The organism is Rosettibacter sp. KY25 (assembly GCF_057554405.1).
This window is the reverse complement of sequence record NZ_BAAJAO010000002.1, coordinates 1-115,343: the sequence shown is the minus strand read 5'-3', so window position 1 is coordinate 115,343 and position 115,343 is coordinate 1. Positions and strand designations below refer to the sequence as shown.

General features: G+C 30.5%; 105 protein-coding genes, 2 tRNA genes and 1 pseudogene (1 of these 108 running past the window's edge). 23 read left to right on the top strand and 85 right to left on the bottom strand.

The features are described from left to right. The 3 genes in view from AC27L2_RS01865 to AC27L2_RS01855 are tightly spaced (at most 14 nt apart) and all read left to right on the top strand, a layout consistent with a single transcriptional unit that may run on beyond the window. Nucleotides 1-349, top strand: the 3' portion of a protein-coding gene (locus tag AC27L2_RS01865; RefSeq protein ID WP_487209955.1) for a thymidine kinase. The gene continues 224 nt to the left of window position 1, outside the view; 349 of the gene's 573 nt are visible here — the last part of the coding sequence; its start codon lies off the left edge, out of view; it ends in the stop codon at nucleotides 347-349. 14 nt (nucleotides 350-363) lie between these two features. Next, nucleotides 364-1,716: a NupC/NupG family nucleoside CNT transporter gene (locus AC27L2_RS01860; RefSeq protein ID WP_487209954.1), complete on the top strand. Its 1,353-nt coding sequence runs from the start codon at nucleotides 364-366 to the stop codon at nucleotides 1,714-1,716. Next, nucleotides 1,716-2,537, top strand: a complete 822-nt coding sequence (locus AC27L2_RS01855) for a purine-nucleoside phosphorylase (RefSeq protein WP_487209953.1) — start codon at nucleotides 1,716-1,718, stop codon at nucleotides 2,535-2,537. The genes AC27L2_RS01860 and AC27L2_RS01855 overlap by 1 nt, the downstream gene beginning before the upstream one ends. Here the strand turns inward: AC27L2_RS01855 and AC27L2_RS01850 are convergent. The 13 genes from AC27L2_RS01850 to AC27L2_RS01790 all read right to left on the bottom strand — a co-directional run bounded on the left by AC27L2_RS01850 (nucleotide 2,521) and on the right by AC27L2_RS01790 (nucleotide 14,150). Further along, nucleotides 2,521-3,264, bottom strand: coding sequence for an RsmE family RNA methyltransferase (locus AC27L2_RS01850; RefSeq protein ID WP_487209952.1), 744 nt, complete (start codon nucleotides 3,262-3,264; stop codon nucleotides 2,521-2,523). The genes AC27L2_RS01855 and AC27L2_RS01850 overlap by 17 nt on opposite strands. A 14-nt stretch (nucleotides 3,265-3,278) precedes the next feature. Next, nucleotides 3,279-3,698: a CoA-binding protein gene (locus tag AC27L2_RS01845; RefSeq protein WP_487209951.1), complete on the bottom strand. Its 420-nt coding sequence runs from the start codon at nucleotides 3,696-3,698 to the stop codon at nucleotides 3,279-3,281. Nucleotides 3,699-3,701: 3 nt separating this feature from the next. After that, on the bottom strand, nucleotides 3,702-6,590 hold the full coding sequence (gene gcvP / locus AC27L2_RS01840) for an aminomethyl-transferring glycine dehydrogenase (protein WP_487209950.1): 2,889 nt from the start codon (nucleotides 6,588-6,590) through the stop codon (nucleotides 3,702-3,704). Between the two features lie 143 nt (nucleotides 6,591-6,733). Continuing rightward, nucleotides 6,734-7,489: a ribonuclease III gene (gene rnc, locus AC27L2_RS01835; protein WP_487209949.1), complete on the bottom strand. Its 756-nt coding sequence runs from the start codon at nucleotides 7,487-7,489 to the stop codon at nucleotides 6,734-6,736. Between the two features lie 14 nt (nucleotides 7,490-7,503). After that, nucleotides 7,504-8,748, bottom strand: coding sequence for a beta-ketoacyl-ACP synthase II (fabF, locus tag AC27L2_RS01830; RefSeq protein WP_487209948.1), 1,245 nt, complete (start codon nucleotides 8,746-8,748; stop codon nucleotides 7,504-7,506). Between the two features lie 98 nt (nucleotides 8,749-8,846). Next, nucleotides 8,847-9,080 (bottom strand): acyl carrier protein, encoded by a 234-nt coding sequence (locus AC27L2_RS01825; protein WP_487209947.1) that lies wholly within the window; start codon nucleotides 9,078-9,080, stop codon nucleotides 8,847-8,849. A 59-nt stretch (nucleotides 9,081-9,139) separates the two neighbouring features. Continuing rightward, the gene (gene fabG, locus AC27L2_RS01820; protein ID WP_487209946.1) at nucleotides 9,140-9,907 is read right to left on the bottom strand and encodes a 3-oxoacyl-[acyl-carrier-protein] reductase; all 768 of its coding nucleotides are present in this window, start codon (nucleotides 9,905-9,907) and stop codon (nucleotides 9,140-9,142) included. Then, nucleotides 9,891-10,505, bottom strand: coding sequence for a DUF3109 family protein (locus AC27L2_RS01815; protein ID WP_487209945.1), 615 nt, complete (start codon nucleotides 10,503-10,505; stop codon nucleotides 9,891-9,893). The genes fabG and AC27L2_RS01815 overlap by 17 nt, the downstream gene beginning before the upstream one ends. Then, nucleotides 10,505-11,419: an ACP S-malonyltransferase gene (fabD, locus tag AC27L2_RS01810; RefSeq protein ID WP_487209944.1), complete on the bottom strand. Its 915-nt coding sequence runs from the start codon at nucleotides 11,417-11,419 to the stop codon at nucleotides 10,505-10,507. Before fabD ends, AC27L2_RS01815 begins: the two co-directional genes overlap by 1 nt. Then, nucleotides 11,419-12,426 (bottom strand): beta-ketoacyl-ACP synthase III, encoded by a 1,008-nt coding sequence (locus AC27L2_RS01805; RefSeq protein WP_487209943.1) that lies wholly within the window; start codon nucleotides 12,424-12,426, stop codon nucleotides 11,419-11,421. The genes fabD and AC27L2_RS01805 overlap by 1 nt, the downstream gene beginning before the upstream one ends. Then, complete coding sequence (gene plsX, locus AC27L2_RS01800) at nucleotides 12,401-13,444, bottom strand: phosphate acyltransferase PlsX (RefSeq protein ID WP_487209942.1); 1,044 nt, start codon at nucleotides 13,442-13,444, stop codon at nucleotides 12,401-12,403. Before plsX ends, AC27L2_RS01805 begins: the two co-directional genes overlap by 26 nt. A gap of 14 nt (nucleotides 13,445-13,458) precedes the next feature. Further along, nucleotides 13,459-13,638, bottom strand: coding sequence for a 50S ribosomal protein L32 (gene rpmF / locus AC27L2_RS01795; RefSeq protein WP_353675951.1), 180 nt, complete (start codon nucleotides 13,636-13,638; stop codon nucleotides 13,459-13,461). Between the two features lie 20 nt (nucleotides 13,639-13,658). Continuing rightward, entirely contained in the window at nucleotides 13,659-14,150 is a 492-nt protein-coding gene (locus AC27L2_RS01790; RefSeq protein WP_487209941.1) for a YceD family protein, read from the bottom strand. A 127-nt stretch (nucleotides 14,151-14,277) separates the two neighbouring features. On the opposite strand from AC27L2_RS01790, the gene AC27L2_RS01785 reads away from it, so the two are divergent. The 9 genes and pseudogenes from AC27L2_RS01785 to AC27L2_RS01745 all read left to right on the top strand — a co-directional run bounded on the left by AC27L2_RS01785 (nucleotide 14,278) and on the right by AC27L2_RS01745 (nucleotide 20,878). Continuing rightward, nucleotides 14,278-15,240, top strand: coding sequence for a PrsW family intramembrane metalloprotease (locus AC27L2_RS01785; protein ID WP_487209940.1), 963 nt, complete (start codon nucleotides 14,278-14,280; stop codon nucleotides 15,238-15,240). Nucleotide 15,241: 1 nt separating this feature from the next. Beyond that, on the top strand, nucleotides 15,242-15,823 hold the full coding sequence (gene nadD, locus AC27L2_RS01780; protein ID WP_487209939.1) for a nicotinate-nucleotide adenylyltransferase: 582 nt from the start codon (nucleotides 15,242-15,244) through the stop codon (nucleotides 15,821-15,823). Nucleotides 15,824-15,839: 16 nt separating this feature from the next. After that, nucleotides 15,840-16,301: pseudogene (locus AC27L2_RS13790) on the top strand (hypothetical protein); the annotation flags it as partial. Beyond that, nucleotides 16,293-16,559 (top strand): hypothetical protein, encoded by a 267-nt coding sequence (locus AC27L2_RS13785; protein ID WP_488657385.1) that lies wholly within the window; start codon nucleotides 16,293-16,295, stop codon nucleotides 16,557-16,559. The pseudogene AC27L2_RS13790 and the gene AC27L2_RS13785, both read left to right, overlap by 9 nt. 4 nt (nucleotides 16,560-16,563) lie before the next feature. Continuing rightward, nucleotides 16,564-18,069 (top strand): DNA-methyltransferase, encoded by a 1,506-nt coding sequence (locus tag AC27L2_RS01765; protein WP_487209936.1) that lies wholly within the window; start codon nucleotides 16,564-16,566, stop codon nucleotides 18,067-18,069. A 57-nt stretch (nucleotides 18,070-18,126) separates the two neighbouring features. Next, nucleotides 18,127-18,486, top strand: coding sequence for a hypothetical protein (locus AC27L2_RS01760; RefSeq protein ID WP_487209935.1), 360 nt, complete (start codon nucleotides 18,127-18,129; stop codon nucleotides 18,484-18,486). Next, a complete protein-coding gene (locus tag AC27L2_RS01755; protein WP_487209934.1) occupies nucleotides 18,476-19,171 on the top strand; it encodes a hypothetical protein in 696 nt (231 codons plus the stop codon). The genes AC27L2_RS01760 and AC27L2_RS01755 overlap by 11 nt, the downstream gene beginning before the upstream one ends. Further along, entirely contained in the window at nucleotides 19,171-20,523 is a 1,353-nt protein-coding gene (locus AC27L2_RS01750) for a sigma-54-dependent transcriptional regulator (RefSeq protein ID WP_487209933.1), read from the top strand. The genes AC27L2_RS01755 and AC27L2_RS01750 overlap by 1 nt, the downstream gene beginning before the upstream one ends. 4 nt (nucleotides 20,524-20,527) lie before the next feature. Then, the gene (locus AC27L2_RS01745; RefSeq protein ID WP_487209932.1) at nucleotides 20,528-20,878 is read left to right on the top strand and encodes a histidine triad nucleotide-binding protein; all 351 of its coding nucleotides are present in this window, start codon (nucleotides 20,528-20,530) and stop codon (nucleotides 20,876-20,878) included. On the opposite strand, the gene purD is transcribed toward AC27L2_RS01745, so the two are convergent. The 21 genes from purD to AC27L2_RS01640 form a co-directional block, all read right to left on the bottom strand. Continuing rightward, nucleotides 20,879-22,159: a phosphoribosylamine--glycine ligase gene (gene purD / locus AC27L2_RS01740; RefSeq protein ID WP_487209931.1), complete on the bottom strand. Its 1,281-nt coding sequence runs from the start codon at nucleotides 22,157-22,159 to the stop codon at nucleotides 20,879-20,881. Continuing rightward, on the bottom strand, nucleotides 22,156-23,448 hold the full coding sequence (locus AC27L2_RS01735; RefSeq protein ID WP_487209930.1) for a glycosyltransferase: 1,293 nt from the start codon (nucleotides 23,446-23,448) through the stop codon (nucleotides 22,156-22,158). The genes purD and AC27L2_RS01735 overlap by 4 nt, the downstream gene beginning before the upstream one ends. 33 nt (nucleotides 23,449-23,481) lie before the next feature. Then, on the bottom strand, nucleotides 23,482-24,960 hold the full coding sequence (guaB, locus tag AC27L2_RS01730) for an IMP dehydrogenase (RefSeq protein WP_487209929.1): 1,479 nt from the start codon (nucleotides 24,958-24,960) through the stop codon (nucleotides 23,482-23,484). A gap of 218 nt (nucleotides 24,961-25,178) precedes the next feature. Beyond that, complete coding sequence (locus tag AC27L2_RS01725) at nucleotides 25,179-25,814, bottom strand: regulatory protein RecX (RefSeq protein ID WP_487209928.1); 636 nt, start codon at nucleotides 25,812-25,814, stop codon at nucleotides 25,179-25,181. Next, the gene (gene recA / locus AC27L2_RS01720) at nucleotides 25,811-26,863 is read right to left on the bottom strand and encodes a recombinase RecA (RefSeq protein ID WP_487209927.1); all 1,053 of its coding nucleotides are present in this window, start codon (nucleotides 26,861-26,863) and stop codon (nucleotides 25,811-25,813) included. Before recA ends, AC27L2_RS01725 begins: the two co-directional genes overlap by 4 nt. Further along, the gene (gene thpR / locus AC27L2_RS01715) at nucleotides 26,850-27,434 is read right to left on the bottom strand and encodes an RNA 2',3'-cyclic phosphodiesterase (protein WP_487209926.1); all 585 of its coding nucleotides are present in this window, start codon (nucleotides 27,432-27,434) and stop codon (nucleotides 26,850-26,852) included. Before thpR ends, recA begins: the two co-directional genes overlap by 14 nt. Continuing rightward, the gene (locus AC27L2_RS01710) at nucleotides 27,427-28,704 is read right to left on the bottom strand and encodes a competence/damage-inducible protein A (protein ID WP_487209925.1); all 1,278 of its coding nucleotides are present in this window, start codon (nucleotides 28,702-28,704) and stop codon (nucleotides 27,427-27,429) included. The genes thpR and AC27L2_RS01710 overlap by 8 nt, the downstream gene beginning before the upstream one ends. A gap of 20 nt (nucleotides 28,705-28,724) precedes the next feature. Then, nucleotides 28,725-29,192 carry a phosphatidylglycerophosphatase A family protein gene (locus tag AC27L2_RS01705; RefSeq protein ID WP_487209924.1) on the bottom strand — a complete coding sequence of 156 codons (468 nt, stop codon included), beginning with the start codon at nucleotides 29,190-29,192 and terminating at the stop codon, nucleotides 28,725-28,727. Continuing rightward, nucleotides 29,176-29,772, bottom strand: a complete 597-nt coding sequence (pgsA, locus tag AC27L2_RS01700) for a CDP-diacylglycerol--glycerol-3-phosphate 3-phosphatidyltransferase (RefSeq protein WP_487209923.1) — start codon at nucleotides 29,770-29,772, stop codon at nucleotides 29,176-29,178. The genes AC27L2_RS01705 and pgsA overlap by 17 nt, the downstream gene beginning before the upstream one ends. 10 nt (nucleotides 29,773-29,782) lie before the next feature. After that, nucleotides 29,783-30,079, bottom strand: a complete 297-nt coding sequence (locus AC27L2_RS01695; protein WP_487209921.1) for a DUF971 domain-containing protein — start codon at nucleotides 30,077-30,079, stop codon at nucleotides 29,783-29,785. Next, a complete protein-coding gene (locus AC27L2_RS01690; protein WP_487210085.1) occupies nucleotides 30,079-30,972 on the bottom strand; it encodes a phosphoribosylaminoimidazolesuccinocarboxamide synthase in 894 nt (297 codons plus the stop codon). Before AC27L2_RS01690 ends, AC27L2_RS01695 begins: the two co-directional genes overlap by 1 nt. 101 nt (nucleotides 30,973-31,073) lie before the next feature. Then, the gene (locus tag AC27L2_RS01685; protein ID WP_487209920.1) at nucleotides 31,074-33,647 is read right to left on the bottom strand and encodes a cellulase family glycosylhydrolase; all 2,574 of its coding nucleotides are present in this window, start codon (nucleotides 33,645-33,647) and stop codon (nucleotides 31,074-31,076) included. A gap of 14 nt (nucleotides 33,648-33,661) precedes the next feature. Then, nucleotides 33,662-34,975 (bottom strand): T9SS type A sorting domain-containing protein, encoded by a 1,314-nt coding sequence (locus tag AC27L2_RS01680; RefSeq protein ID WP_487209919.1) that lies wholly within the window; start codon nucleotides 34,973-34,975, stop codon nucleotides 33,662-33,664. A gap of 97 nt (nucleotides 34,976-35,072) precedes the next feature. Then, entirely contained in the window at nucleotides 35,073-36,776 is a 1,704-nt protein-coding gene (locus AC27L2_RS01675) for a T9SS type A sorting domain-containing protein (RefSeq protein ID WP_487209918.1), read from the bottom strand. A gap of 114 nt (nucleotides 36,777-36,890) precedes the next feature. Beyond that, a complete protein-coding gene (locus AC27L2_RS01670) occupies nucleotides 36,891-39,896 on the bottom strand; it encodes a TonB-dependent receptor (protein ID WP_487209917.1) in 3,006 nt (1,001 codons plus the stop codon). Nucleotides 39,897-40,039: 143 nt separating this feature from the next. After that, nucleotides 40,040-43,687, bottom strand: a complete 3,648-nt coding sequence (locus AC27L2_RS01665; RefSeq protein WP_487209916.1) for a glycoside hydrolase family 2 TIM barrel-domain containing protein — start codon at nucleotides 43,685-43,687, stop codon at nucleotides 40,040-40,042. Next, a complete protein-coding gene (locus AC27L2_RS01660) occupies nucleotides 43,684-44,739 on the bottom strand; it encodes a UDP-glucose--hexose-1-phosphate uridylyltransferase (RefSeq protein WP_487210084.1) in 1,056 nt (351 codons plus the stop codon). The genes AC27L2_RS01665 and AC27L2_RS01660 overlap by 4 nt, the downstream gene beginning before the upstream one ends. Continuing rightward, nucleotides 44,726-45,901 carry a galactokinase gene (locus AC27L2_RS01655; RefSeq protein WP_487209915.1) on the bottom strand — a complete coding sequence of 392 codons (1,176 nt, stop codon included), beginning with the start codon at nucleotides 45,899-45,901 and terminating at the stop codon, nucleotides 44,726-44,728. The genes AC27L2_RS01660 and AC27L2_RS01655 overlap by 14 nt, the downstream gene beginning before the upstream one ends. Before the next feature lie 9 nt (nucleotides 45,902-45,910). Beyond that, a complete protein-coding gene (locus tag AC27L2_RS01650; protein WP_487209914.1) occupies nucleotides 45,911-46,129 on the bottom strand; it encodes a hypothetical protein in 219 nt (72 codons plus the stop codon). A gap of 15 nt (nucleotides 46,130-46,144) precedes the next feature. Then, nucleotides 46,145-47,806 carry a sodium:solute symporter family protein gene (locus AC27L2_RS01645; RefSeq protein ID WP_487209913.1) on the bottom strand — a complete coding sequence of 554 codons (1,662 nt, stop codon included), beginning with the start codon at nucleotides 47,804-47,806 and terminating at the stop codon, nucleotides 46,145-46,147. Between the two features lie 61 nt (nucleotides 47,807-47,867). Then, a complete protein-coding gene (locus tag AC27L2_RS01640) occupies nucleotides 47,868-48,872 on the bottom strand; it encodes a LacI family DNA-binding transcriptional regulator (RefSeq protein ID WP_487209912.1) in 1,005 nt (334 codons plus the stop codon). 263 nt (nucleotides 48,873-49,135) lie between these two features. On the opposite strand from AC27L2_RS01640, the gene AC27L2_RS01635 reads away from it, so the two are divergent. Then, complete coding sequence (locus AC27L2_RS01635; RefSeq protein WP_487209911.1) at nucleotides 49,136-49,267, top strand: hypothetical protein; 132 nt, start codon at nucleotides 49,136-49,138, stop codon at nucleotides 49,265-49,267. 291 nt (nucleotides 49,268-49,558) lie between these two features. On the opposite strand, the gene AC27L2_RS01630 is transcribed toward AC27L2_RS01635, so the two are convergent. The 4 genes from AC27L2_RS01630 to AC27L2_RS01615 form a co-directional block, all read right to left on the bottom strand. Then, a tRNA-Leu gene (locus AC27L2_RS01630) sits at nucleotides 49,559-49,645 on the bottom strand. Nucleotides 49,646-49,718: 73 nt separating this feature from the next. Further along, the gene (locus AC27L2_RS01625) at nucleotides 49,719-52,982 is read right to left on the bottom strand and encodes a S41 family peptidase (protein WP_487209910.1); all 3,264 of its coding nucleotides are present in this window, start codon (nucleotides 52,980-52,982) and stop codon (nucleotides 49,719-49,721) included. A 26-nt stretch (nucleotides 52,983-53,008) separates the two neighbouring features. Continuing rightward, a complete protein-coding gene (locus AC27L2_RS01620; RefSeq protein ID WP_487210083.1) occupies nucleotides 53,009-54,352 on the bottom strand; it encodes an alanine/glycine:cation symporter family protein in 1,344 nt (447 codons plus the stop codon). A 12-nt stretch (nucleotides 54,353-54,364) separates the two neighbouring features. Further along, nucleotides 54,365-55,090, bottom strand: coding sequence for an esterase family protein (locus AC27L2_RS01615; protein WP_487209909.1), 726 nt, complete (start codon nucleotides 55,088-55,090; stop codon nucleotides 54,365-54,367). Nucleotides 55,091-55,232: 142 nt separating this feature from the next. Here AC27L2_RS01615 and AC27L2_RS01610 point away from each other — a divergent pair. The 3 genes from AC27L2_RS01610 to AC27L2_RS01600 all read left to right on the top strand — a co-directional run bounded on the left by AC27L2_RS01610 (nucleotide 55,233) and on the right by AC27L2_RS01600 (nucleotide 56,581). Beyond that, nucleotides 55,233-55,306, top strand: a tRNA-Arg gene (locus AC27L2_RS01610). Nucleotides 55,307-55,388: 82 nt separating this feature from the next. Next, nucleotides 55,389-55,859 carry a tRNA adenosine(34) deaminase TadA gene (tadA, locus tag AC27L2_RS01605; protein WP_487209908.1) on the top strand — a complete coding sequence of 157 codons (471 nt, stop codon included), beginning with the start codon at nucleotides 55,389-55,391 and terminating at the stop codon, nucleotides 55,857-55,859. 74 nt (nucleotides 55,860-55,933) lie between these two features. Then, complete coding sequence (locus AC27L2_RS01600) at nucleotides 55,934-56,581, top strand: adenylate kinase (protein ID WP_487209907.1); 648 nt, start codon at nucleotides 55,934-55,936, stop codon at nucleotides 56,579-56,581. Here the strand turns inward: AC27L2_RS01600 and ftsE are convergent. The 42 genes from ftsE to glgA all read right to left on the bottom strand — a co-directional run bounded on the left by ftsE (nucleotide 56,578) and on the right by glgA (nucleotide 101,058). Further along, nucleotides 56,578-57,249 carry a cell division ATP-binding protein FtsE gene (gene ftsE / locus AC27L2_RS01595; RefSeq protein ID WP_487209906.1) on the bottom strand — a complete coding sequence of 224 codons (672 nt, stop codon included), beginning with the start codon at nucleotides 57,247-57,249 and terminating at the stop codon, nucleotides 56,578-56,580. The genes AC27L2_RS01600 and ftsE overlap by 4 nt on opposite strands. Continuing rightward, nucleotides 57,250-57,975 (bottom strand): class I SAM-dependent DNA methyltransferase, encoded by a 726-nt coding sequence (locus AC27L2_RS01590; protein WP_487209905.1) that lies wholly within the window; start codon nucleotides 57,973-57,975, stop codon nucleotides 57,250-57,252. Continuing rightward, a complete protein-coding gene (gene pdxA, locus AC27L2_RS01585) occupies nucleotides 57,972-58,949 on the bottom strand; it encodes a 4-hydroxythreonine-4-phosphate dehydrogenase PdxA (RefSeq protein ID WP_487209904.1) in 978 nt (325 codons plus the stop codon). Before pdxA ends, AC27L2_RS01590 begins: the two co-directional genes overlap by 4 nt. Before the next feature lies 1 nt (nucleotide 58,950). After that, nucleotides 58,951-60,174, bottom strand: a complete 1,224-nt coding sequence (locus AC27L2_RS01580) for a GWxTD domain-containing protein (RefSeq protein ID WP_487209903.1) — start codon at nucleotides 60,172-60,174, stop codon at nucleotides 58,951-58,953. Between the two features lie 55 nt (nucleotides 60,175-60,229). Then, nucleotides 60,230-61,477 (bottom strand): transcription termination factor Rho, encoded by a 1,248-nt coding sequence (gene rho / locus AC27L2_RS01575; protein ID WP_487209902.1) that lies wholly within the window; start codon nucleotides 61,475-61,477, stop codon nucleotides 60,230-60,232. A gap of 171 nt (nucleotides 61,478-61,648) precedes the next feature. Then, a complete protein-coding gene (locus tag AC27L2_RS01570; RefSeq protein WP_487209901.1) occupies nucleotides 61,649-62,899 on the bottom strand; it encodes a bifunctional folylpolyglutamate synthase/dihydrofolate synthase in 1,251 nt (416 codons plus the stop codon). Beyond that, nucleotides 62,889-63,806 carry a dihydroorotate dehydrogenase gene (locus AC27L2_RS01565; RefSeq protein ID WP_487210082.1) on the bottom strand — a complete coding sequence of 306 codons (918 nt, stop codon included), beginning with the start codon at nucleotides 63,804-63,806 and terminating at the stop codon, nucleotides 62,889-62,891. The genes AC27L2_RS01570 and AC27L2_RS01565 overlap by 11 nt, the downstream gene beginning before the upstream one ends. A gap of 38 nt (nucleotides 63,807-63,844) precedes the next feature. After that, nucleotides 63,845-64,603, bottom strand: a complete 759-nt coding sequence (locus tag AC27L2_RS01560; protein WP_487209900.1) for a dihydroorotate dehydrogenase electron transfer subunit — start codon at nucleotides 64,601-64,603, stop codon at nucleotides 63,845-63,847. 62 nt (nucleotides 64,604-64,665) lie between these two features. Next, nucleotides 64,666-65,289 carry a ribose 5-phosphate isomerase B gene (rpiB, locus tag AC27L2_RS01555; protein WP_487209899.1) on the bottom strand — a complete coding sequence of 208 codons (624 nt, stop codon included), beginning with the start codon at nucleotides 65,287-65,289 and terminating at the stop codon, nucleotides 64,666-64,668. Next, a complete protein-coding gene (locus AC27L2_RS01550; RefSeq protein ID WP_487209898.1) occupies nucleotides 65,286-66,353 on the bottom strand; it encodes a mannose-1-phosphate guanylyltransferase in 1,068 nt (355 codons plus the stop codon). The genes rpiB and AC27L2_RS01550 overlap by 4 nt, the downstream gene beginning before the upstream one ends. Further along, entirely contained in the window at nucleotides 66,353-67,210 is an 858-nt protein-coding gene (locus tag AC27L2_RS01545) for a hypothetical protein (protein WP_487209897.1), read from the bottom strand. The genes AC27L2_RS01550 and AC27L2_RS01545 overlap by 1 nt, the downstream gene beginning before the upstream one ends. Before the next feature lie 199 nt (nucleotides 67,211-67,409). Further along, the gene (locus AC27L2_RS01540; RefSeq protein WP_487209896.1) at nucleotides 67,410-68,258 is read right to left on the bottom strand and encodes an HDOD domain-containing protein; all 849 of its coding nucleotides are present in this window, start codon (nucleotides 68,256-68,258) and stop codon (nucleotides 67,410-67,412) included. A gap of 9 nt (nucleotides 68,259-68,267) precedes the next feature. Further along, nucleotides 68,268-68,585, bottom strand: a complete 318-nt coding sequence (locus AC27L2_RS01535; protein ID WP_487209895.1) for a hypothetical protein — start codon at nucleotides 68,583-68,585, stop codon at nucleotides 68,268-68,270. A 79-nt stretch (nucleotides 68,586-68,664) separates the two neighbouring features. After that, nucleotides 68,665-69,891: an anion transporter gene (locus AC27L2_RS01530; protein ID WP_487209894.1), complete on the bottom strand. Its 1,227-nt coding sequence runs from the start codon at nucleotides 69,889-69,891 to the stop codon at nucleotides 68,665-68,667. After that, nucleotides 69,892-71,280 (bottom strand): MFS transporter, encoded by a 1,389-nt coding sequence (locus AC27L2_RS01525; RefSeq protein ID WP_487209893.1) that lies wholly within the window; start codon nucleotides 71,278-71,280, stop codon nucleotides 69,892-69,894. Between the two features lie 61 nt (nucleotides 71,281-71,341). Further along, nucleotides 71,342-72,352, bottom strand: coding sequence for a UDP-N-acetylmuramate dehydrogenase (murB, locus tag AC27L2_RS01520; protein WP_487209892.1), 1,011 nt, complete (start codon nucleotides 72,350-72,352; stop codon nucleotides 71,342-71,344). 105 nt (nucleotides 72,353-72,457) lie between these two features. Further along, entirely contained in the window at nucleotides 72,458-74,860 is a 2,403-nt protein-coding gene (locus AC27L2_RS01515) for a DNA internalization-related competence protein ComEC/Rec2 (protein WP_487209891.1), read from the bottom strand. After that, on the bottom strand, nucleotides 74,857-75,759 hold the full coding sequence (locus tag AC27L2_RS01510) for an alkaline phosphatase family protein (protein WP_487209890.1): 903 nt from the start codon (nucleotides 75,757-75,759) through the stop codon (nucleotides 74,857-74,859). Before AC27L2_RS01510 ends, AC27L2_RS01515 begins: the two co-directional genes overlap by 4 nt. 10 nt (nucleotides 75,760-75,769) lie before the next feature. Then, the gene (gene dtd, locus AC27L2_RS01505) at nucleotides 75,770-76,219 is read right to left on the bottom strand and encodes a D-aminoacyl-tRNA deacylase (RefSeq protein ID WP_487209889.1); all 450 of its coding nucleotides are present in this window, start codon (nucleotides 76,217-76,219) and stop codon (nucleotides 75,770-75,772) included. Further along, the gene (gene prmC / locus AC27L2_RS01500; protein ID WP_487209888.1) at nucleotides 76,216-77,070 is read right to left on the bottom strand and encodes a peptide chain release factor N(5)-glutamine methyltransferase; all 855 of its coding nucleotides are present in this window, start codon (nucleotides 77,068-77,070) and stop codon (nucleotides 76,216-76,218) included. The genes dtd and prmC overlap by 4 nt, the downstream gene beginning before the upstream one ends. Nucleotides 77,071-77,144: 74 nt before the next feature. Continuing rightward, the gene (locus tag AC27L2_RS01495) at nucleotides 77,145-78,473 is read right to left on the bottom strand and encodes a c-type cytochrome (RefSeq protein WP_487209887.1); all 1,329 of its coding nucleotides are present in this window, start codon (nucleotides 78,471-78,473) and stop codon (nucleotides 77,145-77,147) included. Between the two features lie 11 nt (nucleotides 78,474-78,484). Next, nucleotides 78,485-79,369 (bottom strand): protoheme IX farnesyltransferase, encoded by an 885-nt coding sequence (locus tag AC27L2_RS01490; RefSeq protein WP_487209886.1) that lies wholly within the window; start codon nucleotides 79,367-79,369, stop codon nucleotides 78,485-78,487. 15 nt (nucleotides 79,370-79,384) lie between these two features. Beyond that, a complete protein-coding gene (gene coxB, locus AC27L2_RS01485) occupies nucleotides 79,385-79,987 on the bottom strand; it encodes a cytochrome c oxidase subunit II (RefSeq protein ID WP_487209885.1) in 603 nt (200 codons plus the stop codon). 8 nt (nucleotides 79,988-79,995) lie between these two features. Continuing rightward, nucleotides 79,996-80,277 carry a cytochrome C oxidase subunit IV family protein gene (locus AC27L2_RS01480; RefSeq protein ID WP_487209884.1) on the bottom strand — a complete coding sequence of 94 codons (282 nt, stop codon included), beginning with the start codon at nucleotides 80,275-80,277 and terminating at the stop codon, nucleotides 79,996-79,998. A 9-nt stretch (nucleotides 80,278-80,286) separates the two neighbouring features. Then, nucleotides 80,287-80,916 carry a cytochrome c oxidase subunit 3 gene (locus tag AC27L2_RS01475; protein WP_487209883.1) on the bottom strand — a complete coding sequence of 210 codons (630 nt, stop codon included), beginning with the start codon at nucleotides 80,914-80,916 and terminating at the stop codon, nucleotides 80,287-80,289. After that, nucleotides 80,903-82,546 (bottom strand): cytochrome c oxidase subunit I, encoded by a 1,644-nt coding sequence (gene ctaD / locus AC27L2_RS01470; RefSeq protein WP_487209882.1) that lies wholly within the window; start codon nucleotides 82,544-82,546, stop codon nucleotides 80,903-80,905. The genes AC27L2_RS01475 and ctaD overlap by 14 nt, the downstream gene beginning before the upstream one ends. Then, nucleotides 82,547-83,293, bottom strand: coding sequence for an SCO family protein (locus AC27L2_RS01465; protein WP_487209881.1), 747 nt, complete (start codon nucleotides 83,291-83,293; stop codon nucleotides 82,547-82,549). Nucleotides 83,294-83,339: 46 nt separating this feature from the next. Continuing rightward, complete coding sequence (locus tag AC27L2_RS01460; RefSeq protein ID WP_487209880.1) at nucleotides 83,340-84,260, bottom strand: c-type cytochrome; 921 nt, start codon at nucleotides 84,258-84,260, stop codon at nucleotides 83,340-83,342. 2 nt (nucleotides 84,261-84,262) lie between these two features. Then, on the bottom strand, nucleotides 84,263-85,450 hold the full coding sequence (locus tag AC27L2_RS01455; protein WP_487209879.1) for a quinol:cytochrome C oxidoreductase: 1,188 nt from the start codon (nucleotides 85,448-85,450) through the stop codon (nucleotides 84,263-84,265). Continuing rightward, entirely contained in the window at nucleotides 85,447-86,586 is a 1,140-nt protein-coding gene (locus AC27L2_RS01450; protein WP_487209878.1) for a quinol:electron acceptor oxidoreductase subunit ActD, read from the bottom strand. The genes AC27L2_RS01455 and AC27L2_RS01450 overlap by 4 nt, the downstream gene beginning before the upstream one ends. Nucleotides 86,587-86,600: 14 nt before the next feature. Continuing rightward, a complete protein-coding gene (nrfD, locus tag AC27L2_RS01445; RefSeq protein ID WP_487209877.1) occupies nucleotides 86,601-87,968 on the bottom strand; it encodes an NrfD/PsrC family molybdoenzyme membrane anchor subunit in 1,368 nt (455 codons plus the stop codon). Further along, nucleotides 87,965-91,003 (bottom strand): 4Fe-4S dicluster domain-containing protein, encoded by a 3,039-nt coding sequence (locus AC27L2_RS01440; protein ID WP_487209876.1) that lies wholly within the window; start codon nucleotides 91,001-91,003, stop codon nucleotides 87,965-87,967. The genes nrfD and AC27L2_RS01440 overlap by 4 nt, the downstream gene beginning before the upstream one ends. 2 nt (nucleotides 91,004-91,005) lie before the next feature. Then, entirely contained in the window at nucleotides 91,006-91,173 is a 168-nt protein-coding gene (locus AC27L2_RS01435) for a hypothetical protein (protein WP_487209875.1), read from the bottom strand. Nucleotides 91,174-91,184: 11 nt separating this feature from the next. Then, nucleotides 91,185-91,754 (bottom strand): cytochrome c3 family protein, encoded by a 570-nt coding sequence (locus AC27L2_RS01430; RefSeq protein WP_487209874.1) that lies wholly within the window; start codon nucleotides 91,752-91,754, stop codon nucleotides 91,185-91,187. Nucleotides 91,755-92,215: 461 nt separating this feature from the next. Next, nucleotides 92,216-93,196: a polyprenyl synthetase family protein gene (locus AC27L2_RS01425; RefSeq protein ID WP_487209873.1), complete on the bottom strand. Its 981-nt coding sequence runs from the start codon at nucleotides 93,194-93,196 to the stop codon at nucleotides 92,216-92,218. Next, nucleotides 93,193-93,948 (bottom strand): twin-arginine translocase subunit TatC, encoded by a 756-nt coding sequence (tatC, locus tag AC27L2_RS01420; protein WP_487209872.1) that lies wholly within the window; start codon nucleotides 93,946-93,948, stop codon nucleotides 93,193-93,195. Before tatC ends, AC27L2_RS01425 begins: the two co-directional genes overlap by 4 nt. A gap of 7 nt (nucleotides 93,949-93,955) precedes the next feature. Continuing rightward, nucleotides 93,956-95,257, bottom strand: coding sequence for a serine hydroxymethyltransferase (locus AC27L2_RS01415; RefSeq protein ID WP_487209871.1), 1,302 nt, complete (start codon nucleotides 95,255-95,257; stop codon nucleotides 93,956-93,958). A 30-nt stretch (nucleotides 95,258-95,287) separates the two neighbouring features. Then, a complete protein-coding gene (locus AC27L2_RS01410) occupies nucleotides 95,288-96,520 on the bottom strand; it encodes a tetratricopeptide repeat protein (RefSeq protein WP_487209870.1) in 1,233 nt (410 codons plus the stop codon). Between the two features lie 21 nt (nucleotides 96,521-96,541). Next, nucleotides 96,542-97,783: a BamG family beta-barrel-assembly machinery protein gene (bamG, locus tag AC27L2_RS01405; RefSeq protein ID WP_487209869.1), complete on the bottom strand. Its 1,242-nt coding sequence runs from the start codon at nucleotides 97,781-97,783 to the stop codon at nucleotides 96,542-96,544. Between the two features lie 9 nt (nucleotides 97,784-97,792). Continuing rightward, nucleotides 97,793-98,989, bottom strand: coding sequence for a DNRLRE domain-containing protein (locus AC27L2_RS01400; RefSeq protein ID WP_487209868.1), 1,197 nt, complete (start codon nucleotides 98,987-98,989; stop codon nucleotides 97,793-97,795). Further along, nucleotides 98,990-99,565: a D-glycero-alpha-D-manno-heptose-1,7-bisphosphate 7-phosphatase gene (locus AC27L2_RS01395; protein WP_487209867.1), complete on the bottom strand. Its 576-nt coding sequence runs from the start codon at nucleotides 99,563-99,565 to the stop codon at nucleotides 98,990-98,992. Then, nucleotides 99,565-101,058 carry a glycogen synthase GlgA gene (glgA, locus tag AC27L2_RS01390; RefSeq protein ID WP_487209866.1) on the bottom strand — a complete coding sequence of 498 codons (1,494 nt, stop codon included), beginning with the start codon at nucleotides 101,056-101,058 and terminating at the stop codon, nucleotides 99,565-99,567. The genes AC27L2_RS01395 and glgA overlap by 1 nt, the downstream gene beginning before the upstream one ends. Nucleotides 101,059-101,182: 124 nt before the next feature. On the opposite strand from glgA, the gene hutI reads away from it, so the two are divergent. The 4 genes from hutI to AC27L2_RS01370 are packed head-to-tail and all read left to right on the top strand — an operon-like array spanning nucleotide 101,183 to nucleotide 105,357. Further along, nucleotides 101,183-102,427, top strand: a complete 1,245-nt coding sequence (gene hutI, locus AC27L2_RS01385) for an imidazolonepropionase (RefSeq protein WP_487209865.1) — start codon at nucleotides 101,183-101,185, stop codon at nucleotides 102,425-102,427. A 7-nt stretch (nucleotides 102,428-102,434) separates the two neighbouring features. Beyond that, a complete protein-coding gene (gene ftcD, locus AC27L2_RS01380; RefSeq protein WP_487209864.1) occupies nucleotides 102,435-103,451 on the top strand; it encodes a glutamate formimidoyltransferase in 1,017 nt (338 codons plus the stop codon). A 20-nt stretch (nucleotides 103,452-103,471) separates the two neighbouring features. After that, nucleotides 103,472-104,101, top strand: a complete 630-nt coding sequence (locus AC27L2_RS01375) for a cyclodeaminase/cyclohydrolase family protein (RefSeq protein ID WP_487209863.1) — start codon at nucleotides 103,472-103,474, stop codon at nucleotides 104,099-104,101. Next, nucleotides 104,101-105,357: an exo-beta-N-acetylmuramidase NamZ family protein gene (locus AC27L2_RS01370; RefSeq protein WP_487209862.1), complete on the top strand. Its 1,257-nt coding sequence runs from the start codon at nucleotides 104,101-104,103 to the stop codon at nucleotides 105,355-105,357. The genes AC27L2_RS01375 and AC27L2_RS01370 overlap by 1 nt, the downstream gene beginning before the upstream one ends. A 20-nt stretch (nucleotides 105,358-105,377) precedes the next feature. Here the strand turns inward: AC27L2_RS01370 and AC27L2_RS01365 are convergent, their stop codons facing one another. The 5 genes from AC27L2_RS01365 to AC27L2_RS01345 form a co-directional block, all read right to left on the bottom strand. Then, a complete protein-coding gene (locus AC27L2_RS01365; protein ID WP_487209861.1) occupies nucleotides 105,378-107,045 on the bottom strand; it encodes an Ig-like domain-containing domain in 1,668 nt (555 codons plus the stop codon). Beyond that, nucleotides 107,021-108,070, bottom strand: coding sequence for an endolytic transglycosylase MltG (mltG, locus tag AC27L2_RS01360; protein WP_487209860.1), 1,050 nt, complete (start codon nucleotides 108,068-108,070; stop codon nucleotides 107,021-107,023). The genes AC27L2_RS01365 and mltG overlap by 25 nt, the downstream gene beginning before the upstream one ends. A gap of 17 nt (nucleotides 108,071-108,087) precedes the next feature. Beyond that, nucleotides 108,088-109,128 (bottom strand): tRNA (adenosine(37)-N6)-threonylcarbamoyltransferase complex transferase subunit TsaD, encoded by a 1,041-nt coding sequence (gene tsaD, locus AC27L2_RS01355; RefSeq protein ID WP_487209859.1) that lies wholly within the window; start codon nucleotides 109,126-109,128, stop codon nucleotides 108,088-108,090. Beyond that, nucleotides 109,128-110,027 (bottom strand): proline dehydrogenase family protein, encoded by a 900-nt coding sequence (locus tag AC27L2_RS01350; RefSeq protein ID WP_487209857.1) that lies wholly within the window; start codon nucleotides 110,025-110,027, stop codon nucleotides 109,128-109,130. Before AC27L2_RS01350 ends, tsaD begins: the two co-directional genes overlap by 1 nt. An 888-nt stretch (nucleotides 110,028-110,915) precedes the next feature. Then, nucleotides 110,916-113,108 (bottom strand): sodium-translocating pyrophosphatase, encoded by a 2,193-nt coding sequence (locus AC27L2_RS01345; RefSeq protein WP_487209856.1) that lies wholly within the window; start codon nucleotides 113,106-113,108, stop codon nucleotides 110,916-110,918. Between the two features lie 290 nt (nucleotides 113,109-113,398). Here AC27L2_RS01345 and AC27L2_RS01340 point away from each other — a divergent pair, with 290 nt between their 5' ends. From AC27L2_RS01340 to AC27L2_RS01330, 3 genes are all read left to right on the top strand, one after another. After that, complete coding sequence (locus tag AC27L2_RS01340) at nucleotides 113,399-113,728, top strand: hypothetical protein (RefSeq protein ID WP_487209855.1); 330 nt, start codon at nucleotides 113,399-113,401, stop codon at nucleotides 113,726-113,728. Continuing rightward, nucleotides 113,712-114,065 carry a HesB/IscA family protein gene (locus AC27L2_RS01335; protein WP_487209854.1) on the top strand — a complete coding sequence of 118 codons (354 nt, stop codon included), beginning with the start codon at nucleotides 113,712-113,714 and terminating at the stop codon, nucleotides 114,063-114,065. The genes AC27L2_RS01340 and AC27L2_RS01335 overlap by 17 nt, the downstream gene beginning before the upstream one ends. A gap of 109 nt (nucleotides 114,066-114,174) precedes the next feature. Then, nucleotides 114,175-114,783, top strand: a complete 609-nt coding sequence (locus tag AC27L2_RS01330) for a superoxide dismutase (RefSeq protein ID WP_487210081.1) — start codon at nucleotides 114,175-114,177, stop codon at nucleotides 114,781-114,783. Nucleotides 114,784-115,343 lie beyond the last annotated feature (560 nt).

Here is a 115,343-nt window from a genome sequence, read left to right as displayed (position 1 = left end):
ATCAGCTAAAGAAATTTTACAGTATTCAGAAGATGCTCAGGTAATTGGAATAGACGAAGCACAATTTTTTGATTTAGATTTGGTAGATGTTTGCAACCAATTAGCAAATGAAGGCAAAAGAGTTATTGTTGCAGGATTAGACCAGGATTATACCGGCAAACCTTTTGAACCCATACCTCAATTATTAGCCGTAGCTGAATATATCACAAAAACTTTGGCAATCTGTGTAGTATGTGGAAATCCAGCTGATAAAACTCAAAGAAAAATTTCTTCATCAGAAAGAGTTTTAGTTGGAGCTGCGGAAAGTTATGAAGCACGATGTCGAAAATGTCATTACATTCCTGAATAAATTCGAGAAACTTTATGAATATTATTTCATTAATTCGTGGAATTATTGGATTAGCTCTTATAATTGGAATAGCATTTTTAATTTCCAATAACAAAAGAAAAATTAACTGGCGGCTTGTTTCCAGCGGATTAATAATTCAAATTACTTTTGCCATTCTAATTCTTAAAGGAGATGATTTAAGAAAAATTTTTGAACCATTAGGCTGGCCTAAGGATTTTTTTAGATTTATCAGCAGTTTCTTTGTTTTAATTCTGAATTTCACAACTGAAGGGGCAAAATTTGTTTTTGGAAATTTAGGTTTAGGTCCAGGTAACGAAGGAAGTTTGGGTGTGTTTTTTGCATTTCAAGTTCTTCCAACAATAGTTTTCTTTGCAAGTTTAATGTCGGTTCTTTATTATCTTGGAATTATGCAAAAGGTTGTACAGGCTATGGCATGGTTGATGGCAAGATTGATGGGTACAAGTGGTGCTGAATCTCTCTCCTGCACTGCAAATATTTTTGTTGGACAAACCGAAGCTCCATTAATGATAAAACCATATTTGAAAGGGATGACACAAAGTGAATTATTGACAATTATGGTTGGTGGTATGGCTACGATTGCTGGTGGAGTTATGGCTGCTTACATTCAAATGCTTGGTTCAGCTTTTTCTTTAGCTCATAATATTCCTTTGCAGGAAGCACAATTAATTTTTGCAACTCATCTTCTTGGCGCAAGTGTGATGGCAGCTCCAGCTGCATTATTGATTTCAAAGATAATGTTTCCTGAAGTTGAAGAACCTGAAACAAAAGGAACAGTAAAAGTAAAAGTAGAAAAAAATGCTTCGAATATTATTGAAGCAGCTGCTGCTGGTGCATCCGATGGTTTAACATTAGCTCTAAATGTTGCAGCAATGTTAATTGCTTTTATCGCTCTTATTGCATTGATTAATTATTTTCTTGGATGGTTCGGAAATACAATTGGTATTAATCAGTTTTTAATTTCAAAATTTGGAAGCCCGTTAAGTCTTCAATTAATTTTTGGTTCAATCCTTCAATTTCTTGCTTTTGGAATTGGTGTTCCATGGGATAGTGCTTATTATTTTGGAAGTTTAATAGGAACTAAAATTGTTCTTAATGAATTTGTAGCTTATCTCGATATGAGCAAATTGATTGAAGCAAAAACTTTAATTAACGACAAAGCAATTTTAATGGCTACTTATGCTTTATGTGGTTTTGCAAATTTCAGTTCGATTGCAATTCAAATTGGAGGCATTTCACCTTTGGCACCAAATAGAAGAAGTGATTTAGCTAAATTAGGAATTCGAGCTGTTATTGGAGGAACTTTAGCTAATTTAATGACAGCAACTCTTGCAGGAATTCTTTATTAATGATTAACATTAATGATAAATACAGAAATATTATTGAATCTATAAAAGATGAAATTCCTTTTGAACCGGATATTTGCATAATATTAGGCAGTGGTTTAGGTGACTTTGCAAATAAAGTTGAAACTGTAAAATCAATTTCAACTTCGAATTTACCATCTTATCCCCTATCAACTGTTGAAGGACATAATGGTTACCTCCATTTCTCAAAGTATGCAAACAAGAAATTATTTATAGTTCAAGGCAGAATTCATTTTTATGAGGGATATAAAATTTCCGATTGTGTTCTGCCGGTTCATCTTGCTGCTAAACTTAATTGTAAAAAAATTTTATTGACAAATGCTGCCGGAGGCGTCAACCCAAATTTTGTTCCCGGCGATTTGATGCTAATTCGTTCATTTATTGCATTAAATATTAAAAAAGAAATTACTAATCTAATTGGTTTAACTTCACTTGAGTTGAGAAATTCAATGATTGATTTTCCTTCTGAAGAATTGAATAATCTTATCGTCAAAGCTGCACTTGAAGAAAAAATAATTTTAAGAGAAGGCACTTACTGGTACACAAAAGGACCAAGTTATGAAACTCCCTCTGAAATTAGAATGATTTCAAAATTTGGTGGAGATGCAGTTGGTATGTCAACAGTTCACGAAGCTTTTTATGCTCAATTTATGAAAATGAAAGTAGCTGCAATTTCATGCATAACAAATTATGCTGCTGGATTATCTCCAAATAAACTTTCGCATCAGGAAGTAATTGATACAGCTGAAAAAGTAAAAATTAAATTTGAGAAGCTTGTTAAAAAAACTATTGAATTAATGTAGATAAAAGTGATGCTGCCGTTATAATTGCAGTTTCACTTCTTAATCTGTTTGGTGTAATTCGTAATAAAACTGGAGAATTAATTTTAGAAATTTCATTTTCTGAAAAACCTCCTTCAGGACCAAAAATAAAATAGAACTTGTTCTTATCCTCTATATTTTTTTTATCTAACAAAAAATCTCTAAAAAATCTTTCTGACTTTTGTTCAAAAAAAATTTTGTTCCCTTCATATTTGTTTATTTCAATTATGTTATCAATAAAATCTGCTTTTGGGAGCCATCCCTGAAGTGATTGCTTCATTGAAGATAACAATAATTTTTTAATCCTTTCTTTCTTAAAACCTCTGGCAATTGTTCTTTCTGATTCAAAGAATAAAAAATTTGTTATACCAAGTTCAACACATTTTTCAATAGCAAATTCAAGGCGTTCGTTATTTTTTAATCGAGGTATGCAGAATACAAAATTTGAAAATTTATTATCATATATAAATTTCTCGATAATTAAACATTTAGATGTATTCTTTGAGATGTTATCAATTCTACATCTAAAAATATTGCCGCATCCATCAGTAATATAAATTTCATCGCCAATTTTGTGTCTCATTACATTTTTGATATGATGAAGTTCTTCCCCTTCAATAAAAATTTCGTTATCAGTTAAATAAGAAGAATAATAAAGTTCCTTATCAGATAAATATTGATTCGTTGAATTACTAAGATTTTTTTCCATAAGTTATGAATACTTCATAATAAATTAGAATTTTTACATAAGTTATAATAAACCATTATGCATTTATCCTGCACAGTAAAAATTCCATTTTCAATTACAGGTTTAACAGCATTATCGTTTTGAATTCCTTGTTGAAGCCATAGTGCTCCAGGATTCTTTTTAATTACATCAGGAATTATTTCAGGAATATCCTGAGATTTTCGGAATACATTTACAATATCAATATCATAAGGTATGTCAATTAATCGTGGATAAACTTTTATTCCATCAGCATTACTAAAATTTGGATTGACACCAAAAACTTCATAACCTTTGTCTATAAGGAACTCAGCAATAATTCTGCTGATTTTATCAGGATTGCGGGATATTCCAATCACCGCAATCCTTTTTGATTTTTTTAGAAGTTTGCAAATTTCGATTAGTTCTTTATTCATTAATCAAGCTACGTTTTTTTCATATTCACTTATTGGGATGCAGCTGCATACTAAATTTCTATCGCCATAAGCATTATTAATTCTTCCAACTGAAGTCCAGAACTTATTACCAATCAAATAATTAGCCGGAAAAGCTGCTTTCATTCTTGAATATGAATGATTCCAATTATCGCTTACAACATCTTCTGCAGTATGAGGAGCATTTTTAAGAACATTATCATTTTTATCACAAATACCTTTTTCAATTTCTTCAATTTCTTTTCTAATCGAAATCAAAACATCACAAAATCTATCAAGTTCTTTTAATGATTCACTTTCAGTTGGTTCAACCATTAAAGTTCCTGGCACAGGAAAAGAAACAGTTGGAGCATGATAACCATAATCCATTAGTCGTTTTGCAATATCATCAACATCTATATTTGCAGTTTGCTTAAATTTTCTTGTATCAAAAATTAATTCATGAGCAACAAAACCATTCTTCCCAGTATAAAGAGCATGATAAAAATCTTTCAATTTTGCTTTAATGTAATTAGCATTTAGGATAGCAACTTTGGTTGCTTTTGTAAGTCCTTCAGCGCCCATCATTTTAATATAAGCATAAGAGATTAAAAGAATACTTGCACTGCCCCATGGAGCTGAAGCAACAGCTGTGATTGATTTTTCTCCGCCAACTTTTACTAACGGATGACCAGGTAGAAATGGTGATAAATGTTTTGCAACTGCTATAGGTCCAGCTCCAGGTCCTCCGCCTCCATGAGGTATTGCAAAAGTTTTGTGAAGATTAAGGTGACAAACATCTGCACCAATATATGCAGGATTAGTTAATCCAACTTGTGCATTTAAATTTGCGCCATCCATATAAACAAGTCCACCATTCTCATGAATTATATCACATATTTTTCTAATCTCTTCTTCAAACACACCATGAGTTGAAGGATAAGTTACCATTAATGCGGATAAATTTTCTTTATATTGTTCTGCTTTTTGTTTTAAATCATTAACATCAATATTTCCATTTTCATCACATTTTACAACAACAACTTTATTTCCTGCCATAACAGCACTTGCAGGATTTGTTCCATGTGCAGATGAAGGAATAAGAACAATATTTCTATTGAAATCTCCTCGACTATGATGATATGCTCTAATTACCATTAAACCTGTAAATTCACCTTGTGCACCTGAATTAGGTTGAAGTGATACAGCATCAAACCCTGTAATTTTTTTCAAATCGTCTTCGAGTTCTTTAAATATTTGTAAATATCCTTCTGCTTGGTCTAAAGGTGCAAATGGATGAATGTTTGCAAATTCATCCCATGAAATTGCAAATAATTCTGAAGCAGCATTTAATTTCATTGTGCATGAACCGAGCGATATCATTGATGTTGTTAATGATAAATCTTTTCTTTCAAGATTTTTAATATAGCGCATCATTTCGGTTTCTGAATAATAGGAATTAAATACAGGATGCGATAGGTAATCACTTTTTCTTTTCAATGGTTCAGGGAATTCTTTATAAAATTCTAAATCAAGAAAGTTATCATCATATTTTTTGTTTAATGCTTCAGAAAAGATTTTGAGAATTTGTTTAACATCTTCAAGTGTATCAACTTCACTCAAAGAGATTCCAATTGTTACAGGATTGATGTATCTAAAGTTAATTTTATTTTCTAATGCGAGGGTTCTTACTTTTTCTAATTCTTCATTTGTTGTTAAAATAATTTTAAGAGTATCAAAATAATTTTTGTTGACCTGATTAATTCCTAATTTCAAAAGAGCATTATCGAGAATAGAAGTCAATTTATGAATTCTTTCAGCAATTGCTTTTATTCCTTTTGGACCATGATAAACAGCAAACATTCCAGCCATAATTGCAAGCAAAACTTGAGCAGTACAAATATTGCTTGTTGCATGTTCTCTTTTGATATGTTGTTCTCTTGTTTGAAGAGCCATTCTTAATGCAGGTTTACCATGCGAATCGATTGATACACCAATAATTCTTCCAGGTATTTGTCTTTTAAATTCTTCTTTAGCAGCAAAATAGGCAGCATGAGGTCCTCCGAAACCCATTGGCACACCAAATCTTTGTGTAGAACCAACAACGACATCAGCACCAAATTCTCCTGGGGGAGTAAGCAGAGCAAGACTCAATAAATCCGCAGCTACAGCTTTATAAATTCCTTTTGATTCTGCTTCTTCAAAAAGTTTTGAGTAATCATAAACTTCTCCATCAGCAGTTGGATATTGAACAAGAATTCCAAAGATATCATCAGTTAATTCAATTTCATTTAGTTTTCCTATTCTCAATTTAATGCCTAAGGGCTCACTGCGAGTTTTGAGAACATCAATTGTTTGTGGAAAAACTTCATCCGATACAAAGAACACATTAGAATTTTTTTTATTTGTTTTTCTTGAATTAAAAAGCATCGACATTGCTTCGGCTGCTGCAGTTCCTTCATCAAGAAGCGATGCATTTGCAATTTCCATTTTTGTTAAATCAATAATCATTGTTTGAAAATTTAGCAATGCCTCTAACCTTCCCTGCGATATTTCTGCTTGATATGGAGTGTACTGAGTATACCAACCTGGGTTTTCAAGTATATTTCTTTTAATTACAGCAGGTGTAATTGTTGGGTAATAACCCAATCCAATATAGTTTTTGAAAATTTTGTTTTTGGATGCAATTTCTTTTAACCGAACAATTAATTGATACTCTGTTAATGGTTCATCAAGTTGTAATTTTTGATTTAATCGAATTGAGGCAGGCACTGTTTTATCAATTAATTCATCAAGAGAACCAACCCCAATTATCTCACACATTTTTTGAATGTCTTCGTCGCTTGGACCAATGTGTCTATCGACGAATTTGTCATAAAAAGAAATATTTTTCATAAACAAACCTTTTTTAAATATTCAATATGGTAAATATAGCTAATTAGAATGAATTCAAGATAATTTAGGAAAGTGGAATTATTAGTTAAGATTAATTAAAAATATTTTCAAAGTAATTAATTGATGATGTTTTGAAAATCAAATTAAGAATTGTTAAACAGACGAGTTAATTTGGATAGAGCAATTTTTGATGCATTTTGTTCAGCAGTCTTTTTATTTTTTCCTTTTCCAGTTCCAAATTTTTCAGAACCAATGTAAACATCAACTGTAAATTCTTTTTTGTGTTCAGGTCCTTCTTCGCTGATTACTACATATTTGGGTGTATCTAATTTATTAGCATGTGTGTATTCAAGCAGTTGTCCTTTGTAGTTAGTATCAATTAAATATTCATGATTCCTTTCGTAGGGATTAATTATATTTTTCAAAATAAATTTATTTGCAGCTTTAAAGCCTTTATCTATAAAGACAGCTCCAATCAGAGCTTCAAGTGCATCTGCAAGAATTGTTTTAAAACCTTCTTCACTTTCGCCAATATATTTTTCATTGTATAAAATAAAATTTTTTAAACCAATTTTTTCTGAAACTTCACACAGTCTGTTTCGATTAACAAGAGATGCTCTTGCTTTAGTTAAAAATCCTTCTCCTTCATCGCCGTAATTATCAAAAAGATATTTTGCAACAACAAGATTTAAGACAGAATCGCCTAAAAATTCCAGTCGTTCATTTGATTTTCCTAATTCTGGATGTAATTCGAGAAATGATGTGTGAGTTAATGCTTTTAAGTAAATATTTTTATGTTTAATCTTGAATCCGAGCAGTGATTCAAGAGATTTTTTATCAATAAAATGTTTGAACAATATTTTAATGTAATCGTTATTCTTAAAAAGTTTCTTTAACACATTTAATAGTAAAATTATTCTTCAAATTTTTTGAATAAAATAGATGCATTGTGACCGCCAAAACCAAATGTATTACTCAATGCATATTTAATTTCTTTTTTGACTGCAATTTTGGGGGTATAATTTAAGTCGCATTCCGGATCAGGTTCATCTAAATTAATTGTTGGTGGAATTGTGCTGTTGACTATTGAAAGAACAGTAATGATAGCTTCTACAGCCCCGGCAGCACCAAGCAGATGACCTGTCATTGATTTTGTAGAACTTACGGCAAGTTTATATGCATGTTCACCAAAAACTTTTTTGATAGCTTTAGTTTCGTTAACATCATTTAATTCAGTTGATGTTCCATGAGCATTGATATAATCAACTACTTCTGGCTGAACATTTGCATCGCGTAAAGCTTCTTTCATTGAGCGAACAGCACCTTCACCTTCTGGAGCTGGAGCAGTGATATGATATGCATCAGCAGTTAAACCTACACCGACAATTTCTGCATAAATTTTTGCGCCTCTCTTAAGAGCATGTTCTAATTCTTCCAGAATTAAAACACCTCCGCCTTCACCCATTACAAAACCATTTCTGTCTTTATCAAATGGTCTGGATGCTTCAAGATATCTATCGTTCCATGTGGAAAGAGCACGAGCAGCATTAAAGCCGGCAATTGACATTTGTGTGATTGGAGCTTCAGAACCACCGCAAAACATTATATCTGCAGAACCTCTTTGGATAAGAATAAATGCATCTGCAATTGCATGAGATGAAGTTGCACATGCAGAAACAGTAGCATAGTTAGGTCCTTTTAATCCATATCTGATTGAAATATGTCCTGCAGCAATATCAGGAATCATCATAGGAACAAAGAATGGACTTACTTTTTTGGGACCGCCTTGCAAGAATAAATTGTGTTGTTCTTCGAAAGTTAAAATTCCTCCAATACCACTTCCAAAAACAACACCTGCCATGTTAAGGTCGATTTTGGATAAATCAAGTTTAGAATCTTCAAGAGCCATTGCTGCCGATGCAAGTGCAAAGTGTGAATAGATGTCCATTCTTTTTAATTCTTTTTTATCTATGTAAACAGATGGATCAAAATTTTTCACTTCGCAAGCAAATTGAGTAGCAAAAATTGAGGCATCAAATTTTGTTATTTTACCAGCACCATTACGACCAGTAATTAATCCTTCCCATAATTCTTGAATGTTATTTCCTATAGGCGTCACTGCGCCCAAGCCGGTAATTACTACTCTTCTTTTATTCATATTCCGCTCTTTTTGTTATGGAATTTTAAAGACAGAGAGAGGCTGCCAAAAAAAATTATAGATAACGATAAAAATTTATTGACAGCCTCGTATAAAAATCAGCTAACTTTTTCCTTTAAATATTTTATAGCATCACCAACAGTAGAAATTTTTTCGGCATCTTCATCTGGAATTGAAATTTCAAATGCAGATTCGAAACCCATAACTAATTCAACAATATCAAGAGAATCTGCACCAAGGTCTTTTGTAAAGGATGCCTCCGGTGTTATTTGAGATTCTTCAACACCGAGTTTATCCATAATAATTTCTTTTACTTTTGCTTCGATATCCATTTAGATCTCCTTTTATGTTTGTTAAATAATGTTAGTTAGATTTATTCAAGTAAAAAATTTCACATAACCATTCCGCCATCAACAGGAATTACCTGTCCAGTAATATAATTTGCATCGTCACTGCATAAAAATGCAACAACTTTAGCTACATCTTCAGGTTTGCCAAATCTTCTCAAAGGTACCAAATTCATGTAAGATTCTTTTTGTTGTTCTGTTAATTTACTTGTCATATCAGTTTCAATAAACCCAGGGGCAACAGCATTAACATTTATATTTCTTGATGCAAATTCTTTAGCATTAGATTTTGTTAGTCCAATTATTCCAGCTTTCGAAGCTACATAATTTGCTTGACCTGCATTTCCAATTATTCCAACAACAGAACTAATATTTACAATTTTACCATACTTTTGTGAAATCATATTTTTAATAACAGCTTTAGTATAATTAAAAACACTTTTTAAATTTATGTTAAGGACGAGGTCAAAATCTTCTTCGCTCATTCTAAGCAGCAAATTATCCTTAGTTATTCCAACATTATTAACTAAAATATCAATGCCGCCCAATTTTTCCAAAGCAAAATTAACTGTTTCCTGTGCAGCATTAAATGATGATGCATCTGCAACATAACCAAAAACTTTCACTTTGTCACTGTTTAATTCTGTTTCAACTTTTTTTGCATTTTCGGTTTCAATTTTTAGTAGCTCTTCTGTTGGTGCGTAATAAGTAAAAATAACGCTGCAGCCTTCTTTTGCTAATTGTTCAACTATGGCTCTGCCAATTCCTCTTGAGCCCCCGGTTACAATAGCTTTTTTATTTAATAATCTCATTTTTTATTCCTTCTTTTATTTGAGAAAAATATTGATTACGATATTCAAGAAGTTCTTCGTAACCTTTTTCGCCTAATAAATGGATTAATTCATTTTTACATGCATCAAAAACTGTAGAAACCTGATTTTGAATTTTATTACAATAATGCATTCTTCCAAGATGGTCGTCATCTATTGTAAGCACACCTTCATAAATTACTAATGGAAATAATATACAATACAAAGGTTTATATTTCCACTTGTATTCGCCATTTTTTAGAGCAATTTTTTGAAGTGTGCAAAATCCTTGTTTATCAAGAAATACACATTTACCATTATAAACTTGAGTTCCAATGGCAATACCTGATTCAAAATCGCTATCCTGTTCTGGTTCTTCAAACCATTTATCTGAATCTTTACATTGAGAATCATCCATTTCAGCAATAATTATATCTTTTATTTCGAGAATTCTTTCATATTCTTTTTTATCAGTGTAAACGCCATAGTAACAGCATTCGCCAGAACAAATGCAAACATCACATCCTTTTACAAATTTGTGCGTAAAAATTAACGGGTCGATATAAAGACCATTAATTTTCTTTTCAAATTTATTTTCCATCAAAGATACCTTTCAACCTCTGTATACTTATCAATCCCAAAAATTTTTACATCTGGGTTAATTCTTTTGATTAATCCTTGTAAAACTTTTCCTGGTCCGATTTCATAAAATTCATCAGCTCCATCATTAATCATATTTACAATAGTATCTTCCCACCTTACTGGATTAATAATTTGCTCGAATAACAATTTTTTTATTTCATCTTTGTTTTGAACCGGGCGGGCAGTTACATTTGCATAAACAGGAATTTTTGCATCATAAAAGTTTGTTGAATTGAGGGAGTTGCCAAATTTGATTTGTGCACTTTTCATCAATTCTGAATGAAAAGCACCGCTTACTACAAGTTCTTTAACAAGTTTAGCTCCGGAATCCTTTGCCAGTTCCATTGCTTTTTTAACACCATTGATTGAACCAGAAATTACAATTTGTCCAGGTGAATTAAAATTTGCACATTGAACTATGCCATCAGCTGATGCCTGATTACAAATTTCTAAAAGTTTTTCTTCGGATAAGCCAATTATTGCAGCCATAGTTCCTTTTTCTTCAACACCAGCTTGAGCCATTGCTGTGCCGCGTGCGTGAACCAATTTTACTGCATCATAAAATTGAATTGAATTTGCTGCAAGCAAAGCAGAATATTCACCAAGTGAATGTCCTGCAACCATATCTGGCTGCATTGTTCTAATAATACTTACCAATACAGCACTGTGCAAAAATATAGATAGTTGAGTAATGTCAGTTTGTTTTAAAGTTTCTTCAGGTCCATAAAACATAATTTGAGATAAAGGAAGTCCGGTTGCTTCTTCAGCAGTAAGAATCATTTCTTTAGCTTCTATTGAGTTCTCAAATAAATCTTTAGCCATTCCTACATATTGAGAACCCTGACCGGGGAATACAAAAGCTTTTTTTCCCATTAATCCAAACTCCATGTTAAATAAATTGCACCCCAGGTATAACCGGCACCAAATGCTGCAAGAATTAAATTATCCCCTTTTTTCAATTTGCCGGTTTTATAATATTCTGTAAGACATAATGGGATTGTTGCAGCAGTTGTATTTCCATAGCGGTCTATATTAATCATCACTTTGTCTCTTGATATCCCCATTCTTTCTGCAGTAGCATCAATTATTCTCATATTTGCTTGATGAGGGACAAGATAAGCTACATCATCAGCTGTTAAATTATTTCTTTTCATAATTTCATAAGAAACATCTGCCATTCCTTTAACTGCTGCTTTAAATACAGTTTTGCCATCCTGATAAATATAATGCCATTTATTATCTACAGTTTCGTGGGATGCAGGATAAAGACTACCACCAGCTTTCATGTATAAGCTGTCTTTACCTGAACCATCACAGTATAACAATGAATCTTTGATTCCGAAAGTTAAATCTTCAGTTGGTTCAACTAAAACAGCTGAAGCAGCATCGCCAAATAAAATGCAGTTATTTCTGTCGGTATAATCTGTTATGCTACTCATTTTATCGGCACCAACAACTAAAACTTTTTTATATCTTCCACTTTCTATAAAACTTGCTGCGGTTTGTAGTGCAAATAAAAATCCAGAGCATGCTGCAGACAAATCGAAGCCCCAAGCATTTTTAGCTCCAATTTTTTCCTGAATTAAACAAGCAGTGGAAGGAAAAAACATATCAGGAGTAATTGTTGCAACAATGATTAAATCAATTTCTTCTGGTTTTATTTTGAAATTGTTCATTAAATCTTTTATAGCTTCCACAGCCATATCGCTTGTGCCGCCTTTTTCTAAAATTCTTCTTTCTTTAATACCAGTTCGAGTTGTAATCCATTCATCGCTTGTATCGACTATTGATTCAAAATATTTATTGTCTAATACTTTTTCTGGAACATACATTCCAACAGCTGTAATGGTTGCATTAATTGGTTTTCTGGATGATTGCATTTTTAGAAAGAGCCTCCTCGAATTTTTGAATTAATTTTTTTTCATACATTTCTTTTGCTCTAAGAATCATATTTTTGATGGCAAGTGGGCTGCTTGAGCCATGACCTATTATACTAATTCCATTTACTCCAAGCAGCGGAACTCCGCCATATGTTTGATAATCCATATCTTTTAATGCAACTTTCAAAACATTTTTCACAATCAATGCTTTGAGTTTATTAATTATTCCTCCTTTTGCATACTTTTTAATTTTTGTTTTAAGTAAAGACAGAACACTTTCACCAAATTTCAGAATTATATTTCCAACAAAGCCATCGCAAACCACAATATCAACTGTGCCTTTCAAAATATCTCTTCCTTCAACATTTCCATAAAAATTAAGATTAGATTCTTTTAATAATTTGTATGTAGAAAAAACAAGTTCATTCCCTTTTGATTCTTCTTCGCCTACACTTAAAATTCCTACGGAAGGATTTTCGATTCCATAAATTTCTTTTGCAAATATAGAGCCGAGGACTGCATATTCATAAAGATGTTGGGGTTTGCTATCGACACTTGAACCAGCATCAAAGACAATACAATATTTATCTTTTTCAGTTGGGAAAGTAGCTCCAATGGTTGGTCTGCTTACACCTTTGATTCTTCCCATAATTAAGGTAGAAACGGCCATCATAGCTCCAGTATTGCCAGCACTAACAAATGCATCGGCTTTTTTTTCTTTCACTAATTTAGCACCAATAACAATTGATGAATCTGGTTTGGATTTAATTGCTACAACGGGAACCTCATCCATCCCAATTACATCAGGAGCGTGATGAATTAGATTTTCATCGAAGTTTATATTATGCTGTCTTGCAACTTCAAGAATTTTTTCTTTGTTGCCAACAAGAATTAGTTCAAAGTCAGAAGATTCACTTTGAGCTTGAAGAGCACCCAGTAAAACATTCAAAGGGGCGTAATCGCCCCCCATAGCATCAACTGCAATTCTACACTTGATGTTTGACTGATTTTCTGTCATTTAATTTTTTAATGTTATGATTCTGGGACGAACATAGACCTGCCGGCATAATACCCGCAGTTTGGACATGCTCTATGACTCAGCTTTAATTCTCCGCAGTTAGAACAGCGACTTAGGGTAGGAACTGTTGCTTTATAGTGTGTTCTTCGCTTATCTCTTCTGCTCTTGGACATCTTTCGTTTTGGATTAGGCATCGTTTAACCCTTTTTTAGTTTTAGAATTTCAATTTTTTTAATGGTTCCCAAATATCATTTTGTGTATGTAAATGACAATCGCATTGTGATTCATTTAAATTAGTTCCGCATTTTGGACACAATCCTTTACAATCTTCTTTGCATAATTTTTTCATCGGTATTGCAAGTTCTACATAATCAAAAACATCCTGGTCAATATTAATTTTGTCTTCATCAGGAGATAAATATTTAACATCATAATCTTCCAGTCGAACTGCATCTTTAACAAATAAATAACTAAGCTGAAAATGATTTGTCAACTTTGCATTATATTCAGAATTGCATCTGTCGCAAATTAAATGAGAATTTGCTTCTACATCAAAATCAATTACTATTTGATGTGCAGACTTATCCATTCTGCAATTAACTATAACATTTCCATAAAAAGATTCTTCTAAACCCAGTGATTCTACAGGCTCAATAAAATTAATCTGATGTATGCCGTCTGAAAAATTTGTATATTTTATTATCATTTTAACAAAGAGCAAAAAATTGGTTCAAAATATAGTTATGATGATTTATATAATCAAGAAATGTTGTTTTCGTTTTTTGCCGAACGAAAGTTATGAATTTTATTTTTTTATTTAAAATGGAATAAAAATGTTTTTAGGTTTTTCATTTTTCGCATCAATTATTCCAATGACATTATACATGTTAATTCTTTGGTTCATGGATAAATATGAAAGAGAACCATTATTGTTTGTTGTAGTTCATTTTTTGTGGGGTGCTTTTGGAGCTGTTGTTTTAGGAATATTAGGAAATGTTTTTATAATAAAATCAATAAGTTTTTTTACTTGTCTTTTTCTTTCAAGTTTACCTGATAAACTTATTTCAAGTTTAATAGCAGCCCCCATCTCAGAAGAAATTTCAAAAGCATTATTTCTTCTTTTTAGTGTCAACTCAAAAAAGTTTGATAACATTACTGATGGACTTGTCTATGGTGGTGCAATTGGACTTGGATTTGGTATGACTGAAAATTTTATTTACTTCTTAACATATGGAACCACATTAGATTTGTTAGTTGCTCTTGTAATTCTAAGGTCACTGTCATCTGCAATTATGCATTGCATATCAACTGCAACATTTGGTGCTGTTTTAGGATTCACAAAATTTTTTACAATCATTAAAAAAATTATTTTTATGATCATGGCAATTGTAATTTCAATCTTCATTCATTTTATATGGAATTTATCTGTAAGCAACAGTGAAACTTTTTTATACGGTTTTATATTTATGACATTCTTAATTATTTTTTTTATGATTTTATTTAGTTATTCTCTACGAAAAGAAAAAGTTTTAATAACAAATGAGTTATTGGAAGAAAGCCAATTAAATATTATTCCAGCAGAACATATTAACTTAATTACTTCTAAATCGAGATTTCAAAATAATCTGATAGATGAAAAAATTAGAAAAAAATATTTAAAGACAGCTGTTGCCCTTGCATTTAATAAAATGCATATGAAAAATTCAAAAGGCACAAAAAAAATTTATTACGAAAATGAAATTGAAAATAAACGCCGTTTAATAAAAGAACTATTGAATAACAACAATTCAAATTAATATGAATCAAAAAATTGGAATCTTTGGCGGTACATTTGACCCAATTCATTATGGACATTTAATAACAACTCAATATGTTTTAGAAAAAAGAAAGCTTGATAAAATTATTTTTATCCCCTGCTACATTTCACCTCATAAAACAAATCAGAATATTTCTAATCCTGTTCACAGATTAAATATGCTAAAACTTGCTATCGAAAAGATTCCCTATTTTGAATTAAATGATTATGAAATTAGAAAAGGAAATATTTCTTATACTTACGATACTATTTTGGAATTAAGAAAAACTTACAATTACATTGAATTAATTATTGGTTATGATAATTTAATTGTATTTGATAAATGGCATAGACCTGATGAAATTCTTGATTTAGTTAAGCTTATTGTAATGAAAAGAACAATTGATAAAGAACCAGAAACAAAAAATAAATACTTTGAGAAAGCAATTATTCTTGATACACCCACAATAGAAATTTCATCAACTGATATTCGTGACAGAGTGAAAAAGAATATGCCGATAGATTTTCTGGTTCCAGAAAAAGTGAAAACATATATTCATGAACATAAACTTTATTTAAAGTAATAAACTTGAGGTAATAATGAAGTTTACCAAAGAACAAAAAGAAATTGAATTTTGGGAAGAACATTATCTCAATCAAATTGAATTTATGCTTAAGCAGGATATTCAGAAAATGTTAGATGGATTAAAATCAAAAGACAAAATTAAAGATGATTGGATTGAAATATTTCATAATACTGAAAAGAAGTGGCAAAATTCAGACTTTGCTCGAGGAACTTAACGAATTTATTATTAGCTTTTCAATCAATTTGGTTCGCCCAATTCCGCACCAATTGGAGCAGACTTGTTTTTTGAAACTTATAATGCGTTTGTCCATATTGATGTTAAAACTGCTAAACTGAATAACCCATCAGACTATAAAGGCAGAATTCCGCTTGGAGCTAATCAAACAAGTTACAAAGTTGAGAACATTAATTTTGATGTTCATTTGCCTACAAGATATTCATATGAAAATAAAATATGTCTTACATATTTGATAAATATCATCTATAACATTGAATCAGATAACATAGAAATTAAGGCAATTATTTTGATATCTGTTCCTAATGGGAAATTAAGTAATATCTATGGAAATTCTATTATAAATGCAGGTAAAAGAGGATACGATAAAGGTGGTTTTCGATATGTGTATAGTGCAAAACCATACTTTGCAACAATTAAAAATTCTTCAAGAATAAGAATTATATTTGTTAGTGATGATATAAAAGATAATGTGAATAAAATTATAGGACTAAGTTAAACACATGAAATATAATTTATTGCACTGTGATGTATATGCGGGGCTCATTCATTTAAAAGAAAATTCAATTGATGTAGCAATTACTTCTCCTCCATACTGGAATCAACGAGATTATGGTTTTGAAGGGCAAATCGGTAATGAACCAACTTATCAGGATTATATTTTTAAGCTTGTAAAAATTTTTAATGTTCTTCGAACAAGATTAAAGAAGAATGGTGTTTTTTTCCTCAATGTAGGAGATAAATATTTATCAAAATATGGCAAGTCTCCATTAGGATTTATTCCGTATAAATTAGCTTATGAAATGGTAAAAGATGGCTGGTACCTTAATGATATAATTATTTGGTATAAACCCAATCATATGCCTTCAAGCATAAAAAATCGATTTACAAATACATATGAACCAGTATTTGTATTATCCCCTTCAAAAAAGAATATTTTTAGTGATAATATTAAAAAGAATAAAGATTACTCAAACATTCTAAAAATTAACTTGCAACCAACTCCATATAAACATGTTGCTGTTTATCCAGAAAGATTGGTAGAAGAACTTTTAAAAATGGTATACCTGAATGATAAATCTATTGTACTTGATCCATTTGCTGGAAGTGGAACCACTTTGAAAGTAGTTAAAGAAAAATATCCTAAAGCCTCTGCATTCATGATAGAATCAAATAAAGATTATATTGATATAATTATAGAAAGATGCGGCTTGAAAAATAATTACACAATTAAGAAATACGATTTTATTCCTTATCAATATGATTTGAAGTATTCAAAAGTATTTACTGTTTCAAATGAATTTAGTGAACAATTATCATTGTTTGAAAAATTTCCACACTATGAACAACCAGCAAAAGAGAAAGGATTAGTTAAAATAACCGATAACAAAAATGATTATTACAAATTGCTTGATAAATTTGAGAGCCATTCTATTAAAAATAACTTGTCCAGTGATTGTTTATGTTTTATTGGCAGCAAAGATTTTGATATTGAACTGATAGTTAGAACTTCCATGCTTAATGAAATGAAATGGGTTATTAGAAATATGATTGTTGTTCAAAAAGATAAATTATGGTTTCCAATATTTATGATTGTAGATGATAATAAGTTTGCAGATTATCTTTTTAATTATCAAAAGCTCAATTTAAAACCGCGGACTAATAATAACAGAAAATGGCAATCTGAAACATTTATTGGATATTCTGTTTTTGATAGTGTAAGTAAGAATACTAACGAAGGATTAATTGTTGATATCTTAGAGACATATGAAAATAATTTCCCCAAATATGTTATTGTAAAATGGAAAAACTATAAATACACTAAAGAGTTTGTTATTCTTAATCACACTGAAATTAATCAAAACATTCGAATTAAGTCCTATGAACCTTTGATAATTGAAGAGCTTGTTAATTATGTTGATTTAAACAAAGAATTAAATTCATACTCAGAAAAATTTGTCAATAAGATAGAACAATTAAACAACACAGGGAAAAATTATAATGGTTAGTTTAAAGATGAAAAAAGGAAGAATTGGGGTGCATCGCCTGGGGCAAGAGCATCAGTAATGAATGAGTATTTTTCGATGCAAAGGCTTTATAATGTTGACCAAAAACTTGTTTCTAAATACTTAAATCAAAAAAGGGTGGAAAAAGGATTGACGAAAAGTGATTTTATTAAACTATTTCCAGAATCTTACAAGCATACAGTTGGACATTGGCTCCGTTCAGATTTTGGAGGGTCTATTCCAACACCCGAAGATTGGAAAATAATAGAAACTATTTTAGATATCGAGCCATCAGTTACAAAATATGTTTGCAGTACTGCTCTAAAATTACAAACAGTTACTCATTCTCAGTATAAAATGCCAGATGATTTTATTGATTACAGTTTTATACCAGAATTAAAAAAATTGTATGAACCATAGATTTATTGTATTTATATCAGGAAACTTTATATATACTTCCTTTTACATTATACTTCTTATTACAACTTTATCTTTCGAAAATGTATATCCACAAAAAAATTTTGAAAAAAATTTTTACGGAGGCATTTTTTTTATTTCAAATTATATTGCTTCTCCAGAATTTCAAGAACTGAAGAAAAAAACTGATGACATAAATTTAGTTGATACAATTTATCTTAAAGCATTAAAATTCTTCGACTATGATGAATCCGAAGCACTTTTGTGTTTAACTTTCGCTTGCTTGCCATATAATAAAATTAAAATAAGATTTTTATTTAATTCTATTTTAACTATCCCTCTTCCCTCACCCCCATTTACTATTTTCAATAAAAAACTGAAAAACCTTCCAAGAAAAATTTTCTTTGATTCAAATAATGATGAATTTGGTGATAAAGATAAGCTTTCTCACTTCTTTGGGAATGCATTTCTTGGTTATAATTCCAGCATTTTTAATTTATCCAAATTTATCGGTATTTTTGTAGAAATTATTGAACAAGAACTTTTTATTGATGGAAGTTATGATAACAGAGATATACTTACAAATTATCTTGGTGAACTTTTTGGTAAAACTTTGAAAAACAAAAAAGAAATTCTTCCATCGGATGTATTAAAAGTTTATCAATTATTATTCTTAAGGTTATTTTAATGAAATCAATTTTAGTTATTGACGACGAAAGAGAAATTTGCGAAAGCATTAAAATGATTCTTGAATACGAAGATTACTCAGTAGATTATTCTACTGATTCTGAAAGAGGTATGCAAAAAATTGAATACGGCAATTATGATGTTCTGCTACTTGATATTCAAATGCCTGATAAAAATGGCTTTGAAATTTTAAACTGGATAAAAGAAAAAAACTTTGATATAAAAGTTATAATCATTTCTGCACATGCGAATGTTCAAAATGCCGTGATGGCTACAAAACTTGGAGCTTTCGATTTTTTAGAAAAACCAATTGATAGAGATAAATTACTTATTTCGGTCCGCAATGCTGCAGAACAATCAAATCTAATTAAAGAAAATAAAAAACTTCGTAAAGTTGTTGATATAGAAGAAAAAATAATTGGCAAGAGTTCTGCTATTCAAAAAGTTCTTGAGACAATTTCAAAAGTTGCAAAAACTGATGCACGAATTTTAATTACTGGTGAAAATGGAACAGGCAAAGAACTTGTTGCACAGGAAATTCATCGACAAAGCAATCGTTCTCATAAAGAATTAATTGAAGTAAACTGTGCTGCTATTCCACAAGAATTGATTGAATCAGAATTATTTGGTCATGAAAAAGGTTCATTTACAGGAGCCATTAAACAAAGAATAGGCAAATTTGAATTGGCTGATGGCAGCAATCTTTTTCTTGATGAAATTGGTGATATGAGTCTACAGGCTCAAGCAAAAGTTCTTCGTGCAATTGAAGAAGGAAAAATCGAAAGAGTTGGAGGCACATCAAAAATCGATGTTGATGTTAGAATAATTTCTGCTACAAATAAAGATTTGCAGCAAGAAATTGAAAAAGGAAATTTCAGAGAGGATTTATATCACAGATTAAATGTTATTCCAATTCATATTCCACCTTTAAGAGAAAGAAAAGAAGATATTCCATTATTGGTTGAACATTTTTCCAGAATTATTTGTGAAAAAAATAAATTTCCACAAAAAGAATGGACAGATGAGGCAATTAATTTATTGCAGGATTTACCATGGAAAGGAAATGTAAGAGAACTTAGAAATTTTATAGAACGAGTTGTTATAATGGAATCTTCAACAACAATTACAGAAAAAATAGTTAGTCAATATTTAACGATGTCTGTTTCGAAAATTGATGAAATATTAAGCACATCAAATACATTTCAAGAATTTAAGGAGAAAGCTGAAAAAGCATTCATTCTAAAACAACTTGAAGCTAATGGGTGGAACATTAGTAAAACTGCAGATATTCTTGGAATTCAAAGAAGTCATCTTTATAACAAAATAAAAAAATATGGAATAGAAAAGAGGTGAAATTATGGGAGAAACTATTTTTGCAAAAATAATTCGAAAGGAAATTCCCGCAGATATTGTTTATGAAAGCGAGAATGTTCTAGCATTCAAAGATATCAATCCTCAGGCACCGGTTCACATTTTAATTATTCCAAAGATTACAGATATTGCAACAACTAAAGATATTGATTCCAAAACTCATGCTCCGCTTTTAGGCGAGTTATTCGATGCAGCTAATAAAATTGCAAAAGATTTAGGCATAAGCGAGTCGGGTTATAGAATTGTGATAAATTGCGGACCTGACGCTGGACAGGAGGTTTATCATTTACATCTTCATTTACTTGGCGGAAGAAAGATGAACTGGCCTCCAGGCTGATTATTTATTTATAGCTTTATCAGCAATATCTCTACGATAGTAAATACCCTCGAAGTAAATTCTTGAAATAGCTTCGTAACTTCTTTTTTTTGCGAGCCATAAATTATTTTCTTTTATGAAAGATGTAATATTTAACACACGTCCGCCATTTGTAAAAACTTTTCCTTCTTTTTCAATTGTCCCTGCGTGAAAGATAAAAATATCTTCGTCTTTAATTGCATCGAGTCCGGTAATTTCTTTCCCTTTTTCATATTTATCTGGATAACCTTTAGAAGCTGCAACAACACAAACAGACGAACCACCATTATAATAAACAGTTTTTTTATTGATTGCTCCCGAAGATGCAGAATACAATAATTCAAGAAAATCACCATCTAAAAGTGGTAGGACGGATTGTGTTTCAGGGTCTCCAAATCTGCAATTGAATTCTACTACTTTTGGACCTTCGTCTGTTAGCATTAAACCACAATATAGACATCCAACATATTTATTTCCTGTTTCTTTCAGTGCGCCAATCGTTGGTTTCACAATTGATTCTGAAATAATTTCCATCATTTTATCATTTACAAATGGAGTTGGTGCGTAAGAACCCATACCACCAGTATTTTTCCCTGTGTCCCCTTCTCCAATTCTTTTATGGTCCTGAGCAGCTGGTAAAAGAATAAAATCATCTCCATCAGTAATTGCAAAAACAGAAGCTTCCTGACCAGTCATAAATTCTTCAATAACTACTTTATAGCCAGCTTCACCGAAAGCAGAATTAACAAAACAATCGTTAATTGATTTCTCAGCATCATTATAATTTTCACAAATAACAACACCTTTGCCAGCAGCTAATCCATCGGCTTTTATAACAACAGGATATTTAATTTTTTTGAGATATTCTAAAGCATCATTTTTTTCTTTTCTCGTAAAAATTTGATAGTGTGCAGTTGGTATTCCAAATTGTTTCATTAAATTTTTTGCAAATGATTTTTCACCTTCAATTCTTGCTGCATTTTTTGTGGGTCCAAATACTTTAATTCCCTTTTGAAGTAATAGGTCTGAAATGCCATCTGCGAGAGGTTTTTCAGGTCCAACTACAACAAGATCAATTTTATTATCAGAACAAAAATTTACAATGTCATTAATGTAATCAACACTAATCGGAATATTTTCTCCAAGCGATTTTGTTCCTGGATTACCAGGAATGATAAATAATTTTTCCAAATTTTTGCTTTGAGAGATTTTCCATGCTAATGCATGTTCTCTTCCGCCCGAACCAATTAATGCTACTTTCATAATAAATCCTTAATGCTAAATTGAAATTGAGTAACAAGTTGTTCTGTTAGAAAAATTCTATTATGTTTTTGAATAAATTCTTCATTTGGTTTTGGTAGATTATTATTAATGAAGAGAGAATGAATTTCAATAATTTTATTTTTTATTTCATCGATATTATCTGGTGATGTAATGAATGAAGCTCCATATTCAATTAATGCTGATTTTGCTGCACCATCAGGAACACAGCCAAGAATTGGTTTTCTTGAACCAAAATATTCAAATAATTTGCTTGTTGAAATTGTATCTGCATTCCGAAGATTGTTGCCAATCATCATCCATAATATATTCGAAGCTAGTAATTTTTTTACAGCTTCTTTATGTTCAATATAACCATGAATTTTAACAAATTCATTTAAGTTAAGTTCATTAATTAATTTTTTGTATTCATCTCTGAATAAACCAATAAATTCTAATTCGATATTGGCAGCTAAATCTGGTCTTTCTACAGAAAGTTTTTTAAAAGCTTTTAGAAAAAATTCTGGAGTAATATTCTCATAGAATATGCCAGAATAAGTAAATCTTAATTTACTTGTTGATTTAAGTTCTTCATCAACATTTACATCAAAATCTTCGGGGTCAAATCCATGCGGAATAATTATAATTTCGTCAAATGAAAGAAAGGGATAATTAGTTAATAATTTTTCTTTGATTCTTCTGTTGATAACAATAATTTTATCAGCAGCTTTAAGAGAATTATATTCTAATTTTTTATTCTTACTTTTATGATAAGGTGTAGGATAAAATGCAAAATGATTTTCAAACCATAAATCTCTATAATCAACAATTAATGGAATATGGAATTCTTTTTTCAATTCTGCAGCATAAACAAAACTTGAATAAGGCGGAATGGTTACAAACAATACATCAAATTTTTCTTTTTGTAATAATTCTCTTGCAGTTAAATATGCTTTTTTAGCCCAGGATTTTTTGTTATCAGGAATGAAAAAAACTTTTGAAAGATTAGAAAGAATTTTTCTTAAAAATTCCTTAGGGATATTAACTGTTTGAACTTTTTTCCCAATGATTGAATTAATATCAAAAGCTTCTGTTCTTATAATTTGAATGCCTGCATCTTCAGCTTCTTTTAATAAACTAAAGTCGTGAGCATAATAAGCAACATTACCAGTTGATATAACCACTGGCTGCCAGTTAAATTTAGGCATGTATTTAGTAAATTTCAAAATTCTTTGAACCCCGCTTAAACCCATAGGGGGATAATAATAAGCAAGAACAAGAGCTTTGTACATGTTAAAACCTTCAGTAAAAGAGAAATTAAATTTTTATATCTTGGTTATTGTTTGATAATTTGGAGCTTCTTCAGTAATAATAACATCATGTGGATGACTTTCGCGTAATCCAGCAAGTGATATTTTTACAAATTTTGCTTTTGTTTTCAATTCCTTAATTGTTCTTACACCACAATATCCCATTGCAGCTCTTAAACCGCCAACAAATTGATAAATTGTATCTGCCAAAGCACCTTTGTAAGGTACTCGACCTTCAATTCCTTCTGGAACTAATTTTTTAATATCTTCTTCGACATCTTGAAAATATCTATCGCTGCTACCCTGTTTCATTGCACCTAAAGAGCCCATTCCACGATACACTTTAAAACTTCTGCCTTCAAATAAAACTTTTTCACCGGGTGCTTCATCACAACCTGCGAACATAGCACCCATCATAACAGTATCAGCACCTGCAGCTATGGCTTTTGCAACATCACCTGTTTGTTTTATTCCACCATCTGCAATTATTGGGATATTTTTTCCTTTCAAAGCGTTTGCAACTGCCATTATAGAACTAATTTGTGGAACACCAACTCCAGCTATCACACGTGTAGTACAAATTGATGCTGGACCAATTCCAACTTTAACAGCATCAACTCCACAAGCTGCTAATTCTAATGCGGCTTCTTTAGTTACAATATTACCTGCAATCAATTGTAAATTTTTGAACTTCTTTCTTATTTGTTTTACCATTTTAATCACACCTTCAGAATGGCCATGAGCAGTATCAACAACAATTACATCAACATTGGCACTAACTAAGGCTTCCACTCTCTCAATAGTATCTTTTGCAATTCCAACAGCTGCACCTACTCTTAATCTTCCAAGTTCATCTTTACATGCGTTTGGGAATTTTTTCTTTTTCATAATGTCTTTATAAGTTATCAAACCTTTTAAGTAACCTTTTTTATCTACAACAGGCAATTTTTCAATACGATTTTTGTGTAATATTTTTTCTGCTTCTTCAAGTGTTGTTCCTACTGGAGCTGTAATTAAATTTTCTTTTGTCATTAATTGTTCGACTGTGAGATTTCGATTATGCTCAAATCGCAAATCCCTGTTAGTTAATATTCCAATTAATCTGCCTTCTTTATCAACAATAGGGATGCCCGAGATATGATATTTAGCCATTATTTCTTCGGCTTCATAAATTTTTCTTTCAGGGGTCAAAGTAATTGGATTAACTATCATTCCGCTTTCTGACCTTTTTACTTTATCCACTTCATCAGCTTGTCGTTCAATTGTCATATTTTTATGAATAATTCCAATTCCACCTTGAGCTGCCATTGCTATTGCCATTTGTGATTCTGTAACTGTATCCATTGCTGCTGAAATGAATGGAATATTTAATTTGATTTCTCGTGTAAGATACGATGTAATATCAGTTTCTCTTGGTAAAACAGATGAACGTGCAGGTATCAATAATATGTCATCAAATGTCAAACCTTCAAATTCTATTTTGGAATCTTTCATTTCTTCCTCCCAAATTGATTTCATTTTAATATTATTAACAAAAAAGACCACACAAAGTGGCCTTTCATTTTAGTAATGAAAAATTAGGTAAAAATTTTTATTACACCACTTTAGAGTTTTCACTTATTTCCTTAAGAATAGTGATTAATAATTAGGAGATTGAATTTGCTATAAAAATTTAGTTGCAAAAATACTAATAATGATATTATCTACAAAATTTAATTCAATTCACTTTCGTGAATATTAAGTTTATCTATTACTTTGAAAATAACATCTGACTGAAACCCTCTTGAAGACAAAAATGAAAATAATTTCTGTTTTATTTTCTGATTGTCAAGTTTTTTGAATTGATAAGAGTTCAACTTTTTTTTAGCAAGTTCATAGGCATTATCAATAGAAGAATTATCATCTATCGAATGAATTACATCTTCTATAATTTTTCTATCAATTCCTTTTTTTATTAATTCAGCTTTGATTTTATTGATGCCTATTTTTTTTCTATAAAATCTTTCTTCGAAATAAGCCTTGCAAAATTCATAATCATTTAAATAATTTTTTGATATAAGCTCATCAACAACTTCATGAATCAATTTCTTATCAAAATTTTTTTTGAGCAATTTGTTTATTAATTCATATTTAGAATGAAGTCTGCGCGATAATAATTTTAATGCTGCATCTTTAATTTTTAGTTCTTCATTTAGAATAAGTAATTCATTTTTCTTTGAGTCATCAATTATATCATTTTTTCTTAAACCAGTATCGGTAACAATTTTATAATCTAATAATATTGAGCTTCCATCATCGAATTGAATGATTACATTATTTCCCTTTTTTCTTAGAGATAAAATTATCATTTAGATTTTTTGTTTTTAGTTTCTTGTTCATTTGTTTGTTCTTGTTGTTCTCCGTTTGTCATTCCAAGTGCAGCTCTGACTTCTTTTTCTAGTGATTCAAAAAGTTTTGGATCTTCAAGCATTTTTTGTTTCAATTGTTCTCTGCCTTGATATCTTTCATCTTTATAAGTAAACCATGCACCGCTCTTTTTCAAAATGCCATGTTCTGTTGCAAGATCAATAATATCACCAGCTTTACTGATACCTTCATTATATAAAATATCAAATTCAACCTCTTTGAATGGAGGAGCTACTTTACTTTTAACAATTTTTACTTTTGTTCTATTACCTATTACATTGTTTCCATCTTTAATTGCATTTACTCTTCTAATATCAAGTCTTACAGAAGCATAAAATTTAAGAGCATTTCCACCTGTAGTTGTTTCTGGATTACCAAACATAACCCCAATTTTGCTTCTTAGTTGATTTGTAAAGATAACGCAAGTTTTAGATTTGCTTATAGCACCTGTAATTTTTCTTAATGCTTGAGACATTAATCTTGCTTGAACTGCCATTTGAGGGTCGCCCATATCGCCTTCAATTTCAGTGCGTGGAACCAGAGCAGCTACTGAATCAATAACAATTACATCAAGAGCATTGCTTCTAATTAAAGTATCAACAATTTCGAGAGCTTGTTCACCAAAGTCAGGTTGTGAGAGCAAAAGATTTGCAGTATCAACACCAAGACGTTTGGCATAATTTAAATCCAGTGCATGTTCTGCATCGATGAATGCAGCCAGTCCACCCTTTTTTTGAGCTTCTGCAATTATATGTAAGCAGAGTGTAGTTTTACCAGAAGATTCCGGTCCAAAAATTTCTATAATTCTTCCTCGGGGAACTCCTCCAATTCCAAGTGCGTAATCAAGTGATAATGAACCTGTTGAAATTGCTTCCACTTTGTTAATTACGCCGTCCCCTAATTTCATAATGGTTCCTTTGCCGTAAGTTTTTTCAATATTTGTAATAGTGTCTTCTAATATTTTCATTCTTGCATCTTTATCGAGTGACATTTTCTCCTCCAATATTTTTTATATAAAAATTTTTAATAGGTTCATAAACAGAACCAGTTTTAATTAATGTGCTTTTGAAAAATGTAATTTTATCAGCATAAAAATTTATTTCTGGTATTTCAACTTGAGTTAATTTATAAAAATCTTTGTAAAATTTTTCATCTCTATCTTTAATTCTCAACAAAGTTATGTGAGGTGTAAATTTTCTTTTTTCTTTTTCAAAGCCAAATTTTGAAATAACATTATCAATTTCTTGAGCTAAACTGCTAAGCTTAGAGTTTTCTTTTAATCCTATCCATAAAATTCGAGGCTTTTTATCTTTAATAAAAAGACCAAATTTTTCAAATGTTAATTCAAAAACTTCATAGTTTTTTAAGATGTTTTCTAACTCAGAATTTATAGCAGGAATTATGTTTTCATCTGTATCGCCCAGAAATTTTAATGTAAGATGTAATTTATTAATTGGTTCCCATTTAATGTTATCATAATCGTTTATGTAATTGTTTTTTATATCAATAATTTTTTTTAGTTCTAATTCTGGCAGTTCTAAAGCTATAAATGTTCTAATCATCGTAATTAATTCCAAGTAAATATCTTCTTAACATTTCAAGTGCAGCTTGAGAGGTTCTATCTTTATTTAATAATCTTTCGTCCCCAAAACGAAATTCTTTTGCTGTGCATATTTTGTCGTCACAAATTCCAATATATACTAAGCCAACTGGTTTATTTGGTGTTGCTCCTGTTGGTCCCATTATTCCAGTTGTAGATAAACCTATATCGGTTCCGCTGATAGATTTAATTCCTTCTGCCATTTGTCTTGCTACTTCAAGACTCACAGCTCCATATTTTGCAATAATATCTTCATCAACTTTTAATAATTCTACTTTTGCAGCGTTACTGTATGCTACAATTCCTCTTTCGAAGAATAAACTGCTTCCGCTGATGTTAGTTAATCTATTAGCTATTAAACCACCAGTACAGGATTCTGCAACTGAAAGTTTCAATCCTCTGTCAATTAATAACTTAGCTACAACTCCTTCAAGAGTATCATCGTCCTTTCCATAAATATATTTTCCAACAATACTTCTAATTTTTTGTTCAATTTCTTCGAGTTTGGAGACAGCTTTTTCAATTTCTTTTTCTTCGACTGTTATTCTTAATCTAACACCAAATTGATTTGGAAGAAATGCAAGTTTTGCTCCATTAAGCAGATTTTCAATATTTCCAAGTTTAGTAAATAATGCAGATTCAGGGATTCCCGTAGTAAGTAAATTTCTTGTTAATATAAAAGTGTCTCCTTGTTTTTTCTCCTGCAGTTTTGTTTCTATCCATGATTTTAATTTAGGAATAACATAAACTTCCATCATATTTTTCATTTCGTATGGAACACCAGGCATTGCTATAAAAATTTTATTTTCCTTTTCTATCCAGATGCCAGGGGCTGTACCACGAGTATTTCTTATTGGTTCAGCAATTTTAGGAACAAGAGCTTGTTCCTCGTTTATTTTTGTTAATTCCCTTCCTCTCACTTCAAAGAATTTTTTAATATCATTTAGTATCTCTTCATTCATCACAAGTTCTGTTTCAAAAAAATTAACAATACATTTTCTTGTAACATCATCATGAGTGGGACCCAAACCACCAGTTACAATGATTATGTCACAAATTTTAAATACACGCTTAAATTCTTTTATAATTTTATCCTCATCATCAGGAAGAACACTCGAGCCAATAACTTTGATTCCATTCTTTACAAGCTGTTCACCAATGTAAGCTGCATTTGTGTTTACCACTTGACCAATTAGAATTTCATCACCAATTGTAATTAAATATGCATTCATAAATTAATCTATGTTTGTAATTAAAATATTCTATTAATTAAATCGATTGATAATTGCACTATAAGAAAAGTATAAATTCCTGCCAATACATCATCGAGAATAACTCCCCAGCCATTTTTTATTAGTTCAAGTTTTTTAATTGGAAATGGTTTTACAATATCCATTATTCTCCATATAAAAAATGCTAGTAATAAATACCATATCTTTTTAGGAATAAATAGCAAAGAAATCCATGTGCCTATAATTTCATCAAGAGTAAATTCTTTTGGGTCATTACCATAAATTTTTTCAAATTTATTTGCTATGTCGACACCAATAATAATAAAAAAACTAATCAATCCAATCATCAGAGTGGGATTTTCAAAGCCGGGAATAAGAAATAAAAGTAGTGCAAGTAAACTTGCTTTTGTTCCTGTTGCATTTTTAGTAAATCCAGTATAAAAACCTGAGCCAAGTATTTTTTCTAATGTGTTAATTTTTAACTCCAAAAAGTTGTTTGATGAGCTGCCTGTTCGAATAAATATAAGTTATTCCTGTTACAACAGTAAAAATTGTAATTGCAAGCATTGTGTAATAAATTAAATCATGGTTAAATAAAATGTTGAAGAGATTTTCTCTTCCTTTATAAATCCAGCTTACTGTTCTTGCTGTGTAAATTAATAATAAGTAATAAAGAAAAAACATTTGAAAAAAAGTTTTCCATTTTGCTGAGTAACTTGTAGAAAAGGATATTTTCTTGTAGTCCGCATAAATTCTTAAACCAGTAATTAGAATGTCACGAACAACAATTAAAATTACCATCCATAAATTAAGTATACCAACTATAACAAATGCAAAGAAAGCTGCTGATGTTAAAATCTTATCAGCAAGAGGGTCAAGAAATTTTCCCCATTCTGTAATGTAATTAAATTTACGGGCAAGCCAGCCATCATACCAATCACTAATTGCTGCAATTATAAATACTCCAAGCGATATTTGAATTGTTACTGCATCACCATAAAGAAAAAGAAATAAAAATACTGGTGTAAGAATTATTCTTAGTACAGTTAATTGATTTGGGAGTATCATGGTAAGTTTATTATTTCTCAGAAAATTTTCTTAAATATGAAAAATCATATATGCCAGTATCATGATTATCTTTCCAAATTATATTTAATGCATAATTCCCAATAATTTTTATATCCTGAATTGATATCTGTTCAGATGAATAAATTGGAATATAAGATTCATTCTGTTCCACTTTTTCAGCTTGACAAATTGCACAAGGACAATTAAATCTCAAATCTGCTGATTTAATCTTTTGTTCTAAATTATCCGACCAATTAATCATTAACAAATTTTTTTCTGCATCATATTTAATTTTTACAGGAAACATTATGAAATATTTTTGCCAGTTAACTTATAAAGTGCTTCCTGATATTTTTTACTTGTATTTAAGATAACTTCTTCTGGAAGTGGTGGAGCTGGTGGCTTTTTATTAAAATTAATTGAAAGCAAATAATCACGAACATATTGCTTGTCAAAGCTATTTTGTGGACGACCCTTTTCATATTCATCGAGGGGCCAGAATCTTGAAGAATCAGGGGTCAATAATTCATCAATCAAAATAATTTTTCCATCGTAATAGCCAAATTCAAATTTGGTATCGGCTATGATAATTCCTTTTTGAAGTGCATATTCTGAAGCTTTTTTGTAAATATTAATTGAAATATTTTTTATGTAATCATATGTTTCTTTTCCAACAATCGAAATTGCCTGCTCTTCATCAATATTTTCGTCATGAAGCCCAATTTCTGCTTTTGTTGATGGAGTAAAAATTGGTTCTGGTAATTTTTCTGATTCTACCAATCCTTCTGGCAGTTTTATTCCGCAGATTGCTCCAGTTTTTTTATAATCATTCCAGCCAGAACCTGTTATATAACCTCTTACAATACATTCGAGAGGAATTAATTCAGCTTTTTTAACAAGCATTGAACGATTTTTCAATACATCTTTATAAGGTTTGCATTCTTCCGGAAAATCATCAACATCAATGCTTAATAAATGATTATCGATAATGTCTTTTGTATAATTAAACCAAAAAGCAGAAATTTGATTTAATACTGCTCCTTTGTAAGGAATTCCTTCATTCATAATAACATCAAATGCAGAGATTCTATCAGTAGATACAATTAGATAATGTTCACCCAAGTCATAAATATCTCTAACCTTTCCGCGTTTGTAGAATTTGAGATTTTCAAAGTTTGTGGTTGTAACAGTATTATTAATCATACTAATTCCTTTCATTTAATGATTTTTCAATTGTTAATATACTCAGAGATTGAAAGGGATTCAATAATGTTATGAAGTTTTGATAAAATATTTATTGGTTATTTGAGAATTAAAGATTCTATTTCTAAACTGTTGTTGAATGCTTTGCCTGGATTTTCAATAAAAAACTGAATGAATTCTAAATCCTCAAGTTTTATTTTTTCTTTTTCAGTTTGAATGTTACTGTTCCAAATTTTGGGAAGGAATCTTGGATAAGAAAATGGTAAAATCAAACAACTCCCTTTTTGAAATTCATCAATTGAAATAGATTTTTTCCCCCAGTTGTTTTCTAATTTAACTTTGCTTTGAAAACATTTACCATCGCTCGTAATTAAATTTATTCCCAAAGTAAGACTTGAATCAGAAAGTGTTCGAGCATTTAGTATTATTGTTCTGTAATTAAACAAATTATTTTTTATTGATTTAATAATCTTTGATACATTTAATTGAAACCCGAATGGGAAATTATCTTGACCAGTAGAAGTTACATTTACGAAAATTGAATTTCTTTCGCTTGTTAAACCATTGCGATTATCTACAACAAATCTTGTTGACTTAGTAAACTGAGGGAAAACTAAATCTTTGTAATCTCTTGCTGCATTGAATAGTTCAATCGGAGTGTTATTATTTATAATTTTTGTTTTCCAAATTTTTTCATAATAAAAATCCCAATCATCAGGAGAGATATTTTTGCCATCAGGAAAAGTGTATATTTTATTATCAATTTTCACTGCAACACAAAATTCAATTTCACCTTCATATAATAATTTTATTGAATCTGCAAGAGCATAATTAAAACCATCAACTTTTTTAAGAAGATGTTTTTCAAATCTTCTCCAGTCTGGTCTTCTTACAAATAGAAATGCTTCATCGATTTTTTTATCAGATGCAATTTGAAATCTTATTTTGCTTTCATCATTTAATGATATGTAAAAAGGTGTATTGTTTATTACAAAAGCAATATCATTATTTTCGGGGCTATACAATCCTTCCAAAAATTTTTCTTTAGTGATAAATTTTTTGATATGATTCATTGGAGTATTTTTAGATGAAATCAAATAAATGCCAGGAGTAACTTCAATTTCATTCCCTTTTGAATAAAAAGTTTTTAGTTTGTGACTTAATGAAACAACTCTAAAATTTTCTCCAATTTCTGGAATTGAAATTTTCATTTTTCTTTCGTTCCAAAACAATTTAGCAATTTGTTTTTTCATGCTTGTTTGTTCAAAAGGGTCTTTAAGCCATAAAACATCTGGATAAACCTCAAGCCGCCATAATCCATTTTCAATCTTATCAAGAAAATATGCACCTGTGCCGTCATATTGTATGACAGACGAATTTCCTATTCCAACAATTCTTATGAGACTATCAACAAATTTCGGTGTTGAATTAGTTGAATTGGAATAAATGAATTCAGTTGGTGAATTGTACTCACTTAAATTATTTCCATAATCAATTCTAAAATTTTCGAATAAATTATTATTGGGAAAATCACCAAAGTTTTTCGATAGTGGAACTTCATGAAAAACTTTTGATGCAATCATTAAGCTGATAGCTTTTGAAGGTGCATATAAAAGATTGACGAAATGAGTTTGATATTCTGTATTACTCCATGCAATTTGAACTGGATCGTAAGCAAACATTGTTGCGAACTGCATGCCTGCTTCTCTAAAACTTCTTGCCATAGCTGGATACATGAATGATGCTCCAATGTCAGCAGCATCAAATTCATAAACCATTTTTGCTTTCTTATTAAAACCATTTACCTTTTCTGATGGTATCTTATATTTATTCACATTGATTAAATAATTTCCTTCAAGCATTTTATTGTGAACAAGACCTGTTGGATACCATTGAAAAGAAACACCCTCTGCTTTTGAATTACAAACTGCTTGAGCTTGTGCATCATCCCAGCTTTCACTGATGTTATAAAAAATTGGTTTCGTAAAACCAGCATCTCGCAAAGCATCATACAATTCATTTATATACTGTCTTACAAGCGAAGTATCTTCTGGATGATGTGGCTCATTAATAATTTCCAGTGCGATGATTGATGGGTCATCTTTATATGCTAATCCGTTATAAGGATTAATGTGATTGATAATTTGTTTCAAATAATTCTTTTGGGCTTTCCATGCTTCTTTATTTGTAATCATTTCAACTTTTGAATAAAAAGAAGAAAAGCCCGGGGTTTCATAATCTGGCTCGGGCCATGCAGTGCCCCACCATGCAATTGGAGTTATGATTGTTTTGATTCCTTTTTGTGAAAGTTTATATAACAAATAATCGAACAATTCTAAATGTTCATTATTCAAGACATTTCCATTCCTATCGGAAATTTCTCTATCCCACATGTGAACTCTGAATGCATCAAATCCTAATCTTGCAAAATGATTTACATCGATGTCAATTGATTTTTGAAGAGATAAACCAAGTCTTTTATGAGCACGATATGCATATGCAAATGGAACAGTATAATTTATTCCGAAGAGTCTTACTTCTTCACCACTATCTTTCCATTTCATTATTCCATTATCTACAAAAACACCAGTATTTTTCTTATCGTCTGCGAAAGAAAATTTTGTAATTGATAAAATCCCAAAAATAATTATTAAGTATTTGATGAATTTCATTTTCATAAAATGTTTTATTTAATTAAAGCAATTTTCTTTGTTACAGAGAATTCATCTGTAGACATTCTGCACATATATATTCCACTTGGTTTATTGTGAGCAGACCAGATTATTTTGTATGTGCCTCGATTTTTGAAACCTTCAAATATTTTTTCTACTTCTCTTCCAAGTAAGTCATAGATTACAATTGATACAAATGTTGATTTAGGCAATTCGAATTCAATAGTAGTTTCAGGATTAAAAGGATTTGGATAAATACTTAGATTATAATCAGATGGTAATTCGTTATCATATTTTACTGATGTAACTTTTATTCCTAAAAAAGCATCAAGAGCTGCAGTTGGAGCTTTTGTTATAGGGTTCCATGCACCAAGCAAATAGCCGCGCCAGTTATATGCTTGAGGTTCCCAGTAAAATACTCCTAAGCCACCAACAGATTTTGTTTTATCAATTAAATCAAGAAGATAATGATTAGCTTCGATTGGCTGGTCATATCTGTAACCAGCTTCAACTACCATAACTTTAGTATTGTATCTTGAAATCATCTCCTTCATTGTAATAAGAGCAAGACTATCATCAACTGCCCAGGGCAAATTTGCCCAGTAAGGATAAACTGACATTCCGATTATATCCCACTTTGCACCATTATTTTTTAGTCCATCAAACATCCATCTGTACATAGATGTTTTATGAGCATCAGAAAGATGTACAATTACTTGTATTGAACTATCAACAGATTTTACTGCATCATAACCACTTTTTATTAGTGCAGCGAAATTAGCCATATTTTTTGATGCACGTCCATCTTCCCAGAGCATTCCATCATTTGTCTCATTACCAATTTGTACCCATTTTGGAATTACATTTACTGATTTAAGAGTATCAAGAACTTCATAGACATGGTTGTAAACATCATTTAATAATTGTGAAAAAGAATGTGTTGACCATGCAGCAGGTTTAGTTTGATGTCCAGGGTCTGCCCATGTATCACTCATATGAAAATCAATCATCACATCAAAGCCCATATTTTTTGCACGTTGTGACATGTAAGTAACATCTTTTTTGTTACTAAATCTGCCTTTTGGATTTACCCAAACTCGAAATCTTAGAGCATTAATCCCTTTTTCTTTTAGTATTTGAAGACAATCTTTTTGAACACCTGAATTATCTTTGAACACGTATCCATAAGTTTCCATTTCAGAAAGCCAGCTGACATCTGCACCGTTAGCAAATTGTGCTTGAGAAGTGCTAATCAATATCAAGAAAAAGAAAATTAATAATGATAGTTTTTGTTTTTTTGAGTTTAGTAATAAAATTTTATGATTCATTTTATTAGTTCTATTTTTTATAGAAAAATTTTAAGAGACTGTCTCATGAAAATTATTTTTAGAGACAGTCTCTTTCGAATTCAAATTTGATTTGATACTATTTCAACAAAATCATTTTCTTTGTTAATGAATAACCTCCTGATTGCAGTGTATACATATAGATCCCGCTTGCAAGATTAGAAGCATTAAAAGTAACTCTATATGTTCCTGCATTTTGTTCTTGATTAACAAGTGTAGTTACTTCCTGTCCCAATAAATTGTATACCTTTAATGTAACATATCCATTTTGAGGAATAGAATATTGAATTTCTGTAGTAGGATTAAATGGATTTGGGAAGTTTTGTGATAATTCAAAATTGGTTGGTAGCAAATTAGCTTCATCTTCAACACCAACATATTCAGGGAACCAATTAAGGTCGCCAAGCGGCTTACCATCATCACCAAGAAGTTTACTGGTATATCTTAAATTTTCCGGTACAGGATAACCTTGTTTGGATTGCCAGTTTGAAGGTACTCCTTCCCAAGTTGGAGGATTAGAAAATGGATAAACATAAGGACGCATTCCTTGTGCCGTTCCACCATTAATCCAAACAGTTTCAATGAACTGAGCCATTTTTGAACCAGCTTCTTGAACCAGAGCAGGGTCAAAACCTGGGTCTACATTTAAATTGTTATCAACATTGATGTGAGGCCATCTTGTTTTATCAGTTAACATTCCTGGCTGAGCATTAATAAAATCTGGTGGTCTTAGAGGGTCGCTTGCTCTAATACCTTTATTCAATTCTTCCCATTTATCAGTAATAATTTTGGGCCAGAAGTAAACATTATTTGTAATAGTTAAACGTCTATCTGCTTCTTTCATATTATATGGAGCAGCTGCCAGTGAACGTAAAGAATCAAGTGGAATAACAGCAGAACCCCAGCTTCCAGGGGTATTATTATACCATGATGTAGGATAAGCAGCAGATGATACGCTATAGAAAATATTATTTTTTATTACTGCATTGTGCATTTGATATAAATCAAAAGCACCACCTTGAGCTGTAAAGAAAATTGTATTGTGTTGAAAATCTAAATAAGTAGCACCATATCCAGAAGAACCTAAAATGTATCCTCCCATAAGGAAGAAAGTATTATTATAGAATTTTGCAGTATCAGCCGGGTAAGTTCCAGGGTCTATCCATGCAAAACCTGGATTTTGAGGATTATCATCCTGGTTGTTTCTAAATAAACAGTTTGTTACATAAAAACTATTGTGGTCTGTGTTCCATGTATCAAAAAGATTTGGTGTTCCAGCACCGGAAATATTTTCAACAATGCAATGGTCAAAAATAAATACATTGTTATTACCCGTAGGTGCAACAAAGCGACCGGTAAATGATACACCATCAGTTCTTGTCCCCATGAAATAAAGTCCTTTTAAGTAGAGAGTATCATTTCCCTGTGGTGCAAAGAAATATCCAATTGATGAATTATCAGCTGCAATTGATGGTGCAATTACAGGAGGATGCCCGGTTTTAGGATTAAGTTTACCAACTATGTAAACACTTCCTTTTACAGTAATTGGAGCTGTCATATAATAAACAGTGTCCAAATCCCCAGTTTGCTGAAGAAGATATACTCTGTTTGGTTTAGCAAAACCACCTGGAATTGTATCTCTATTAATAAAATTATTTAAATTACCTGGAGGTAATGCTGCTACTCTCACTGTATCTTTTGTTAAAGCATAATTAAAAGATACAGGTGTTGCGATTGCAATTATAAGAGCAATAAAAATTATTGTAGAAAATAATTTTTTCATAAAGTACTCCTCCTTAAGTTATTGATGTTATTTAATTAATATAGAAGTATATAACTTCTTTTATTGATGAATGAATATTCATAATTTCTTTCAATTATTTTTTCTTATTAAATATTACTCTATTCTAAATCTTAATCCTAAATCAGCAGTAAGTCCATAATGGGAAATTGAATTTGGAAATCCAGAACCTCTAACAAGATAGATATCTTCTTCGCTGTTCAAATTATATAAATCGAAGTAGACTTCAAGATTGTACCATGGTAGACCTTGTTTAATTGACAAATCCCATCTTAAATATTTGTCTTTATCTGATCGCAAAGAATTATAGAAATTTGTGCTATTATAAATTTTTGCTTGATAAATCATTGATAATAAAATTGAAAATTGTTTGTAATCGAACCCAATTGATAAATTAACTATATCATCAGGCTGTTGAATAAGTCTATCTGTATAAGTAGAATCAATATAAATTGTTGGGAATGGATAAACTGGAGAGTGCTTTGTTACTGTATATGGGTATTTAGCTTTTGAAAATATGTGAGTATAATTCACATTAAGAACTAATGAATTAAATGGAGAAGGTAAATACCAGAAGTGCGTTTGCCATTCTGTTTCTAGACCCCAAACATTAACTCTATGTGGATTATTAATAAAAGTAGTAAGAGAAAAAGTTTTAGTATAACTTGGAATCCCAGGATATTTTGAAGGGTCTGTTATATAAGTTTGTTGACTGAAGATTAGATTATCAATTTGTTTTAGGAATGGGCTCAATGCAAATAAACCAATTGTGTTATTATAAACTGCAACTTGAAAATCATAATTACGTGAATATGCTGGTTTTAATGCATAGTTGTTCCAAACGACCCAATGGCCACTGTTGCTCGAAACATCCATTCTGGGTATAATTTGATAAAAATCAGGATAAGCAAGTGAAGTTGTATATGCTGCTCTAATGCTAAGCCATGAAATTGGATTATATTTCATTCTAATATTTGGCAGCCAGTAACCATGATATTGGTCTTCTGTTACCATTTTGTGAGGCAAATTATTGGGATATGGATTCGGAGCATCAGCATTTCCTAAAAAATGAGCAGCAGTGTAAGAAGTTTTTAAGCCTTGATAACGAATACCAGGAATTATTGTTATAGAAGGACCAATATTTATTGTTGCCATAAAATATTCTGCGCTTCGAAATTCATGACCTGTATAATCATTTGCAATACTGCTATAAACATCAGGGACATAACTTGGAACTGCTTGAGGTTGAGTTGTTGCAGCACCTAATGATTTGATTGTTCTCATAATTGAAGCAATAATATCTGTATTTACAGCTGAATGTATTTCATATTCTCCTTTCAAAAATTTTCCGAAATCCATATTAGTATCATAGAATCCTCTAATGTTAAAATACCTGTTACCAGTAGGATCAAAATTATAAGGTGGTTGTGTTAACCATGGGAGAGCTTGAACTAAATTATATCTAAAACCAGCGGCTGCACCTGTATATAAGCTTCCAAAACCATTGTCAAAATTATAATATCGTGTTGTATATTCATATTGACCACCACCCTTCATAGAAACAGAAACTAAATCAGAAATACTAAATTTAGTCTCAAGATCTACGGAAGCTCTTAGATTATTTTGCTTGTTATAACTGCTCCAGCTTGAATTGCCTTGCCAGTACATATTATCTAATTTTATTAAATTCTTAGCTCTGTTTGCAATTTGTGCAGGACTAAGATTATTAGGTATTGCATTAGTTCCAGCTGAAAGCTGGTCAAAAGCAACTCTCCATCCCTCTGGTATTCTTGTGTCGGAATATGCATTAGAAATTTTAATATTAGTTTTGATTATTCCGATATTTTGTTCGTAAGCTAAAATATTTGTAACAACATTTTGTTCTGTTTTTGTTAATTGTGTACCAAAGAGAATATCATTTCCATAATTTGCTAAATTATATGTTTCATCATGTGATTTGGTTAATGTAGTACCATGACTGAAGAAATTTACAAGTGCTAATTTTCCATTTGGAATTCGATAATCAAATGTTAAGGTTCCGTCGTATCTTTTTTGTTCTGAAGGCGAAAATGTAAGTGTCATACTTCCAAGCACAATAGAATCAGGTTTATCCTGTTTATTTGGTTGATAATATGAAACACCTAATTGATTAGAAGTGAGATTTTGTTTTTGAGCAATTCCTTGAACAAAAATTCCTAAACGGTCGTTAAAAAATCTTTTTTCAACACTTGCAACGAATTTATAATCATTATACGAACTCATTAAATCATTGTAAGCTCCCTGAGCAAGTAAAAACACAGAAGGAGCTCCTGATGGTGTACTTTTAGCTTCACGCATCCCAAAATTAACTGTCCCTCCAAGAACTGCTGCATCCATATCAGGAGAAATAGTTTTATAGACCTCAATGCTTTCAAGTGAATGAGAAGAAATCATGCTCAAATCGACTGCACGTCCACCACCTTCAGTAATTGTCGGAGTAGCATAAGATCCTCGTGCAGAAATATTTCCAGCATCATTTGCAGGAATTGGAACACCTTCAATAGTGATACTATTATACTGAGGACGAAGACCTCTAATCACTACTTGAGTTGCTTGTCCTCCTGATCTTACTAAAGAAATACCAGGTAATCTGCCAATTGATTCTGCAGCATTTGCATCAGGAAGTGATTGTATGCGTGCTTTAGAAACAACATTAGTAATGTTTTCTGATGAAATTTGTTTATTTATAGCTGCATTTTGACCGCTTGCTTGAGCAGTAATTACAATTTCCTGAGTTGCTACTGAAACGACACTTAATTTAAAATCAAGTATGAGATGTTGATTGTCCTTAATTTCAATATCATATTGTTCAGTTTCATAACCTATATAAGACACTTTAACAGTATATTTACCAGAGGGAACGTTAGGAATTGTATATTTGCCTTCTAAGTCAGATGCAGCACCGAGACTAGTGCCAACAAGGAAAATGTTAGCACCTATTAATGCTTCACCTGTGACTTTGTCTGTAACTTTACCAGAAATTTTACCTGAAGCATATACGGTGTAATCATTAGAAAAAATTATAATAAAGAGATGCAAAAGAAGTAATAAATTTTTTAGCATTGACTCCTCCCCAAATATTTTATTAAAAACTTAGGTGGAAAAATAACTCTTAATCAATCGTTCCCGCAAACGATTGCAATATATTTTTTTTATTTCTGTTTGTCAAGTTATTTTTATCAATAATTTCCCTAATTTATCTTTTATTACTTACTATTCAAATCGTTTACTTTGATTATTAAATTATTTTTATATTCGCTTGGATAAACTCGATATTGCGGCATTGTGGGATTTGGTGTATCGCCTACACCATTAATTTTGTAATTAATCTGAATTCTATTATAACCATCTCTCATTAATTGATATGTATACTCTGCTCTATCGAGATTATAATATGGAACTGCTGATATGTTAATTGGATTATCAGAAATAATTTTTATTCCTTCTTTATTATTTTTTATTTCAAACCATCTTACATCGGAGTAATTACCATAGTCTTGTGGCTCAATGTATGGATTCATTACTGAATCAATTTTAACTTTGTGTATTCCCAATTTAGCTCCAGTTTTTCTATCTGGATAATTTTCAAAAGGTCCTCTGCCATACCATGTAAGATTTTGAAAACTATCTGGCATCATAAATTTAAGTCCAATACAAGGTAGCCAGCTAACATTGAAATAGCCAAGTGGGGTTATTATATGAGATATTTTTACACTCCCATCATTATTAAAACTATAAGTGAAATCATTAATAACTAAATCACTGCTTCTTGAAAAAGTTGTGTATGATTTTATTTTTATTGTTGAATTAACTTTGTCAATTTCAAACTTCTCTACATTTGTTTGATACTCATTCAATCCCATATTGTACCAATCTTTTTCTTCTGCTTTGCCCCAATCTGATTTTTCATTCGATATTGGTGCTCTCCATAAGTTCGAGTTCATTGACGATATTAATAATTTGTCTTTGTTGAATAAATTCATTGCTCCACATTTCTTGTTAAATTCATATTTAATGCTGCTAATTTTAACTGCGCATAAATTATCATTCTCTTCTATTTTTATTTCTGTATTTTTTGATAAATCTTTTTCTTCGCTCAGATTATTTATCTTTTCATTTAATACAAACTGTTGAAAGTTGATTTCAAAACCTGCAGGTATTAATGACTTTTCTTTTTTTGTTTTGCAGTTTAGTTCTAAAACATATTCATGTTTATTATCAAGTTCTTTTGGCAATGAAATATTAAATTCTTTTTCTGAATGGGGAGCTACATCAAGATTAAATTTGCCTGAGGTTTCTAATTTTCCATCTTTATATAAATACCAGTCAAAGTCAAATTCATTCAGATTTGTAAATGAATATTTATTCACTGCTTTAAATATTCCTTTCTCTATATCGGCTGCATAAAATCGAATTGGTGACATGCTGTGTTTTGCTTGCCATAATTCTGGCTGTGGTTTTCTGTCTGCTGTTATCATTCCATTAATGCAGAATGGACTGATTCCAAATGTTAAATATTCCTTTCCTTCAGTAATTTCATCAAATTTAAGCCAAAGAATTGGTTGAGTACTTTCAATGCTGTCAAAAATTTTAACATCATCAAAAATGAAATTTGAAATCCAGCCTAAATGCTGGTCATTATCTCTTAAAGCATCTCTTCCAATATTTACTGGATAGTGTGATGAATTAATTTTTCCTTCATATTTTTTTGAACCAAATAATTTTTCATCAATAAATATTGATATTTCTTTTCCATCATAAATAGCTTTTACTTTGTGCCATTTTGAATACCAATCTTCAGGCAGCTTAATTTTAAGTGCATTCTTGTATGAATTAATGTAGAAGCTTAATGTATCTTCTGTAATTTGTGTTACTCCAAATTGATAAGCTTTTGTAACAAGTGGATTTTCTAAATAAAATTTTTGTGGGAAAACTGTAAACTCAATTATCAAGTTGTTGCCCCTTAAGTCAAGGCGAGGGTCATCATAAATTTCAATCCAATCATCCAAGCCGCTTAATTTAATTGCATTTCCATCAATCCCTTTAACTATTTCAGGATTTCCCATAACTCCGCATTGAATATTATTCGAAGAAAAATCCTTTACAAATTTTGATTTGACTTTCAAACCTTGATCTACCCAATCCCAAACAAATCCTCCTTGAAGATGAGGAGTTCCATAAATTATTTCCCAGAACTCATCAAAGTTGCCTAAACTATTTCCCATTGCATGAGCATATTCACCCATTACAACTGGTTTCGTTCTTGTTAATCCAATTTGTCTCAATCGTGACGGGGTAGGATATCTTGGACCAATAATATCAACATAAGGAGCTTCGCCATCGGGCCAATTTGATTGATGCATTAAAAAGCGAGTTGGGTCAAATTTCTTTATGTAATCTGCCATTGCATAGTGAGGTTTATCAAGTCCGCATTCATTACCTGTACTCCACATTACTACACTTGGATGATTTTTATCTCTTTGAACCATTCTTATAAATCTATCCATAAAAGCATTGAAATATTCCTTTCTTGAAGGAAATTCATTTTCTGTATAATGACATTCGGCATTTACTTCATCTTGAATTAGAATTCCATATTCATCACATAAGTCATACCATAATGGGTCGTTTGGGTAATGACTTGTTCTTACAGCATTGAAATTGAACTGCTTCAATAATTTTATATCTTCGAGCATTAATTCTTTTGTTAAAGTTTTTCCTCCAACTGGATTATGTTCATGACGGTTTGTTCCTCGAAAATATATAGGCATACCATTCATCATTGCTACACCATTCTTAACTTCCAACTCTCTAAAACCAACTCTTTGACACAATACTTCAATTACTTTATGATTAGAATCAATTAATTCAAGAATAAGTTTATACAGATATGGATGTTCATCAGACCATTTTTCTGGTGAATTTACTTTTTGCGTTAAAGTTGTTGTTAGTTTATCATTTATATCAAAGAAATCTGATTCGTTTGTTAAAACTTTTTTATTTGCTGCATCATAAAGTGAATATTTTATTTTTACCTTTGATGATTTTTCTAAATAATTTTTCAATATAACATCGAGAATTAAATTTGCATCAATATATTTTTCATCAAAATCTGTTTTAATAAATAAATCCCTGATTGTTACTTTTGGTTTTGAATAGATATAAACATTTCGATAAATTCCGGAGAATCTAAACATATCTTGGTCTTCAAGATAAGAGCCGTCACTCCATCGAAGGACCATAACTGCAAGTAAATTATTTCCCTTTTCAATTTTATCTGTGATGTCAAATTCAGCAGGAGTCATTCCATCTTCGTGATAACCAACATATTTGCCATTCATCCAGATGAAGGCAGCTGATTGAATTCCATCAAAGTGAAGAAAGATTTTTCTGTCCTTCCATTCAGATGGAACTTTGAATATTTTTCTATAAAGTCCAGTTGGATTAATATCATCAGGCACATAAGGAGGATTGTAAGGATAAAACTCCATTGGAATATTTCTATACATCAAATGGTCATATCCTTGCATCTGCCAATTTGAAGGGACAGGAATTTCTTTCCATGTTTTATCATTAAATTCCTTTTTGAAAAAATCTTTTGGAACCAGTGATGGATTAATTTGCCATTGAAATTTCCAGTTACCATTAAGAGAAAAATAATATTTAGATTTTTCTTTTTGATACGAAAGAGCTGATTCTAACGATGAATAAGGTATTAAGATTGCGGTTGGTTCTTCCTTATTTTCGCCAAAGATTTCCGGATTTTCAATGTATTTGTTAATATCAATATCGATTTGAGAATATGCTCTTGCAGATAAGATGATTAAAAAAATAAAAATTATTACTCTTCTCATATTTTTTCTTTTATTTGTTTATAATGAATTGTTGAAAGTTCCATTAATGTTTTTGCACTTTGTTCTGGAGTAATATCTCTTTGCGGTTCCGCAAGCATTTCATATCCAACCATAAATTTCTTGATTGTTGCTGACCTTAAAAGTGGTGGATAAAAATGCATATGAAAATGCCATTCTTTATGTTCTTTTCTATCTGTAGGTGCCTGATGTAATCCAGAAGAATAAGGAAAACTTGTTTGAAAAAGATTATCATATTTTGTTGTAATTACTTTCAAAGCATTTGCAAAATCTTTTTTCTCTGAATCTTTGAACTGAGTTATGTTTGCAATTTTTCTTTTAGAAATAATTAATGTTTCATAGGGCCAAACTGCCCAGAAAGGAACAAGAACCACAAAAGAATTATTTTCATAAACAATTCTTTCTTTTAACTTCAATTCTAATTTCAGATAATCTGAAAGAAGACTTCTTTTGTATTTTTGATAATAGTTCTTAAAATTTTTTAACTCTTTTGATGGTTCCATTGGAATACTTTCCTGAGCCCAAATTTGGCAATGCGGATGAGGATTGCTGTTCCCCATCATTGTTCCTTTGTTTTCAAAAATCTGAACATAATTAATAAATGGTTTTGAGCCGAGCATTTTGAATTCATCAATCCATTTATCTATTACTTTTTCAATTTCTGGTTCAGACATTTCTGCAAGTGTTAAATCATGTCGAGGAGAAAAATTTACAACTCTGCAAATTCCTCTTTCGCTTTTTGCAGTTAATAAATTCTTATCAGTTTTATTTGGCGGAACATTTTCGAGCAATGCAGAAAAATCATTTGTGAAAACAAAAGTACTTTCATAGTTTGGATTTGTTTCTCCATTTGCTCTTTTATTGCCAGGACATAAATAACAATTCGGGTCGTATTGAGGACGAGTTTCATCGTCAACTTTTGAGACTTCACCTTGCCATGGTCTTTGTGTTCTGTGAGGTGAAACAAGAATCCATTCACCAGTTAAAATATTTTTTCTTCTATGTGGATAATTATTCAATTCAGATTTTTGCATTCTCATAAACCTCAATAAAACTTGTTCCCTTGTTTATAGAAGTGACATAATATTTTAATTCTATTCCAAATTTTCTTTTGTATTTTTCTGCAAATAAATTGCAAACATCCTGAACTTCATTTTTATCTATTAGATTAATTGTACAGCCTCCAAATCCGCCTCCCATCATACGAGCGCCATAAATTCTATCATCATTTTTTGTTAAATCAACAAGATAATCAAGTTCATCGCAGCTTACTTCATAATCTTTGCTTAATCCTTCATGAGTTTGATACATTAAATTTCCTAATGTTGGCAAATCTTTTCTTTTAAGTGCATTGCATGCTTTTAATAATCTTTCATTTTCTTCTACAACATATTTACATCGATTATAAATTTTGTTTGTCATTTTATTTTTGTATTCATAAATCATATCAAGAGTTACATCGCGCAAACTTTGAACTTCAGGAAAATCTTTTTGAATAATTTCAACACCCTCTCTGCATTCTTTTCTGCGTAAATTATATTCTGATGAAGCCAATGAATGTGAAACTCCAGTATTAAAAAGAACAATTGAAACATTTTTGAATTCGAAAGGGATGTATTCATATTCAAGGGAGCGGCAATCAATTTTAAGAACTTTATTTTCTTCTCCAAAAATATTTATGTATTGGTCCATTATTCCGCATTTAACACCGACAAATTCATTTTCAGATTTTTGAGCAAGTTTTACCAACTCGAGTTTGCTTATTTTCAAATCATAAATTGAATTCAATGCGTAAGCTAATCCAGCTTCTAAAGCAGCCGACGAGGATAAACCAGCACCAATTGGAATATCTCCGCCAAAAACACAATTAAATCCATTAATTTTATATCCAGCTTTATTCAGCTGGTCAACCACTCCCATTAAGTAATTTGTCCAGCTTTTTTTTGATCGATGTATATCATTAACATTGAACTCATGACTTTCATTTATATCATAAGCATAAATTTTACATAAATCATCATTGCGTGGAGTTATAGCAAAATAAATTGATTTATCAATTGCACCTGGCAATACATAGCCCATGTTATAATCTGTATGTTCACCAATTAAGTTCACTCTTCCTGGCGAACGAAGTAATAAAGGATTCTCATTAAATAGTTCTTTGAATTTTTTTTCTACAGAATTAATATCAGCCATTCTTTTCACCTATTGAATAATTTCATTCCTGTTTTTGAAATATAAAATGCTTCCAAAAATTAGCATTACTGCACCCCACCAGATATTTGGGTGTGTTTCACTTAATACTGTATATCGTGCTGATGGATTTAATAAATAATAAATTCCTGTAAGAAATATTATTCCTCCCATTATCAGAAGGATTAATCCAACAAAATACCAGATTGGTTTCATTCCTTTTACTGTCATGTTTTATTCTCCATTTTACCAGAAAATAATATTTAATATTACTAATACGATTAATGAAATAATTGCCACGAATTCCGGACGTTTTACGAAAGGCAGATGTGCATCATGTTTTTCATCAGTTAATCCTTTTACCAAGCCAACGAGTTCTTCTTTTGGTTTCTTTTTTGTAAATAGACTGATAACAACTGTAACAACAGCACATATTAGCCACGCCCACCATGCTCTCCAGAAATTTGCAGCCATGTCACTTTGAACACTCGACATAGTAATTATGCTTTCATTAAACCAATGGAACTTTACTCCCATATACATTAAAAATGAAGAAAGCATTCCTGTTATTAATCCCCAGAATGCACCATTTGGTGTAATCCACCATACAAACATTCCTAATAGCATTGTAGCAAATAAAGGAGCATTAACCCATGAGAAAATTGCCTGCATATAATCCATAATGCTTGGAAAACTTTTTGCCCAATATGCTGTACCTAAAGAAACTATAACGCCAACTACAGTTGAAACTCTTCCCATCCAGAGCAAATGTTTATCGCTAGCATTTTTGTTAAGGACTGATTTATAAATATCATAAGTCCAAACAGTATTAAATGCACTGATATTGCCAGCCTGACCTGCCATAAATCCAGCAAGTAATGCAGTAACACCCAAGCCGACCAATCCACTTGGATAATATCTTTTGATTAACATAGGAAGTGCAGAATCATAATTTATCTGACCGCCATCTTCTAATAATTTGAATCCGCTGTTTGGGTCATTTGATAAAGCAATTGCAATTAATCCAGCAAGAATAACTATGAATGGAAGTGCCATTTTGAAAAATGAAGCAAGAATTGGAGTCATACGAGCTGCTCTAAGGTCTTTTGCAGAAAATGCTCTTTGAACAACAAGAAAGTCTGTAGTCCAATAACCAAAAGAAAGAACAAAACCCAAACCAAGAACAATTCCAGCCCAATGAATCATCATTCCGTTTTGTGTTGGGTCTGCAGATGTAGACCAAAGTGTGTTCATTGATGCTGGAAGTCTATTTAATATTTGGTCAATGCTGCCAATTTCAATTATTCCCATAATTGAAACCAAGAACAATCCAAACCAGATTAAAAAGAATTGGATTATTTCTGTAAATATTGCAGACATTAAACCACTTAGTGTTACATAAGCAGCAACAGTAATTGCTGAAGCCCACATGCTAATATCCCAGTTCCACCCTAAGAAAGTATGAAGCACCAGAGCCATTGCATAAAGATTAATTCCTGATACAAGTAAAGTCATAATTGCAAATGAGATTCCATTGAGAACTCTTGTTTTTTCATCAAATCTTAGTTTAAGATAACCGGGAATGGATTTAATTTTACTGCTGTAATAAAATGGCATCATGTAGACACCAAGGAACAGCATAGCTGGGATAGCGCCAATCCAGTAGAAATGAGCTACATACATTCCATATTTGAATGTATTACCTGTCATACCAAGCAATTCAAGTGCACCTAAGTTGGCAGATAGAAATGCTAAACCAGCAACCCACGAAGAATTTTTTCTTCCTGCAAGAAAGAAATCTTCTTCGCTTGTGGTAAATCTGCGAAGATAAACTCCAATGCCCAGAACAAAGGCAAAGTAGATTAAGATTATAATCCAGTCGATAAAAGTTAATCCTATTGATGGCATAAGTAATTCCTTTATTTGTGGATATTTACTTTAACAAACGATTGCATAATTATGCAAAAAATTAAGTTGATGCACGAATTATTAATTCTGCATTTAAGATAATTTCTTTTTCATCAGGTAAATTTTTGTTTTCGATGATATCAATCAAAATTTCTGCAGCTTTTTTACCCATCTCAAATGAAGGCTGATTAACTGTTGTTAATGGTGGATCCACCAGACTTGTAATTTTATTATTTGAAAAGCCAACTATTGCAATATCATCGGGAATTTTTAAACCTGATTCTTTAATTCGTTGAAAAGCACCAATTGCAACAGGGTCGTTAACAGCAAAGATAGCATCAGGTATTATATTTTTTTCAAGCAAAGAATTCATTGAATTGTAGCCATCCTGTTCGTGTAATCCTCCATACTTAATTAAATTTTGATCTACATTAATTCCATTTTCTTTTAATGCATCGATGTAACCACTCATTCTTTTTTTACATATATCAAGACCAGTAGGACCAGCAAAGTGAGCAATTTTTTTATAGCCCTTTTTTATTAAATATGAAACTGCATTGAATGCACTTTTTTTGTCATCAATTACAACTTTGAAAGTATCAATATCTTCACATGTTCTATCAAAAAACACAAGTGGAATCCCTTTTTCAAGAACATCCTTAAAATGGTCACTTTGTTTTGTGTTCTGAGAAATAGAAACTATTAACCCTGCTACTCTGTGATACATAAGTAAATTAGTATTAACAACTTCTCTTTCAAAACTCTCATTTGATTGACATAAAATTATTGTATAGCCTGAATTATAAGCTACTTGTTCAATCCCGCTGATAGCAGAAGAAAAGAAATCATGTTTAATTTCTGGGACAATAACACCAATTGTAGATGTGCGATTACTTTTTAAGCTTTGAGCTATAGGATTGGGTCTATAATTTAATTCTTTTGCAACTTTTTTTACTTTTTTCTTTGTTTCAGCACTGATATCGGGGTGGTCATTCAGAGCGCGGGAAACTGTAGAAGCAGAAATTCCTAATTTTTTTGCAATATCTGTTATTGTGCTGTGTCTCATAAAAAATTTTAATTTGCAAACGATTGCAAAATAGAATTTATATTTTGATTTGTCAAGATATCATTACAATTTTTATAAATTTTTTTGAGTTTTTTTAATTTCCATAAATTTTATCAAATCTTTTTAATGTAATTTGTATTTACCCCTATCATAATTTCTTACATGTAATCAAGATTTCAATAAATTTTATAAAAATTTCTTCCTCCCTGCTAAACTTTTTTAATATTCCTTCGATAATTACTTAGACTTATTAGAGGTGTAAAATGCTATTATTTTATCTTATCGGCTACTTTGTTTTATTTTTAATTGTTATGGCATTTGCTATTAAATATGCACCATTAGGATATGAAGATGAAAATGGTTTTCATTATGTTCATGATAAATCGAACAAATGAAAAATTTGTAATGATATAAGATAGTTACTGATTTATGCTTCAAGAAATTGCAATTTAATATAATAATCAAACTTTGTAATATATTTTATAAATGATTTTCTTATAGTTTTGAATTCCCATTATAATTTCAGCTTAACAAAAAATCTGTTCCCTTCTTTTTTATTCTTTTGGCATTTTTTAACTAATATAATTAGAAAATAATTAATACATTTTACACAATGTCAATATTCCATTATTCTTGAATTTAATGGGAAGATATGAAATGATTTTTGTGAAGAAGTTATCAATTAGTACCGAAGGCCGGACTCGAACCGGCACGGAGTTTTGAGCTCCACTGGATTTTGAGTCCAGCGCGTCTACCAATTCCGCCACTTCGGCACTATTAAATTGCTGCGCAAAATTAATTTTATATATAATTATTCGCAAGCCTGTATAAATATTTTCTCCAATTTTATTTGCTTTTATCTGGATAAGGAGGAGGCGGTGCAATTTTAGGTGGATTATTTTTTAATTCTTCTAATATAACTTCAATAGCTTTATTTAATTGTTGGTCAATACCTTCATATTCAAGTGCAGGGTCGTTATCTACTTCAATGTCAGGTTCGACTCCATAGCCTTCCATAATCCATTCTTTGCCTTCAATATCGTAACGAGAAAATTCTGGTTTATTGAGATAACCACCATCAAGCAGCGGTAAGGTTCCTCTTATTCCAACAACTCCACCCCAAGAACGCTTGCCGATTAATTTACCAAGTTTAGCCTGCCTGAATCGATATGGGAAAATATCTCCATCAGATGCTGAATATTCATCCAACAATAATACTTTTGGCCCGTAATGAGTTCCTGTTGGGTCAACATTAGGTTTTGTATTTCGGGCTATGGTTATCATTTGTAATTTTCTATTAAGTCTTTCCAGAATCATTGGTGAAACATTTCCACCACCATTTCCTCTGTCATCAATTATTAATGCTTCTTTTTTTAATTGTGGATAGTAAAGTTTAGCAAATTGATTTAATCCTCTTATGCCCATATCTGGAATGTGAATATATCCAACTCTTCCATTCGTTGCTTTATTAACTTTTTCAATATTGTTTTGAACCCAGTTGTAATAGTATAAAGGTTGTTCATCATCAATTGGGATTACAACAGTTTCATGGCTTCCTTCAATTTTAGGTGATGAATTTATAGTCAATGTAACTTGTTTATTTGCTGTATTGATTAATGATTCGTAAATATTATTCATCTGGTTTGTAAATTTCCCGTTAACAGCAATTATATAGTCTCCTTCATTAACATTAACGCCAATTTCAGTCAATGGTGAACGAAGATTTTTATCCCAATTTTGTCCTTTCAATATTTTTTTGATTTTATAGAATTTAGTTGCATCATCTCTTTCCAGTTCGGCACCGAGCAAACCTAATTTAATTCTTTCAGGTTTAGGATAATCTCCGCCTCCAACATAAGTATGTCCTATATTCAATTCTCCTATCATTTCTCCAATAATATAAGTTAAATCAGCTCTGTGATTGACATAATCAACAAGGGGTTCATAATTTTTCTTTACTTTTTCCCAATCTACTCCATGCATATTTGGGTCAAAAAAGAAGTCACGCATTTGTCTCCAGCATTCATTATATATTTGATGCCATTCGGCATATTTATCAAGATTCATTTTTAAATCTTCAAGTGACAATTTTTCTTTTAATTCAAGTTTTGCTTGTGGTAGGTCAATTATGTAAAATGAATTTTGACTGCTTACAATCATTTTTTTTCTATCAGCAGAAATTTCAAAACCATCAGCTTCACCAAGTTCAGTTTCAGCTTTCTTTTCGAAATCATACATAACAAGTTTTGCTTTACGGTCTGATGAACCTCTTTTCATGTAATAAATTTTATTATTAGCCGAAGTCAATCCAAAATATGTTGAACCTTCTGGAGTTACTTCTGCAATTCTATCTTTTATTCCATCAAAATCAATTTTGATTTCATTTGGCTTGCTTTCCTTTTTTTCTTTATCTCCTTCTTTTACATTTTGATTTTCAGATTTAATTGAAACCTCATCACTCTTAGGTTCAAATGGTGATTTTGTATCTTTAGTTAATGTTACCAGATAAATTTTTGCCATATCTGTGTAGATATGATTGAATTCTGTCTGCCCATATTTTGGATTAAATGTTCTTTCAGAAATGAAATACAAATATTTTCCATCATCACTAAATTCTGGACCGTAAGAATCATACCATCCATCAGTAACTTCATAAGACTTTTTTTCATCAAGTGAATAAATATAAATTTTTGTAAAAGCTCTATCTTCGGGTTTTGCATAAGCAATCCATTTGCTGTCTGGAGACCAGGCAAAACTCGTTATTTCCCATGCATCGGATTTGTCAACCAGTGTTACTTTTTTTGTTTCAATATCAACATAGAATAATCTTTGCAATCTATCGTTCCAAAGAATTTTTTTGCTGTCTGGCGACCATTTAATTTCATATTTATAATTATTGCTGTTGAAAGTAAGTTGTATAGATTCTCCTTTCCCATCTTGAGGTATGATATAAATTTCATCTTCCCCTGTTTTATCTGAGATTAATGCAATCCATTTGCCATCTGGCGACCATTTTGAATTTCGTTCATGAACTCCAGATGTATTTGTGAGATTTCTTGTAGGACCATTTTTAGCAGGGACAGTAAATATTTCACCTCTTGCACCAAATAAAGCTCGTTTGCCGTCAGGTGATATTTCATAATTTGTAATATTTTTGCTTACATCAATTAATCCTCCTCTTCCTGAATAAAAATCTTCATTTAAATAAATTGTAATCTTTTCTGCTTTTTGAGTTTTCAAATCAAATTTATAAATGTAACCTCCGTATTCAAATACAATTGCATTATCTCCAAGTGAAGGGAATTTTATATCAAATTGTGTGAAGTTTGTTAATTTTTTTGTTTCTTTAGTTTGAATGTTATATGAATACAAATTGAATCTGCCATCTCTATCAGAAATGAAATAGATTAAATTTCCATACCACATTGGAATAATATCTTGAGCAGGATTATTTGTAATGTTAATTGTTTTTTTAGTTTTGAAATTGTAAATCCAGATTTCGTCTGCTTGTCCTCCTCGATATCTTTTCCATGTTCTAAATTCTCGAAAAACTCGATTGTAAGCCAATTCAGATTTATCTGGTGAAAATGAACAAAAGCCGCCTCTTGGCAGAGGCAGTTGTTTGGAAAGTCCACCATTAATAGAAACTTCGTAAAGTTGTCCCTTAAAATCATTAAACTCTTTCCATCTTGAACGATATATAATTGTTTCATTGTCTTTCCAGCACATCACAATATTATTTGGTCCCATTCTGTCTGACACATCATCTCTGTTTAATGTAGCAGTAATTGTTAATCTTTTTGGTATTCCTCCTTCTGAAGGCATTAAATAGACTTCTGTATTTCCATCATATTGAGCTGTGAAAGCCAAATATTTTCCATCAGGAGAAAATCTTGGAAACATTTCATAACCAATATCATTTGTTAATTTTCGAGCAATTCCACCTTTAGCATCAACTGAATACAAATCGCCTGCATAAGTAAAAACAATTTTATCACCATGAATAGTTGGGAAACGAAGTAATCGAGCTTCGTTTTGTGCAGACATTAAATTAGTGATGAATGCAAGCAGAAAAATTCCTGATATTAAAATCAAAGATTTTTTGTTCATAGTAGAACCTCAATTAATTTATATGATTAATATTCTTCCATGTCAATATTTCCATTCCACAAATATTTTCTTGTTTCATTAACAATAATTTTATTAAGAAAGATAAGAGAAATTAAATTTGGAATTGCCATCAAAGCATTTGTGATATCAGCAAACGACCAGACTATATTCAAAGTCATAACACTTCCAATAAAAACGAATATAACCCAAAGCCACCGATAAGTTTTAATTAGCATTGAACCAAAAAGATATTCAATTGCTTTTTCTCCATAATATGACCATCCAAGAATTGTTGAGAATACAAAAGTCAACAGTCCAACTGTCAATAAAATTGGACCAATTACAGGAATATCAGAAAATGCTTGTTTGGTAAGTACAGCTCCATCATATCCTTTCATCCATTCGTATGAATTAACAATAACAAGACCTGTAAATGCACAAACTACAACTGTATCCCAGAAAGTGCCGGTTGAAGAAACGAGAGCTTGCCTTACAGGATTTTTTGTTTGAGCTGCAGCAGCAACAATTGGAGCACTTCCAAGACCTGACTCGTTCGAAAACAATCCTCTTGCAATTCCAAATCTTATTGTCTCTTTAATTCCTGCGCCAATGAAACCTCCAATAACAGCATGACCAGTAAATGCACTTTTTATAATTAAATAAATTGATTGAGGAATTGTTTGATAATTAATAACTAATAAAATCACACAGCCAACTATGTAAAAGAGAGCCATAAAAGGAACTAATCTTTCACAGACTTTTGCAATTGATTTAATTCCTCCAATTATCACAATTGCTGTTAATAAAGCTAAAATTATTCCTGTTATCCATGAAGGGACATTAAATACATCAAGAACTAAGTGTGAAATAGAATTTGCCTGAACCATATTTCCAATTCCAAAAGCAGTAATGGAAGTCAATGCAGCAAATAGAACTGCGAGAAATTTATTGTTCATTCCTCTTTCAAGAACATACATTGGACCGCCAGCCATCAATCCATTTTCCGTGGTTATTCTATATTTTACAGATAAAAGAGCTTCTGAATATTTTGTAGCAATTCCAAAAACTCCTGTAAGCCACATCCATAAAACAGCCCCAGGTCCGCCAGAAGCAATAGCAGTTGATACTCCTACAATATTTCCCGTGCCTATTGTTGCAGCAAGTGCAGTAGTAACAGCTCCAAATTGGCTTATATCTCCCTTACCCTCTTTATTTTTTGAGAATGATATTTTTATTGCTGTCCCTAAATATTTTTGAATGAACTTTAGTTTTACGGTAAGAAATAAGTGAGTTCCAAAAAGCAAAATTAAAAGTGGCAATCCCCAGACAAAATTGTTTACCTGATTTAAGAAGTTTTCAAGGGTTTGCATATCTACCATATTTTATGATTCAATTATTTTTGAAATATAATCAGGGAAAATATTTTTCCATAACTGCCAATCATGACCGTAAGATGGGTAAATATCTAAATGATGTTGAATATTTTTTGACGATAAAATCTCGCTCATCTTTTTATTTTCTTGAACTGCTAAATCCCATTCTCCAACTGCTAAAAAGATTTTCATTGATTTAATTTTATCGAGATACCATTCATCTTCGAGGTTGGGCATGTAATCGAATGGATTGTTGAAGTAACAATTATCGTCATAATAACCAAAAATAAATTGTTTGATATCAAAAAATCCTCCAAGTGAAATTATTGAATTTACAACATTGGGATGACGAAAAGCTAAATTCAATGCATGATAAGCTCCAAAGCTGCAGCCTACGATTCCAACAAATTTTTTTTCTGTTTCGTACTTTGCAAATTCAATCACTTCATTCAAAATTGTTTTTTCATATATGATATGTTTTTTAACTCTTTCTGATGGATGAATTTCAAAATTATACCAGCTTTCAAAATCAATTGAATCGGGGCAATAAATTTTTACTTTGTCTTGGTTAAGGAAATTTTCAACTGTTGAAATCAATCCTGCATCTTTGCAATCATAAAATCTTCCTTTTTCAGGCGGGAATAAAATTATTGGGTAACCAGATGTGCCAAATACAAGCATTTCTAAATCTCGGTTCAAAAATTGTGAGTGCCATTTGTGATAAAATTCTTTCATTAAATTGTTCATAATTTTTTAACAAAGTTAAATAATAATAAATAATGTTGCAGGTAATTTTTTGGAAAAAATCATAAACAAAGATATTTTTGGGTAAAGATATTTTTAATTGATTAGCAATTAGTTCTTAAAAATAATTTATGCGCCCGTAGCTCAATTGGATAGAGCAGCAGACTTCGGATCTGCCGGTTGAGGGTTCGAGTCCTTCCGGGCGTACAAATTTTTTTATGGTTGTGTACGTTCTTCACAAAACATTCAATGAAAATCTTCTTAATATTATTCAACAAAGATTAATTTTATGCTATTCCCAGAACATGTTTATAAATTTATGTACTCCGCACTTCAGGAAGCAGAAAGAGCTTTCGAAGAAAATGAAATTCCAATTGGGGCAGTAATTGTATATCAGGATAAAATAATTGCACGCGGTTATAATCAAACTGAAAAATTAAAAGACCCTACAGCTCATGCCGAAATGATTGCAATTACAGCAGCTTCAAATTATCTTCAAAGCTGGAGATTAAATGAATGTGATTTATATGTTACTGCGGAACCTTGTGTAATGTGTACAGGTGCTATTCTGCTTTCAAGAATTAAGAATATTTATTTTGGTGCCTATGAACCAAAATTTGGTGCTTGTGGTTCTGTGTTTAATATTATTGAAAGTAATAAATACAATCATAAACCCAATATTTTTTCAGGAATTTATGCTGAAGAATCAAAAGCGTTGTTAGAAAAATTTTTCTCTCGTAAAAGAGCTTCGGAAATTTAATTTCCAATTTTTGTCTATCAAGGCATTTCTATTTATTTTTGCGTTCAAAATTTTAAAACAAATTTAGAATGGTTATGCAGATAATAATATTTGGTGCCCCTGGAGTGGGAAAAGGAACCCAAGCCAAAATTTTAGCTTCAAAATTAAATTTGGCTCATATATCTACTGGAGATATTCTTCGCGATGCAATCAAAAATGAAACTGAGTTAGGCTTAAAAGCAAAAGAAATTGTTCAAAGTGGTGGACTTGTTCCAGATGAAATTGTTGGTGGAATTGTTAAGGAAACATTAAAAGAAGAAAGATGCAAAAATGGTTTTATTCTTGATGGATTCCCAAGAACAATTAATCAAGCAGAAATTTTAAGCAAAATTTTATCTGAATTGAATAATGAAAAATTATATTTAATCAAATTAGATGCAGATGATACAGTAATAATTAACAGATTAAGCAATCGACTCGTCTGCAGTCAATGCGGGAATATTCTCAATAAAGACGAAGTAACTGAGAATTTTAAATGTCCTTCATGCGGCGCTGTTAATAGTTACATCAAAAGAAAGGATGATGATGAAGAGGTCATAAAAAAGAGACTGCAGGTATATCACGAAACAACATCACCTGTATTTGATTATTACAAAGATAAAGCATTCATCATTGAAGTAGATGGAACTCAGTCAATTGAAAATGTTACCAATGATATTCTAAAAAAATTAAATATGAATTAATCTTTCTTTTTTAAGAAAACTTTTATTGCTTTACCATCTTCGAGCTTTATAATTTTTGTATCAAAAGAACGAATAAGTTCATAATTGTGTGTGGCAAATATTACTGAGGTTCCGCGTGAATTAATCTTTTTAAGAATAGATAATATTTCATCTGCAGTTTCAGGGTCCAGATTGCCTGTTGGTTCATCTGCTAATATTAAAAAAGGTTCATTTATAATTGCCCGGGCAATTGCGACCCTTTGTTTTTCGCCACCAGAAAGTTCATGAGGCATATTAGTTTGTTTATGAGCTAAACCAACCTCTGAAAGTGCATAAAATATTTTTTTCTTTATTTCTCTTTTTGGTGTTCCTATCACTTGAAGAACAAATGCGAGATTATCATACACATTTCTGTCTGTTAATAACTGAAAATCTTGAAATATAATTCCAATCTTTCTTCTTAAATATGGAATTTCTTTTGGAGTAATTGATTCAGATGAATATTCACCAACTTGGACATAACCAGATTGTGGAAAGCAGTCCATATAAATCATTTTAAGTAAAGTAGTTTTGCCTACTCCGCTTTTCCCAATAAGAAAGACAAATTCACCTTGCTGAACTTCAAGGTTCAAATCGTAAAATACTGGCTGATTGTTATAACTAAACTGAACGTGATTAAATATCAACATTTATTTTTTCTTTTTTAATATGAATTGCGCTCTTTCAGATTCTGCATTTGCATTATTAAATGTAAATGCTTCATAACAATTCATCACATAAAAATTAGATTTATCTATTATTCTGAAATATTCATCAAACTCATAAATTTTTTGTTTATGAATTTCTCTTACTTTGCTTCCATCTTTAAGTGTAATATCAAATATGTTGTAATGTATTCTTTTTTCTTTATCATATTTACTTTTTTGAATGTAATGAATTCCTTCAAAATTGCCTTTTCTGTTCAGATATTTTTGGTATCTGATACTGTTGTTTTCAAGGCTAACGTCAAAAGTAAAAATCCCGTCATCTGTTAAAGATGAGTCAACTGAGTTAAGCAGTTTTAATATTTTTTCTTTTGATGTAAGATAATTAATACTATCAAAAGTTGAAAAAACAAAGTTAAATTTCTTTTTGAATGGCAATGAAGTCATATCACAAACTACACGATGAATTTTATCTTCTTCAAACTGCATTAACATTGATAGTGAAGAATCGGTGGCTACATAAAAGTTAAAAACATTTTTCAATTTTTTTGCAATATTTCCTGTTCCGCAAGCAAGTTCAAGCGCAATTATATTTTTTGATTTTAATTCACTGGAGATTTTGATTATATAATCTGCCCAACTGTCATAATCAATAGAGCGCATCAGATGAGAATAAATTGATGCAAGATGAGAATAAATTTTATCACTCATTTCTTCATTCTTTTGCGGATTATTAATTCAGCCCATTTTACTGCTTCAATCATACTGGAAGGATTTGCAATTCCATAACCTGCTATATCAAAAGCAGTTCCATGGTCAGGAGATGTTCTTACAATTGGTAATCCTGCAGTATAATTTACACCAAAATTAAAATTCATCATTTTAAATGGAATGAGAACTTGATCATGATACATTCCAAGAACTGCATCATAACTTTCATATTTATGAAGACCAAAAAATGCATCCGGCACAAATGGTCCTTCAACATTTTTTCTGCTGTAACTTTTAATAACTGGTTTTATAATTTCTAATTCTTCGTCGCCAATTAATCCTTCTTCGCCTGCATGAGGATTCAAGCCAAGAACAGCAATCTTAGGATTTTCTTTCCCTAAATCATTTTTGAGTGCGTTGTATAAAATCTCAATTGACTGCCTTAATTTTTTTTGTGTAATCAATTTTGAAACTTTTTTTATTGGATGATGAATTGTTACTAAGCCGCAAATCATTTTGTCTGATAAAAAAGTCATCATAAAATTTTTTGTTCTTGTAAATTTAGCAAACAATTCTGTGTGACCAGGAAAATTTATCTTCGCAAGATTAAATGAGAGTTTGGAAATTGGAGCAGTAATTATTCCATCGACTTTTTTAGCTTTTACAAAATTCAAAGCTTCGTTTATTGATTTAAACGCTGCTTTCCCGGAATTAGATGTTGGCTTCCCCAAAGTTTGTTTGAAATTGCCTATATCAAAAATTACTACTTTTTTGTTTTCGCTTATATTTTCTTTGTTAGTAATCTCAAATTCAAATTCTGGTTTTATTATTTCAGTTGTTTTTTCAAAGACATTCTTTGGTATAAAAACAATTATTTTTTTTTCTGAAAATGATGTAATTGTATTTATAGTTTTGATTATAATTTCAGGACCAATGCCATTAATGTCGCCGCATGTAAAAGCAAGTTTAATCATATTATTCTTCCAGCATATAATTTCCTAAACCGCTGTTATCAACAAATGTAAATTGCCTGTTAATATTTTTATAAATCCAAATCTCAATAACTTTATTGTCAGAATAATTTCGAAATATTTCATCAGGTTGACCATACTTAATATAAATTTTACCTCTGTCTGTTTTAGCTCCAAATTTGTATGATAATGTGCTGAAATTTTCATTTGCATAATCAACTCTTCGATAGAATTCATTCATAAGTTCGTTGAATTGATATTTTCTATCAAGATATTTTTTATCCCAGTAATTTATAAGTGCATCATACAAATTACCTTTTGAGTTTTGGATAATTTTATCAACAACATTTTTATTTTCAATCATATTTAGAATTTCAACAGCAAATTCGAGATTAGCAAGCGACTTTGGTTTATTAATCCATACAACTTGTAAATTGAATTCAGCTTTTTTATTTGAGTCAGTTATAATTAATCTGGCTGAACCCTCATGTAATTTATAACTAAAATCATCAATAACAAAATATCGATTTGGAAAATCATCTTGAGATTCATTAATTCCAATAAAATTATTGCATTCAACTACTGAAATATTTTTTATATCAAATTTTGATACTTCTTTTTCAAATAAAATTTTATTGTTCTGCTCTATTTTAACATTAAGAGATTTTATGGAAGTATCTTGTACTGGAATTAAAAGCAAATAGTCAGAACTTGCAAATGGAATTGAATTGCCGAAGTTTGTCAACTTGAAAAGTAAAGAATCGGAACATTTTTGTTTGAGTTCTTCAATAACTATTGGGGCATAAATTTTTTCTTTGATAAAATCTTTCAAATTAATTTTTACAGAGTCAAGAATAATTTCATTATTTGTATTGACAAGATTTAAGATTGGTAAAATTGTGTAGCTGTCTTTTTCGATATTGAAAAAAGTAAAACCTTCTAAATAATTTTCATTTGATTTGGTATCATTATAATTTTCAACAAATACATTTTTCGATACCGTTTTCCGATTAATGATTTTGTCTTTTTCAAATAAATTAAACTCAATTTCTAATCCAGAAAAAAATTTTTCTTCTTTTTTTACAAAAACAAGATTTGAATACGGAATTTTATAAGAAATAAAAATCAGAAAACTATTTTTTGAAGGCAGAATATTTTTTTCGAGATGAATAAAATTTTTATTCACAGGTTCTACATTTTGAGATAGAACCTGTGAATGAAATGTCATAAATGAAATTAGTAAGCAGAAGGAAAATGATTTTATAAAAAAATTCATGATTGGATTAACTATTCATACTCTGCAGAAACTCTTTGTTGTTTTTTGTTCCTTTCATCTTATCGAGCAAGAATTCCATTGCTTCTGTAGGATCCATATCAGAAAGAATTTTTCTAAGTATCCATACTTTATTCAATTCATCTTCTTTGAGTAGAAGTTCTTCTTTTCTTGTTCCTGATTTATTTATGTCAATAGCTGGGAATATTCTTTTATCTGCAAGATTTCTATCAAGCACTAATTCCATATTTCCAGTTCCTTTGAATTCTTCGAATATAACTTCATCCATTCTGCTTCCAGTATCAATTAATGCAGTAGCAATTATAGTTAAACTGCCACCGTCTTCTGTATTTCTTGCAGAACCAAAAAATCTTTTTGGTTTATGAAGTGCATTTGCATCAACACCACCTGAAAGGATACGACCACTGTGAGGAATTACAGTATTGTGTGCACGAGCTAATCTTGTGATACTATCGAGAAGAATAACAACATCATCTCCAGCTTCAACCATTCTTTTAGCTTTTTCGATTACCATATTTGCAACCTGAACATGACGTTCAGCAGGTTCATCAAATGTTGAACTTATAACTTCAGCCTGAACAGACCTTTGCATATCAGTAACTTCTTCAGGTCTTTCATCTATTAAAAGCATTATAATTTTTACTTCGGGATGATTTCTTGTAATTGAGTTTGCAATTTTTTGGAGAAGAATTGTTTTTCCAGCCTTTGGAGGTGATACAATCAAACCTCTTTGACCTTTACCAATTGGTGCTATTAAGTCAACAATACGCATTGAATATTCACCTGGGGCAGATTCTAATTTTAATCTTTTTGTAGGATAAATTGGTGTGAGGTTATCAAATAATGTTCTCTCTCTTATAGCTTCAGGGTCTTTTCCATTAACAGCTTCTACTCTGAGCAAAGCAAAGAATCTTTCTCCTTCTTTTGGAGGACGCACCTGCCCGCTTACAAAATCGCCCGTTCTTAAACTGAACCTTTTTATTTGTGATGGCGAAACATAAATATCATCAGGTGAAGGCAGATAATTATAATCTGCAGACCTTAGAAATCCATAACCGTCAGGCAGGACTTCAAGAACACCTTTTGAAAATGTTAAACCATCTTTTTGAGATTGGGCTTCTAAGATTTTGAAGATTAGTTCTTGCTTTCTCAGGTCGCTGTAACCTGTTAGCCCAAATTCTTTTGCAATCTTGTAAAGATCAACGATTTTTTTTGATTGTAATTCTGATATGTCCATTGGCATGATTAACTCTTCCTACAAATTGTGATTAAATAACTCGATATTTATTTTTATTAAAATGGGGATCAATTGACACTTGATCTTATGGATTAATTATTAAATAACGCAGAAGTTTTTCTGAGGTTCACTGGAAAATTATATTTCTTAATTCTCATTGTCAAGCATTTCCTAATTTATTTTTGATTTTATTTTTCCTAATAGATACATGCTTCCAAGAACAACAAGACATTTATCATTAGATTCATTAAAAAATTTTTTCACATAGTCTTCTGGAGTCTCCAAAGGAATTACATTAATATTAATTTTATTTGCTATCATTTTAATTTCATCAATAGTTGCTGCTCGTTCATTTTCTACTGATGTAACATAAATATCATCAAAATATGGTACTAACAATTTCAGCATCTCTTCTATATTTTTATCTTTCATCGCTCCGAAGATTAAATCTCTTTTTGAGTATGAATAATAATCTTTAACAAATTCTTCGAGAAATATTTTTATTCCTTCTGGATTATGCGCTGAATCAAAAATTATATCTGGCTTATTATTAACAATTTCATATCTTCCTTGAATTCCGGAATTCATAATAACATTTTTAATTCCTGAATTAATTTTGAAATAATCATCTAAGTTTAGAACAACATCTAAAGATTTTATTGCTAATGAACAATTTAATAATTGATGATAACCTTTTAATGGAGTTTTATAGAGATGATAGTTTTTGTTCTTTAATAAAACCTCAATAAAATCTTTTTCTTTAACTACAAAATTATCGAAAGGATAATAGTCACACTTTAGCTCCAATGCTCTTGATTGAACGACATTTTCTGCTTCTTTTGGCATAAAGCCGCTTATCACAATTGTTTCTGGTTTTATTATTCCTGCTTTTTCGAATGCAATTTTTTCTAATGTATCGCCAAGAATATTTGTATGTTCTAAACTTATTGATGTAATAATAGATGCTAATGGTGTTATAACATTCGTTGCATCAAGTCTGCCTCCGAGCCCAGTTTCAATAACTGCATAATCTACTTTATTATCATAAAAATATTGAAATGCCATAGCAGTAGTAATTTCGAAAAAAGTAGGTTCTTCTTTTTCAATTATCTTTTCTATTGAATTATAAAATGAACAGATGAAATCATCATCAATTTCTTTTCCATTAATTCTTATTCTTTCATTAAATTTTATAAAATGCGGTGAAGTATAAAGACCAACTTTAAATCCTGATTCTTTCAAAATACTTGCAATAAAGGATGCCGTGCTTCCCTTTCCATTTGAACCTGCAATATGAAAATATTTTAATTTTTTATGTGGATTCCCAATGTAATCTAATAATTTTTCAATGCGTTCTAATCCAAGTTTAACATGAAATTGACGCATTGAATAAAGTTTTTGGAGAATAGTTTCAATGTTCATTTAAAATATAGGAAGCAGTTAATTCTGATATTTTTGAAATAGACATTTTTTCACAATAGGTTTTTATGCCATCTAAAATTTCCAGTGCTGCAAATGGATTAATAAAATTTACTGTTCCAAGCTGAACAGCTGAAGCACCAACAATCATAAATTCAACTGCATCTTTCCAGTTCATTATTCCACCTATTCCAATTATTGGAATATCAACATTGCGGCTTATTTCTAAAACCTTTGCAAGTGCTATTGGTTTGATTGCAGGGCCTGATAAACCACCAGTAATATTTTTAATTTTGGGTTTGCGTGTCCATATATTGAATGAAGTTCCAACAAGTGTATTGATTGCCGAGACAGCGTCTCCTCCATTTTCTTTTACTACTTTTGCAAAATCTGAAATCCTTGAAACATTAGGAGACAATTTTATGATTACTGTTTTATTTGTTACTGATTTCACTTTTTCAGTTATTCTTGCAACTGCATCTAAATTGTTTCCAAATTCAAGACCGCCTTCCTTTACATTTGGACACGAAACATTAATTTCAAATGCAGCTATTGATTCTTCCTCATTTAATACTTTTGTGCATTCAACATATTCTTCTATTGAACTTGCTGCGATATTACAAATTATTGTTGTGTTTAATTTTTTCAGGAAAGGAATTTTTTCTTTTATAAATGCTTCAAGACCTACATTTGCAAGACCAATTGCATTAAGCATGCCTGATGGAGTTTCACAAATTCTTTGTGGTGGATTTCCTTTTCTTGGTTTTAATGAAATCGATTTTGTAATTATTCCACCAATTTTACTTAAATCAATGAATTGAGAAATTTCATTTCCATAACCTACTGTGCCAGATGCAAGTAAAATTGGATTCTTTAATTTAAGCTTACCTATCTGAACTGTTAAATCTATTTCCATTTATTCGAGAATTTTTTTTCAAAAAGTTATTATTAAACAATAATCATATCGGCATTAAAAATTGGACCATCTTTACAAACTAAGTAGTAACCATCACCATTTGATTTTTCTATTGGGCAGCCCTGACAAATTCCAAAGCCGCATGCCATTGCACATTCAACTGAAAGTTGACAATCATAATTTTTTTCAAGTGCAATTTTTTGAAGTGATTTTAACATTGGAGTTGGTCCGCATGCAAATATTCTAAAATTTTTTGTTAAGAAATTTTTAATCTCATTATTAAATAAATCAACAACATTTCCATGAAATCCTTCAGAACCGTCGTCTGTTGCAGTATAAATATTTTTGAGATTGTATTTAATTAAATGTTCGCTTGTTCTTCCGCCGATGAAACATTTTACATCAATATTATTCGGCAAATTTTTAACAAGAAATGGGAAAGGTGCAATTCCAATTCCGCCACCAATGATAATTGCAAGTTCATAATTGCCTTCAAGATTAAAACCATTTCCAAGTGGTCCTAAAATATCAAGCACATCATCAGGTTTTTTAGAAGCTAAAATTTTAGTTCCTTCACCGTGAATATCAAAAGCAAATATCAAATAGTCGTTTTCAACATCACAAATGCTGAATGGTCTTCTTAACAAAGGAAAATTTGTGTCAGAAACTTTTATATTACAAAATTGACCAGGCTTAATTTCTCTTGCAATTAAAGGTGAATGAACTTTTATTAAATGATAATTATTGGAAATCTTACTTAATGATATAACACGAGCTTTTTCAATTACCAAGAAATATTCTCAAATTTTTGTGAGCAAATTTAATGATGATGAAACAAATGACAAAATTCTATTCAGCTTTTCATAAATTTTTCTTCAATTGCTTTTACTTTATCCAATCTTTTTTGATGTCTTTCTCCTAAGAAAGAAGAATTTAACCAAACTTCTACAATTGATTTCATAGTTTCTTCACCTAAAGCTTTTGCACCTAATGAAATAATGTTTGCATCATTATGTTCACGAGAACTTCGAGCAGAAAATTCATTATAACATGTTGCTGCTCGTATCCCGGGAATTTTATTAGCTGTAATTGCAGATGGTATTCCAGTTGCATCTATTAAAATGCCGCAGTCAAATTCTTTTGATGTAACTTTTTGAGCTACTTTAAAAGCAATATCTGGATAGTCAACCGAATCTTCTGTGTAAGTACCAACATCAAGTACATCGTAATTTTTTTTCTTAAGAAATTCTACAAGAACTTTTTTTGCTTTTACTCCAGTATGGTCAGAGCCAATAACAATTTTCTTAAATGGTTGAGATTGACTTTTTTCATCAACATCATAAATAATTTTTAATCTTGCCTGTCTTATTCTATCAATTGCAGAAGGAGTAAGAATTTGATTTTTATTAAGATGGATTTCTGTTAATCCATTTTTGATTAATTTAAGAATATCATTTTCTGTTATAGCTTTTTTCATATAAGGTCTGTTCTGTTATGCATTTTTAGATAATCAACAACTTGCCGCACATCCTGTGCATAATTACGATTGCAAATCAGAAGTGCATCGTTCGTATTAATTATAATTAAATTTTCTGCTCCAATTACAGCTGTAAATTTTCTTGGTGAAAAGATGTATGAATTATAAGTTTTTTCAGAATAAACATCGCCAATGATAACATTACCATCTTCATTTTTATCCGATACTTCATAAACTGCTTCCCAGCTTCCAACATCATTCCAGTAAAAATCTGCTTTGATTACATATACATTATTTGCTTTTTCCATAACTCCATAGTCAATGGATATACTTTTTAATTGACCATAAACTTGAGTTAGTTGTGTTTCAAAGTCATCGGAATTTATAAATGATTCAATTTTTTCTAAACCTTCATAAAGTTCAGGCAGATATTTTTTGATTTCATTAAGAATTGTATCAACTCTCCAGATAAACATGCCTGAGTTCCAGAGAAAATCACCACTTTCAATAAACCTTATTGCAGTTGATAAATTTGGTTTTTCAGCAAAAGTCAATACTTTATGAATATTATTTTCAATTTCAGTTTCATCAAATTGAATATAACCATAACCTGTTTCAGGCCTTGTTGGTTTAATTCCAATTGTAACTAATCCTTTTGATTTATATGCAAAGTTTGCTGCTGTTAACAAACATTTTTGAAATTCATTTTCATTTTTAATCAGATGGTCAGAAGGAAGAACAATAGTAACAGCCTCCGGATTTTTTTGTTTGATTAACACTGAAGCTAATCCAATACATGCTGCAGTATTTTTTCCGAATGGTTCATCAATAATATTTTGCTCTGGAATATCAGGCAGTTGTTCTTTTACTCTTAATTTTTGAATTCTGTTAGTAATCACATAAATATTTTTTTTATCGACAAGTCCATCAAGTCGTTTAACAGTATCCTGTATCATTGTATTTTCGCCAAAGATACGGATTAATTGTTTTGGTTTCTTTTCTTTACTGCGTGGCCAAAAGCGGGAACCCACTCCGCCTGCCATTATGACAACAAATATTTCCATTACACTACCCTTTTTGTTTGAGAAATCATTTTACCAAAATTTTCTGCTCTGTTAAGATAATTTGTTATATCAACTTCTTTACCTCTAACAACTGCAACAATTACAATCAGGCATGCTCTTAAAGATTCAATTACTAAATTACTTGGTGCAATTTTTTTTTGATTAATAGCTTCAAGGCCCTGAGCAAATATTCTGTGCATATTAGATAAAATCTCAAAACCAACTTTTCGCGAAAGCTCACTGTTTTCATTCATCAATTTAATGTAAGAATTAATTTCACTTTCTGTATAATCATATTTTGATACTCTTGTTAAAAAAGCATCCAATTCTTTAATTGGTCTTAAAACTTTTTCTTCATATCGTTCAAAGCTGAAATCGTTGTCTTTCGAGAGTTCTGCAAAAATTAAGGCTTCTTTTAATTCATCTGCACGAGACCGTTGTGGAATTTTAATAGGTTCTTGCTCAACAGATTTTTTCTCTTCTCTTTTAGTCAAATCAACATCAACTGATTGATTGTCAATTCGATTAAAAATATTTCGCATTGTTTGAGGTGTTACAACGTCCAGCAAGTAATTAATTTCTTTTACAAGATAGTAACTGTGTTCTTTGAATTTTTCAGAAAGTTTCAAAAAATCGATTTTGCTGTTTTCCAAATAGTTTAAGATTTCTCCTAATTTTATCCCAAGCTTAGATAGCTCAGTAATCTTCTTGAAATTTTTTATTTCTTCTTCAAGATTTTCTGTTTTATTTAGTCTTTCACGAAGGATAGCAACGGTTTCAATTTTTTCTGAACTTAATCTCAAATTATTAGAAGCATGAATAATACATTGAATTATGTATTGTCTTACGAAGTCCAATCTTTTACCAAAATCTTTATATAACTTAAGTAAATGTAACCATTTTTAATAATTATAACATTTTAAAAATATGCAGAAAAAATAAAGTGGTAAATAGATTCTCTATGATTAGTAAATAATTCTCAATAGAAATGCAGCAACTATGAGTTCACACAATCAGAAATTTAGTAATGAAATTATTTCAAGTTCTTAAAGGAAATTAATCAGAAAGCATAATTTTAGTTAAACGGTCAAAATCATCTTTCATCTTTTTTCTTGCAGAAGAAAAGAATCCTTTTGGGAGTTTTAGAATATCCCATACTTTTATGTTTGGTTCTGGTATAAAATTATCGCCGCCATAACCCAAATCAAGAGCTCTTGCAATTATGTCCCCAAGATGAACAGCAGCCAATAATGTATTAACATTATTTCCAATTAATCCTGTATGGTGGGAGCTGACGATATTTACAACTGATTGAGGTAATTTCCATTTTTCAGCAATTAGTTGACCAGCACGTGCATGATTTAATCCAAGTATTTCAAGTTCTGCATCTTTAACAGGAATTTTTTTTGTTTCCACAAGGTCTATTACCTTTGCGTATTCATTTGGCACATATTCGAAGAATACAAGTTTACCTATATCATGAAAAATTCCAGCAAGAAAATAATTTTCTAAATTTTTCTCACCTACTGCAGCACCAATTAATCTTGTTGCAACTCCAACTCCAATTGAATGTGCCCATAAATCAATAGGAGTGAATTTCTTGAAATTCTTGTTTTTAGAAAAAGCATTTATTACAGACAGAGCAAATACAATATTCTTTACTTCATTAAATCCAAGATATAATAAAGCTTGAGTTATTGTATCAACTCTTCCTCTTAATCCATAAAAAGGAGAGTTAGCAACTTTCAAAATCTTGAACGATGCAGCTTGGTCTGCAGAAATAATTCTTGCTATTTCTTCTTTTGTAGTATTAGGATTTTCCATTGCTTGTGAAAGGTTAGTATAAACAGTAGGTAAAGTTGGTAAGTTACTAACACCTTCAATAATTTTTTTAATTACATCCATTACACCCTCTTAAAGTTTTTCAAGTATATTTTGAGTAGCAAATTCAATTAATTCATTTTCATATTCATTTTTAGGTCTCCATGTTATTCTTTGACTTAATAATGCCTTTGCTTTTTCTAATGTTTCACTATCATATTGTTTATTTGAACTATTATCATTTTCATCAACTATATAAATTGTTTGTATGCCGCATGATTTCAAAAATTTAACATGCTTTTCTTCTAATTTTATATTTGCCCCTAATAATGTATGTCCAAAACGGTTTTGAATTGGTTCTGCCAGTATCATACCGTCTTGGATTTCATCAACTGATATTAACTTTGACATATTTTTTCCCCTAATTGAAATTTTCCATGATTATAATCGATTTTTTTTAAATGTTTTTCAGCAGCTTTTAAATTTTTTATTAATAAAAAATTAGATTAAACCATAATATGCCTGCAGTCAATGATAAAATGGTTATAATTAAACCTGATTTCAAATATTCAACAAAAGAGATATGAATAAAATGCTTTCTTGCAGATTCTGCAACTATTAAATTTGCAACTGAACCAATTAAAGTTAGATTGCCTGCATATGTTGTTGCCATTCCAAGCACCAGCCATGCATGTTCTGGATTTGACATGTGTTGAATCACTGGTTTAAGCAACAATACTGCTGGAACATTTGAGACTATATTGCTTAATATTGATGAAGATACAGCTAATGATAGAACAGATTTGGTTAAGTATGGCTGAATTGTTATTGCCAAATATTTACCTATTCCAGAAGTTTCAATTGATTTTGTTACTATAAATAGTGAAGAAAAAAATACAAGAAGTGACCAGTCAATTTCTCTAAATACTCGTTCTGGTTTTAATCTTCTTGTAATTAATAAAATACTTGCACCTCCCAGTGCTGCAAGCGGAATTGAAACTCCATAAAAAAATGCAATAATCATCAACGAAGATGCAACAATACTTTTTATAAATAAAGGTTTATAAGGTTTTGCTTCCTCGAGTTCAATTTTATCAAAAACAGTTTTATGAAATTCTTCTTTATAAATAATTGATATTACAGCTATAGCTAAGAGCAGTCCAATTAGTGATGGTACAATTTGATATAATGCATATTTTGCAAATGGAATTCCTGATGCAATCCCAATAATCATATTTTGTGGATTTCCAATTATAGTAGCAGCTGAACCAATATTTGCAGAAACAGCTAAAGCAACTAAATAAGGAATTGGATTTCTTTTTAATGCAACTGTTACTTCAATTATTAAAGGTGTAAAAACAATAACAATTGTGTCATTCAAGAAAATTGCAGATAATAATCCAGATGAAAATACAATTAACCATAAAAGCTGCATTGGAGTTTTTGCAAATTTTATTATATGAACGGTGATTAACTTAAAGAAACCTGCTATTCTTAAATTCCCATTTATAATCATCATTGCAAAAAGCAAAAGAATGGTATTCATATCAATAGCATCATAAGCATGCTGGATAGATATTGCATTTGAAAAAATTAATGCAGAAGCTCCTACAAGAGCAATTGTTGCTCTATTCATTCTAAATTGAGGAAAACTTCCTACTGCAATTCCATAGAGAGTAAGAAGTATTAAAAATAAATGCAGGTAATAATTAATCACTTACTCCTCATATTTTGTTTTAAATCCTTTCATCATCCACTTTCTTGCGAGCAATAAACCAATTGGACTTACTATAGCAATGAAACCATAAATTAGCCACATAAATTCTGTATTCATTTGTGATGGCGGAGTATCTGCAGGACAGTATTTCATTAAAAACCAGCCTGAATATAAACTGGTAATAATTTTGGTAAGGAACCATGGAAATTGACCTATACCCATATAAATTCCAGTCATATTTTTTGGAGCTATTTCTGCAACCCACTGTAAAAATCTCGGCTGCCACATTGCTTCCCCAATTGTCATAATGATTAAATATGCCATTAGAGTATTGATGGATGGTCCTAATGCAAGTATAAAAGTTGGAGATGCCATAACAAATGTACCAATAATCATCATATTGTAAGCATTCTTATGCGAGGTTAAAGCAGCAACCATTGGAGTTAATATAAAAATTAAAATTGGATTAAGGTTTACAAAGAATTCAAAATTATTTTGAACAAATCCTTCAAAAGCTCTGCTTGTATAGAGTGGAAGAGTAAGCCAGTTATGTGCAAATAAAGTTTGAACAGGCATTAAAATAAAAATGAAGTATAAAAATCTTTTATCTTTGAGCGGAAAGTTCTTAACATAAAATCTAATTTTTTCTTTTAGAGTCATATTACCTAAAGTATCATCATCTTTTTCTTCAATTAATTTATCATTATTTGCTTCCTTAACAGCTTTTTCATAAGCTTTTTTTGTAATAATAAAATAAACAATTAGAATTCCCACTACAGTCAATGCTACATAAACCCAGAAGACTCCAAGAATGCCAAATGCTTTTCGGACAGGTGGTGAAATTATTCCAGGTAAAAACCCGCCAAGATTCATCAATGCATAAAGCATAGCATAACCCATAGCTGCTGTTTTTTCATTAGTTAATTTTTTTACACCAGCATAACATGCAGGTTGATATATTCCATAACCCAAGACTATTCCAAGTATGCCAAGCATTGCAAAAATATGTGCAGAATTCCATAATCCAGGTGCACCAAGATTTGGAGCCAGTGTTAATAGAATTCTTCCTGCAAGCATAAATGATAATGCAATCAAAAGAGATTTACGTAAACCTATCCAATCAACTGTAGCACCTAAAAAAAGCATGCTTAATGTTATTCCAGCTGTTAAAACACCAACCATATTTCCAGCACGTATATCATCAAGCTTAATGTAATCGTTAAAATAAATTGCAAGTAAACCTACAACTCCGAAATAAGTAATTCCTTCAAGAACATAAGAAAGATTTAATCCAAGCAATGCTCTTGAAGTGTGAAGCAAGTCTTTAAATGGCTGAGTAATTTCTTGAATAGTTTTCTTAAGAATATTTACAGAATTATCATTTTTCATGTTTACCTCTGTAAAATGATTGAATTAGTGATAGGTTGATTTAATATTTGCTCGAAAAGTTTTATAAAATATTAACTTCATATTCCAAATCAATATTAAATTTGTTTTGGACTGCCTGCTTAATTTCATCTGCAAAGTTTTTTATTTCTTCACCTATTGCATTTCCATAATTAATTATAACAAGTGCTTGTTTTTCATAAGTGCCTGTATTGCCTTTGCGCTTTCCTTTATATCCACATTTTTCAATAAGCCAAGCAGCTGGGATTTTATACTTGTCATTGATTTGATGAAATGGAATATCTGGGAAATCTTTTTTGATTGATTCTAAATGTGTGGAAGTTATTTCTGGATTTTTAAAGAAACTTCCAGCATTGCCCATTACATTAAAATCTGGCAATTTACTTTTTCTGATATTTATAATTGCATTCCTAACTTCTTGAATAGTAATTTGATGATAGTCTCTTCCCTGAAAATAATTTTGAATATCACGATAACTTAGATTCAATTCTTTTTCTTTTCTTAATCTTAATGCAACAGAAGTTATAATGAATTTATTTTTTAATTCATTCTTAAAAATGCTGTCTCTGTAATTAAACAAACATTCATCACGGTAAAGCATTTTCTTTTCTGATTTATCAAGAAAATAACCTTCAACATAATCTATAACATTACTAATTTCAGTGCCGTAAGCTCCAATATTTTGAACTGGTGCTGCCCCGACTGTTCCCGGAATTAATGATAAATTTTCTATTCCATAAAAATTATTTTCAACTGCATAGCTAACTAAATCATCCCAGATAACTCCAGCATCGGCATGAATTACAACATCATTTTCTTTTTCGGAAATTATTTTTATTTGACTGCTTTTATATTTTATTACAAAACCATCATAATCTTTTGTGAACAGAATATTGCTGCCTGAACCTAAAATTAGAACATTCCGTTGATTTTTAATTTCTTTCATCACTTCAGTTAATTCATCTTCATCAAAAATTTCAAAAAAGTATCTTGCCTTTACATCTACATTAAAAGTGTTATGATGTTTTAATGAATAATTTTCATAGAGATTCATGCACTTACCTTGCTTGAAAAAAGGAATGTTTTTTCTTTTGAGGGTTTATCTAATTTGCATTTGTAATTTTGGTTTGTCATTAAGCAAACAATATTTTATTTCTGTTCAAAATATAAAGTTGTTATCAAGTATTTTCCAATTAATCTTTGCAATTTTATATCCATTCGATTGAAATAATATGGCACCTTCTTTATCTGTTCTGGATATTTTTATTTTTCTTTTAAGTAATCTTTCTAAAACTTCTTTATGCGGATGATGAAACAAATTAGAAATGCCTGCAGAAATAACAGCATATTCAGGTTTAACATAATTAAGAAAAATATCACTTGTGCCTGTTTTGCTTCCATGATGACTTACTTTCAATAAATCTGATTTAAGAAAATTCTTGTAGAGCTCAGCATAATTATATTCTGCTTTTTTGCTGATATCACCAGTAAATAAAAATGTTGTATTCCCATATTTTATTTTGAATACACCACTTCTATCGTTTGAATTGTTATAATAGAATGAGTCATTCAGAATATAAATTCTTACATTACCAATTGTTAAAATACTTTTAGAATAATACTTAATAGGAATTGAGTAATAATTTAATAACGCTTCAAAATTTTTGTCTTCTTTATCAAGAGAATCTAAAGGCGGCTTATAAATTAATTTTATTTTGTTATTTCTTATCAAAGATATAAATCCTCGATAATGGTCAGAATCTACGTGAGATACAAAAGCATAATCAATTTTTTTAATTCCAAGATATTCAAGCAAAGGAATAATAATTCTTTTCCCGTTATCAAAATATTTATTTGCATTACCAGCATCTATTAAAGCTGTTTGTCCATTTGGGAATTTGATTAAGTATGAATCTCCTTGTCCAATATCAACAGCTAATATTGATAAATAATTGTCTGGCAAAAAATTTATATCATCCAACTTTGCCCAGAATACAAAATTGAATACAACAAGAATAACTATAACAATTTTTGCTTGTATTGATTGAAGTTTTTTCCATAAATAAAATAATGATACAATTAGCATGTAATAAATTATTGTATCAATTATCGAAAAATTTGTTATAGGCAAATATGCTGCTGTGAAATTGCCAAGTTTATCAGTCACAAAAAACAAAATATAAGTTAACAATTCATTTGCTGATGCATAGTATGAACATAATAAGGTTGATAAAAAAGAAATTATGATTGTAAAAATGCCCAAGCTAATAATTATACCGATTAGAGGAATTACAATAAGATTTGCAATTAATGAAATTATTGAGAGTTTATGAAAATAAATAAGAACAAAAGGAAGAGTTCCTATTTGAGCAGCTAATGATACTGAGGCAAACAATAATAATGTTTTCAATAAATTTGACTTAAAATTAAGTTGATGAATTGCATTATTCAAAATTGGATAAAAAATTAAAATGGAAATTACAGCAGCAAATGAAAGTTGAAATCCTGGATTAAAAAGTTCATCTGGATTAATTAATAATATAATCAAAGCTGAAAAAGCAATCGCATTATAACTATTATACTTTCTGCTTGTCATTAAGCTTAATATTATTATTATTGCCATTATTGTTGCACGAACAACTGATGGCGGAGAATTAGTAATAATCATAAAAATAATTAAGCCAATAACAGTAAAAGAATATCTTAAAAAAATATTTAATCGTTGAAAAAGAAAAATAAAGATGAGTGATATAAAACCAACATGAAGACCTGATACTGCAAGTACATGAACTACACCAGAATTAATAAATTCATTTTTGATTTCATAATCTATAGTACTGCGGTCTGCAAGTAATAAACCTCTAAGCAATGATGCAGTATTTTTATTATGATATTTTGAAATAACATTATCAATTTTCTTTCTTGTTTCAAAAATCAAATTCATCAAATCAAGATGTGGGTTGGAAATTATTTTGATATTAGAAGCACCTTTAACACTAAATAATGAATGTATTTGTTTTTGATTAAGATATTTTTCATAATCAAATTCACCTAAATTCCTTTTGTTGCGAGGTCTTATAATATTCCCTTTTATTTCCACTAAACTTCCTATTTTTAATGAATCATACTTTTCATTCAATCTTCTTTGGGAATCATTTAATATACAAAGAAAATTAAATTTTCTTTTTTCAATAAAATTTGGGAAGTAAATTGAATCTGATGTTAAATAAAATACAATTCTATCTCTCTGAATTAATTCTACATTATTAACTTTTCCTACTAGTTTAATATTGCGAAAAGAATAATTCTCAAACGGATAATAAACTTTTGCTTTGTGAAATGATGAATAATAAAATCCACTTAAAAAGAATAGAGAGACAACAAGAACAATTTGACGAAATGTTTTCCAATTCTGATTTTTTATAAAGTATAGAATTAACAGAATCGTGATTAATATAGATGATAAATAGAAAAGAATTTCATCATTCAACTTAAAGATTGCTTCGAATAAGTAACCGCAAATAAAAATCAAAACAAATTTTATTAGCGGATAGTTATTCAATCATACAACTCCAATATTGCTGATTTTATATGATTAAGTTTTTTAATTTTTTTTGCCAATATGCTGCCAAATTTACCGGCTGCTATTCCAAGTGCAGGATTTAATGTATGTGCTTTAATTGATAAATCTTCGAAATTACCGTGGTCGGAACAGATTAATAATGTCATGTTAGAAGGCAAATTTTTAATTACATAATAAATAAAATTATCAAACACATGGATTGTTCTGTCGAAGAGTTCTAAGTTTCTACCGTGTCCAAGATGGTCTGTGTAAAAATATTCAAACAGTGTAAAATGATTTTTGTCAGCAATTCTCAATAATCTTTTAGCAGCTTTTTCCGGTGTGAAAAGCGGAAGCTTATAATTCATTTTACTTATTAATCTGTAATTTTCAATATCTGCACTCAAAGCTTTCCCATGATAAATATCTTTTATTTTATTTAATCGAACATTGCTTAATAGGCAGCTGAGAGTTGTAACACTTAGAATTCTTTTCCCTCTTTTCACATAATCAAAAAATATTTTTGGATATGCATTAACAAATGCAACTTTCTTTTTTCTTCTTAAAAATTCTATAAAGATATTTTTTTCTTTGATAACAGGAATTAATTCTGAATGAGGATAAGGACCAAAATGTTTGCCTAAAATTTTTTGTGCATTGACACCGCAAAAAATTGAAGTTTGTCCAGTTCCACTTAATGGAATATCAGGTACACCAAGAAGAGCATCGATTGGGAAAACATATCTTCCATTTACAGAAAGATGTTGATTTTCGAGATGAGGGATTTCACCAAAGATTTCTGTAAACATTTTGAATTGATACTTGAAAAATGGATTGAATTGATAATCCTTTTTTCCAATCCCAACACCATCTAAAAAAATCATTAATGTAGAATGCAAGTAAAATCCCTTATTTTGATTCTACTAAAATTGTTACAGGACCATCATTAAAAATTTTGACGAGCATCATTGCAGCAAAGATACCGCTTTTTACTTTATCGGCACCTAAATTTTGTTTCATTCTTTCGATAAATTTATTGTAAAGATTTTCTGCAAGTTCGGGTTTTGCAGCATCAGTAAAACTTGGACGATTGCCTCTCCTTGCATCTCCATAAAGTGTAAATTGGGAAATAACAAGAACTTCACCATTAATATCTTTCAAAGACAAATTCATTTTGCCATTGCTATCTTCAAAGATTCTTAAGTTGGAACATTTGTCTGCAACAAAAATCATATCTTCTTCAGTATCACCTTCTTTGACACCAAGAAGAATTACCATTCCTTTCCCAATTGATGCTGAGTAATTTGCTTCTTTAATTTCAACTGCACCTTCTGTTACACGCTGAACTAATGCTCTCATTTTTTTATCCCGTAAATTACTCTGTCAATATTTTGATAATCTTTGATTATTTGTATATCAAACAAACCAGAATTTTTCATCATATCATAAACAATGTTTGATTGTCCCATTCCTATTTCAAAAAATAATTTCCCATCGTGTTTTAGATGTATACTTGACAAGTGAATAATTTTTCTAAAAAATTTTAAACCATCTTCATCATCTGTTACAGCAATGCGTGGTTCATATTCAACTATTTCTTTTTGCAAGTTTTTATAATCTTGAATTCCAACATAAGGCGGATTAGAAACTATAACATCAAACATTAAGTCGTTAAGTGAAAATTCATCAAGAATATTTTTTCTTACGAATTCAATTTGATTGGAGGCATTATAAATTTCAGCATTCTCTTTCGCAACACTCAATGCTTCTTTTGAAATATCAACTGCAATAATTTTTGATTGAGGCAAATTTAATGCAAGTGAAATTGCAATATTGCCGCTTCCTGTTCCGATATCGAGAATTATCAAATCATTTTTTTGTTTTTCAAGATTGATAATAGTTTCAACAAGAATTTCAGTTTCTGGTCTTGGAATTAAAACTGAAGGATTAACTTTAAACTCGAGTCCAAAAAAATCTGCTTTGCCAATTATGTATTGAAGTGGTTCATTTTTACCACGGCGAGAAAGATATTCTCTGTATTTATTCAATTCGTCTTCATTTAATGGCTGGTCATATTTCAAATACAAATCCAATCTTTTACATTTAAGAATATCAGCTAAAAGAAGTTCAGCATTCAATCTTGGTGATTCAATTCCTTTCTTTTCAAGATATTCCGCAGATAATTTTAATGATTCCAGTACTGTGAGCATTTTTATGAAAATAATTTTAGAGTCAAATTAAAAATAATAAAATGAAAAGAAAGATAATTACAGCGATTGTGAACTTATTTTTTATAATTACTCATTATAAATTCTGCCACAGCTTCTGCTTCTTTGGGTTTTAATCCTTGATTCGGCATTGGTGGATAATCAGGATTTTTTTTGGTTGGATTCAAAATGAAACTTACAAGTTCCTGTCGTTTCCCTTCATATTTTGGCAAGACTTCATTATAAGGAGGTCCAACAACTCTTCTATCAAATTGATGGCATGCAATACATTTACTGTTAAAAATATCTGCACCATTTATAGTTTCTTTCAACAATCCCGATTCTTCAAGTAGTTTTTTCTGATATGATTCATAATTTGCTGCTAAATAAACAAAATGTTTTTTTGCAGAAGTGTTAAATGCAAACTGTTCTTTTATAATTAAAAAAGATATTACAAGAAAGAATAAAAAAATTGTAAGCAATCCATACTTCACTTCATTCTGCTTAATCATTGCGTAAAATAAAATGCTGATTAAGAGAAGAAATATTAATGCGAGCAAAGTAAAACCAAATACATTATATGAAAGAGAGAATTTTGATTTTGTAAAGATTGATAGAATTACTAAAACAGGTAATAAAACAGTTGAAGTCAATCCTAACTTGAGTGAAAAATTTTTTATATAATTTTTATATGAATCAGCATCATTAACAATCTTACCATATTTTACCAATAAAAAGGTAGAAGTAAAAATAAGCGAGAATAAAATAAATTGTAGATATCCTATCAATGCATTAAGCGAGAAAATTATTCCAAAAATATTATTTGCATAATTCCACTTTTCTGAATCTTGAGTAAATTCAACTGAGCTTACAAATAAATAGGTTGAAATAATTAAAAATAGTAATCCAGAATAACTGCTTGTCTTAATTACTCTGTTAATTCTATAGTTGTATTCCTGAAAATCTTTTTCTGATTCATTTGATTTTTTATCTGTATTAAGCTCAATAATATTTTTTAAGTGCAATGAATGCTTATAAGAATAGATTGATATTAATGCAATCAAAAACAAAAATGCAGAAATTAAAATTGTTTCTGGAACAATTAAACCCGAAAGATGAAGCAGCTGAGCATAACAAAATGCAGAGCTTAATAATGGGATTAATCCGAGTGTAAAAGCAATTCCTTTACTGAATGTAACAAGGTCGATTAATTCAATAGATAAATTTTTGTAAATAACATCCGAATTTTTTTTGAATTTATATTGAAAGAAGAGAGATAATATAAATGAGCCAAACAAAACAGAGGCATATGGAATAAACAATAAAAAAGTAAGGACAAGAATATATTTTAATAAAATCATGTGCTGAGCTGATTGAGGCAATATAATTTTGTCTATAAGTTCCATTTTTCTTCCTGCTAAATTTCTGTTAGTAATAATTTATCGATTGAAATAATTGCAATTACTGCAAGAACATAAAGATTGATTCTAATAAAAGCTGCTCTCATTGTACTTCTATCTGATAATTTTCTCAAAATCTGACTCGATTCAATGATTAACCACAATGCAAGAAAAATCATGGTAATTAATGAATAAATATTATGAGAACTTTCAGGAATAAAGAATAAAAAGCTGCTAACAGAAAGAGCAATAATCCAGATAAAAGTTATTCTTGAAAGTTGACTATCAGAAAATATTTTAGTCAAAGTTGGGAAATTAGCTCTTTCATAATCATTGCTGAATATTAAAAGCAACAGCCAGAAATGTGGAATTTGCCATATAAAGAAGAACAATGCTAAAGATAGAATTTGAAAATCAAATGGAGAACCACCTGCTGATGTATAACCAATCATTGGGGGTAATGCTCCAATAACAGAACCCGGAACTACTGCTAATGCAAATTTTTTCTTCAATGGAGTATAAATAAAATTATACCAGATAACAGCTAATGCACCAAGTAAAACAGAAATTAAATTTGAACCAATGTAGATAATAACAAGAGCTGTAAAAATCATAGTTAAAGAAATAATCAAAGCATTTATGCTGCTTATTCTGCCAGATGGGATAGGTCTGCCTTTTGTTCTGTTCATTAATGCATCAGAATCTCTTTCCTGATATTGGTTTAGTGCAGAAGAACCGCATGCTAACAAGAATACTCCAAAGATTGGCAAAATCATTTTGAGTGAAATGCTTTCAGAATAAATAACATATCCTGCAAAAGTAGATAAAGCAACAAATGATGTAATCTTAATTTTGCTAAGCTCAAGAATAATATTTATGTAGTTTAAAATTCTTTTTAACATTTCAATGAATCTCAATTACTTTTTGTTATACCACAAATCAAAATCTTCTTTAGATAAAACTTTTACTTTTGTATACATCATTGAATGTCCTAATCCGCAATATTCTGCACATGCAACATCAAAATCACCAATCTCTTTTGGTGTGAAGTAAAGATAAGTTGTTTGTCCCTGTATAGCATCTTCTTTTATTCGAAAAGCTGGGATATAAAATGAATGATTTACGTCTACAGACTTCATCTCAAGTTTAATTGGTGTATTGACAGGAACATATAAAGTATCAGTAACTTTTCCATTATTATACTTAAATTCCCATTGCCACATTCTTGCAGTAAGATTTACGACAAATGCATTTTCCGGGATTCTTCTGATTTCTTTAAATCCAGTATATCCAAAATAAAACATCGACAAAACCAATAAAGTTGGGATCGCAATCCATGCAATTTCAAGCCAGATATTTCCATGAATATCAACAGGCTTATGCCCCTTTTTACGATTATACTTTATAACAAAATAAATCATTGTTGCAGTAATACCTAAAAGAAGTATTACAGAAATGCTTACAATATATAACATCACAAAATCAACTGTTTCGGTATGTACTGTTGGTGCTGACGACATGAGTTACCTCAACGATAAATAATATCAAAAAATGTTAGAACAAAAATTACAACCAATGTGGCTCCACTTAGAGCAAGAAAAGCTTTGAATATTGGCTCATCAAATTTTATATGCATAAAAATATTAATTACAAGTCCAGACTTAATTGCTGCAATTAATAGTGCAATAAATAATGTATATTTACCTAAACTTATACCTGCTATTGTTACAGTAATCGAAGTAAATGCAAGCAAAGAGAGCCAGACAACAATGTAAGTCATGATTCCAATTTGATGATTATGTTTTTCCATTCGTAAACCTCATTGAATTAGATAGAATAACGGGAAAAGAAAAATCCAGATTAAATCGACCAGATGCCAGTATAATCCGGAGTTTTCAAGTTTAATATAATTTTCGGATGTTATTTTATTTTTTATCAGAAAAATCAGCATAAAAGAAAGAATTATTATACCAATGATTACATGAAGTGCATGTAATCCAGTCATAACATAATATAATCCAAAAAATAAAATTTGTCCATTTGGTCTATCGAGCAATTCCTGCGAGCGCGGAAAAATTCCATGTTCAATTTTTGCTGACCACTCGAAATACTTGTTAATTAAAAATATTAATGCCAATAAAATTGTTGATGAAAGAAAAAGTATGGATAATAATTTTTCACTTCTTTGAATAAATGCAATTGAAAGAGCCATAGTTAAACTGCTTGTCAAAAGAATAATTGTGTTAATTGTTCCAATAGTAGTATTCAATTCCATTGCAGCAAGATGAAAGTCATTTGAATATTTATAACGATAAACTGCATATGCCAAAAACATTCCTCCAAACAATAAAACTTCTGTAAAAAGAAAAAGCCACATGCCCATTTTGGCACCAAGTTTATCAGAATGTGTATGATGTGATATCATTGCAGCATTTTCATGATTGCTCATTCTCAATCTCCTTAAGCTGACTGAAATCATAAGGTTCATGTGTAATTGTTGGAATTTCTTTAAAGTTTTCCATTGGCGGTGGAGATGGTATTTGCCATTCCAGTGTTACTCCTCCCCATGGATTTGAAGATGCTTTCGGACCTTTGAATAAAGCATGAATCAAATATCCAACAATAAAGAAAATTGTGCTTGCTAAAATCCAAGAACCAATTGTAGAAATTTCTTGAAGTTTAGCAAATTGTGGTAGGTAATCATAATATCTTCTTGGCATTCCCATATAACCCATAATAAATTTTGTAAAATAGAGCATGTTAAATCCTATGAAATAAAATACAATTGCAATCTTAGCAAATTTTTTATTATACATTCTGCCAAACATTTTTGGGAACCAGTAATGAAGTGCCGCAAAAAAGATTGTACCAGTGCCTCCAAACATTACATAATGAAAATGTGCAACAACAAAGTAAGTATCGTGAACATGAACATCAGTAGCCAGAGAGCCTAAGACTAAACCAGTTAATCCACCAATTGAAAATAAAAATATAAAAGTCATAACCCAGAGAAAGGGCGGTTGTGGATCAATTGAACCTTTATACATAGTTGCTACCCAGTTAAAAACTTTGACACCACTTGGGATTGCAACCAAAAATGTTAGCAATGAAAAAATCCATCTTGCTGTATCACTCATTCCACTTGTAAACATGTGATGTGCCCAAACAAGATAACCAATAAATGCAATTGCAAGACTTGAAAATGCTATAGCTTTATATCCAAAAATTGTTCTTCTTGTAAATGTTGGAATTATTTCTGAAACAACTCCCATAGCTGGTAATATCATAATATAAACTGCAGGATGAGAATAAATCCAGAATAAATGTTGATATAAAATTGGATCGCCGCCTAATGCTGGATCAAAAATACCTACACCAAATGCTCTTTCAATAATTACAAGAAGAATTGTAATTCCTATAACTGGAGTAGCAATAATTTGTATCCATGCGGTTGCATAAGTTGCCCAAACAAACAATGGCATTTTGAAAAATGTCATTCCTGGTGCTCTTAATCTATGAACTGTTGTAATAAAATTAATTCCAGTTAAAATAGAAGAAAATCCGAGTACAAAAGCGGCAAAAATTGCAAGTGAAACATTTGATGCAGTTCGAACACTATATGGAATATAAAATGTCCATCCAGTATCAATCGGACCTCCAGGCAAAAAAAGTGATATCAATGCGAGAATAGCTCCAATAACATAAATGTAGTATGATAATAAATTTAATCGCGGGAATGCTACATCACGTGCACCAATTTGAATTGGCAGAAAAAAATTTCCAAATATTGCAGGTAAGCCAGGAATTATAAAAAGAAAAATCATTATTACTCCGTGCAGAGTAAATAATGAATTATAAGTTTGTGCACTCATGATTGTTCTTCCTGGTGTAAGCAGCTCAAGCCTCATCAGCACACCGAGAATAACTCCAACAAGGAAGAAAAATAAAATTGATACAAGATACATTAAACCAATTCGTTTATGGTCAGTGGTTAAGAGCCACGATAGTATTCCTGAATATTTATTTGTGCTTTCCTTATAAAAACTTTTTTCAGTTATTGCAATTGCACCGTTTGCCATTTAATTCTCCACATTTTTCTTTTTTCCCCTTAACAATAAAATGGAAATAAAAATTCCTATACTAAAAATCATTATGATACCAATAATCCTCAGAAAATTGAAAGTATATTTTTTCCCTTCTGGGTCATAGCTGTAACATAATTCTAAAACTTTTGCAACTGTTGGTCTTGTTTTTCCAGCTTTTGCTTCTATTAAAGCCATTTTAATATCAAAAGGATTAAATGTAGGTCCTAAAATATATCTTACGATTTTTCCATCTGGAGCAATTGATATTAAAACACTTGGATGAATTATTTGACCTTCTTTGTTCTTTTCAAAATAAAATCCTATTGCATTTGTCAAATTATAAATATTAATGCTGTCACCTGTTAAAAAAATCCAGTCATTTTCATTAAGTTTTTTCTTCATTGAATGAAGGTAATTTTTCTTCCATTTGGCAGCCGTTTTAAAATTTTCTTTGTGGTCAAAACTTAATGATATAACTTTATAATCTGCTCCAGGAACAAGGTCCATTTTGTCAATTACCCATGCGACTTCATTTTGCATTGGACTGCATAATCCTGGACATTCGTAATATACCAAAGCAAGGAGCACGGGTTTATCAATTATATCTTTTAATTTAATAGTATCATTATTTGATGTAACGAATTTTAATTCAAGAGGAAGATACTTCCCAAGTTGTTCATCAATTCCCACATTACTTTTGCTTTGTGCAAAGGAATTAGTGAAATAAATAAAGTAATCCATTAATAAACAAAGAATTAAAAAGTATTTTATGATAATTTTCATAGATTTATTTTGTAATGTTTATCAAATAATCATAAACCATTTTCAATCCGTTCTCATCAAGCCTTAAAACAGAAGGTTTAAATCCAAAAACAATTGGTGATTTGCTAATTGAAAAAATAAAATTTTGGAATGACTTATCATTCATCATTATAAATGAATTCAAAACTTTATCTAAATTTTCAGAATTTTCGATTAAAATACTTGCTCCAGCATCGTCCATAAAAATTCTCTGTTTTGCTCTCTCAATTTTTTCTCTTAATGTTTTATTTTCTTCAGCAATTATATTTATTGCTTTGCTTACAGGAATTTGACTTGGTGTAACAATATTTTGGTCTAATTTATATTCTGTTTTCAGTTTGTCAAGCTGTTCATCAGTAATTGGTGGAAAATCAGTAAATGTTCTTATATAAAGAATAATATTAAATCTATCTTCCGGCTTTATGAAATCATAAGCTGGCATACCGCTTTTTGAAATTCCTTCCTGAAGTGTTTTATACATTGCATCAATAGTTCTTCCGTTTACCCATCCATCTTTTTGATGAAAATTACGAGGCTTTGGATTTAACATAGTTCCACCTGGACCATCTCCAAAACCATTCTGACCATGACATGAACTGCAATTTGCTTCAAAAAGTTCTTTACCTTTAGAAATCATTTCTTTAGTTGGATTTTTAATTGCAGATAAATTAACAGCAGTTAATACAGTCCCCTTTTTAGGTGTAATTTCTTTTTTGACATTAATTGTATCAGGAAGACCAGCACTTTGCTCATTAAATGAAATTTGATTTAAATGCTGAGCAAAGTAAATTCCTAAAATCATAATAATTATAAAATAGAGTGGAAATAACCAACCAAATAATTTTATTGGAGATTTAATAATATCTTTGAAATTAATTTCGTCTTTGAAGTTATTATTTTTTTCCATAGTTATAATCTGAAATCTATTCCTCGTTTTAATTTTGGATCGCCTATTGGAACCAAGTTAAATTTATTTGTAAATGCATAAAAGATGATTGTTATTAATCCTATTGCAAAAATTAAAAATGAAATTTCATTCCAGCCGAAGATTACTTGATTCTTACTGTAATTTGGCATTGTAATCCAGTATAAATCATAATAGTGTGCAAATAAAATCCAGATTGACATAAAGAGTAATCTCTTGGGATTCATTTTAGATGGTTGTGATAATAAACCAAAATAAGGAACAACAAAATGGATGATAATTAAACCAATGCTGAAATATAACCAGCTTCCCTGCCATCTGTTTAAGAACCATATTGTTTCTTCTGGAAGATTAGCATACCAGATAAGTAAATATTGTGAGAATGCTATATAAGCCCAGAAATTAACAAAAGCAAAAAGCAATGCACCAAGACTATAGTAATGGTCCCTTGACAAACCTATTACTAAATAGCCATTTTCATTTAATAATATAATTGCAATCGTTGAGGATGCAAGAGCAGCCAACACACTACCAGAAAAATAATAAACACCAAATATTGTTGAGAACCAGTGAGGTTCAAGACTCATCAGCCAATCAATTGCAGTAAATGTTATTGTTATTGCAAAGAAAGGCATAAATGCAGCAGAAAATTTTATATTCTTTTTTGTTAATGCTTGATCTTTATTTTCATCCTGTTTTATGGAATTTCTTATTAAAAAGTAAAAGAATAATAACCATATTGAAATAAAAACAAAGATTCTAATAATAAAGAAATTTTGATTTAAATATGGAGCTTTACTTTTAAGCAATTCATCTGTTTTAAGTATTTCAGGATGAAGCCATTCAAATACATTATTCATATTAAAGATTAAAGGCAATACTATAATTGGCAGTGCTAAAATAATCCCAGCTAAGAATTCTGGAATTCTTCTAAAAGGCACACTCCATACTGCACCTGAAAGATATTCTATACTAATTAAAAATAATGAACCAACTCCAATGCTTATTAAAAAAAGAAAGATGATAATATTGTTATAAGAGCTTCTTGCAGAATCAAAATAATAACTCAAGATTATTCCAAGCATTCCAATTATCAAAAGAGAAATTCCAAGTAACTTTACTTTTGATGGTATATTTTTTTTAATGTAAGAAATTTCTGCATTATGATTCATTGCAAATCGGTCTCCTTAGCATTTAATGACCTTTGTAATACTCTTATATAATGAATTATTGCCCATCTTTCATCTTCAGTTAATTGAGATGAATAAGAAGGCATTATATTTTGACCTTCTGTAATCACATGAAAAATTCTGCCATCACTCCAGTTTCTAATTTTTTCCGAATGAAGACTTGGAGGATTAGGAAATTGACCACGAAGTCTGCTGTCACCTTCTCCATAGTAGCCATGACATGGACTACAGTAAATATCAAATTTTTTTTGTCCTAATTGTAAAACTGATTTTGAAACGGGCAATGGATTAACAAGATATTTACCAGCATCTTCAGGTTTATTTTTAAAAGCATAAGGCAAATGACCTCGAGCAACCGTTCCTTCGACTGGTGTTCTCATTCCAAATCCATCTTTGAATATTATTGATGAATGCTGTGGATTTAATTTGGGTTGTTCCATCATCCAGTTGAATGGAGTCATATAAAGCAATTTATTCAATGTAAAATATGTAATACCTGATGTAAAAATTGCTGTTGCTGTTAAAAACAATAAAAATTTTGGTTCAAGAATTTTTGGTTTTACACTTAACTCCTCATCATTAAAATAAATCGGAAAAACTTCAGTAGCTCCTGTTTTTCTTAAGAAATCAATAACAACTGATTCATTAAAAATATCATCATCAGCTTGAATTACAATTCCATATTTATCTGAAGAAACTTTTTTCATATACTCTGTATCATTAAGCGGATGAGCATTATTAGGTAATTTGAAAAAGATAAAAAGCATCGTTATAACTGTTGCAACAGAAGCTGAAAGAACAGTCACTTCAAATATTACAGGTATGTATGCAGGAAACGAAAAAAATGGTTTCCCGCCAATAACAAGTGGATAATCAATTGCTGAAATCCAGAATGTCAACAAAAGTGCAGTTATTGCCCCTGATAAACCAAATATTAATGCAGCATATCCAAGTTTTGATGGAGGTAAATTCATGGCTTTAGGCATTCCATGAATTGGATAAGGTGAATGAACATCAAATTTTTTATAACCGCTGTTTCTTACTTCATTTGCTGCGTTTAATATTTCATCTGGAGTGTTATAAATTGCAGCATAACCATATAATTTTTTATTGTCCATTAATACAACCTCAATTAATCATTATGATGAGAAGGTTGAGAACCATCAACTACTGCTTTAACTTCTGCAATTGAAACAACTGGTAATGCTTTTGTAAATAAAAGTATCCATGTAAAAAAGAAACCAAAACTTCCAATTAAAATCATAAAGTCAACAATTGTTGGTTTAAAGTAACCCCAGCTTGATGGTAGAAAATCTCTTGATATTGATGTAACAACAATTACAAATCTTTCGAACCACATTCCAATATTCACAAATACTCCAATGATAAACATAACAGGCACCGACCTTCTAATTTTTTTGAACCAGAACAATTGCGGTGAAATAACATTGCATGTTACCATTATCCAGTAAGCCCATGCATAAGGACCAAAAGCACGATTAATAAAAGTAAATTGTTCTGCTTGAATTCCACTATACCATGCAATAAAAAATTCCATTCCATAAGCATAACCAACAAGTGAACCAGTAACAAGAATAATTTTATTCATCTTTTCGAGTGTATCGATTGTAATGATGTGTTCGTAATTAAAAATTTTTCTTATGAATATTAAAACATTCTGAACCATTGCAAATCCGGAAAATACAGCTCCAGCTACAAAGTAAGGCGGGAATATTGTTGTATGCCATCCAGGAATAATTGAAACTGCAAAATCAAAACTAACAATTGTATGAACAGATAAAACGAGTGGAGTTGCAAATCCTGCAAGAATCAAATAAACCATTTCATAATGCTGCCAGTGTCTGTTTGAAAAACGCCAGCCAAGACTAAATATTGAGTAGATAATTTTTTTGATTTTTTTAGATGTTCTTTCACGAAGCGTTGCCAAATCTGGAATTAAGCCAACATACCAAAATATCAAAGAAACTGTAAAATATGTTGAAACTGCGAATACATCCCACAAAAGCGGCGAAGTAAAATTAGGCCAGATTGAATGTTGATTTGGATATGGAAACAAATATCCAGCAAGCCATGGTCTTCCAGTATGAATTAATGGAAATATTGCAGCTGTCATAACTGCAAATATTGTCATACCTTCTGCAAAACGAGCTATGCCGGTTCTCCATTTTTGTCTGAATAAAAATAATATTGCCGAAATCAATGTGCCTGCATGACCAATTCCAACCCAGAAAACAAAATTAACAATTCCAAATCCCCAGCCAACAGGATTATTATTTCCCCATGTGCCAATTCCATAAAAAAATGTAAATCCAAGTCCAATAACAAATAATGCAAGCATTGAAAGAGTAATTGATAAAGCAATATAAAATTTCTTATCAGGTTTTGTATCTAAAGGTTTAGATATTAATTCATCTAAAGACCTTAAAGATGGCTTTCCTTCAATAACTGATAATTCTTGTGAATAATCAACAGTGTTCACTCAATTTCCTCCGAATGAATGTTTCTTAATTTGGCAATATATGTAACATTCGGTTTTACATTTAATTCTTCCAGAACATGATAAGCAAGATTGTGTTTACGAAGTTTTGATATCTCTGAATTTGGATCATTCATATCACCAAATACTATTGCATTTGATGGACATGCCTGCTGACAAGCAGTAACTACATCACTTCCTTTTAATTCTTTTCCATCTTTAATTGCATTTGAACGAGCTTCCATTATTCTCTGTATGCAGAATGTGCATTTTTCCATCACTCCTCTTGAACGAACAGTAACTTCTGGATTATAAACCAACGAAGTTAAATCGTTTTCATAGTATGAATTTGCAAAATGGTCTCGGAAGTTGTAAAAATTAAATCTTCTTACTTTGTATGGACAGTTGTTAGAACAATATCTCGTTCCTACACATCTATTGTAAACCATTTGATTCAATCCATCTGGACTATGATTGGTTGCATTCACAGGACAAACATTTTCACAAGGTGCATTGTCACAGTGTTGACACAACATTGGTTGATTACTTACCATTGGTTCATCATCTGTACCAGAATAGTATCTGTCAATTCTAATCCATTGCATTTCTCTTCCCAATAAGACCTGATCTTTACCTACAACCGGAACATTGTTCTCAACATTGCAAGAAGCTACGCAAGCATTACAGGCAATGCACTTATTCAAGTCGATTGCCATTGCCCATTTAACACCTTCAAATTTATGTTCTCTTGTTATGCTGAATAATTCATGTTTTTCTTTATGCAGAAAGTCAGGTTCTTTTTCATACTTAATTATTGTTCCTTCCTGAATAATTTTTCTTATTCGATGAAAATCTTTTACAAATTTTTCACCAAGTGAATGATGTTCCTGTGTTGAAGCTAAAATATATTTACCTTCAGCTTTTTTAATTGATGCATTAATAAAAATATAAGGTGATAGAGAATTTTCTTTTGTCATTAAATTTATTGCGTTAAATCCTGCATCCCTACCTGCTTCTCCAATAACTTTTCTTCCATATCCTAATTCAATATGAATTGTGTCATCTGTCATTCCAGGTTGAATTAATGCAGGAAGAATAATTTTACGATTTGATAATTCTATCTCAACTAAATCATTCATTTCAATATTCAATTTGCTCGCAGTATTCTGAGAAATTGAAGCATAATTATCCCATGTAATTTTTGTAACTGGATGAGGTAATTCCTGCAGCCAGCCATTATTTGCAAATCTTCCATCTCCAATAAAATAGCTTTCTGTTAAATGAAGAGTATAACCGTTAGCACTTGCAGACTCTTTAATTTCATTTAATGAATTTAAATTGAATTTTGGAAGTGTATAATTTTCTTTTAATTGAACTACTCCATCATGAAGTGCTGAATACCAGAATGAATCGAAATCAGCAGAAGGTTTAATTTTCTGATAAATTTCATTTTCAAAATTTTTCTTTAAATAATTATGATAATTTTTTTCATCATATTTATTCTCATTTATCCATGTCAATAGAATTGCTTCTTTTTGTCTTGTGTTAAAAATTGGAGCAATAACTGGCTGCATCAAGCTGTAAACACCATATCGAACATAAACATCGCCCCAGCTTTCAAGTTGATTATTTATTGGGAGAACATATTTACTCAATTGGCTTGTTTCATTTTTACTTTCGGTAAGTGTAATTACAGTTTTGACATTTTTTAATGCTTCTGAATAATCATAATCCTTTGGAAAGTGAAATGCAGGATTAGATTCAAAATGAATTACAATTTCAAATTCTCCCTTTTTAAGAGAATCTATAAAATTAAGAATCTCATCTTTATCAGAATTTTTCACAAGAACTTTATAAGCATTTGAGTAATCATAAAGAGAATTATTCCCTAAGATTTCATTTAAAAGATTTACAGCAATATGAACATCTTCGGGAAGTGTGTTGCCTGCATAAACAATAGATTTACCACGATACTTTTTTAAATCATTAAGAAGATAATTTAATTTTTCTTTGTTGATAAAATTCAATCTATCAAATGAATATTTTTTGATTTTATCTTTTAATTGATTGTCAATAAAGAATGAAGAACTATCTTTAATCAATTCATTGATTAATGCCATCACAAATTCGAACTGCTGATGAGGAGAAACTTTAAGTCTATAATCAGCCATCATGCCGGTTACTGTCATTCTGCTTTCGGCAGCATAAAGGCGATTGTAATTTAATTTGTCAATTACATTTCGTTTTGATGTAAATCTAATTGTGTTCTCAATGAAATTATTTTCATTCCCCAAAAAATCTGAATCGAGGGTAAGGATAACTTCTGCTTCTTCCCACTTGATTGCAGGATATTCATAAATGCCATAACATTTAAACCAAGCGTTTCTTCTTGAATTATCATTTACAAGTTCGTAAGAAATAATTTCTACATTGGGAAATTTATTTTTAAAATCATCAAGCAATTTTTTTGTTGTGGGTGATGTAATTGTATGGGTAATAATTCCTATTTTTTTGCCATTCTTGGTTGCTCTTAATAAATCATTATAAATTTCATCATTAATTTTATCCCAACTAACTTTTTTGCCATTTATTAGTGGTTCTTTTAATCTTTCAGGGTCGTATAAATTTAGAATACTTGCCTGACCTTTAGCACAAATTTTACCTTTGTTAATTGGATGATCGGGATTGCCGTCAATTTTTATTGGTCTGCCTTCTCTTGTCTTAACTAAAATTCCGCATGAATTTGTACAACCGCCGCATGTTGATGCATAATAATCAGCAACACCTGGCAAAATTTCTTCTGGACGTTTATTGTATGGTACAATTTCTCCTTTGTCTCTATAATTGCTGCATGCGGTTGCTGCAAAAGCGGTCGAAGCAGATAACAAAGCTAAAAACTTTCTTCTTGATACTTTTGATAATTTTGACAAATCAAATTCAGCTATAACACTGCTTAGAAATTCATCAGTTTCATGTATTGATTTTTCGATTTCATTTTCTTTTTCAGAATTTAATTTGCCTAAAATTTCTTTGCTCATTTCTAAACCTTATTTATTCTTTTTACAGATAATGGATTAGATTTTAAAATAATTTTATTTTTTTTATTGAATAAGGAACCAAAAATTTTAATTGGTTTTTGTGATACTAAAAATCCTGCAATCGCAGTTATCCCAATAATCTCAAAAAATTTTTTTCTATTGATTCTCATTCGATTTACTCCTATCTATGGCATGCAAAACAATTTTCGGGACCTTTATTAACATTTTTTAAGTAAGGCAAATTTTCATGAGGATTACGATGGCAATCAAGACATGCTGCCATTGTGAATTGTCGAACTTGTGATATCTTATCCATCTCTTTAACATCACCATGACAGCTTTCACATTGAATTCCTCGATTAACATGAACACTGTGATTGAAATATGCATAATCAGGCACACGATGAATTCTTTTCCATAAAATTGGTTTATTTTCATTATAATATTTTGTCAATTTTATTATATCTGGTCTATCTTTTCTTGCAATTGAATGACAGTTCATACAAATATTTACCGAAGGAATAATTGCATTGCGAGTTTTTTCTACACCAATGTGACAATACTGGCAGTCAATTCCCATCTCTTTAGCATGAAGTTTATGAGAAAAATTGATTGGCTGCTCTGGTGAATAGCCAAGTCCATCTCTTTCAGGTCTTGAAATGTAATATGTAATTAGAAAACTACTCGCAATTACAAATAATGTTAATGGTAATCTGATTTTTAGTGTGTAATCAAGAATGGTTCTCTTCATCAAACTGTATTATTTAATTGGACATTATGTATATTTATTAAAATTTAGTATTCAAAGATAACAAATGATAATTTATCTCCAAAAGTTCAATTATGAAAAATTTTTTTGTAAGTAAAAATTATTGTTCGTTAAATAGAAATAAATTAAACATTTCTTAAAATTCGTTTCGTGTTATAAATCCTCAGTTCAAATATTCCATTATTTCATCATTCCATTTTTCAAGTGCTCAGGTTCCTTGCTTTGATATTGAACCCTTGCAGGGTTCTGGTAATTTTTCGTTTGTCACATTTTTCTATTCATATTAAACCACTTCGTTGTTTTTGCAAACAATAACATTCTACTTTTAATTTGCAACCTTCGAACCTCCAACTTGAAACCAGCAACTATTAATGCTTTTGAACGAAACTTAGTTTCATGTTACAAAAATGGAATTGGAAGTGTTAGTTGTGAATTAAGTAAAATTAATTTTTTCTATTAACTACAAATTCTACAAGTCTGATTAAAGAATCTTTTGCCTCAGAGGATTCAAAAATGTCAAGCGAGTTTATTGCTTTTTGAGCATATTCTTTTGAAACTTTCTCAGAATAATTGATGCCATCATATTTTTTAACAAAATCTATTACATCATTTACATCTAATTTTTTCCCGCCCTTTTTGATTGTCTTTAATATTTTATCAGATTCAGCGTTGTTAGATTTGCTCAATGCATGAATTAAAGGAAGTGTTAATTTTTTTTCTCTAATATCTCCACCAAGTGGTTTTCCAATTAATTTTGTTTTTCCCACATAATCAAGTATATCATCACGAATTTGAAATGCAATACCGAGATTTTCACCAAATTGTTTTAAAGCTTCTATTTTCAAATTATCATTTGTTGCTGCTCTTGCTCCAATTTCACAACAAGTAGATATTAGAGAAGCAGTTTTATCAGAAATTATTTTGAAATAAGTTTCTTCATCATTATCAAGTTTTCTTGTTTTGCTTATTTGAAGAAGTTCACCTTCAGACATTCTTCTTACAGTATCAGTAATTACTTCAAGGAAATCAAAATCTTTTGAATCAATAGCAAGCATAAGTCCTTTTGCCAGCAAATAATCCCCCATCAAAACAGCAATTTTATTTTTCCAGATGGCATTAATAGATGGGAAATATCTTCTTGTTTCTGCATTATCAACTACATCATCATGAACAAGGGTTGCAGTATGAAGAAGTTCAACTAAACCTGCTCCTCTGTAACTTCTTTCATTTATGCCGCCAGCAATTTTACTCGATAAGAGAACAAGAATAGGTCTTATCTTTTTCCCTTTTTGTTTAAGCAAGTAGCGGGTAATTAAATCAACTATTCCAATTTTTGATTTAATTGATTTACGAAACAGTTTATTGAATTCTTCTAATTCAGGTTCTATTATTTGTGTGATTTTTGAAAGTGAATTTTGAATCAATTTTTCTTCTGGAAAATTTTTGAAACTAAAATACTTATTTCATATAAGAAAACCAATGGTATTGCAAGTATTATCTGTGAGACTGGATCAGTTCCCGGAGTTAAAACAGCTGCAAGAATCATTATTATTACAATTGCATGACGACGATATTTCTTCATAAAATTTGGTGTAAGAATTCCAATCTTAGTCAAAAAAAATGAAAGCATTGGTAATTCAAATACTAATCCAGCTCCTAAAATAACACTCAAAATAATTGAGAAATATTCATCAATTGCAAAATTGTTTTCAATAGATGGCGAGCCAAACTGCGCTGCAAATTTTAATGCCAAAGGCAGCATCACAAAGTAAGCAAAAACAACTCCACAGATAAAACAGAAAGTTGTAAACAAAACTATCGATGTTATATACTTCTTTTCTTTTTCTTTTAATGCTGGAGCAATAAATTTCCAGATTTGATATACAACATTTGGAAAGCTAAGTATTAAACCAATAATTATTGCAACTTCAAAATAAAGAAATAGTTGGCCAAAAGGTTTGAGATTCTGTAGTTTGATATTTGCTTCTTTAGCTGGAAGAAGTAAAACTTTATCAACAAAGAAATCGATAAAAATCCATGCGATAATCGTTCCTATAACTATGCCAATTAGAGAATAAATAATTCTCCATCTTAATTCCTCGAGATGCTCGAGGAAAGTCATTTCAACTTCTTCAGAATGATTTTCCTCGGTAAGTAGTTTTTCTTCTCTGCTCACACAACACTTAATTTATTTGTAACTCAGGATACAATGGAAATTTAGAACACAATTCTGCTACTTCTTTTTTAATAGAAATTAATACCTGTTCATTATCAACATTTTTAATTGCTCTGTCAATAAATGATGCAATCAATTTCATTTCATTCTCTTTCATGCCCCTTGTAGTTACTGCAGGAGTTCCAATTCTAATTCCACTTGTAACAAATGGACTTTTAGTATCGAAAGGTATCATATTTTTATTCACTGTAATTCCTGCAATACCCAGAGCAGTTTCTGCTTTTTTACCGCTTATATCTTTATTAGAAAGATCAATCAACATCAAATGATTATCTGTTCCGCCAGAAACAACATCATAACCAAGATTTGTTAATTCTTCTGCAAGAGTTTTTGCATTTTTTATTACTTGTTTTGCATAATCTGTAAATGAATCTTGAAGAGCTTCGCCAAATGCAACAGCTTTTGCCATTATAATGTGCATTAATGGTCCGCCCTGAATTCCTGGCATAACAATTCCATCAATAACTTCAGACATCATTTTTAATCTATCGCCTTTTGGTGTTTTTATACCAAGAGGATTTTCTTTGTCTTTGCCTATAAGAATTACTCCGCCGCGCGGACCTCTCAAAGTTTTGTGTGTTGTTGATGTTACAATATCACAGTAAGGAAGAGGATTATTTAATAAACCTTTTGCAATCAAGCCAGCAGGATGAGCCATATCGCACATCAAAAATGCACCAACTTTATCAGCAATTTCTCTGAACTTTGCATAATCCCAATCACGAGAGTATGCACTTGCACCTGTGATTATTAACTTTGGTTTTTCTTTTTTTGCAATGTCTTCAATTAAATTATAATCAAGCAGTTTAGTTTCTTTGCTAAGTGTATATGGAATGGAATGATAAATCTGTCCCGAAAAATTTACAAGCGAGCCGTGAGTTAAATGTCCACCATGGTCGAGACTTAAGCCTAAAATTTTATCACCTGGTTTAAGCAGAGCCATATAAACTGCCATATTTGCTTGAGAGCCGCTGTGAGGCTGCACATTAACATATTCAGCTCCAAATAATTTTTTTAATCTTTCTCTAGCAAGATTTTCTGCCATGTCAACATATTCGCAGCCTCCATAATATCTTTTCCCCGGATAACCTTCTGCATATTTATTTGTCAATACAGAACCAGCTGCACTTAATACTGCAAGACTCACAAAATTTTCAGAAGCAATTAATTCAAGATTATAGGCTTGACGATTAATTTCTAATTTAACAATGTTTAATATTTCAGGGTCTTGTGTTAAATATTGTAACATAATTTCACTTATTATTTTATGAAAAATTAATTATGGAACTTGAACAGTTTTACCAATCCAGGAATAACAATCTCCTTCAATTTTAATTACATCACCTGATTTTAGTTTTCTAAAGAAATAATCTTCCTTTGTTGGAATTGAATTTTGAAGAGCTTTTACTCTATCTGCAGCTAAGCTTGAATATTGTCCATTCATCGAAGCTGCTTTTCTATATGTATTTACTGCAAGCAGATAAACACATTTTGCCATAAAATCAAAATCACAGCCGCGAGCTGCTTGTTCATACAACTGAGCTTCAATTAAAACTGGATAATCCCAATTCGGGTCAATGCTCATTGCTTTTTGCAGAAATGATCTTGAAACTGAAAGCTGGTCCATCTTTTTGTAAATAAGTGCAAGGTTCACATAATTTTCTTTTCCATCAGGTTGAAGTTCAATTAACTTTCTATAAGCTTTTATTGCTTTATCATTTTGTTCTAATTTATCATAAACACTTGCTAATTGTTTCCAGTAATTAACTACATCAGGAGCTTTTGTTGTTAAAAACTCAAGTGGTTCTTTTGCCTTCTCATATTCTTGTGCTCTTAGGCAAGTTGCTGCATATTTCCATGCTTTCTCAAGATTATCTTTATCTAAATCCCAAGATTTTTTTGTAATATCAATAAGTTCATTAATATTCTCTGCAATTGATTCAAGTTTTTGAATCCATAATTGATTATCCGGTTCTGCTTCAGATAATTTTGAATATAAATCGAGAGCTTTAAGCTTATAATCGTTTGTATCAGAAGCATTGGCAATGTATAAAAGTCCAAGTCTATCTTTGTAAAATGCTGGAAGATTTGGGTCTTTTTCAATTGCTTTTTCATAAATAGGAATTATTTTTTCCGGTTTATCATGAAGCCATACTTCCATCACATAAGCTTTGCGGGCTAAATAATAACCTTCAAGTTGTGGTTCATATTGAATTGCTTTGTCGTAAAAATAAAGAATTGTGTCGTTTAGTTTTTTCTTTTGTTCATCTGAAACCTTTGCACTGTCGTGCAAATACCATAATGTTTCTTCCATTTTAGGAAATAGCTTGAACTTAACAAAATTTGTCGGATCGCTGTTAATTACTTTCCAGCCGTATGGTTCTGCACTTACATAATCTTTATTCTTATGATATTCATAAAACAATGAAAAGTTTGCCATTATATCATTCTGGGCAAACAATGAAGTAATGTTAATTAAAAAAAGTGCTAATAAATATTTTACTTTTTTCAATTTTGAATCTCCTATATTTTTTCATCTTTCTTGTCTAACGAACCAGATTTCGCCAAGACTTAATGTAATTGAAAATTTATAAATATTTTCTCTTAATAGATTATTTTCTGTAGTTCCTCTTTTACCAAATTGAAAAGCAAAATCAATTGTGCTTTCCAATCCAAGCGGTAACGAAAAGCCTGAATAAACAGCAATCATATCAATACTTTTATTGTTAATATGATATTGAGTTTTTTCGTAGCTTAGACCTCCTCTCAATATAACCTGTTCCCAATATGAGTGTGACCTTAATTCTGATTTACGATACTCCACACCTAAACTAATCTTTTGTAAATTCTTAAGTTCATTTAATCGTTGATTATCTTTCGTGAACTGATTAAAAGGCTGATAAAGATAATCAGCTGCAAAAAGATAATCAGAAAATTGCAAAGCTAAACCTGCTCCAAATCTATAAGGGAGTTTTGTAGTAATTTTCCCAGATGAATTGTTTATTGTTCCAATGATTGTTGTTGAATTATTAACTGTATCTGCATCAATAGTTGATTTATTTGAGTATGTAATTCCAATTCTTAAATCCTTTATACCATTCAGTTTAATTAATTGTGTTAAGTTGCTCGAAATTAAGCCAACTGTAAAACCGATACCGTGGTAACTGTATTCATCAGAAAAAGAACCATCTCGATAAGTTGAACTGCTGTTGAATTCAATTGAAGATTTATGAGTAATCTTTCCAAGATAGTAATCAAAAGAAGCTCCAACTGCAAAATTAAATGGAAGTTTATAAGACAAACCAATAAAAGTTTTTGATAATCCTCCCTTTCCGCTGTAAGTAAGTTTATATGAACCTGTCAAATCATTGCTTTCATTAGTAGTAACATCATAATCAACATTTGAGAATGGCAGTAATCCTGCAGTTAAACTTATTCCATATTCATGGTCAATTGGGAATCCAAGCATGAAGCCAGTAAAAATTGTTTGAGAATAAAAAACAGAAGATGAATTTGAAGAAATATTATTGCCGTGATAAATTATTCCAGTTTCTACTCTCGTTAATCTTAATTTTGACCAGCTTGCAGGATTCAAAATATTAAGATAATCATAATCAGTCACTGCAATACCTAATTCCCCCATTCCCATTCTTCGAGCAGAATATGAATAATAAAAATCTCCCAGGCCAAATCTTGAATAGATTGACCCGCCTGATGCAAAAGTTTCTTTAGCCAGGATTAAAAAAATAAAAATATATTTTCCAAATTTTTTCATTGTATTCAATTATTTATTTAAGTAGTAAATTTTTAATCTTGGACGCAATGCTTCTGATTGTTTACTTCCATAAATCCAGATTCTTGCTGCAGAAGATTTTTCGTCTGCAAGTGATAACTCAAGTCCTTGATTTTCATCCTGTCCACTTACCCATTTTTGAACCATCCATGAAATATCACCACTGAATGTATTTCCACTTCTACTTAATATTGCATAATAAGAACTATCGGAAGTATAACTTTTACTTACGCTGTCTTTTAATACTTTGACAATAATTGAATCAGAAGAAGGATTGCCGTCAAAGCTCTTTAATGAATCAACACTAAGTTCCAATGTTGCTTTGCTTATAATAATATTTTTTGGTAATGATGATAAATCAAAAAACAGAAAACCTTTATAGCCCAAACCTCCTTCGAGTACAATGTCGTTTGGAGAATAAACATCGGCACCATTAACCACATGAATATCCATGTATGGTGAAACAAGGATTGTATCTTTGTAAACTGATGGCTGTTCTAAAACAATATATAAAGTTGGAATATCAGGGTCATTAGTCAATTGATAGCCTTTGAATCCTAATAATCTTTGAGTTGCAGGTGTTGGCTTAAAAAGCAATCCATAATTTGGCGGTGCAAGTGTTGTGTCAACAGAATACTTGAGCCATTCAAAAACTGTATTTGGAACTAAATTGAATTTCACCAAAGTATCTGTAATACTGCGTGAATAAGAAACATCATTTGCATCATAATTTAATATTTTTAAGCTATCATAGTTAAATGCATCGGAGCCCCACTTTTTTCTTACTTGATGAACAGTAAAATCAAATGGTAAATTTTTATCTCCAAGAGAATACTTAACTTTCATATCCATCCAAGTTTCTGCAACTCGCAGCTTGTTATCTTTAATTTTAGTTACAATAGAATCAGCAAGATAAATATTAAAACTCAACAATATGTATGATTCTATATAAGAATTTTTCCCAAGAATTAATTTATCCGATACTCCAAGAGTAATTTTTTTCTTAAATGTATTTGAACTTAATTTTACATTTTCTTTTTGTGTAATGAATTCATTTAGTTTTATTTTATTTACATCCTGTAAAAGGTCAGAGCCAACAGAAGTAGGGTCATTATTGCAGGCAATCAAGAAAATCGCAAGGATTAGATAAATAAAAATTTGTTTGTGTCTCAAAAGAAATTTATTCAATTAATTTTCCTCCGCAAAAGATTGAAATATAAAATTAGCAACTTCATAAAAATCATTGGCTACAAAATTGGGCTTTTTACCTTGATTAATCAAGTTAGATATTTCTTCATCATTTAATGTTGTACGCAATAAGATTGTTTTGACATTTGCATTAATGCCTGCTTCAATGTCTGAACCTCTATCGCCAATCATAAACGACTTTGTTAAATCAATATTATGTTCTTCAGCTGCTTTGAGAATCATTGCAGGTGATGGTTTTCTGCAGTTAGCTTTTTCAGGAGGGTCGTATTCTGGATGATATGGGCAATAATAAACTGCATCAATTGTAACACCTTCTTTTTGAAGTAGTTCTTTTACTCTCTCATTTACTGCTTCTACATCTTCAATTGTCATTAATCCTTTTGCAACTCCAGCTTGATTGGAAACCACGATTATCTTAAAGCCAAAGTGTTCTTTTAGTTTCCTTAAATTTTCTGCAACACCTTTTAACAAAATAATGTCGTCAGGATTTTTAACATATCCTGTATCGTGATTAATAGTTCCATCTCTGTCTAAAAATAAAGCTGGATTTAACATCAGTTCTTTTCGGTGAGTTTTTTGTAAAGTTCAATATATTTCTTTGCTGAATTCAACCAGGAAAAATCTGACTTCATTCCATTCTTCATTAATGTTTTCCATGTTTCTTTATCATTTGAAAACAATTTAATAGCTTTTTTAATTTCTGATATCATTGCGCTTGCAGAATATTTTTCAAAAACAAATCCATTGCCTGAACCATTCTTTTCGTTAAAAGGCTGGATTGTATCTGCAAGTCCTCCTGTTTTATGAACAATAGGCACAGTTCCATAAACAAGACTGTACATTTGATTCAATCCACAAGGTTCATATTTTGAAGGAATTAAAAACATATCGCTTCCGGCTTCGATTAAATGTGCAAGGTCATCATCAAAGCCAATAAAGCAAGAAAATTTATCTGAATATTTCGAAGCCATATTCATAAAAAATTTGTTATACTTTTTATCACCTGTTCCAAGCAAAACAAGATGCATATCAAGATTCATCAATTGTGTAAATGCATCTTCAATTAAATCCATTCCTTTATCTTCTGTTAATCTTGAAATTACTCCTATTACCGGAATATTTTCATCGTATTTAAAATTAAAATTCTCGGCAAGAGCTTTTTTATTTTCTTTTTTGCTATCAATATTTCTTAAAGAATATTGTTTTGGAATTTTTTTATCAACTTGAGGATTCCAGATTGAAGTATCAATTCCATTGATTATGCCATAAACGTCTTTTTTTCTTTTTGCAAGAACTTCATGTAAACCAGCACCAAATTCTTTTTCTGTGCATAATTCTTTTGCATAAGTTTCGCTAACAGTATTAATCATATCAGCAAACATCAAACCTGCTTTTAAGAAATTTAATTTGCCTTCATGGAACACACCTTTCTCGTTTGCAAGTTCTTCAGGTAAAGAAGTTTTTGCAAAAGATTCTTTTGGAAAAATTCCCTGATAAGACATATTATGAATTGTAAACAAAGTTTTTACTTTGGCATATTGAGGGTCATTTTTATACATTGTTTTTAAATATGCAGGAATCAATCCACATTGCCAATCATTACAGTGAATAATATCAGGCGTCCATCCTAATTTTGTAATCAATTCAAAAGCTGCTCTTGCAAATAAAATAAATCTTTCATCATTATCTGGATAATCTTCGCCAGTCAACGGATCTGAATACAAACTGTGACGACTACCAAAATATTCAGGATTATCAAGAAAATAAATTTGCACCCTAACTTTTGGACCGATTAAAAAGGATGATCTCAAAGAAAAGATTACTTCTTTTTCGCCAATATTAATTTTAATATCCTTCAATCGAACAACTTCATGAATCTTAAATTTTCTCTCGTCTATAGCACCATATTTCGGAACAATAAGTCTTACATCATGACCTAATTCTTGCAATTTTTGAGGGAGTGCCGAAGAAACATCTGCCAATCCGCCAGTTTTTATGAAAGGAACAACTTCAGATGTGGCAAAGAGAATTCTATACTTTGATGGCATTTTTAGATAATCCTTGCATTTTTAGTATTCAAAAATACGAAATTAATAGTGTCTTAACAAAAAGATTAGAAATTAAGGCTTCGAATTGTCTATTTTTAATATGCTGATAAGAAAAAATTATGTTATGAAAAAATTAATAAACAACCCGGCTTTAATTATTACTGTTGATACAAATGGAAAAAATTTCAAAAGAGGAAAAGAACAAAATAATATTACTATTTTAACAAATCATTCTATTCTAATTGAAAATGGTATAATAAAAGATTTAATTCCAAATTCATCGCTTCATAAAATTTCAGCAGATGAAACAATTGATGTAAAAGATAAAATAGTTTTGCCTGGTCTTATAGAATGCCATACTCATGCAGCATTTGCCGGCTCTCGTTCAAATGAATTTTTTCAAAGATTGAGCGGGATTAGTTATGAAAAAATTTTGGAAAACGGAGGAGGTATAAATTCAACTGTTCAATCAGTTAGAAATTCATCTTATGATGAATTGATAAATTTGCTTGAACCAAAAATTGAAAACTTTATTTCTCAAGGAGTAACCACTTTAGAAATTAAAAGTGGTTATGGTTTAAGTTATTATGATGAAATTAAACTGCTGCAGGTAATAAATCATTTTAGTAAATCTTCTAAAATTGATATTGTTCCAACATTTTTAGGTGCACATGTATATCCGTTGGAATATAAGAATGACCATGAAGGTTACTTGAAGCTAATTACTGATGAACTTCTCCCATACATAATTAAAAATAATTTATCTGAATTTGTTGATATATATTGTGAAAAGTCTGCATTTAATATCGAAGAAACAGAATTAATAATTTCAAGAGCAAAAAAACTTAAATATAAAATTCGAATTCACACAAATCAATTTAATAGCATAGGAGGAATTCAGCTTGCAGTGAAACATAAATTACTTTCTGCCGACCATCTGGAAGTAATTGATGAAAACGAAATTAATAATATAGCAAAAAGCGAAACTGTGGCGGTGTTATTACCTGGTGCATCATTTTTCTCAAACTCACAGTATGCACCTGCAAGAAGTTTAATTGACAATAATGCAATTGTGGCTTTATCAACGGATTATAATCCAGGAACATCAAACATCATAAATTTACATTTGATAATGAGTCTTGCTGCAATTTACATGAAAATGACTCCAGAGGAAATAATATCTTCTGTAACAATTAATGCTGCAAAAGCACTTGGTTTAAGTGATATCGCAGGAAGCATAGAAATTAATAAGCAGGCTGATTTTGCAATTTTTGACTCAAAAGATTATAAAGAAATTATTTACAACATTGGACAAAATTTAAACTCGATGACAATTAAAAAAGGAGAAATAATTTATAAAAAAACTTGAGGATAAAATGAAAATTATTGAATGTGTTCCAAATTTCAGCGAAGGAAGAAATGAAAATACTTTTAATGAAATTCGAAATGCGATTGATTCAACTTCTAATGTAAAATTGTTGAATCTTGAACCTGATGCTGATTATAATCGAGTTGTTGTAACAATGGCTGGAAATGAAGAAGGAATTCTTAATGGTGCAATAAATGCATGCATAGCAGCAGCAAAAAATATTGATATGAGATTTCATAAAGGAGAACATCCAAGAATTGGAGCAATTGATGTTGTCCCCTTTGTTCCAATTTCAAATGTAACTATGGAAGAATGCGTAAAAATATCTGAACAATTTGCTGAAATAATTTCTCGTGAATTAAATGTTCCTGTTTATTTATATGAATATTCAGCTCGTAAACCTGAACGTAAAAGTCTTGCAAATATTAGACAGGGAGAATATGAAGGATTGGAAGAAAAATTAAAAAATCCGGAATGGTTCCCAGATTATGGCGAACCTGTTTTTAATCCAAAACTCGGTGCAATTGTTACAGGTGCAAGATTTTTTTTAATTGCTTATAATGTAAATATCAAATCGAATGATATTAAATTTGCTAAAGAAATCAGTGAACTGCTGCGTGAAAGTGGTTATCCAAAACGTGATGAAGCAGGAAATATTATAAAAGTTGATGGTAAAACTATTAGAGTACCTGGAAGATTAAAAGAAGTTAAAGCTATGGGAGTTTATCTTGAAAAATATAATATTACTCAAGTTTCGATGAATCTTACAAATTTTCTTGTTACTCCAATTCATATAGCATATGAGGAAGTAAAAAAAGAAGCGTTAAGATTTGGTGTAGATGTTTGCGGCAGTGAAATAGTTGGACTGGTTCCATTAAAAGCAATCATTGAAGCAGGTAAATTTTATACAAACAACAAAGAATCCAATGAAACAAAATTGATTGAAGCTGCAATTGAAAATCTTGGATTAAATTCATTAAATAAATTTATTCCAGAAGAAAAAATTATTGAATACATGATTTAACTAAATTAAAGGAAATTTTTATGAACGAATCAAAAACAATTTTAGAATACTTAACAGAATTATCATCAAGTGCACCTGTTCCAGGCGGCGGGAATGTTGCTGCATTTTGCGGCGCTCTTGCTTCAAGCCTTGGCATAATGGTATGCAACTTAACAATTGGTAAGAAAAAATATGCAGATGTCGAAAGTGATATGATTTCTGTAAAAGAAAAACTTGATGATTACAAGAAAAAATTTCTCGAATTAGCTGAACAAGATAATCAAGCTTTCAACAATGTTTTGGAAGCAATGAAACTTCCAAAAGAGAATGAAGAACAAATCGAAATTCGTTCAAAAAAAATTGAAGATGCCACTTTACATGCCGCAGAAATTCCTTTCGAAGTAATCAAAAATTGCAGTTCTATTTTGCCATTATTAAAAATCATAATTGATAAAGGAAACAAAAATTCTATTTCAGATGCAGGCGTAGCAGTCTCTTTAATAAAGTCTTCTGCTCAATCTGCATATTTGAATGTATTGATAAATTGTAAATCATTGAGCAATCAAACAATAGCTTCTGAAATTCAAAAAAGTGTTCAAGTGATATATGATGAAGTTCAAAAAACAACAGATTTGTATCTGAATATTATCACAAGCTCATTGAAATCATAATGAAAAATTTTTTATCTAAACCGCTGTTTATAATTTTTATTTACTTCTTAATAATCAAGCTGAATGTATATTCTCAGAATCCAAAAGTATTGCTTGGAATTGATATTCTCGAAAAAGATAATTTTTCTTTGCTCCAAGGCAAGCGGGTTGGATTAATAGCAAATCATACAAGTGTTAACAGCAAATTAATATCTACAATTGACTTATTCAAAAAAGCAAAAAATTTTCAACTGATTGCTGTTTTTAGTCCAGAACATGGCATCAGAGGAGTTGCTGGTTCCGGTGAATTTGTTGAAGATTTTTTTGACAGCTCATCTGGCATTAAATATTATTCTTTATATGGCAAAACTCAAAAACCTACTCCAGAAATGCTCAAAGATGTTGATGTTTTAGTTTATGATATTCAGGATATTGGATGCCGCTCTTATACATACATTTCTACACTTGGACTTGCAATGGAAGCAGCTGCAGAAAATAATAAAGAATTCATTGTTCTTGATAGACCTAATCCGCTCGGCGGTTTGCGTATCGAAGGAAATATTGTTGAAGATAATTTTATTTCTTTTGTCAGTCAATACAAAATTCCTTATGTGTATGGATTAACTTGCGGCGAATTAGCTCTAATGCTTAATAATGAAAAAATGCTTTCAAATGGTTTGAAGTGTAAATTAAATGTAGTTAAAATGGAAGGCTGGCATCGATGGATGAAATTTGATGATACAAAATTAATTTGGGTGCCAACCTCTGCAAATGTGCCTGACAGTAAAATTCCATTTTATCTTGTTGCAACTGGAATTCTTGGTGAATTAAATGAAATTTCTATTGGCATAAGTTATACTTTACCATTCCAAACTTTTGCTGCTGAATGGATTAATCCTGATACACTTGCTGCTTACATGAATTCATTAAAACTCACAGGTGTAAAATTTAGACCGATAAGTTATAAACCTTTATACGGAAAATGGCAGAATAAAATTTTGAATGGAGTTCAAATTCATATTTACGATTTTGATAAAGTTAACTTGATGCAGATTCAATTTTATTTTCTTGAGGTTATTAATAAGCTCTATCCTGATAAAAAGATTTTCAGCATTGCAGATTCTTCACGAATAAAAATGTTCGATAAAGTTATTGGAACAGATAAAATTCGTCTTCAATTTTCTAAAAGGTATAAATTTCATGATATCAAAGAAATTTTGAATAAAGATATTAAGTGGTTCAAAAAATTGTCATCGAAATATTACCTATATCACTGAAAGTAACAACTGATTAATTCTTATTTCAAAATTACATCTCCTACAGGCCAGCGTGCTCTTAAATTCAATGTATCAGGATAAAATTTGAATCCTTCAGCAAACTTAAATGGATTTACACTTCCAAATGTATATTTCCCATTTTTGTCTTTGTCTATAAAGCTCCACAACAAATATTTCCCCGGCAAAACTTTATTAATATTAAAATTCTTTTGCTTATCAATTTTTTGTTTGTATATATTTTTATTTGCATCAGAGCTTTCAAGTACAACAATAACATCGTTAGTATCACTGTCAATCATAACTTTCCCCGATATGCCAGAAAAATCAAGTTCACTCGCTGTTGTAAATTTATATTTATAAATTGAATCAACTTTGTTCCCTGCTGCATCTATCAATTTGCTGAGATTAATATTGAGCTGATATTCACTTCTCTGCTTTAATTTTGATTTTAGAATCACATCAAATGAAGCATCATCAATTTTTTTAATTTCAAACGGATATTTGTTTTCTTTTACGTCAATAACACTCACCGCTTTCCTTAAGCTATCTTCTTCAATTCCATCATCAAATTTTAATGTAAGAACTGGATTATCAAAATCTGTTTTGTTTTCAGGATATTGATTTTCAATTTTTACAATCTTTGGAGCAGAAGTATCTTTTTTTGTTTCAACGTTTAATTGTATTTCTTCTTTAAGATTAATATTACCGTAAACATCATAAACATTCTGAGCAATTAAAAAAATCTTGTTTTCTTTAATTAATGTATCAGCAATACAAAAATTAAATTGATTTCCCTTTTCAGCTGATTTGAATAAATATTGCGGAATTACTTTTTTATTTATTGTAGAATCATATATATAAAAATTATCCACTGAAATTTTTGAACTGTCAATTCTCTCATTAAAATCGATAAGAATATGATTCTTATCCTTCATTGATGCATTTAAAATATTTGGTGCAATTGTATCTTCTTTGGTCAAAAAGAAATCAACATTATTTATTTCATGAATTTCTTTCGACAAAACAATTTTTTTAAACTGAACTCCATATTCATCTTCATTCTTTTGATATAAAAAATCTCTTAATTTATCTTTCATTGCAAAGACAAAATATTCTCCTTCACTTAAACCAACTAAATTATATTTGCCATTTTTCCCTACTTCAGAAACAAAATCCGGTTTTTGAATTGAAGGGTTAATCTCACTATTATTTTTTTTGTAAGCAAAAACCATTACACCTGAAGGTTCTTTGTCATAAATCTTTCCTGAAATTTTTCCCGAATCAATTTTTTCTCCAGTTGAAAATGCAAATGAGTATGGTTCAATCATTTTGTTATGATTATTTAAGTCCTCAATTCCAGCTCCAATAGTAATAGTGTATGTTGTATTTTTTCTTAATGTATCTTGGAAATTTATTCTTAAAGTTCTTCCACTCCAATCATACTCGAGAGGATATTTCAACGGAGGTGAAATAAAAATTGCATCACGAACAGTTCTTTTATCAACATATTCACTGAATTTAATCTCAAAATAATTTTTATTGAAATTTGTTGTTCCATTTGAAGGATATACTTCAATTATCTGTGGAGGAATTATATCAACTGGTCCTCCACCAGGCGGAATTTGATTTGCACAACTCCATATAAAAATTGCAAAGATTATTATTACTGATTTTGACCTTTTAACCATTTCCTGTATCGAGCTATGTTTTCCATATGTTCAAATTGATTAGAAGAAAAATTATGCTGCCCTAATCCATTTGCAACAAAATAAAGATAATTATGTTTTTCCGGATATAATGCAGCAAGAATTGCATCTTTTCCTGGATTATTAATTGGTGCTGGTGGAAGTCCTGCATATTTATAAGTATTAAATCTTGAATCAATATCCAGGTCTTTGTAATAAACTTTTTTACTCTTTCTTTCTCGAATTAAATATTGAACTGTTGGGTCTGCCTGCAAAAGCATCCCTCTTTTTAATCTATTATGATAAACACCGGAAATTCTTTTAAACTCAGGCACATAATTCGATTCAGCATCAATTATAGATGCTAATGTTAATACTTGCTTTTTAGTCATCTTTAATTCTTGCATTCTCTTCTTAATCTTTGGGTCATCAAGAAATTTATCCATTTCTTTTTTTAATCTTCTTAGAACATCTTCAGCAGTTGAGTTTGAATAAAAATAATATGATTCCGGTAAAAGGTAACCTTCAAGATTATCAGTATCCAATCCAAGTGAATTAATAAATGATTTACTTTTGCTCAATTCCATCACTTTAGCAGAATCAATGCCTAAATTTTCTTCGAGCAGTTTAGCCAATTCATTTTGCCATATTCCCTCTGGAATTGTTACAAGCACTTGCAATGATTTTTTAGGATTTATCAATTCTTCTATGAGTTGAAGATAATTTAATCCATTCGGGATTACGTATCTTCCAGCTTTTATTTTTCTTTCTGCACCATAAATAAAAGCTGCAATTTTCATATTAGTTTTACTTGGAATAATTTTTTTAACATAAAGTGAATCAACAACTTGATTGAGTGTCATCCCTTTTGGAATGTCAATTTGAACGGGCGATGGCATTTCATAATAATTTGGTGCATAGAAAGTAAATATCAAAATTGAAAGGACAAAAACAAAAAAAGCTACTATTAAATAAATTTCATTGCGATTAAAAATTTGATTTTTATTTTCATCAATAATTGTTATCAATATCAATCCTAATTTTTTTAATGGAAATCTTTAATAAATGTATTGCCATTTAAGTCGGGATAAGCATTATGATTGGAAAAATAAAATAAATTTTCATTAGTATGAGAATATTCATAAAGTCTCATGCCGCGATAAGCAATCATAGCAGCATTATCTCCACAGAATTCAAGTGATGGGATTATTAACTTTTTATTGTAACGAACAGAAATTTTTTCAAGTTCCTCTCTTAATAATTTATTTGCTGCAACACCTCCAACAAGTGAAATTGAGTTGACTTCAAAATTGCTTAAAGCTTTTTCAACATTTCTTGTTAAAGCTTTTACTATAGCTTTTTGAAATGATGCTGCAATCAATGGAATATGTTCATCTGGAATTGTTTCGCTGTTTCCATATTCTTTCTGAATAAATCTTATTACTGAAGTTTTAAGTCCACTGAAAGAAAAATCGTATTCATTTTGGCAATGAGCAATCGGGAAATCAACAAAATCCGAATTTTTATTTTCAGAAATTTTTTGAATTTGTGGACCACCAGGATAACCAAGCCCAAGTAATTTAGAAACTTTGTCGAAAGCTTCGCCAGCTGCATCATCTACAGTTGTTCCAAGTTTAATAATTTCAATATCACTTTTAACAATTAGTAGAAGTGTATGTCCGCCTGAAACTACAAGACACAAATAAGGAAACTCTGGTTTTTCTTCCATTAAGAATCCAGAAAAAATATGTCCTTCAATGTGATTTACAGGAATAAAAGTTTTTTTAAGTGAATAAGCCAAACCTTTTGCAAAAGTCAATCCAACAAGTAAAGCCCCAATTAAACCTGGACCTGCTGTTGCAGTAATTAAATCAATTTCTTTTAGTGAAAGATTTGATTCTTTAAGAGCTTTTTTCAAAAGTGGCATCAATATTTGAAGATGTGCTCTGCTTGATAATTCAGGAACAACACCACCGTAATCAACATGAAAATCCTGAGAAGAAATTAAATTGGAAATTAATTTCCCATTTGATATTACTGCTACAGAAGTTTCATCGCAAGATGTTTCTATTCCGATTACATTCATCAGTTATGTGAAAAAATACTTTTTGTGATATACCATGCTACCTGTGGATTTTCCTGAAGTCTGCGAATTGAATAATTATACCAGTGTTTTCCAAAAGGAACATAAACCCGGATTTTATAACCATCAGAATTAATTTTGTCTCTAAGATTTTCTTTTACACCGTAAAGCATCTGAAATTCAAATTTATCTTTTGGAATATTTTTTTCTTTAATCATCTGATAAGCTTTTTCAATTAGATAATCATCATGTGTTGCAATTCCAACATAATTGCCATTATTAAAAAAGTACTCGAGGATTTTAATAAAATTATCTCGAATCTCCTGCTTTTTTTTATAAGCAATTTCTTCAGGTTCAATATAAATTCCTTTGCATAATCTATAATTAGTTCCTTTCATATCTGGATTTTGAATATCACTCATGGTTCTTTTAAGATAAGCTTGAACAACAATTCCAACATTATCATATTTCTCTCTTAATCTTTTATAGAGTTCAAAAGTTGCATCAGTTGTAGAAGAATCTTCCATATCGATTCGCACAAAATTTTTATACTTTGCTGCTCTTTCAAGAATTTCTGAAACTTGCTTGTAGCAAAAATCAAAATCAATTTTCAAACCCATTTGAGTTGGTTTGATTGATAAATTTGATTTCAAATTATTTTCTTGAATAACATCCAGAACATGCAAACATTCAAGTTTCGCCTGCTCTGATTCTTCTTTATTTGTAACGGCTTCGCCCAGAACATCCATAGTTGCAAGTATTCCTTTTGAATTCAGTTCTTTAACAACACGAATTCCATCTTGAATGGTTTCGCCTGCGATATATCTTTTTGCAAAAATGAAAACTATGGATTGGGGGAGAATTTTAACTACATCAACAATAGCTTTGTTAAGAGGATTCACAATTCACCAAATTTGTAAGAAATTTATAAACAAAATTAGATTAACATAATTCATAAATCAAGGAAGGTTTATAATTTGTCACAAACATTGTCATCAATAGTTTTAAGTTTAGGATTACAATTTGAAGGTTGCATTTTGATAGTTTGAATAAACCACGAAATGGTTTAATATGAATAGATTACAAGATTACAAAATTTAAAAATTGCAAAAACCACGAAGTGGTTTAATATGAATAGAAAAAATGTGAAGTACGAAAAATTATCAGAACCCTGAAGGGGTTCAATAACATGCTATGACAATAGAAACATTAGGAATGATGAAAAATTGGAATAATGCTTGCCCGCCTTAGGCGGGGAATGATAGGCAGGTGCTTTGTAACACGAAATGAAATTTCTTGCGTAACTAAATTACAAAATTATGCCGTTAGGCATTCCTTTGGTACAAGATTACAGATTGACAGTTTCAATTTAAAAACCCCGAAAGGCGTTTAATATTAATAGATGAAAGAAAATAAATATATTTTAGAACCCTATAGGGGTTCAATAATAGATGTGGAAACAGAAGCGTTTGGAATGATGTGCTGAGACTTGTAACACGAAACGAAGCTTCGTGAAAAAAAATATTTTTCACTATTGTCGAAATTACATTTCGACTTACAATTTTAAATTTATAACACGAAACTTAGTTTTGTTCTTATTTTAATTTTTTCTCTTCTATCTAAATTATTGTTTTGAATTATATTGTTCAATTCCTAACACGAAATAAGGATTTGAGTTTTTCCCTCAGATGTTCATTAAATAAATTTATGGTTCTCAGTGCTGAGTTCCCTCAACCCATACACTGAGAACCATAGTGTTATTTCATTTTTAATAACAAATATTAATGAACTTATAAAATATGGAATGCTACTGTCACTCCAGCCATTACAATTGAAACCATGCTCATTAATTTAATTAAAATGTTCAAGCTTGGTCCAGATGTATCTTTGAAAGGATCACCAACAGTATCACCAATTACAGCAGCTTTATGAGGATCAGAACCTTTACCGCCATAATTTCCTTCTTCAATATATTTCTTTGCATTATCCCATGCACCACCTGAATTAGCCATAAATATTGCAAGAACAAATCCAGCACCAAGTCCGCCTGTTAATAAGCCCATAACTCCAGCTACCCCAAATATAACTCCAGTTATAATAGGAACTAAAATTGCAAGTAAAGAAGGAAGAATCATTTCGCGTTGAGCACCTTTTGTAGAAATAGCTACACAGCTTGCATAATCTGGTTCAGCTGTTCCTTCAAGAATTCCAGGAATAGTTTTGAATTGTCTTCTTACTTCGTCAACCATTTTACCTGCAGCACGACCAACAGCACTCATTGTTAAACCGCAGAACAAAAATGCCATCATTGCACCAATAAATACTCCAACCAAAACATTTGGATTCATTAAATTAATCTGGTAATAATTCATAAAATCCATAATACTTGCTTTTTGAGTTTCGATAAGAATACCATTACCTAAATCAAGAAGTGATTTTCCGGCTCTTAATAAAGCAATTTTAACTTCTTCAACATAGGAAGCTAAAAGAGCAAGAGCTGTTAGAGCAGCCGAACCAATAGCAAAACCTTTTCCTGTTGCAGCTGTTGTATTTCCTAAAGCATCAAGAGCATCTGTTCTTTTTCTAACTTCTTTGCCTAAGCCGCTCATTTCTGCATTACCACCGGCATTATCTGCAATAGGACCATAAGCATCTGTTGCAAGTGTAATTCCAAGTGTAGAAAGCATTCCTACAGCTGCAATTCCAATTCCATATAATCCCATATTAATATTTGTTAAATCAAAACCTGTTGCAAATAGAAAAGCAAAAATAATCCCGAATGCAACTGTGATAACCGGAACTGCTGTTGACATCATACCAATACTCAAGCCAGATATAATAACAGTAGCAGGACCAGTTTGTGAGCTATTTGCTATTCTTTGAGTTGGTTTATATGAATGTGAAGTATAATATTCAGTTGATTTACCAATAATAATTCCTGTTACCAATCCTGTAACAATTGAGCCCCAAATTCCAAGTGCATTTTCAAATCCAAGTAAGTTAACAATTATAAAAGAAAAGATTACGATTAAGACCGAGCTTATATTTATTCCTCTTGAAAGAGAAGCAAGCAAATCTTTTTGAGTTGCATCTTCTTTTGTTCTTACCATAAAAATTCCAACAATGGAAAGAACAATACCAACTGCTGCAACAAGCATTGGGGCTAATACAGCTTTCATTTGTAATTCAGGTGCATTAACAAATGCAGAAGCTCCTAAAGCTGCTGTTGCTAAAATCGAACCACAGTATGATTCATACAAATCTGCACCCATTCCTGCAACATCACCTACATTATCGCCAACATTATCAGCAATTGTAGCTGGATTGCGCGGGTCATCTTCTGGAATACCAGCTTCAACTTTTCCTACTAAATCAGCACCAACATCTGCTGCTTTTGTAAAAATTCCTCCACCTACTCTTGCAAACAATGCTTGTGTAGAAGCACCCATCCCAAATGTTAACATTGTTGTGGTTACAACTACAAGATTATGAGCATCACTTGCGTGAGGATAAACAATATTTAATATTGTAAACCAGATGGAAATATCAAGCAAACCAAGACCAACAACTACAAGTCCCATAACAGCACCGCTTCTGAAAGCAATTTTTAATCCTTTATTCAAAGATTCTCTTGCAGCATTAGCTGTTCTTGCAGAAGCATAAGTTGCGGTTTTCATTCCAAAAAATCCTGATAAACCAGAGAAGAAACCGCCAGTAATAAATGCAAATGGCACCCATGGATTCTGAACATTAAATCCATAAGCAAGTATTAAAAAAATTACCATAATAACAATGAAAAACATTCCAACAACTTTATATTGTTGTTTAAGGTAAGCCATAGCTCCTTTACGAACATAGGAAGCTATACTTGCCATTTTTTCTGTGCCTTCGCTTTCCTTCATCATCTGTTTGAAGAAAAACCAGGCAAAAAATAAAGCAAGAATTGAAGAGGCAGGGGCAAGCCAGAAAATACTGTTAACCATTTTTTCTCCGATTACTTATTTAACATACCATTTAATTAAGTTTCTCTTTTTCTATCTGTATCTAAAAAATTTAACCAATCTTTATCTTAATTCATTACTTTCTTAAGATTTTACAAAATTTCAAAAAACTATTTTTCAAAATTAATAAAAAATGTTGAGATAATAATCCGTTTATAAATTTTTTTATTTATTAGAACTCTTATAATTTTGCTAAAGTTAATACAAAACAAAACCAATTATTGAGGGAAAAATTCTTGATTAATTTTTCTAAACTAATCTAAAGGTGAATTATGAACTATCTGAATGAATTACTCAACAATCAAAAAGTTTTTTTCAAATTCATGAAAGAAAAATATCCTCTGTTTACCAATTCAAATATTTTTTTGAGAGATGTTCAATATGCTATAAGAAGTTATTTTGAGAAAAAAAATATAAAACTCAGTTACACAGAATCAGAAAAATTAACTCTTGAATTTATTGATGCTCTTACAAAAGAAAATAAATTAAAAAAAATTTCTTCAAATGCATGGAAAGTGAATTTTTTTCTTGATAATAATGTTAATGATATTGAAAGCAATAAAAATCAAGAAGAAAGGATTGAAAATGAACGAACAAATTAACATAACTTCTGAAATAGATATTACGGAAAAAGCATTAAAACAGGTTTTGAAAATAAAGGAAGAAAATAATATTCCAGCAAGCTATGGATTAAGAATAAGTGTTAAAGGCGGAGGTTGTTCAGGCTTAACCTATCAACTTGGTTTTGATGATACAGAAAAAGCTGGTGATACAGTTATCGAAAAAGAAGGATTAAAAATTTTTGTTGATGGCAAAAGTTTATTTTATCTGACAGGCACTGTCCTCGATTTCAGTGATGGACTAAACGGTAGAGGTTTTGTATTCAATAATCCAAATGCAAAAAGAACATGCGGTTGTGGCGAATCATTTGGAGTTTAATATGAACAGAAAAAAATTTTTAACATCGATAGGTTTACTAACATTAGGATTAGGCACAAAAAAAATTGAAGCATTAACAAACAATATATATAATAAAAGGAGTAACACAATGAGTAAATTCGAATTACCACCATTGCCCTATGCATTTAATGCGTTAGAACCATACATAGATGCAAGAACAATGGAAATACATCATGACAAACATCATGGTGCTTATGTAACAAACTTAAATAAAGCCATTGAAGGAACAGATATGGAAGGAAAAACTCTTGAAGAGCTTTTCCAGAATGTTTCCAAACTTCCAGTAGCTGTTCGTAACAATGGCGGTGGACATTATAATCATACAATGTTCTGGGAAATTATGGGACCAAATAAAGGTGGTCAGCCTACAGGTGCACTTGCAGATGCAATCAATGGCACATTTGGTTCATTTGAAAAATTCAAAGAAATTTTTAACAATGCCGCTGCAACAAGATTTGGCTCTGGTTGGGCGTGGCTTGTTTTAAGTGATGGTAAGTTAGTTGTAACTTCAACTCCTAATCAGGATAATCCCTTAATGGATGTTGCTGAAGTTAAAGGTTTTCCTGTTATGGGACTTGATGTTTGGGAACATGCATATTACTTATTATACCAAAATAGAAGACCTGAATACATTGCTAATTGGTGGAATGTAGTTGATTGGGATGCAGTAGCAAAGAGATTTGCATCTGCCAAGTAATTCAATTAAGTATTTTGAAGGAGACGAATCGCTTACTCGTCTCCTAATATTTTCCTTTCTATAAACAGCCCTACAAATCATAATCATAACACAAAATAAAATTTTGTGCAAAAGCATTAATGGTTAAATTTTGTAAGTTACAGGTTAAATGTTAGAAAACCAGGAGGTGCTTTAATATGAATTGTAACACGAAACGAAGTTTCGTGCTTATTTGAATTACAAAATTGTAGGTCGAATGTTGCATATTAAGAAACCATGAAGTGGTTTAATATGAATAGATTACAAGATTTAAAAAATTACGAAAACCACGAAGTGGTTTAATATGAATAGAAAAAATGTGAAGTACGAAAAATTATTAGAACCCTGAAGGGGTTCAATATTAGTCGATGGGAATAGAAGCGATTGGAAAAATGGACTGGTGTATTGTAACACGAAATGAAATTTCATGAATGGTAATTGAATAAATGAAATCAATTAATTTTGTGCACGATTCTTCGAATCATGTTAGAGATTAAATCGTTACACGAAATGAAATTTAGTGCGTGCCTGAATTACAAAAT

Excerpts from the sequence above, each read along its gene's own strand:
- AC27L2_RS01750 (WP_487209933.1), top strand. The coding sequence starts at position 19,171 with ATGAAATCAATTTTAGTTATTGACGACGAAAGAGAAATTTGCGAAAGC.
- AC27L2_RS01535 (WP_487209895.1), bottom strand. The coding sequence starts at position 68,585 with ATGTCAAAGTTAATATCAGTTGATGAAATCCAAGACGGTATGATACTG.
- AC27L2_RS01735 (WP_487209930.1), bottom strand. The coding sequence starts at position 23,448 with ATGTACAAAGCTCTTGTTCTTGCTTATTATTATCCCCCTATGGGTTTA.
- AC27L2_RS01635 (WP_487209911.1), top strand. The coding sequence starts at position 49,136 with ATGCTATTATTTTATCTTATCGGCTACTTTGTTTTATTTTTAATTGTT.
- tsaD (WP_487209859.1), bottom strand. The coding sequence starts at position 109,128 with ATGAATGTAATCGGAATAGAAACATCTTGCGATGAAACTTCTGTAGCA.
- AC27L2_RS01430 (WP_487209874.1), bottom strand. The coding sequence starts at position 91,754 with ATGAAGAGAACCATTCTTGATTACACACTAAAAATCAGATTACCATTA.
- AC27L2_RS01370 (WP_487209862.1), top strand. The coding sequence starts at position 104,101 with ATGAAAAATTTTTTATCTAAACCGCTGTTTATAATTTTTATTTACTTC.
- recA (WP_487209927.1), bottom strand. The coding sequence starts at position 26,863 with ATGTCACTCGATAAAGATGCAAGAATGAAAATATTAGAAGACACTATT.
- AC27L2_RS01755 (WP_487209934.1), top strand. The coding sequence starts at position 18,476 with ATGAACCATAGATTTATTGTATTTATATCAGGAAACTTTATATATACT.
- AC27L2_RS01765 (WP_487209936.1), top strand. The coding sequence starts at position 16,564 with ATGAAATATAATTTATTGCACTGTGATGTATATGCGGGGCTCATTCAT.
- AC27L2_RS01620 (WP_487210083.1), bottom strand. The coding sequence starts at position 54,352 with ATGCAAACCCTTGAAAACTTCTTAAATCAGGTAAACAATTTTGTCTGG.
- ftcD (WP_487209864.1), top strand. The coding sequence starts at position 102,435 with ATGAAAATTATTGAATGTGTTCCAAATTTCAGCGAAGGAAGAAATGAA.
- AC27L2_RS01475 (WP_487209883.1), bottom strand. The coding sequence starts at position 80,916 with ATGAGCAATCATGAAAATGCTGCAATGATATCACATCATACACATTCT.
- AC27L2_RS01435 (WP_487209875.1), bottom strand. The coding sequence starts at position 91,173 with ATGAGAATCAATAGAAAAAAATTTTTTGAGATTATTGGGATAACTGCG.
- AC27L2_RS01340 (WP_487209855.1), top strand. The coding sequence starts at position 113,399 with ATGAACTATCTGAATGAATTACTCAACAATCAAAAAGTTTTTTTCAAA.
- guaB (WP_487209929.1), bottom strand. The coding sequence starts at position 24,960 with ATGAAAGATTCCAAAATAGAATTTGAAGGTTTGACATTTGATGACATA.
- AC27L2_RS01625 (WP_487209910.1), bottom strand. The coding sequence starts at position 52,982 with ATGAACAAAAAATCTTTGATTTTAATATCAGGAATTTTTCTGCTTGCA.
- AC27L2_RS01460 (WP_487209880.1), bottom strand. The coding sequence starts at position 84,260 with ATGGAAAAAAATAATAACTTCAAAGACGAAATTAATTTCAAAGATATT.
- fabG (WP_487209946.1), bottom strand. The coding sequence starts at position 9,907 with ATGAGATTATTAAATAAAAAAGCTATTGTAACCGGGGGCTCAAGAGGA.
- AC27L2_RS01845 (WP_487209951.1), bottom strand. The coding sequence starts at position 3,698 with ATGAATAAAGAACTAATCGAAATTTGCAAACTTCTAAAAAAATCAAAA.
- AC27L2_RS01745 (WP_487209932.1), top strand. The coding sequence starts at position 20,528 with ATGGGAGAAACTATTTTTGCAAAAATAATTCGAAAGGAAATTCCCGCA.
- AC27L2_RS01600 (WP_487209907.1), top strand. The coding sequence starts at position 55,934 with ATGCAGATAATAATATTTGGTGCCCCTGGAGTGGGAAAAGGAACCCAA.
- coxB (WP_487209885.1), bottom strand. The coding sequence starts at position 79,987 with ATGTCGTCAGCACCAACAGTACATACCGAAACAGTTGATTTTGTGATG.
- AC27L2_RS01805 (WP_487209943.1), bottom strand. The coding sequence starts at position 12,426 with ATGCAATCATCCAGAAAACCAATTAATGCAACCATTACAGCTGTTGGA.
- AC27L2_RS01455 (WP_487209879.1), bottom strand. The coding sequence starts at position 85,450 with ATGAATCATAATGCAGAAATTTCTTACATTAAAAAAAATATACCATCA.
- AC27L2_RS01365 (WP_487209861.1), bottom strand. The coding sequence starts at position 107,045 with ATGGTTAAAAGGTCAAAATCAGTAATAATAATCTTTGCAATTTTTATA.
- AC27L2_RS01695 (WP_487209921.1), bottom strand. The coding sequence starts at position 30,079 with ATGTTTCCTGTAAAAATTAAATATGATGCAGAAAAAAATTTGTTAATG.
- AC27L2_RS01330 (WP_487210081.1), top strand. The coding sequence starts at position 114,175 with ATGAGTAAATTCGAATTACCACCATTGCCCTATGCATTTAATGCGTTA.
- AC27L2_RS01540 (WP_487209896.1), bottom strand. The coding sequence starts at position 68,258 with ATGGATGTAATTAAAAAAATTATTGAAGGTGTTAGTAACTTACCAACT.
- AC27L2_RS01640 (WP_487209912.1), bottom strand. The coding sequence starts at position 48,872 with ATGAGACACAGCACAATAACAGATATTGCAAAAAAATTAGGAATTTCT.
- murB (WP_487209892.1), bottom strand. The coding sequence starts at position 72,352 with ATGAATCTCTATGAAAATTATTCATTAAAACATCATAACACTTTTAAT.
- dtd (WP_487209889.1), bottom strand. The coding sequence starts at position 76,219 with ATGAGAGCATTAGTTCAGCGTGTAACAGAAGGTGCAGTTGAAATTAAA.
- fabD (WP_487209944.1), bottom strand. The coding sequence starts at position 11,419 with ATGGGAAAAAAAGCTTTTGTATTCCCCGGTCAGGGTTCTCAATATGTA.
- thpR (WP_487209926.1), bottom strand. The coding sequence starts at position 27,434 with ATGATTAGAACATTTATAGCTTTAGAACTGCCAGAATTAGAACTAAAA.
- AC27L2_RS01645 (WP_487209913.1), bottom strand. The coding sequence starts at position 47,806 with ATGCCATCAATAGGATTAACTTTTATCGACTGGATTATAATCTTAATC.
- gcvP (WP_487209950.1), bottom strand. The coding sequence starts at position 6,590 with ATGAAAAATATTTCTTTTTATGACAAATTCGTCGATAGACACATTGGT.
- purD (WP_487209931.1), bottom strand. The coding sequence starts at position 22,159 with ATGAAAGTAGCATTAATTGGTTCGGGCGGAAGAGAACATGCATTAGCA.
- rpiB (WP_487209899.1), bottom strand. The coding sequence starts at position 65,289 with ATGAAAAAAGCTATAACAGAAAATGATATTCTTAAATTAATCAAAAAT.
- AC27L2_RS01450 (WP_487209878.1), bottom strand. The coding sequence starts at position 86,586 with ATGGACAATAAAAAATTATATGGTTATGCTGCAATTTATAACACTCCA.
- AC27L2_RS01570 (WP_487209901.1), bottom strand. The coding sequence starts at position 62,899 with ATGAACATTGAAACTATTCTCCAAAAACTTTATTCAATGCGTCAATTT.
- AC27L2_RS01655 (WP_487209915.1), bottom strand. The coding sequence starts at position 45,901 with ATGGCTGATATTAATTCTGTAGAAAAAAAATTCAAAGAACTATTTAAT.
- AC27L2_RS01650 (WP_487209914.1), bottom strand. The coding sequence starts at position 46,129 with ATGACAGTAAAAGGAATGAAACCAATCTGGTATTTTGTTGGATTAATC.
- AC27L2_RS01855 (WP_487209953.1), top strand. The coding sequence starts at position 1,716 with ATGATTAACATTAATGATAAATACAGAAATATTATTGAATCTATAAAA.
- AC27L2_RS01525 (WP_487209893.1), bottom strand. The coding sequence starts at position 71,280 with ATGAAAAATGATAATTCTGTAAATATTCTTAAGAAAACTATTCAAGAA.
- AC27L2_RS01860 (WP_487209954.1), top strand. The coding sequence starts at position 364 with ATGAATATTATTTCATTAATTCGTGGAATTATTGGATTAGCTCTTATA.
- AC27L2_RS01825 (WP_487209947.1), bottom strand. The coding sequence starts at position 9,080 with ATGGATATCGAAGCAAAAGTAAAAGAAATTATTATGGATAAACTCGGT.
- bamG (WP_487209869.1), bottom strand. The coding sequence starts at position 97,783 with ATGAAAAAATTTGGAAAATATATTTTTATTTTTTTAATCCTGGCTAAA.
- AC27L2_RS01850 (WP_487209952.1), bottom strand. The coding sequence starts at position 3,264 with ATGGAAAAAAATCTTAGTAATTCAACGAATCAATATTTATCTGATAAG.
- tadA (WP_487209908.1), top strand. The coding sequence starts at position 55,389 with ATGCTATTCCCAGAACATGTTTATAAATTTATGTACTCCGCACTTCAG.
- AC27L2_RS01670 (WP_487209917.1), bottom strand. The coding sequence starts at position 39,896 with ATGCTAAAAAATTTATTACTTCTTTTGCATCTCTTTATTATAATTTTT.
- AC27L2_RS01550 (WP_487209898.1), bottom strand. The coding sequence starts at position 66,353 with ATGGAAATATTTGTTGTCATAATGGCAGGCGGAGTGGGTTCCCGCTTT.
- hutI (WP_487209865.1), top strand. The coding sequence starts at position 101,183 with ATGAAAAAATTAATAAACAACCCGGCTTTAATTATTACTGTTGATACA.
- AC27L2_RS01725 (WP_487209928.1), bottom strand. The coding sequence starts at position 25,814 with ATGATAATTTTATCTCTAAGAAAAAAGGGAAATAATGTAATCATTCAA.
- AC27L2_RS01590 (WP_487209905.1), bottom strand. The coding sequence starts at position 57,975 with ATGAGTGATAAAATTTATTCTCATCTTGCATCAATTTATTCTCATCTG.
- AC27L2_RS01710 (WP_487209925.1), bottom strand. The coding sequence starts at position 28,704 with ATGAATGCATATTTAATTACAATTGGTGATGAAATTCTAATTGGTCAA.
- AC27L2_RS01345 (WP_487209856.1), bottom strand. The coding sequence starts at position 113,108 with ATGGTTAACAGTATTTTCTGGCTTGCCCCTGCCTCTTCAATTCTTGCT.
- AC27L2_RS01375 (WP_487209863.1), top strand. The coding sequence starts at position 103,472 with ATGAACGAATCAAAAACAATTTTAGAATACTTAACAGAATTATCATCA.
- AC27L2_RS01760 (WP_487209935.1), top strand. The coding sequence starts at position 18,127 with ATGAATGAGTATTTTTCGATGCAAAGGCTTTATAATGTTGACCAAAAA.
- AC27L2_RS01680 (WP_487209919.1), bottom strand. The coding sequence starts at position 34,975 with ATGAATCATAAAATTTTATTACTAAACTCAAAAAAACAAAAACTATCA.
- glgA (WP_487209866.1), bottom strand. The coding sequence starts at position 101,058 with ATGCCATCAAAGTATAGAATTCTCTTTGCCACATCTGAAGTTGTTCCT.
- prmC (WP_487209888.1), bottom strand. The coding sequence starts at position 77,070 with ATGCTCACAGTACTGGAATCATTAAAATTATCTGCGGAATATCTTGAA.
- AC27L2_RS01685 (WP_487209920.1), bottom strand. The coding sequence starts at position 33,647 with ATGAAATTCATCAAATACTTAATAATTATTTTTGGGATTTTATCAATT.
- pdxA (WP_487209904.1), bottom strand. The coding sequence starts at position 58,949 with ATGATTAAACTTGCTTTTACATGCGGCGACATTAATGGCATTGGTCCT.
- AC27L2_RS01495 (WP_487209887.1), bottom strand. The coding sequence starts at position 78,473 with ATGGAACTTATAGACAAAATTATATTGCCTCAATCAGCTCAGCACATG.
- fabF (WP_487209948.1), bottom strand. The coding sequence starts at position 8,748 with ATGAATAAAAGAAGAGTAGTAATTACCGGCTTGGGCGCAGTGACGCCT.
- AC27L2_RS01615 (WP_487209909.1), bottom strand. The coding sequence starts at position 55,090 with ATGAAAGAATTTTATCACAAATGGCACTCACAATTTTTGAACCGAGAT.
- AC27L2_RS01465 (WP_487209881.1), bottom strand. The coding sequence starts at position 83,293 with ATGGATTACTTTATTTATTTCACTAATTCCTTTGCACAAAGCAAAAGT.
- AC27L2_RS01415 (WP_487209871.1), bottom strand. The coding sequence starts at position 95,257 with ATGTTACAATATTTAACACAAGACCCTGAAATATTAAACATTGTTAAA.
- plsX (WP_487209942.1), bottom strand. The coding sequence starts at position 13,444 with ATGACAGAAAATCAGTCAAACATCAAGTGTAGAATTGCAGTTGATGCT.
- nadD (WP_487209939.1), top strand. The coding sequence starts at position 15,242 with ATGAATCAAAAAATTGGAATCTTTGGCGGTACATTTGACCCAATTCAT.
- AC27L2_RS01440 (WP_487209876.1), bottom strand. The coding sequence starts at position 91,003 with ATGAGCAAAGAAATTTTAGGCAAATTAAATTCTGAAAAAGAAAATGAA.
- ftsE (WP_487209906.1), bottom strand. The coding sequence starts at position 57,249 with ATGTTGATATTTAATCACGTTCAGTTTAGTTATAACAATCAGCCAGTA.
- rpmF (WP_353675951.1), bottom strand. The coding sequence starts at position 13,638 with ATGCCTAATCCAAAACGAAAGATGTCCAAGAGCAGAAGAGATAAGCGA.
- AC27L2_RS01395 (WP_487209867.1), bottom strand. The coding sequence starts at position 99,565 with ATGTTAAATCCAGCTTTATTTTTAGACAGAGATGGAACTATTAATCAC.
- AC27L2_RS01490 (WP_487209886.1), bottom strand. The coding sequence starts at position 79,369 with ATGTTAAAAAGAATTTTAAACTACATAAATATTATTCTTGAGCTTAGC.
- ctaD (WP_487209882.1), bottom strand. The coding sequence starts at position 82,546 with ATGGCAAACGGTGCAATTGCAATAACTGAAAAAAGTTTTTATAAGGAA.
- AC27L2_RS01660 (WP_487210084.1), bottom strand. The coding sequence starts at position 44,739 with ATGCAAAAATCTGAATTGAATAATTATCCACATAGAAGAAAAAATATT.
- pgsA (WP_487209923.1), bottom strand. The coding sequence starts at position 29,772 with ATGATACTCCCAAATCAATTAACTGTACTAAGAATAATTCTTACACCA.
- rho (WP_487209902.1), bottom strand. The coding sequence starts at position 61,477 with ATGGACATATCAGAATTACAATCAAAAAAAATCGTTGATCTTTACAAG.
- AC27L2_RS01675 (WP_487209918.1), bottom strand. The coding sequence starts at position 36,776 with ATGAAAAAATTATTTTCTACAATAATTTTTATTGCTCTTATAATTGCA.
- AC27L2_RS01580 (WP_487209903.1), bottom strand. The coding sequence starts at position 60,174 with ATGACATTTCATTCACAGGTTCTATCTCAAAATGTAGAACCTGTGAAT.
- AC27L2_RS01815 (WP_487209945.1), bottom strand. The coding sequence starts at position 10,505 with ATGGAAAATAAATTTGAAAAGAAAATTAATGGTCTTTATATCGACCCG.
- AC27L2_RS01480 (WP_487209884.1), bottom strand. The coding sequence starts at position 80,277 with ATGGAAAAACATAATCATCAAATTGGAATCATGACTTACATTGTTGTC.
- AC27L2_RS01335 (WP_487209854.1), top strand. The coding sequence starts at position 113,712 with ATGAACGAACAAATTAACATAACTTCTGAAATAGATATTACGGAAAAA.
- AC27L2_RS01785 (WP_487209940.1), top strand. The coding sequence starts at position 14,278 with ATGTTTTTAGGTTTTTCATTTTTCGCATCAATTATTCCAATGACATTA.
- AC27L2_RS01790 (WP_487209941.1), bottom strand. The coding sequence starts at position 14,150 with ATGATAATAAAATATACAAATTTTTCAGACGGCATACATCAGATTAAT.
- AC27L2_RS01665 (WP_487209916.1), bottom strand. The coding sequence starts at position 43,687 with ATGAGAAGAGTAATAATTTTTATTTTTTTAATCATCTTATCTGCAAGA.